This window comes from Paraburkholderia sp. RL17-347-BIC-D (assembly GCF_046027915.1).
GTDB lineage: Bacteria > Pseudomonadota > Gammaproteobacteria > Burkholderiales > Burkholderiaceae > Paraburkholderia.
Genome location: NZ_JARESS010000002.1, coordinates 57672 through 170141, shown reverse-complemented (window position 1 = coordinate 170141; position 112470 = coordinate 57672). Strand labels below are relative to the sequence as shown.

Here is a 112470-nt window from a genome sequence, read left to right as displayed (position 1 = left end):
GAAACCATCTATACGCAATTCAACGAAGCGGAAAGCAAGCTCGATCTCGATCTGGCGGATCCCGTGCATGGGCTCGAACAGATGGTCGAATTCGTCTGGCAGTATTACCTCGATCATCCCGAGTTCGTCACGCTGCTCTCCAGCGAGAATCTGCACCAGGGCAAGCACGCGAAGAAATCGTTGAAGCTGAAGGAGATTTCCGGCTACGCGATTTCGGTGGTGCAAAAGTTACTGGACGCGGGTCAGGCACAGCACGTCTTTCGTGCGGATGTCAAAGCGCGCGATGTCTATCTGATGATCGCGTCGCTCGGCTATTTCTATAACGCCAACCAGTACACGTTGGGCGCGTTTCTCGGCGAGCCGATGATGGACAAGGCGGCGCTCGCGCATTGGCGCGAGGTCATCAAGGATACGGTGTTGCGCGCGGTGCGGTCGAGCTCGCCGGTGGCAGGAGAAGCGGCGGCGCTTGCGGTGAATGAGGCGAGCCAGAATAGCGAGGCGTAGCGCTTCACCGCAAGACGGCGTTACACCTGAAAATGGTCTCTCAACACGCTTACGATTCTCCCGGACGCCAGGCCGTCACCGTAAGGCGACACGCCGCGCGCCATACGCTTGTATTCGGACGGGTCATCGAGCAGCCGTTGCGTGTTCGAGACAATGTCGGCGTAGTCGGTGCCCACGAGCTTCACGACATCATGCGCCACCGCTTCAGGGCGCTCTGTCTCGCGTCGCAGGACGAGCACCGGTTTGCCGAGCGCGGGCGCCTCTTCCTGCACGCCGCCGGAGTCGGTCAGGATCAGATAGGCCCGCTTCATCGCGGCAACGAACGGCAAATAATCCAGAGGTTCGCACAGCGTGATTCGCGGATGGTTGTCGAGATGGGCGTATGCCGTCTCACGCACGTTCGGATTCGGATGAACGGGATAGAGGATATGGACGTCGGGATTGTCGTCGGCGATCGTCCTGATCGCTCGCAGGATGTTCTGAAACGCCGCGCCGAAATTCTCGCGACGGTGCGACGTCACCAGAATCAGCCGGCTGTCCCCCTTGAACGGCGCCGCGCCGTCGCATCGACCGGCCACATCCAGCAAGGCGTCAATGACCGTGTTGCCGGTGACGAACACGCTCGCCGCATCAATGCCTTCTGTGAGAAGGTTCTGTTTCGCGGTCTCCGTCGGTGCGAAATGCCAGCGCGCGAGCCGGCTTGCAACCACACGATTCATTTCTTCCGGAAACGGATTTGAAAGATCGCCCGTTCTCAGCCCGGCTTCGACATGTCCGACCGGCACGCGCCGGTAAAAGGAGGCGAGCGCCGCCGTCAGTACGGTGGTCGTGTCGCCCTGCGCGAGCAGCACATCAGGCTGTTCGGCGGCAAGCACTTCATCCAGCCGAATCATGAGCCGCGAAGTCAGCATGGGTAGAGACTGGTTGGGCTGCATGATGTCGAGGTCGATATCGGCTTTGATCTCGAACAGACGCAACACCTGATCGAGCATGCCGCGATGCTGCGCCGTTGCGAGAACGCGGCAGTCCGCCCATTCCTCGCGCTGTAACTGTTTGACGAGCGGCGCCATTTTCACCGCTTCAGGACGAGTTCCGATAGTGACGATGATCTTACGTTTTCTCACAGCGTGTTCCGATATTGGACTTGGTAAAGGGTAGGCGCCGCGGTCAATGACGGGCCTTAACGCGGCCGTGCTCTACCGAGAAACCGGCGGATCGCACTTGTGAACCGCCACGTCTTCGAGCGCAGCATCGTGTCCATTTGCCGCTCGACGTCGTCCGCGCGTGCTCGGACTTCGGCCAGGAGCCTCGCGTAACGCTCGCCTTCGATCTGCAACCTTTCGATGCGCGCATGAAGCGAAGCAGTCTCGGCAGACAGGGCGCCACATTCCTGCTTCACTGCCTCGATTGTGTGCTCGCGCTCGGTGATTGCCTGCTTCAATTCGCCGACTGTCTGGTCCCGCTCGGTGATTGCCTGATTCAATTCGGCGAGCGCTTGATCCCGCTCGGCGAGTGTCTCCTGCGACCGCGTCAGTTTCTCCTTCGCTGCGTCGCGTTCCGCGCATACATCCCGCAGCGCCCTTTCTGTCGACTGGAGAAGCGCGTTTGTCGCAGCTTGTTCGCTATGAGTTTGAGCGAGCTGCGACGCAAACTGCTGCCTGTCCGAGGCGTGCTGTTGGGCAATACTTTGACTACGCTCTTGCGCGAACGCTTCGTAGGTGTCGTCGCCTATAAAGAAATTGCGCAGATCGGGCTGGGTGTCTCCGAGCGCCGAGAGCCGCGCGTAGACGACCAATATCTGCTTCCCATTCCAATAGTTGATATTGATTTTCGCCGCATCGACGACGCGGCAAGCGACGGCAGCGAAACCGGGCACCGGGCAGACGGGAATGTTGTCCAGGTCAAACGTGAAGAAATGCTCGGGAATCCGGTCATATTCCTGAAACGGCAGAAGCAGAACCAGAAAGCGCTTCGTATGTTCCGCGAGGAGGGCGACGACTTCGAACGGGTTATCGAAATGTTCCAGCGTGTTCGACGAAAAAATAACGTCGTAGTCGTCCAGCTCGTCGAGCGACTGTGCTTTGAAACGCCCATGCGGAAACGAGGCTTGAGCCTTCTCGATCGCCACTTCCGAAATATCGACTCCTGTGATGGAGATCACGCCGAGCCATTTGCTCAGTTCATCGACCCCCTGCCCTTCCGCGCAACCCCAGTCGCAGATAGTCCATTGCTCCCGCAACACCAGGTACTTGAACCAGTCCGGCATCAGCTTGGCTGCAACCGTCGCGAAGAATCGCGTTTGTCCATGTCCGCCGGCAGAGACCCAGTCAGTCGAGAAACGATGGTCCCAGTATTGCTTTGAGTTGATGTCTGTCATAAGAAGGCTTGTCGGTCTGTCCATTCCATCGAATGCGTGAGCGTTCGCGATAGGCACCATAGATACCTAGTCGACAGCGAGCGTGCTTTCGATGACTTCGCGCCAGCGGTTTTCCCATTCCTTCTTCGCAAACGCGGCCGAGGACTCGAGTCCGTGCGCAGCAAGTCTGGCGAGCCTGGTGCGATCACCGGCCAGTTCCTCGATAGCGGCAGCAAGCTCGATATAGTCCGCACGGATGAGCTTGCCGTTATAGCCATCGACGATCAGATTCGGCAGTCCGCCGACGTTGGTCGCGATGACTGCGTTATTGGTCGCCAGAGCCTCGATGCAGGAGAGCGATGTTCCTTCCGAATACATGGTCGGCACCAGCACGATATGGCTATCGACATAGGCTTTGTACATGTGCTCCATGTCGTATTCGATCCACGTCACTTTGTCTGGATGACGCGCCATGAACGCTTTCACCGCTTGCGCATCGCGGTCGATTGCCTGACCGCACAGGACCAGGCGGATATCCGAGCGCCGCGAAAACAAAACATCGAACGCGTTGATGGTCAGATAGAGACCTCGCGCTTCATAAAGCCGGCGCGGCAGGAGAACGCATAACTCCTCTGTTTCGAAGTTCTTCGGATTGCTCCTGAAACACTCGAGATCGACGTAGTTCGGGACGTACTTCAGCGTATTGGCGAGAGCCCAGTCATAGGTTCGGAGCCAGTTGATAAAGTTCGTATCGACACAGACGCATTGGTCACTGTTGCGAAGTGCGCGGAACAGCGTTTCGTAGCGTCCCCGGTCAAACGTCGCCAGGTTATTGGACGCCCCGTCCCAATGGATGCCGTGGTTGATCGAGATGACGCGCTTGTTTTTTCCAAGCGACGCGGCAAGTTCGGTCGGCGACGCGATAATGAGATCGACGTCCGCGCAGAACTCAGCGTATTTGCTCGACATCCTCTCGAAATCAAAGTTGTCCACGGCGTGAATCCCCACGACCTTGACGCCCCGAAATTCGCGCTCGAAAGGCACCAGCGCATTTTGCAGGAGGCGAACCTCGCAGCCCATGCCACGGAGCACGACTGCGAGGTCGTAGACGTAGCGTTCCGCCCCGCCTTTATAGACGGTTTCGCCGTTCCAGTCGAAGAAGTTGACATTGACGATGTCTACTTTCACTGTGCGCTGCGCGGAAGTGGCCATCAGCTTCGCAACGTTCCTGGCGTTGACCTGTCTGAGCAACGGCGCGTGAAGCACCGGCCAGGCGTGCGCACGCGCGACCTCCGCGGAGGTCTCGGTATACGCGGTCGACCACTGCCCGCTGGCGACCGCATCCACGAAGTCGATTCCCGAGGCGACAATGATGGCGTGTTCGTATTCCCGGATGGTCCGGGTCGGCGTACCGATCACCGGCTTCCCCGCGGCCAGATACTCGAACAGCTTAAGCGGTGAAACGGGGTCCGTTTTCTCGCTGACTATGAACGGCACGATGCCGACATCGATCCAGGCGAGATAGTGCTTCAGTTCGGCATACGGCTTCGGGCCGAGGTGAATGAAATTGTCGAACGTCTTCAGACGCGCCATGCGCTCCTGAACCTCGTCGCCGTACTGCGGTTCGAAAGCGACGACGGGACCGACGAACAGCAGCACGACATCGTTCAGTCGGACGATTTCGTCGAGCAAATCGAAATCGAGCAGTTCGGAAATCGCGCCGTGGTAGCCGACAACCCGCCGGTTCGCCGCCATCTCGTACAGCTTCGCCGGCACGTCGCATCGCTCGCGCTCGCCGTGAATGAAGTCTTCGGGATAGACGCCGTTTTCCAGCAGCAGCGCATTCGTGACCTTCGCGCGGTTCGCTTCGTACAGTGGATTCGACGAGAACAGGCAGACGTTCGCTGTCTGCAGCAAGACATCATGATCGCAGCGCATGACGTCGGAATAGTTCGCGAAGACGGTCAGGTCATCGAGAACATCGTAGATCGTCAATGCAGAGCGGCAAATATCAGCGACGTACTTGAAGCCCGGCCAATGGAGATAGAGCGTGACCGGTTCGTCCTGGAAATAGCCGAGGAAATCCTCGACCATATTGGAAACGTACAGGTTTTTTGCCTTGGGCTGGATAACGGGATATAGGCCGCCGAACTCCAGCATCACGCACAGGTAGCCCGCTTTTGCGAACTCGGCCATGATGTGGTCGGGACGCTGTTTGAGCGAAAGATCATAGGCGACCGGGCACAGTACGACGCCCCGACGGTCGGGATGGGTCGCGAGCAGGCGGCTGATCTGGTGCCTTCTTTGTTTCGACGGGTCCTTGGCGTAGTTCCCAAAGTACGCCGCCTGGGCGCGCGTGTGAGCTTCGTAGCCTCCGCTGGTTATGGGCACAACGTCCGTCGTGGCAATCTGTTGCATGGGAACGCCAGCACCGGTCGGCATCTTGCAGCGCGCCGCCAACGCGTAAGCCGCGTTCGCGATCCGTCGCATTGGCGCGGTCAGCTTCCACGAACTGCTTTCGAAGACTTCGCTGAGGCTGCCCTGTACCCGCTCGCGCTCTCGAACCTCGAGGAACAGTTCGCTCGACACCTCGTTCAGCGAGCGCTTGAGATTATGGATTTCCGACAACGCGTCCGACAACCGCTTCGCAAGCGTGTAGCGATCTCTGCGCGCGAGACGCTGCTCCTCGGCAATCTGATTGTGTTGCCTGATGAGAGCATCCGCGTCGGAGATCGAAGCGCTCAGCTTTGCGACCGATGCGTGGGTTTGTCTGCGCACTACGTCTAGCATTGTTTCTTGTCCGTCCATGGCCAACCTCTCGAGTCGCCGTTATTGCCAATTTCTCTTTTCCGATGCCGTCATTGCCTGTCTAGAGGCATTTCTTCCATGCGTATTTTTTCTGTGATGTCCGGCAGGAACAGCCCGTATCGATCGCTTTCAACATAGGAAGAGAAATAACAGGCGCCCTCGATGTACTCGTAGTACTGCGGCACGGCCGCAGACCGGTCTTCAAGGGCCGCCACGAGCAGATATCGGCCGGTGTTGAGCTGGTTTCTCAGGTAAAACTCGATTTCGAACTCGCTGCCGTCGAAATCGAAGTCAACGCCTTTCTCGTCGTGGGTGGTTCGGACGATCAGATCCGTGCCTTTTGTATCCTTGATGGAGAAGGCCACGCTCAGAGCACGTCGATCGACGCCTTCGGGGAGTTGGATCGCCAAACGGACGATCATCGGCTCGAATGCCGTGAACACGCTCTGGCGACGGCAGGCCGAGTCCAGGACCTGGGCCGACACGATCGATCCGATATGCGTCCCCCAGTGATTGATGGGCTCCTCATTGGTGCTTGAGGCGAGCGGCCTCGCGCTTTCCGTGATCTGATCGCTTTGCTTCGCTTCTTCATCATGACCGGCCGCGCTGTCTGCCGACTGACTGGAAATTCCGATCGCCTCGCTTTCGCCGAGTCCTTCGGACATGAACTGCGTGTATTGCGCGGTAACGGCGAACGCGTTGCCCTCCATCCGAACCCGTCCACCATCGAGCCAGACGGCGCGCTCGCACAAGGTTCGCACCGAGCCGACGTCATGCGACACGAAAAGAATCGTGACGCCCGATTCCTTGAGCTCCCTGATCTTGTTGAAGCATTTCGCCTGGAAGCGCGCGTCGCCCACGGCAAGGGCTTCGTCGATGATCAAGACCGCGGGGTCGACGTGAATGGCCACGGCAAACGCGAGCCGCACATACATGCCGCTCGAATAGGTTTTGACCGGCTGATCGATGAAATCGCCGATTTCCGCGAACTGCTCGATGCTGGCGAATTTTCGTTCGATCTGGTCCGCCGTCATTCCCAGCATGGCGGCGTTCAGATAGACGTTTTCCCGACCGGAAAACTCCAGGTTGAAACCGGCTCCCAATTCGAGCAATGCGGCCACGCGCCCGTTGATCGCGATATCGCCCGCGGTGGGTCGTAGTGTTCCGCAAATGATCTGCAAAAGTGTGGACTTGCCGGAGCCATTGCGCCCGATGATGCCGACCGTCTCGCCACGAGTCACCGAAAGCGATACGTCCCGAAGCGCCCAGAATTCCCTGGAATACCTGGTGCGTTTGGGGAAGACGATATGCTTGAGACGGTCGAGCGGCGTGTCGTATATGTCGAAGCGCTTCGAGGCATGTGTCACCTGAATCGTGGTTTCAGGTTCGCTAACTTGATTCAAGTCCATGAGCACCGGCATTTACAGAACGTCCGCGAATCCTTCGCGTGTCTTCTGGAACCAGGCCAGACAGATCCACGCGAAACCGATGCTGCATAGCAGATAGATCGCTATCCCGGCGAAGTCGGGCAACTGGCCCGCGATCATGACCGCCCGCGCCTGCTCGATGATGAAAGTCAATGGGTTGGCCAGAATGAGCGCCCTGAAAGTGGGCGTCAAAGTATTGAGGGCGTAAAAAACCGGCGACAGGAACATCAACATGGATGAAAGCAGCGCCGTGACATACGTCAGGTCACGCACGTAGACGCCGGTGGCGGCGAACAGCCACCCCACCCCCAAGCCGACTAAAGCGAGTGGAATGAAGAGGGCCGGTAGAAAGACGATCGTCCACTGAAGCTTTCCGTAGACGCACAGTGCGAAGACAATCCAGACGGCAAAACTCGTCAGGAAGTGAAACGCCGCCGAGGCCACCGCAATCCATGGCAGGATCTCGAGCGGAAAGACGACCTTCGTCACGTAGTTGGCATGGGTCGTGATAATGTTCGGCGCTCTATTCAGGCACTCAGCGAAGAAATTGAAAAGAATGAGCCCTGCGAACAGGATCACGGCGAACTGAAAACTGTTGTCGGTTCCAGGCCAGCGCGATTTCAAAAGTGTGCCGAAAACAACCGTATACATTGCGAGCATGATTAACGGCTGAGCAATGGACCACGTCAGTCCCATCACCGACCCGCGATATCGGCTCAGTATGTCCCGTTTGGTCAGCGCGACAATCAGATGGCGTTGCTGCCAGGGAAGTAAAAAGAGAGAACTAAAATGGGCACGAGGATGGGATTCCTCGCGGCCATCATGTTTATAGGTAAAGCTCATATTGGCAGATCGCCTTGAACAGCGCCGGCTGGATTAACGGTCAACGAAGCGGTCAACGAAGCGGTCAGCGAAGGGGCGAAACATGCGGCGTCAAATGAAACCCACCAGGATTCCGCCAGTCGCCCGCCGGAGCCTGCCCCATTGCTCTTGATAAGTCCTACGGACCAGCCAAACCCGCGCGAACGAGTATCACTATCTTAAAGTGATTAAATCCACATCTAAAATATGCAAAAGATTAATAACCTCGAATTGGCCAACATTCATATTATTATCGAATTTGGTCGGCAAAATTCTGGAAAATGCTGATATACAAACAAGAAAGGCTGAAATGTCCGCAAGAAAATTCAGCTTCAATGTAGGAATTTTCTGCAAAAAACGAGAAGAGTGGAATTCGCGGGTGAGTCACGCAGTGCGCAGCGTCCAGGTCGAACGCCGCCGGATACCAGGTATCCGTATCACAGCCCGTTGCAGGCTGGATGGAAACTAAACATCGTCAATGCTGAAAGGCAGCGCGCATTCGCACGCTGCCTGGCACCTCGTCTCTATGGCATTGCTTACGGCTGCGCTGCCGCCGCGTCATCTTCGCGGAACAGCTTATCCGCGAGGTGAAACGCCGAATTCGCCGCCGGCACGCCGCAATAGATCGCGGTTTGCAACAGCACTTCCTTGATCTGCTCGCGCGTCACGCCATTGTTCTTCGCGGCGCGCAGATGCAGTGCGAGTTCTTCGCTGCGATTGAGCGCGACCATCATTGCGATGGTCAGCAGGCTGCGCGTGTGGCGCGGCAAGCCATCACGCGTCCAGATTTCGCCCCACGCATAACGGGTGATGAAATTCTGAAACTCTTCCGTCAACTCGGTACGGTTCGCAAGCGACCGGTCGACGTGCGCACTGCCCAGCACCGCGCGTCGCACATCGAGTCCGGCTTCATAGCGATCTTCGTCGTTCATTTCTGCTCCGTCAGGAAATCGATCACAGTCTTCGTGAAAGCGTCGGCTTTCTCGATGTTGGAAATGTGCGAGGCGTCCAGTTCCACGTAACGCGCGCCCGCAATCGACTGCGCCAGTTCGCGGCCTTGCGCCGGTGTCGCGGCCAGATCGTGCGTGCCGCTGATTACCAGCGCCGGCAGCTTGATGCCGGGCGCTTCAGGACGCAGATCGGTGGCGTCGATGGCATCGCAATTCGAGGCGTAGCCTTCCTTGTCGGTATGCACGAACACGTCGCGAATCATGGCCAGCACCACCGGCTCACGCTCGATATAGTCAGCCGTGAACCAACGCGGCAGGACGGCACTGGCCAGCGCGAGCATGCCTTCGCTGCGCGCTTTCGCGGCGCGCGGCACCCATACTTCCGGCGAACCGATGCGCGCCGCCGTATTGCACAGCACGACGCGTTCGAAACGGTTGCCGTGGCGCGCCGCCAATCCGACGCCGGTCAGGCCGCCCATCGACAGTCCGCAGAAATGCGCGCGGGCGATCTTCAGCGTATCCATCAGGCCGATCACGTCGCCGGTCAGTTGTTCGATCGTGTACGGGCCTTTCGGCGCTTCCGAATGGCCGTGGCCGCGCGTGTCGTAGCGCAGCACGCGAAAGTGTTTCGACAGCGCCGCGACTTGCGGCGCCCACATGGACAGATCAGTGCCGAGCGAATTCGACAAGACGATCCACGGCGCGTTGCCGTGACGGTCGCCGTCGATTCGATAGTGAAGCTCGGTGCCGTTGACTGCGGCGTAAGGCATACCGGTTACTCCCTTGAATGGTCGCGCTGCGAGCGCGTGGTGTGAAGGGCCAGCGCGGCGTCCACATAAGCGTGCGCCTGGCCGACGTATTGAGCGGGATCGAGCAGTTGCTTCAGGCGCTCGAGCGGAAGATGTGCGGTGACGGCCGGGTCCGCGACGAGCACGTCGAACAGCGTCTGGCCGTCGCGGATCGCGGCTTTCGATGCGCGCTCCACCAGATGATGCGCGTCGAGCCGGCCGATGCTGTCGCCGAGCGCGAGCATCACCGCTTCGCCGAGAATCAGGCCATGCGTGACGTCGAGATTGGCGGCGAGACGCGGCACGTTCACGTTCAAGCCGGCGGCGATCTGTTCGATGTTGGCAAGCGCGCCGCCCGCGAGGCGCGCGAGGTCCGGCAGCGCATCCCACTCGGCTTGCCAGCCGCCGAGCGCGCGTTCGTGTTCCTGCACCATGCCGGCGAACACCGTGGCGACCAGCCCCGGTGCACGCACGGCGGCCGTCAGCACAGCCGCGCAGCCCACCGGATTGCGCTTGTGCGGCATCGTCGACGAACCGCCCTTGCCGGCCGCTGCCGGTTCGGCGAGTTCGTCGATTTCGGTTTGCATCTGCAGCGAGATGTCGCGCGCGATCTTGCCGAGCGTGCCGATCAGCATGCCGAACAGCGACGCCGTTTCGGCAATGCGATCGCGCTGCGCATGCCACGGCAGCGTCGGCACGGCAAGGCCGAGTTCTTTTGCGAGCGACTGGGTGACGTGCGGCGCGGCATCGCGCAGACTCGCCAGCGTGCCCGCCGCGCCGCCGAATTGCAGCACCAGCACGCGAGCGCGCAACGCATCGAGCCGCTCGCGATGACGCAGCAGCGCGTCGAGCCATTGCGCGAATTTCAGGCCGAGCGTGATGGGCAGCGCCTGCTGCAACCAGGTGCGGCCGATCATCGGCGTGGCGCGATGCGTGGCCGCGAGTTTCGCCACGGCGTCGCAGGTGGATTGGAGGCCGCTGTCGAGCAGATCGAAGGTGTCGCGCAGTTGCAGCACCGTCGCCGTGTCGATGATGTCCTGGCTCGTGGCGCCCCAATGCACGTATTTCGACGCTTCGGCGTCGGCTGCCTTGACGCGCGCGGTGAGTTGCTTGACGAGCGGAATCGCCAGGTTGCCGCCGAGCGCGGCGTCGCGTGCGAGCGCGTCGGCGTCGAGTTGGTCGGCCTGACAGGCGGCTTCGATCGCGGCCACCGCCGTCTGCGGAATCACACTATGCGTGGCCGAAGCGCGCGCAAGCGCCGCTTCCACATCGAGCATCCGTTGCAGCGTGGCACGCGGCGCCCAGATGTCGTTCATCGGCTGCGTGCCGCAAAGAAGGCCGGTCAGACGGGCGCTGGATTCGAGCATGATGACGTCGATGATCGAGGATATCGGAAGTGAAGTGTGCGCCGCGCGGCGCCGGCATGCTAGCCGGCGCCTTCGCCGCGTCTCGCGGGCTCGCTCAGCCTCGCTCAGCCTGGTTAAGCCGCGCGCGCCGCTTGCGTGCCGTCGATCAGCGGCACGCCGGTCAGCTTGTGCAATGCGTCGAAATCGATGTCCGAGAAAATCTCGCGCACCACGAGGCCCTGGTCGGTCACATCGATCATCGCCAGATCCGTATAGATGCGGTCGACGCAACCTACGCCCGTCACCGGGTACGTGCATTCGGCGGCGATCTTGCTTTCGCCCTGCTTGGTCAGATGTTCCATCATCACATAGACCTGCTTCGCGCCGATCGCCAGATCCATCGCACCGCCCACTGCCGGAATCGCATCGGGCGCGCCGGTGTGCCAGTTTGCCAGATCGCCCTTGGCCGACACCTGGAAGGCGCCGAGCACGCAGAAGTCCAGATGGCCGCCGCGCATCATCGCGAACGAATCCGCGTGGTGGAAGTACGCGCCGCCCGTGAGCAGCGTGACGTGCTGCTTGCCGGCGTTGATCAGCTCGTCGTCTTCTTCGCCTTTGGCGGGCGCGGGGCCCATGCCGAGCAGGCCGTTTTCGCTGTGCAGGAAGATTTCCTTGTCAGCGGCGAGGTGGTTCGCCACCAGTGTCGGCACGCCGATGCCGAGGTTCACGTAGGCGCCTTCGGGGATGTCCTGCGCAACGCGCTTGGCCATTTCATCGCGGGTCAGTTTTTTCATGTCGGTCTCCGAATCAGGCGGCAGCGTCGTGAGGATTGGGCATTGGGGCGTGGGCCGCTTGCGGCACTTCGATCACGCGCTGCACGAAAATGCCGGGCGTCACGATGTTTTCCGGATCGAGCGCGCCGAGCGGCACGACTTGCGACACCTGCACGATCGCGGTTTTCGCCGCACTTGCCATGATCGGTCCAAAATTGCGCGCCGTCTTGCGATAGGTGAGATTGCCCCAGCGATCGCCCTTGTACGCCTTGATCAGCGCGAAGTCCGCGTGCAGCGGCGCCTCCAGCACGTAATGCCGGCCGTCGATCAAACGGGTTTCCTTGCCTTCGGCGAGCCTCGTGCCGTAGCCGGTCGGCGTGAAGAAGCCGCCGATACCCGCGCCCGCCGCGCGAATGCGCTCCGCCAGATTGCCCTGCGGCACCAGTTCGAGTTCGATCTCTCCGGCGCGATACAACGCGTCGAACACATACGAATCGGTTTGGCGCGGGAACGAGCAGATGATCTTGCGCACGCGCTTGGCTTTGAGCAGCGCAGCGAGGCCAATGTCGCCGTTACCGGCATTGTTGTTGACGATGGTGAGCTCGCGCGCGCCCTGTTCGATGAGCGCGTCGATCAACTCCGACGGCATGCCGGCCGTGCCGAAGCCGCCGATCATGACGGTCGCGCCGTCGTTGACATCGGCGACCGCCGATTGAAGTGACTCGAAAATCTTGTTGATCATGTCGAATTTCCTTTTGGGGCGCTGCGTGCCGCCAGGCTGGCTGCCTTGCGGGCAGGGTTCGAGCGGGACGGTCTCCGGGCCAATGCCGGCGGCGGCTCGCCAAGTGCGATGCGAAGCTGGCGCCGTTAGTTTGCTCGCTTCAAATTTGTTCGTTACATGAACATGGATTCGTTTAGCGAACGCTGAGGCGATTATGGTTGTCCTTCGTGCGCGTTGTCAAGGCAGGGAATTCCCCCTAATCATAGGTTCTCGCTGCTTGCCATGCCGGTTAGTTGTTCGGGTTGGCCGGCCAAAGCGGAGAATCGCACTATCCTAACGGGAGATTATTGGGCTAACCTTTATCTACATATCAAATACGCGGCCCGCGCCGCAGGTTACCGAGCATGTCCGAAACAAACCTGGATCTGAACCTCATCCCCTACCTGGTTGCGATGGAAGACACGCGCAATGTCAGCCGCGCCGCCGAGCAGCTCGGCGTGAGCCAGCCACGCGTGAGCACCGCGCTGGGAAAATTGCGGGAGTACTTCGACGATCCGCTCTTCGTGCGCACGTCCAAAGGCATGGAGCCCACGCCGCGCGCGCTCGCCATCCTGCCCGCCGCGCGCGACGCGCTCTTGCGCATTGAGAAAGGCATGCTCGATGTGCAGGAATTCGACCCGGCCACCAGCACTCACACTTTCTCGATCGCGCTCTCCGACGTCGGCGAGATCGTGTTTCTGCCGCGGCTTCTGCAACTCTTCGCTGAACGTGCGCCGTTCGCGAATCTGCGCTCGGTGTCGGTCTCGCCGTCGCAGGTGGAACGCGGGCTCGAATCGGGCGACGTCGATCTGGCCATCGGCTATTTCCCCGATCTGGCGGGCAATAACTTTTTCCAGCAACGGCTCTTCACGCATCGCTTCATCTGCCTGATGCGCACCGACCATCCACTGGCGAAGGCGCCGCTCACGCTGGCGCAGTTTGTGGCGTCGGGTCATGCCGTCGTGCGCGCCGAAGGACGCAGCCAGGAAGTCCTCGAGCAATACCTGGAAAAGAAGCGCATCAAACGCCGAGCCGTGCTCGAAACGCCCCACTTCATGAGCCTGCCGTTCATCCTCGCGCGCACCGATCTGCTCGCGACCGTGCCGCACGCGATCGGCTTCGCGTACGTGTCGGAGCATGCGTCGATCACGCTGGTCGAGCCGCCGCTGCCGTTGCCGCATTTCGATCTGCGGCAGCATTGGCATCGCAAGTTTCATAACGATCCGCGTGGCAGTTGGCTGCGCGGCGTGGTTGCCGAACTGTTCAACGACGCAATGGACGAATGGCCGAAATGAGCGGCGGCCGAGCGGCGCGCCCTGACAGCGAAAAGGGACATCGGCACGACGCGGCACAAAACATGGAACAATGGCCGCACTCATTGAACCCGCGCGCTCCGTACAGCGCCGACGCGCGATCCCGGAGGAGCGACGGATGACCAGCAGCAAGGCGAAGAAAACCAAACCCATAGCCGCCACTGAGCGCCCGAGCCGCGAGGAAGCTGAAGCAGCGGTTCGTGTGCTGCTGCGCTGGGCCGGCGACGATCCGGCGCGTGAAGGCCTGATCGACACGCCGGCGCGCGTGGTGCGCTCATACGAGGAGTTTTACGCGGGCTACCAGGTCGACCCGCGTGAGATCCTTGCCCGCACCTTCTCCGAAGTGGACGGCTACGACGAAATGATCGTGCTGAAGGACATCCGCTTCGAAAGCTATTGCGAACATCACATGGTGCCGATCATCGGCCGCGCGCACGTGGCATATCTGCCGCAGCATCGCGTGGTCGGCATCTCCAAGTTGGCGCGTCTCGTCGATGCGTTCGCCAAACGCCTGCAGATCCAGGAAAAGATGACGGTGCAGATCGCCGACACCTTGAACGACGTGCTGCAACCGGCGGGCGTCGGCGTGATTCTCGAAGCCGCGCATCAATGCATGTCGACACGCGGCGTGCACAAGGCCGGCGTGACGATGGTCACCTCGCGCATGCTCGGCACGTTCCGCACGGACCCGTCGACACGCCGCGAGTTTCTGTCGATCGTCGGCAATCCGGGCGTGGTGGCGGTCGCCAATACTTAGCTTAGGCGCAGTCGCAGCGACATCAGCGCCTCATGCCGCGCTGCGCCTCGTACGCATCTGCCCAAAGGTGGCCAGCAATACCGCGCCCAGCACGCACGCGACACCGGCCAGTTGCGCCGCGCTGACGGGTTCGCCTAACACCAGCGCGGCCAACGCCACCGCGCTCACCGGTACGAGCGCGGTCATCAATCCCGCCTCCGCACCGCTGATTCGCGCGGCCCCCGCATACCAGAGCACGAAGCCCGCCACGGTCGGCACCAGCGCGTAATACAGCACGCCGCCAAGTGCGCTCGCATCGACCGGCAAGGTCCATGGTTTCTCGAAGCAGGCCGGCACGATCGCCACCGCGAAGCCGATGCCGCACATCAACGCCGACAGCGGCAACGGCGCCACCGCGGTGCGCAGCTTGCGATTGAGCAGAATGAACAGCGCCTCGCAGACGATCGCGAGGAACACGAGCGCGTTGCCCGCCAGCGAACTTGCCGCATGCGGCGCGGTGAACTCGCCGGGATGCACGGTGCACACCAGCACGCCCGCCGTCGCCAGCAGGATCGCGCCGATCAACGCGGGCGCGGGGCGCTCGCCGAGCGCGAGCATGGCGACGCCGGCCGATACGGCGGGCAAGGTGCCGGCAATCACGCCGGCATCGGCAGCCGACGCGAGCTTCATCCCGCTGATCAGTAACACCGTATAGCCGACACTGCCCGCGCCCGCCTGGGCGATGACGAGCAAGGTATCGCGCCGGTCCAGACGCGGCCAGCGCACGCCTCGCCAACGCATCACCAGCACGAACAACGGAAAGGCAATCGAGAAGCGCAGCGCGGTCGCGCTGAACGGCGGCAGTCCGGCCGCGATCGCTTTGCTGACCACCACCGTGCTGCCGACGCCGAGCATCGCCAGCGCGCAAAACAGATATCCGGCATACCGCGAGTTCATGGTGCTGTCCTCTTCGTTGGATCGAGCACGCAGAGTAGAGGCATGCCAAGCGGCGGTCTTGAACGAAATTGCAGAGACAAAGCGAGTCAATGAACCAGGTCAGCCGGATCGCGATGACGCCGTCAATGCTCACCCGGCGCCAAATCCATCGAGTATCCTGAGCGAACGGAACCCCGCTCGAATGAAAGCCGACCAGTAGGCCGCCCGGGTACACGCTTTGCAACCGCGTGAAAAAGCCCCCGAAGGACGTCGGCTCAACCGCAAAAAACAGGAGCGCCTCAATTGGTAGAATTTCCGTCTTCGGCGGTGTCAACCTGGGGTGGCGCGGTCGTGTTCCTCAACGTCCTGTTGACGCGCCTCGGCGTGCCGATCCCCGCGGTGCCCGTGCTTCTCTTCGCGGGCTCCGCGATCGCCGCCGGCACCCTGTCCTTCTGGCCGGTCCTCGGCGCGGCCGTGCTCGGCGCGCTAATGGGTGACGGCGCATGGTTCACGGCGGGCCGCCTGTATGGCCGCAAGCTGATTGCCGCGCTCGGCCGGATCTCGCCTGCCGTCGATTCCAAGGTGGACCAGGCGCGCGCGCTGTTCGAGCGCTTCGGTGTGCCGCTCGTCTCGATCTCGAAGTTCGTCCCCGGACTCGCGCTCATCACCCCGCCGCTGATGGGCACGACCGCCGTCGACGCCCGCATCTATGCGGCCTACGATTTCGCCGGCGCCCTCGCGTGGGCCGCCTTCTGGCTGGTCGGCGGCGCCGCCGCGGAACGGCAGCTGCATATGCTGCTCGACTTCGTCAAAGCCCGCGGCGGCACCGTCATCGACGTTTTGCTGGCCACGGCTCTCGTGTTTCTCGCCTTCCGGCTGCAGCAACGACGCCGCGCACGCCGCCGTTTCGCCGATGCCGCCTCGGCTACGGCGGAACGGGCAGCCGCCGGCGGCTGGCGCCGCATCGCGCCGCCCAAGGTGCTCGACGCCCGCCCGCAAGCGCCCTCGCTCGAAGCGCCGTGCCGCATTCCCGGCGCGCTCGCGCTCGATCCGCATTCGCAGGAGCAGATCGACGGCGCACTGCGGACGTACGACATGGTGATCTACTGCATTTGCCCGGACAGCGCGACCGCCTTCGAGATCACGCAACGCATGCGTCACAACGGCTACACGCGGATTCGCGCACTGCGGGGCGGCCTCGATGCCTGGCAGCGGCGCGGCTTTCCTGTCGAACCGCTTGCACCGGCCGGCGAGCTGACCACCGGCAACCGAGCACCCGAGGCGCGCGGGGCGATCACGTTGCGCGGCTTCGCCCCGCGCAGCACGCAAGGCACCTGAGCCGCGCCGGTCGCGGTTCAGCCTTGGCGCCGCTTACATCGAGGAATGCTGGGTCATTGGACGTTCAGCCCACGTGGCCGAACTGACGCGATTGCGGCCGGCCGCCTTGGCGGCATAAAGCTGCCGGTCGGCGGCGGCCAGCAGATCGAGTGCATGGGCGCCCTCGGCCGGCACACAGGTCGCGCAACCCACGCTCACCGTGACCGCGACGATTGCACCGTCGCTGCGGATCACATCCTGGCTCTGCACCTTGCGACGAATCTTCTCCGCCACATTGAGCGCGCCCTCGGCCGGCGTGTCCGGCAAGATCACGGCGAACTCCTCGCCGCCGTACCGCGCCACCACGTCGACCGCGCGACGCACCGTCGCCGCGATGCATTCGGCCACCGCGCTCAAAGCCTCGTCGCCGCTCGCATGGCCGTAGGTGTCTTTAAATTGCTTGAAGTGATCGATGTCGATGAACAGCGCCGAGAGCGGTTGGCCCGTGCGCCGCGCGCGCCGCCATTCTTCGTCGAGCCGGTTATCGAGCACGCGGCGGTTGCTCAGTCCGGTGAGCGGATCGGTTGCGGCAAGACGAACCAGCGCCGCCTGCGCGCGCAGCTTGTCGCGCAACGCGAACGACAGCAGCCACGAGACCATCACGAAGACCACACCGAACGTGAGCGTCAGCCCACCGACGATCCGGCTGCGACGCCACCACGGCGCCAGCACTTCGTCCACGGCGGGCGCGACCACCGCGATCAGCGGCGTGCCGGGCACGCGCGCGTACGTGTACATACGCCGCACGCCGTCCACGGCCGAAATCGCCGCATACGTGCCCGCGTTATGCGCGGCCATCACCTGGAACGTCGGCGACTTCGCGATGCTCGAACCGATATCGCGCGACGAGAGCGGCTTGCGCGCGAGCAAGGTGCCGTCGTCCATCACGACGAACACCGAGCCCAGCCGGCCGGTATCGATCCGGTCCAGCAGGTGTTGAAAATATTCGATGCGAATGGCCAGCAGCGCGACGCCGGCGAACGTGCCATCGGTCCGGTCGATGCGCCGCGTGAGACCGATGGAGAGTTTGCCGTCGCGCAGCCGGGAGCGGAACGGGTGCGAGAAATACAGGCCCACGGCGGGGCTGCGTTGATGGGCCAGAAAATAGTCGCGGTCGGCAAGGCGCACCGCGGCATTGACCTCGCCGCTCTGCGAGGCGATCACCTGCCCGTCCCGCCCGATCACATAGGCGCCACCCAGGTAGGCCGCGGTCGTCGCCCGGTCGAACATCACCGCGCGCTGTACGCCGGCGGGCAGCGTCCAGGCGGCCTGGTTGCGCGCCCCGTCCACCATCGCCTGCAATGACAGATCGTAGATTTCGACGTTGCGTTCGAGGTCGGTGGAAATGATCGCGACGAGGTTTTGCGACGTGTCGCGCGCGTGATCGAGCGCATCGGCGCGGCCGGTGCTGAGCGTCAGCAGCGTCAAGCCCGCCATGGACACGGCCACCAACGTACCGGCCATCCCCGCAAAAAACGGGTGATTACCCACGTATCGCGATACGCCCGTGCCATAGGCGCGCAACCTCTTGCGCCAGCGCCGACGCAGCGAAAGCGTTTGACGTGCCACGTGCGCATCACCTCCTTCGCAGACGATCCGCATGGCGCAACCCATGCGGACGCGCAGCCAATGTTGTTATTCGGATGCGATTCGTGCCGTTCCGTTCGCGGCCGCGCGCAACGATGCGCGCAGCATCATAGTTTGCGCAGCAGTCCGGCCGCCGAACGCATCCGGCGTTTGCGCTCCTTGCCAAGCCAGTGGAGCGCCGCATCCGTATCGCCGGAGCCCGCGAGCAACGCAGCATTATCGCGCAGCAACATCTCGCTCGCGACCACATCGTTCAGCGTACCGAAACGTTTCTGGATCTGCTTCAAACGTTTGAGGGTACGTTTGTGGCCACTGCTCAGGACGGGTTCGAAAAACTCCAGCAGATAGCGCAGCTTCTTTCCTGCCTTCCTCACATTGTGAAAGGCGATGTAGTTGGAGCGTTTCGCCCGACGCGCGCGCTTCATCCGTTTGTTTAACGAACGCTCTGAAGCGGCCACACGTTGCCTGGCGAATTTCCGCAGCGGCATGCGTTCATGCGCGGTATTCAATTCTTTGGACGCGCTGGACAAGGCTTCGCGCAGCAGATGTTTGACGTCGGCGTTCGAGAGCGTTTCGCGGCTTGTCGACAACGCGGCGCCACGAGCGTCCTGGAGTTTGGGCGCGATTTCGCTCGTGCCGCTGCGTGCACCGTTGTCGTCGTGTATCAGCAATTCAATCAGAATGTCCCAGTCGCGCGTTTTGCCGGCAGCCGTGGCCAGAAACTTATATAGCGCACGTTGCCGCGTGTTCTCGCCTTTTTCGAGCAACGGCTCGAAGGCCCACCATAAGGAGCGCAAACGGCGCAGCGAGACACGCAATTTGTGCAGCGCTTCCGGCGACGCGTCTTCGCGCACCGCATTGGCGTATTCGATCGCATGATCGACGAGAGGCGCCGCGTACGACGCGAAGGCCTCTTGCGCAGAGTGCGCGCCGGCGGCTGGATCACTGTCAGCGGGTCGTTTATCGACTTTCAGGCTGTCGCGCGTCATTGAAGCCCCTTGGGAACACCTTATCCACAGACTAGCAAAAAAAGGTCCTGGCGGATATTCGCGCGTTTATTTCGTCGCGATCCATAGCGCGCACGCACGATCCGATGCGCGAGTCATGCACCTCGCGGCAGGCTTGTTCCTTTTTCTCCCTTCGACGGCAGGGCGCCCTGGAGCGACTATCTTTAACAGACGCGATGGCGCTCAGCGGCGAACGGGCGCCGCGGTCCACATGAACGCAGTCGACACAGGTGGCCTGCTCTCAGGAGGTTGTATGCGAATACTGATTGTCGGTGCAACGGGTCTGATTGGCGGCGAAGTGGTCAAGCTGCTCGCCGCCGAACACGACATCGTCACCGCGAGTCGCAAGGGTTCCGATCTGCACGTGGACCTGTCGAACAAACCCAGCATCGAGTCGATGTATCAGCAAGCCGGCACGCTCGACGCGGTCATCTGCACCGCCGGCGCAGCGAAGTTCGCTCCGCTCGCCTCGCTCTCCGACGAGGATTTCTCGTTCAGTCTTGCCAACAAATTGATGGGCCAGGTCAACCTGGTGCGGTGTGGCGCGGCGCATGTGTCGCAAGGCGCGTGCTTCACGCTGACGAGCGGCGTACTCGCGCAGCAGCCGATGGAAGGCAGCGCGGCCGTTAGCGTCGTGAATGCCGGCGTGGAAGCGTTCGTGCGCTCGGCGGCGCTCGAGTTGCGTGGCAAGGCCCGCGTGAATGTGGTCAGCCCCGGCTGGGTCGCCGAGACGCTCCAGTCGATGGGCCGCGATCCGTCGCAAGGCGTGCCGGCCGCCGTGGTCGCGCAAGCCTACAAGCGCAGTCTGGGCGGCAGCGCAAGCGGCGAAGTGTTCTCCGCTTCTTAGCTGGACAGCTCGCCTGAGTTCTTTTCGGACATCTGAGCATCAGGATCCGACACCAGGAAACCGTACATCGAAGCGGCGCGCAGCCAGTGGCCGCGCGCCGCCGCATCCCGCATGTGCGTCACGCAACTGTCATCATTACGACACACACGCCCCGCAGGATCGGAAACTCCGCGACAAACTTTTGGGGCTCACGTTATGCCGGAACTTTCGTATCCACAGCCAGGCACTGCTAGCGGAAAGGGGCGCAACATCAGCCTCATCATTTTCCTTGCCGTGATACTGGTCGGTGCGGTTTATTGCGCCGTGCACTTAATGGACGATCTGCAACCCGTTCGCGAAAGCTCGGTAATGCCTTACCTGCTGCTCGGCATTGCGCTTCTGATCGCGCTGGGTTTTGAGTTTGTCAACGGCTTTCACGACACGGCGAACGCGGTTGCAACCGTGATCTACACGCATTCGCTCGCGCCGAACCTGGCTGTGGTGTGGTCAGGCGGCTGGAATTTTCTCGGCGTGCTGACGTCGAGCGGCGCGGTCGCCTTCGGCATTCTGCAACTGCTGCCCGTCGAACTGATCTTGCAGGTCGGCAGCAGCGCCGGTTTCGCGATGGTCTTCGCCTTGCTGATCGCCGCGATCATCTGGAATCTCGGCACGTGGTGGTTCGGACTGCCGTCGTCGAGCTCGCATACGCTGATCGGCTCGATCATCGGCGTCGGCCTGATGAACCAACTGATGCACGGCACCGACGGCACGAGCGGCGTGGACTGGAATCAGGCGCTCGGCGTCGGCAAGTCCTTGCTGTTCTCGCCGCTGGTCGGCTTTCTCGCGGCAGGTTTGCTGCTGCTGATCCTGAAAGCCGTGGTGCGCATTCCCGCGCTGTATGCCGAACCGAAGGGCAAGGAGCCGCCGCCGTTCTGGATCCGCAGCCTGCTGATCCTGACCTGCACGGGCGTCTCGTTCGCGCACGGCTCGAACGACGGCCAGAAAGGCATGGGCCTCATCATGCTGATCCTGATCGGCACGGTGCCGACGGCGTACGCACTGAACAAGGCGGTGACGCCGGCAGAAACGCAAACCTTCCTCGCCGTCGCGCATGAAACCTCGGCGACGCTCGCCAAATACACCCAGGGCGCCACGCCTTCGGCCAATCCGCGCGCCGATGTCGAAGCCTACGTGCGCACGCATCAATTGACGCCCGCCACGTTGCCGGCGCTGCAACAACTGACCGACATCATTGCCGGCCAGGTCAGCTCGTCGGGCTCGATGGCTGCGGTGCCGCAAAATATCGTCGACAACGTGCGCAACAACATGTACGTGGTCTCGGAAGCGATCCGCCTGATGGCCAAAAACAAGCAGCCGGCCTTCTCGCCGGAGGACGCCAAGGCGATCGGCAACTTCAAGGCGCAAACCGATCACGCCACCAAGTTCATTCCGACGTGGGTCAAGGTCGCGGTGGCGATCGCCCTCGGTCTCGGCACGATGGTGGGATGGAAGCGCATCGTCGTGACGGTCGGCGAGAAGATCGGCAAACAGCATTTGACGTACGGACAAGGTGCGTCGGCTGAACTGGTGGCGATGCTGACGATCGGCGCCGCCGACATGTACGGCCTGCCGGTTTCCACGACGCACGTGCTCTCTTCGGGCGTGGCGGGCACGATGGCGGCTAACGGTTCCGGCCTGCAATGGGGCACGGTGCGCAGCCTGATTCTCGCCTGGGTGCTGACGCTACCGGTTTCCATCGCGCTGGCGGCTGGCTTGTACTGGGTGTTCCGGGCGGTGTTTTAAGCCTCCGCGGCGGCCAGTTCCTCAACCGGTCGCCGCCTCCGGGAACGGCATAAAAAAGCGCGGCTCGCGGCCGCGCTTTTTTTATTTCATCGACCGGTACGCTGATCGATCAATACAGCTCAGGCACGATCATCGACGCCGGCACCGGCTGGCGGCTGTATTCGTCGTGATAGACACGCGCGGGCAATTCGATAGTCGAATGCTCGATCTCGTGATACGGCACCTGGCTCAGCAAATGGTGAATGCAGTTCAGGCGCGCGCGCTTCTTGTCGACCGCCTGCACGACCCACCACGGCGCTTCAGGAATGTGCGAGCGCTGCAGCATCACTTCCTTGGCCTGCGTATAGGCTTCCCAGCGGCGGCGGCTTTCGAGGTCCATGGGACTCAGCTTCCACTGCTTCAGCGGGTCGTGAATGCGGTTCTGAAAGCGGATTTCCTGTTCTTCGTCGGTAATCGAAAACCAGTACTTGAGAATCTGCACGCCGCTGCGCGCCAGCATCTTTTCGAATTCCGGCACCGAACGGAAGAACTCTTCGTATTCTTCGTCGCTGCAAAAATTCATCACGCGCTCGACGCCCGCGCGGTTGTACCAGCTGCGATCGAACAGCACCATTTCGCCGCCGGCCGGCAGATGCGACACGTAGCGCTGGAAATACCATTGCGTGCGTTCGCGGTTATTCGGCGCCGGCAGCGCCGCCACGCGGCACACGCGCGGATTGAGCCGCTGCGTGATGCGTTTGATCGCGCCACCCTTGCCGGCCGCATCGCGCCCTTCGAAAATCACCACGAGGCGATGGCCGGTCTGCACGATCCAGTCCTGCAATTTGACGAGTTCGCCCTGCAACCGGAACAGCTCGCGGAAGTACATCTTGCGCGCCTCGCGATGCTCGGGCGTGAAGCCGTCCGCGCCGTCGATGATGCGGTCGTCGACCTCCATCTCGAGTTCCTCGTCGTACGCGTCGATCAGGTCCTCTTCGAAACGGCGCTGCCGCTCGGCCATCAATTCGGCCTCGGGTCTCGGATCCAGCTCTTTCATTGCGGCTCTCCTGGCAACGGAAATGGTTAGGCGCGCGGCGGCAAACGCGACGCGGACGCGTTCGATTATCGAAGCGGCAGGTGTCAGTCGTGTTACCAGTGCGGCGCGCGCGCCCGGTCGATGTCCATGATAGCGAGTTTTGCCGGGCCGCCCGGCGCTGACGTCACGAGTTCAGCGGTTTCGCGAAGCTGATTTCGTGGCCGTCAGGATCGGTGATGTGGAAATAGCGCTCGCCCCACGGTGCATCGGACGGCTCGAGCGACGGCTTCAGCCCCGCCGCCAGCGCTTTGCGGTAGATCGCGTCGACGTCGGACACATAGATGATCACGCGGCCCCACCAGGCGACCGGCGCGCGCGTATCGACGATCAGGTTCAGATACGAGCCGCCGAACGCAAACGATGTAAATGCCTCCTGCGGACCGCCGAATTTCATCGGAAAGCCGAGAGCTTCATAAAACAGCACGGCGCGCGGCATATCGCGGGTGGCCAGTGTGATGGCGCTGATCGATTCGATTTGCGGTTCGGCGGCCCCGGTCGGCGAGGCTGACGTGGCGGGTGAGTTCATGGCGGCTGTCTCCTTGGCATGGCGCGAGTCTCACGTGCCCAGCACGGTGCATGCCGTGCCGTTGGCCGCGGTGCTCGCATGCGCTGGCTTAATCCGGAAAGTGTCTCACAGGCCGCGCCGCCGCGGCGCGCCTCGCAGGCACTTGAAAACCTACGCGACGCCCCGCATCTGCCATTCCGTTTATCCGGAGCATCGCCATGGGAAGCCGCCCACGCTTCGTCGATGACCTGTCGCGCGCCGCATCCGACGCCCCCGGGCCCGAGACACTCAATCCTTTATCCGACGACGCCCTGCTCGACGCCTACTCCCGCACCGTGATCGGCGCGCTGGAACGCGTTCAGCAAGCCGTCGCTTTCATTGCCGTCGAACGCCGCCTGCCCGGCGAGCCGTCCGGCCGCGCAAGCGGCTCGCGCGGCGGCACCGGCTCGGGTTTTCTGTTCACGCCCGACGGTTATCTGCTCACCAATAGCCATGTCGTGCACGGCGCCACCCACATCACCGTGACGCTCGCCGACGGCGCGAAATTCGACGCCGATCTGGTCGGTGACGATCCCGGCAGCGATCTGGCCGTTTTGCGGATCGGCTCGCCGGAGCCCTTGCCGCATGTCGAACTCGGCGAGTCGTCGAAGCTGCGCGTCGGGCAGATCGCGATCGCGGTCGGCAATCCGCTCGGCCTCGCGCAAACCGTCACGACGGGCGTGGTGTCGGCGCTCGGCCGCTCGTTGCGCTCGAATTCGGGCCGCATGATCTACGACGTGATCCAGACCGACGCCGCACTCAATCCCGGCAATTCGGGTGGTCCGCTGATCAATTCGGCGGGCCAGGTGATCGGCGTGAATACCGCGATCATTCCCGGCGCGCAGGCCATCTGCTTTGCCACGGCCATCGACACCGCCAAGTGGGTCATCATGCAGATCTTCGCGCATGGCCGCGTGCGGCGCGCCTATATCGGCGTGGCGGGCACCACCAGGCCGCTGTCGCGCCGTGTGCAGCGCTACTTCGGCTTGAACTCGGAAAGCGGCGTGCATGTCATGGAGATCGTCAAAGGCAGCCCGGCCGCGCTCGGCGGTCTGCGCACCGACGATACGATCATCGCGATCGATACGCAGGCCGTGCAGGACGTGGACAGTTTGCAGCGCACGCTCGACGCATCGCGGATCGACAGACCCGTCAACGTGACGGTGTTGCGCGGCGCGCAGCGGCTCGAATTGACGTTGACGCCGGTCGAGCAGGCTAGCTGAAGCAAAGTTAGCCAGCACGCCCTCGCCCACAAATAAAAAGCCTCGCGTTCAGCCGAACGCGAGGCTTTTTATTAACCAGCGGCGCATCTCATCTCAAGACGCGCCGCCCAATTCCCTGCAAAAACGCTTACTGGATCACGCGCGTCACACCACGGCCGCGCGGATCGGCCGCGGCTTCCGGTGTATCGCCGTTGACCTTGATCGCCTGGATATCGCCGCTGAAATCCTGCCCCTTCAGCGTGTAGCCCTTGGCTTCGATCTGCTTGGCGAGTTCACCCTCGATCGGCTTGTACGGCTCCCAGAAGATCGTGTTCGGCGGCAACAGCTGATGATGGAAGCGCATCTCGGCGACAGCCTGCTGCAGCGGCATGTTGTAGTCGTAGACGTTGTTGATCACCTGGAAGATCGACGTGAAGATGCGCGAGCCGCCCGGCGTGCCGATCACGAGCGACACCTTGCCGTCCTTCGTGAGGATCGTCGGGCTCATCGAGGAGAGCGGCCGCTTCTTCGGTTCGATCGAGTTCGCATCGCTGCCCACCACGCCGAACATGTTCGCGACGCCCGGCTTCGCGGAGAAGTCGTCCATCTCGTCGTTCAGCACGATGCCCGTGCGATCCGCCACCACGCCCGAACCGAAATAGCCGTTGATGGTGTACGTGTTCGACACGGCGTTACCCCACTTGTCGATCACCGAGAAGTGCGTGGTTTCCGCCTTCTCCGGCATCGACGTGCCGAGGCCAGGCTGCACGCTCTTCGTGTCGGACGGCGTGTTCGGATTCACTTCGGCGGCGCGCTTGGCGATATACGCGTCGTCGGTCAATTGAGCGACCGGCACCTTGTAGAAGTCAGGATCGCCGAGGTACTGCGCGCGGTCGGCGAATACGCGCTTTTCGATTTCCGCGATCAGATGCACGTATTGCGCGGAATTGAGCGTGACGTCCTTGAAGTCGGGCGCAATGTCGGCCTTCATTTTCAGCAGTTGCACGAGACCGATACCGCCCGAGCTCGGAGGCGGCGCGGTGTAGACGCGATAGCCGTTCCAGTCGGCCTGGATCGGCTGACGCCACACTGCTTTGTACTGTTGCAGATCGGCCTTGGTGATCAGGCCGTGACCGCGCATGGACGCCGCGATCAGGTCAGCCGTCTTGCCCTGATAGAAATCTTTGGCGCCTTGATCCGAAATGCGCTGCAACACAGCAGCCAGATCCGGCTGCTTGAAGTTGACGCCCTGCTTCAGATTGCCGAAGTAGGTATCAAAGTTGGTCTTGCCGGCGAAGTCTTTCGCTGCATCGTCACGGCGTTCCTGCAATTGCTGGCTGACCTCGAAACCATCGCGCGCATAGTGGATGGCCGGTGCGAGCACCTGCTTCCACTTGAGCTTGCCGAAGCGGCGCTGCGCCTGCCACATGCCGTCGACGGTGCCCGGCACGCCCACTGCACGGTAGCCGAACAGGCTCATGCCTTTGATGACCTCGCCCTTGTCGTCGAGATACATGTTCTTGGTCGCGGCCAGCGGAGCGCGCTCGCGGTAGTCGAGAAAGTACGGCTTGCCGTCGACATAGAGCGTCATGAAACCGCCGCCGCCGATGTTGCCCGCTTCCGGATACGTGACGGCAAGCGTGAAGGCGATCGCTACGGCCGCGTCGACCGCGTTGCCGCCTTCCTTGAAGATCTGCTCGGCGGCGTCGGCGCTGAACTTGTCCGCGACCGCTATCGCTGAGGCGGTGAGTACGGCTGGTTGAGCTTTCGCGGGCGGTTTCGCGAGTGCGGGCGTGGCCTCGAGAAACCCGGTTGAGACAGAGACGAGTGCGACCAGCGCGAATCCGCTTGCCGACGATTTAACGTTGCGGAACAACTTCATTGCCTATCCCCCAAGACGACTTTTATCCGATGAATACAGATGTCTTGGAGGTTTATAACATGCGAACTGCTCGCTTGCGAAGCCGCTAGATGTCGTAGGGTCTATGTTGCGGCACACAAAAACACCGGTTCGACGGCATGCAAAAACGCTGGTCAAAACGCCCGGGACAGAGGCATTCAGCAAGCCACATGCCGCAGAACATGGCGCACCGCGTATTGCGCTTACGCCCGCCCGCGACTGCCGCGCGCAATCTCATCGCCGGCGCCGTGCGGCAGTCGCGCGGTGATCGGAATCGACATGAACGAGAACAGACCGACCACGAGAAAAGCCGGCCAGAAATCGGAGAACACAATGGTCGAATGACCCTGCACGTTGTGCGAAATCTGCAGCACGATACCCCCGATCGTCACACCGAGCCCCAACGAAATCTGCTGGATCACGCTCGCGACGCTCGTCGCGCGGCCCACGTCGCGGCTCGGAATATCCGCATATGCCAAGGTATTCAACGAGGTGAACTGCAGCGACGGAAAGAAGCCGCCGAACAGCACGACACACCAGATCAGCCAATGCGGCGTGCCGGGAAAGAACAGACCGTAGACCGCGATGGCGAGGCCCGCACAGCCCGCGTTGAACATCAGCACGGTGCGGAAACCGAAGCGCTCGAGAATGCGCGACGCGGCCGCCTTCATGAAGATCGAGCCGAACGCGGACGCGCACGTGATCGACCCCGACTTGAACGCCGTCATGCCGAGCCCTTCCTGCAATGCGAGCGGCAACAAAAACGGCACGGCGCCGAGACCGACACGAAACAGCGAGCCGCCCACCACGCTCGCGTGAAAACTCGGGATGCGCAGCAGTCGCAGATCGAGCACAGGCAGTTCGACGCGACTCGCGTACAGCATGTACAACGTCAGCAACACCACGCCGATCACGCACATGCCGACCGACACCGTGTTCGACACCAACTCGCCGCCCACCAGCGAAAGCCCCAGCATGAACAGCGACGCTCCGCTCGCGGACAAAAAGAAACCAGTCCAGTCGAGCCGGCCCGGATGCGCTTCGCGCACGTTGGCAATGTGTTTGTTCGCGAGCCAGATGCCGAGCAGGCCAATTGGAATGTTGATGAAAAAGATCAGACGCCAATGCAGATAGGTCGTGATGAAGCCGCCCAGCGGCGGCCCGACCACCGGTCCAAGCAAAGCCGGCACCGTCAGATAGTTGACCGCGCGAATGAAGTCGGACTTCGGCACCGAACGGAAAATGATGATGCGGCCCACCGGCACCATCATCGCGCCGCCGAGGCCTTGCACGAAGCGCGCAACCACGAACGTGCCGAGCGACGTGGAAGCCGCGCACATCAGCGAGCCGGCCATGAAGACGCCGATGGCCGTGCGAAATACCGTGCGCGAGCCGAAGCGGTCAGCGACCCAACCGCAGATAGGAATGAAGACGCCGAGGCCGATGACATACGCCGTCACGGCGAGCTTGAGGGTGATGGGATCCTGGCCGAGATCGCGCGCCAGAACCGGCAGCGACGTCACGATGACCGTGCCGTCCACGTTTTCCATGAACATCGCACACGCGACGATCAGCGGAACAATGAAAGTGCCTAAAGCGAGAGGCATTGGCAAGGCGACGGGTTGCAAGGCCGTCGGTGTAAAGCGTCGATTATGGCATCGCATCGGCAACAGATGTTGTTGCGCGAGGTCTTTTCGCACGCGCGATGGTTGAGCGTGCAACGAAGCACCGGGCGATGCAAATGTTCGAGGGATAAGCACAAAAAGGTTGAGCCGGCATTCAGCCGGCTCAACCTTCGATACGTCAGCGAAGAGGCAGACGAACTGCTTAGCGCGATGCGCTGACCAGCGGCTGCAACTGCGGCAGGATCTCGGTGCTCGCGCGAGCCACGTCGTTCGGGAAGTCGATTTCGATCCAGGGTGCGCCGGTCACGTCGGCGGTATCGAACACCTGGCTGCGCTCAAGCAGCAGATCGCGTACCGCTTCTTCGTGCGGCATGTTGGCCCGGTCGCTGTCCACGTAGCCGGCCACGATCTGCGCAAAGCGCTGCGCGGTTTCCTGACGGAAGCGGAAGAACCCGACCGATTCGCCGATGGTGTCGTACTCGAGATTGACGGCGAGCTGCTTGCGCAACTCGACCGGCACGCCGTCTTTCAGACACAGCTTGACGGGTTCGTCGCCGGCTTCGAAATCACGGTCGATCAACAGGCGGTTGACCGTCTCACCCGCCACCAGAGCAGCCAGAATGCGCTCGTCGTAGAGCACGTCGGCGTCCATCAACAGCACGTCGCCGCCGCGCGTCAGCGCCTCGGCCACCGTGTGCACCGTCAGCACGCTGCCCAGGTCGTAACGCGTGTTCAGCACCGTTTCCACCTTGTGCGGCCAGTTGATGCGCTCCAGTTCCGCCTGCACCGATTCCGGCTGAAAGCCGAGCGCCAGCACGACTTCCGTCACGCCGGCGGTTTCGAGCATTTGCAGATGCCGTTCGAGCAGGCTCATGCCGTCGAATTGCAACAGACACTTCGGGAACTGAGCTTCCGGCGGTTGCTGGAGACGCAGGCCGAGGCCCGCTGCGAGGATGATGGCACGCATGCGCGGTCCTTTGAAAAAATACGGAGTTTAATCGACAACCGGCACGCGCCCTGTCGCGCGGCGCCGTTGCCAGCTTCGTTCGCTGAAGTGCAAAACCAGCAGACCCGGCAAGCCTAGCAGGATTTCGCGGGCGCGCTTGGCGAGCGACAACGCCAAGGCCGCGTCCGGCGGCAAACCCACCAGCGGCGCGAGCAGCAGATAGCCGCCTTCCTGCACGCCGAGCGAACCGGGAATCATGAACGCCGCGCCGCGAATCGCTTGCCCCAGGCTTTCGAGCAACAGGGCGTCGACCCAATCGACCGGATGACCGAGAAAGCGCAGCGCGAGCCACACCTCCACCGTGCCGACGATCCAGCCCAGCAGGCTCATCAGGAAGCTCGCCGCCACGCGGCCGCGCTCGCGGTACATGGCCTGCACGGCGGCATCGACGGCTTCGGCACGCGTCATCAACGAAGACCAGTCGCGCTCGCCGAAAAGCTTCGAGACCACACCGAGCAAGCGGCCGAACAGACCGCGCCGCTGTGCATAGTAGAACCCGACGATCATCGCGCCTAGCACGCCGGTGGCGATCAACGTCGCGGTCTGCAAATCGTGCAGCGCGCCGTGCGCGGCATAAGCGCCGAACAGCAACAGCCCGCCCAATGCGAAGAGAATTTGCGCGAGCGCCTGCGCGGTCGTGCTGACCGTGATCGCGGCAGCCGCATCGCGCATGCGCATGCCACGCTGGGACAGTTGCCGCACCATCACGACCGGGCCGCCGATCTGGCCGGCCGGCAACAGGCTATTCACCGACTCGCCGATCCAACGCGCGAACAGCGCGTCGCGCAAGGTCAGATCATGATGCACGCCGTCACGACGAGGATGAAACAGCACCGAGATCGCGCCGGCATCGAGAATCAGCGGCACGAGGTGAAACGCCGCGACGAGCGCGAGTCCCCAGCCGGCCGCGAGCAGCGTCGAGGCGACCGTGCCGAAACCCTGCCACGCGAGCAGGCCGACAAACAGCGCCGTCCCGATCGACAGCAGAATCAGGGCCGCGCGGCTCATGCGCGGTCCTTCCCGCGTTGGGTAATCTGACGAAACACCTGGCGGAAGCCGAAGTACGCAATCGCGTCCTTCATGTTCGAGATGAAACGACGCCACGGCCGCATGTTCGGATCCGTCACGTACTCGAAAGTGAGCGAGACGCGCATTTCGTTCGCGCCAGCGGGCGTGATGCGATGGCGCAGCTTGTCGCCGTCGAAAAACACGAGGCCGCCCGGCGGAATCTGCACCGAGCCCGGCTGATCCGCGATATCCGGATTGCGCGTGTGGAGCTCGTAGTCGAGCCGGCAAGACGATTCGTCGATCACGCCGAGCAGCAGCGTGTAACGGCGGCCGTCATAGTACGAAGTATCGTAGTGCCAGCCGATATGGTCGCCCGGCCGCGTGTAGTAATACAGCGCGTACGCATGCGGATCGTCGGCGGGCGAGAGCTGCAGCTTGTCGCCGCTCAGTTGCTCCAGCCAGCCGATCAATTCCTTCGAGCGGTACAGCTCGGCGACGAACGGCGCGAGGCGGTCGATCGTATGACGGCTGACGCTGCCGCCCTGCTTGTGACCCGGCAGATAGTTGCGGTTCACCTCGTCGAGCAGCGAACGCGCGCTGTGGACGAGCTGCGCCGTGACTTCGGGCGCGAGAAAGTCTTCCAGATAAAGAAACGCGCCCTGCTCCGCGAAATCCTTGCGCAGACGCGGGTTGTCGAACGCGCGCGTGCGGCTCGCGACCGCGCGGTCGGCATTCGGTGCGGGCGAGGCAGCCGGCGTACGTCCGACCGGAGCGGACGCGATCACGTCGTTTTCGGCCTGCGTACTCATTCGCTGGCCCACATTTGACTAGTTTCGGTCTTGCCGGCGGCAGCGGCCGCCGGGGTAGCGGCACGGCGCGCAACGCGCCAGTAGTCAATCACCACCCAAACAGCGAAAAGCGGCGCGCCGATCGACGCCACCACGACGAAGGGCAGCACGACGCTCGTCAACGTGACGATCGGCAGCAGATACAAGACGTCCTCAGTTTCGAAACCGCCGACGGATGCCTGCTTCGTGCCCGCCTTGCCGGCCATTTCCTCGATGCGCATGCGCAGGAAGAAAATCAGCGCGATCGCCACGCCGGCCACGCCGCCGAGCACACCCGGCGCGACCCTCAATCCGGCGATGTGCGTGGCGCCCGCTCCCACGCCCATGCCGACGAACAACATGACGGTGACAAGGGCATCGCAAGCGAGGTCGTAAAAATGACCGATCCGGCTCGACTTCCCGCCGATTCGCGCGAGTTCGCCGTCCGTATGGTCGACAAAATTCGACAGCACGATCAGGAAGGCGCCGGCGTTGACCCACGCGAATTCGCCGTGAGCAAGGCAGAGCGCGCCTGCCAGCCCGATCAGCAGGCGCAGCGTGGTCAGATGGTTCGGCGTGACCCACGTGTTCACGAGCGGAGTCACGAGCCGGCGGGCGAGCCGCGCGTCCCATGTTCTGGGCGGCGGAACGTTAATTGGAGGTTGGGGTCGCGAATTCATAACCCGGAAATATATACGGGATCGCAAAAGATTGCTTTCTTACTGTACGTTTCTTTACCCTCCGCGCGTTGCCGATCTGTGCTGACTGTAAAGCAAGATTTGCCGAATCGCGATAAAGTGCAAACCAGTTGCGCCTGCCCTCAAGGGGATCACGTCGATGCGCAACGTCTTTTCGGGTCTCGAGATCACGCCACCGCCCGTTGCGAACACACTACATCGAATCGGGTGGCCGTCCACGCTTATGAAACGCTTTCTTTCGTCTGTACTCCTTGCTCTGGTGGCCGCCGCGCTGCCGCTCGCCAGTTACGCCACCGCGCTCGACGCGCCGCTCGCCTGCAATGAAAGCGGCCATCAGTTCATTGCCGACCTTGCGGAGCAACAGATGATCGACCCGAAGCCCACGCGCGTGGAGAGCAATTCGATCAATGCCTTCTCGCCGACCTCCGGCGCGGATCTGACCGCATACGGCTTTCGCGTGTTCGCGGTGGTCGGCTACGAAAAAGACGATCCCATGTTCCGCGTCGGCGACGGCGAGCCGGTCGCACGTTCGGCCTACGGTGTCGTGGTGTTCGGCAGCGAAGCCAAGGTTCGGAACGCGATTGCCGGCACCGGCAGCACGGCGATCGTGCACCGCGTAGCGCCGCTTATTACGGCGATTTTTTGTAAGCGGAGTTGAGGCGGCGCGCGGTCACCATGCTTGCGGGAACGGGCCGGCCGAAGAGAGGGACGCCGGGTTTCGGCGTTCCTGTGCGCGGCCTGACCGACACGCCATCACGCGCGCGGCAGGCCGATCCCACTCACACCCTTTTTACAACTTGATCCCCGCCGGATCCGCCGTCAGATATCCCACCGTCGCCCCGAACCGGTCCTTGTAGTTCGCCCGCACGAGCGGATCGAGCGTCGATTTGATCTTGTCGTGCAACGGACTTTCCCAATCGCCGACGTGCTGAAAGTTGCTCATCACGTAAGTCCAGCCATTGATTTCGTCGACGGCGTGCAGGCCCGTCGACTCGGCGCCCGCCGGACACGAGAGCACGCGCGCGAGCGTCTTCGTGTCGACGTTGTACGCCCACAGGAAGTTGTTCACGTGCATGCCGCTGTCTTCGCCGATAAAGAGCGTGCGCAGCTTCTCCGAGAACTTCAGGTTGTCCGGGTTCGCAATCCGCTCGGGGTTAGCGGTGTTGCCGAGCGCATCGGCCGCTGACAGATCCTCGCCGACCAGCGCCGCCGGCGCGGCCATGTCGACCGGCACCCATTCGCTGTTGATCGCGGCGCCGCTGCGGTCGCGCTGGCCGCCCTTCATGTTCAGCGCGTAGACCGCGCCGGCGTTAATGGTCTTGTCGACGGCCACGTCGGTGGATGCCGCATTGCCCCGCACCATCGATTTCTCGATGCGCGACATCGCCGAATACAGCACCTTGTCCTTGATATTGACCGTCGTGCCTTCGAGTTTCGTGAAGCCCATGCTGCCGCCGGCCAGCGCCGCATAGCGATGCGTCTCTAGGAACGTGGCCGCCTGGGTCATGCCGGGCTTGATACGCACCCAGTTGAAGGTGCCGTTGTAGTTGATCTTCGTGTAGGCCGGATCGAGCGGGTCTTTGGTCGCGACGTCCATGATGTCGCTCGCGCGCAACTGGTTGGCGAGCGCCTCGATTTCGTCGCTAGTCGCGTGGCCCAGGTTGATCCACGCCAGCGTCGCCGCGCCCGCGCCGCTCGCGGACACTTGCGTCCACTTCGCGACGTACAGCGTGCCCGCCGACAGATCGGCTTCGCGATCCGCGATGAACATGAACAGGCCGCCGTTGGTCGCGTCGTCGCCCATCAGCACGGTGCGCTTGTCCGGCATCACTTGAATCAGCTCGTGCGAGATGCGGCCGAGGCAGTAGTGCTTTTTGATCGTGCCTGTACCGTCCGGATTGACGGTGACTTCCGGCAGATGCCCGTAGTGATACGGGTTCGCGGTGGTTTCATCGCCATACAGGCTACGGCTGAAGCCCTTGAACTGGCTGTTGCCGGCAATCGTGGTGGCGTCCGGCTCGTACTCTTCGCTCGACAGATGCGTATTCCACGGCGACAGGCTCGCGCCGCAGGTGATCCACAAACCATGCGCCTTCGATGTATCGACGTTCGAATACCCCGCCAGCGTGAGCTTGCCGGTGGCCGGATCCTGATCGAGCGTGAGCACGGCTATCGGCGACGGCAGTTGGCCGTACATCGACACCAGACTCTGATCGCGGGTCGCGTATTCAAACTGCACGACGGCGAACACCGCGTTGCCCTTGAGGCCCTTCACCGCCGGATTGTCGAGGCGGATCAGCGAGCTGCCGTCCGGGCAATCCGAGTAGAACTGGCGCTCTTTGCCCGCCACCGATTTGTCGACGATCGGCTGATTGTTGATGTCGAAATAGCCGCCCGCGAGGATCGTGCCGCCCTTCACGTTCGGCACATTGTCGCCGGTGACGAAGAACGGCTGATACGCCAGCTTGAACGCGCGGCTGCTGCCGTCGCTCAGTTGCACCGTCAAAGTCGAGGCGACCGTGGTCTTCGCCATGGCGGCGGGGTCGGCCAGCGTCGGCGCGGCCATGCTCGCGAATGCCGCGGAGACGAAGTTCGCGACCGGTTTGACCGGCGTCGCCAGTTCGTCGCTGCCCCCGCAAGCGGTCAGCATCGAAGCCGTGGCGAGCCCGCCGAGCGGCAGCATCGGCGCGCCCACGAGGAGTTTCAGGGCCTTGCGGCGGGAAAGGTCGAGCGGCTCTGCCATGTTGTCGTGATCCAGTGTTTGGGTAGCGTGGGCGGATGCACAGCCGGCACGCACTCAAACCCCAAACCACATGGTTCACGCTCGCGCCGCTATGACGCGAGGATTCTATGAAGTGAATATGAAAGTATATTGACAGGTTTTAGTAATATTTTGTTCAGGCCGTTGGGAGACAACCCGGCCAGCCCCGGAGCCTGTCGCAGGCCGGAGCGGAGCCGATCTTTAACCTGGACGGCGAAACTCGTTCTCGACCCACGCCGCGGCGCTCGCCTTGCTGAGCTTGAAGTTGGGCGCGACCTGCACTTGCGCGAGCTGCTCGCCGAACGTGTCGAGCGCGGTCAACAACGCATACGGTTCGTCTTCGTCGGGAACGATGTCGAGCGTAATGTCGAGTTCGTCGTTGCCGTCCGCGCTCGCCACCCGCACTTCCTTATGGAGTTGCGCGCGCAGTTGCTGCTCGTGGCGCCGCAGCACTTCAGACGCGGTCTTCACCAGCGTGTTGAACGCCGAGGTGTCCAGCGGCTTCGGATCCTTCTTGTTGCGGCCCATCGTCCACGGACCGACGAGCGCGGGTTCCGCTTCGCCGTCCTTGATCATTTCGACGGCCCAGCCTTCGTCGTCTTCATTCTTGATGACGCGCGCGGTCCAGCCGTCGTCGCGCCACAGGCGTGCTTCGTGCACGGTCTCGCCCAGTTCGGACGAGCCTTCCGTCGTGAGATCTTCAGCGGTGTCGGACGATGGAAGGGGTGTATCGGTCATTACAGGTTCACTCACGTTCGCGGGGGCGGAAACACATCTCAAGCGCGCAATTCTACCCGCCTCGCACTCCGCGGATGCGGCCCTCTGACGAACGGACAAGCCACGGCGAGCGCACCGCCAATCGAAATAATCTATTTCCTTATTCGCGGGAACTTATAAACCGATTATAAAAAATCATAAAAAAAGCGGCCCGAAGGCCGCGTATAAAGATGAAAAATACACCCTTGGTCAAGGGGCAAGACGAATTGTAGAACCGTAATTCATCGTAATAGATCCCGCGAATTGGAAGAGTGCATTGCAGGAAATAGAATAAATCGACGAAATATCTCGAAATAGACGCTAATCCTTACTGCTCATGGCTTGTGGCGATTCGTCGCGATCAGGCAACAACACGCCATTGACACGGCATCCATGAATTCATAGCCGAACAGATTTTTTCTTTATTTACCCGCACTTACACAATTTCCTATTCACCATTACGGATTCGAGAATTCATTGTTGTGCCATATGCGATTAAAGATAGGAATAGCAGGAATACACTTCGCAGCGGATCGTCAGCCCGCCGGCGCAATCGGCGGTGAGCACTGGAATGCGATTCCCCATGCACTGTTTCGGAGTTATCTAACCATGAAAAAAACCCTCATCGCAGCAGGCCTCCTGGGCGCGGTTGCCATCAGCGCCCATGCACAGAGCAGCGTGACCTTGTACGGCACGCTGGACGCCGGTCTCGTCTACTCGAACAACCAGGGCGGCCATAGCAACTGGCAACAAGGCAGCGGCTCGGTGTCGAACACCTACTTCGGCCTGCGCGGCAGTGAAGACCTCGGCGGCGGCCTGCATGCGATCTTCACGTTGGAGAACGGCTTCAACCTGAATAACGGTCAGGACACGGAAAGCAACACGATGTTCAACCGTCAGGCTTTCGTCGGGCTGAAAAGCGATCAGTACGGTGCGCTGACGCTCGGCCGTCAATACGATTCCGTGGTCGACTACCTGGCGCCGCTGTCCGAAGCCGGCGCGGGCTACGGCAACAACCTCGCGGCTCACCCGTTCGACAACGACAACCTCGATAACTCGTTCTCGATCAAGAACGCCGTCAAGTACACGAGCGCGAACTACGCGGGCCTGAAGTTCGGTGGCCTGTATGGGTTCAGCAATTCGGCCGGTGATTTCTCCAACAACCGTGCATGGAGCGTCGGCGCTTCGTATGACAACGGTCCGTTGAGCGTTGCCGCGGCTTACCTGCAACTGAACAAGTCGGGCAGCTCGAACCTGAGCGGCGCCGTGTCGCAAGGCGACGGCACCGCGGCGATCGCAGCCGATCTGCAGCGCACGTATGGCGCGGGCATCAACTACACGTATGGCCCGGCAACGGTCGGCTTCGTCTATACGCACACACAACTCGACGGCATTACCGGCGTGGATGTCGGCGGCACGACTCTGCCCGGCGTCGCCGGCACCAACCTGCACCTGGACAACTACGAAGTGAACGGCCGCTATGCACTGACGCCGGCACTGAGCCTCGCGGCGTCGTATACGTTCACGGACGGCAAGATGTCCGGCTCGAACGGTTCGGGCGATCCGAAGTGGCACACGGTGTCGCTGCAAGGCGACTACTCGCTGAGCAAGCGTACCGACGTGTACGTGGAAGGCGTGTATCAGCATGCATCGGGCGAGCTCGGCAACTTCGGCTCGAACGTCGCGGCGATCAACACCCTCGCACCGTCGTCGAACGGCAATCAGCTGGCAGCGGCAGTCGGCCTGCGCCATCGCTTCTAAGTATTTTCAGGTGGTACGTGCGCAGCGAATGTATCGATTCGCTTCGTGAGCAACCCGCGCGTGACACGATCACGTCGCGGGTTTTTTATAGCCCTTACGTTTGGACACAATGCCGACGGCCGTGGATAGTGACGACGCGCACACCCGGTGGGTATACTGAACGCAGTTGCCTTCCTTGCCGCAACGTTGCGATGCCGTTGCGGTTGAACGGCGGCTTCGTCGCGAAGCATGACGTTGCGCTCTATCGCGTTGCGCTTCGCCCGCGCCCCAAGTTCCCGCGTACGACCGGGGACGCCGACGACCAGACCATGAAAAGACTTCCCCTGCTTGCCCCCGCTGCTGCCGCGCTCGCCGCGCTTGCCGGTTGCGGTTCTTCCAGCGGCCCAGCGCGCGACGCGTCCCTGCCGATGATGTACGTGTCGTCGCAACGCGCGCCTGCCTATATCGCCGATTGCCTCGAAAGCCGGTTGTCACGCGTGCGTATGTCGCGCGTCGGCGGCGCGACGGAGATCGCCGTCGGCTCGGATTCGAACAACTCGTATTTCGTGACGCTGACGCCGTCGAACACCGGCTCGGTCATCAAGGTGATGCATCCCGCGAACGCGCCGGACGATCCGCCGGAACCGGAAATGCGCTTCGATATTGCACGCTGCGCGACCTGAGCTTCGGTCGCGGGCTTGCGTTTTGAAGGCTACGCCGACGCGCGATTTTTTTAACTCGCGTGTCGGCTATTTTTTTATCCGCTCATCTGCGAACATAGCCGCCCTTTGTTCTTGATGCGGCGCTCTGCCGCGAGTTTCGATGGCATCCAGCAAAGCACATCACGCTACCGGTTTTGCAGCCGGCGTCATCGCGGCGGCGATCGTCGCGCGCATCGGCGGCGGCGGTTCGTTTCATCTCGGCGTGGTGTTGAGTTTCGTCACCGGTGTGATTGGCAGCACGGCGCCGGACTGGCTCGAAGTCGCGTGGTGGTCGCGCGCGCGGCGTCTGTGGATCACGCATCGCACGCTCACGCATTGGGGCGTGGGATGGCTCGCGTTGCTCGCGGTCTCGTACCACTGGCTCGGGCATTCCGTGTATGCCGCGCCGGCGTTCGGATTTGCCTGCGGCGGTCTGATGCATCTGTTCGCTGACTGGCCGAATCCATTAGGCGTACCGTGGATTGCCGGCCGGCATTCGTTGAATCTCTGGAATAGCGGGCACTGCGATCTGATCGTCGTGGCGGCTTCGTGGGCGGCGGCGTGGTTTATCGGACAACACGTCTGGTTGCACGGCGTGCATGGCGCAGCTTTGCTGCAGCATTTGCGAATCGGATGAACATCACCGCAGCGCGGCCGCGTAGTTCGCGGGCGTCACACCGAGTAAGCGCACGAACGCGCGCGTCATGTGACTCTGATCGGCAAAGCCCGCTGCGGCAGCCGCATCGGCAAGCGTCGCGCCCCGCGCGATCCATTGCCTCGCGAGCACCACGCGACGCTGCATTCTGTACGCGTGCGGCGGCAGACCCATTTCATGCGCGAAGCCACGCAGCAACTGAAAACGGCTCATGCCGGCATCGGCGGCGAGATCGGCCAATGTGAGCGCAGAGGAAGGATCGTCGTCGATGCGTGCTTTCGCTCGCGCAATCGGACCCAACGCATCAGTCGACGATGAGCGTATCGGCCGCGTCGCATGCACGCGCACGAGATGCCCGAGCAGCTCGAGCAACGCCTCCTCGCGCGCCAGATCGTCCGGCACGAAAGGCACTTCCACCGCGACGCTGAAGAGCCGCTCGAACAAACGCTTCAGCAAAGGATCGTGCGCCACTGGCTGCGTGAGTTCGAGCTCGCGCGCCGCCGCGCCGGTCAGTTCACTCGCGGCGGTGACGAACATCGACGGTTCGAAATACAACATGCGCCACGTGCGCCCGCGCTCATCGAGCGGACTGCCGTCGTGGACTTCGCCGGGATTGACCATGATCGCGTCGTTGGCGCGCGCTTCGACTAGTCCGCGTCCGCTCGCCGACCGATGCCCGCCGCTGACGATCACACCGACGCCGAAGCGATCGTGCGAATGGCGCGGAAATGCATGCGCCGTTTCGGCCACCGTCGCTTCGACGCCGGCAATCGCGCAGCGAGGCATGTGAACGCGGCCGCGCGGCATGGTTATCGCTCAGCAGCTGATAGGAGGTTTGCGCATCGAAACACGCGAGCACGCGCGAACGAAGCCGCGCATCACTGCCGCCCCTCGTCGGACCGCTCGCCTTCGCGGATCTTGCCTTGCGACACGCTGCTGCCCGGCGGCACGCTGTGCGTGAGCCACACGTTGCCGCCGATCACCGAGCCGCGACCGATCGTCACGCGCCCGAGAATCGTCGCGCCGGCATAGATCACGACGTCGTCCTCGACGATCGGATGGCGTGCGTTGCCTTTGACGAGCGTACCGTCGAGATCCGCGGCGAAACTCTTCGCGCCGAGCGTCACGGCCTGATACACGCGCACGCGCTCGCCGATGATCGCGGTCTCGCCGATCACGACACCCGTGCCGTGGTCGATAAAGAAGCTCGGTCCGATCGTCGCGCCCGGGTGAATGTCGATGCCGGTTGCCGAGTGCGCGATCTCGTTGATGAAACGCGCCAGCAACGGCACGCCCAGGCGATGCAGCGCGTGCGCGAGCCGATGATGCGTCATCGCCCATACGCCCGGATAGCAAAGCAGAATTTCGGTGATGTGCTGCGCAGCCGGATCACCGGTGAAAGCCGCCTGAATGTCGCTGACCAGCAGCGCGCGAATGCCCGGCAATTGCGTGCCGAATTCACGCGCGACGTCGAACGCGCGCGCTTGCAAATCCGCATCGGGTGTTTCACCGAACTCCGGCAAAAAACGCAGGGCGCGGCGAATCTGTTCCGCCAGCAGCCGCAACGTACTTTCAAGCGTATGGCCGACGTAATAGTCGACGGTTTCGTCAGTCAGATCGGGCGCGCCGTAGTGCGTGGGAAACAGCGCCGCGCGCAGGCCGGCGACGATGTTGATCACCGCTTCGCGCGACGGCAGTTCGCGAATGCCGAGCGGATGCCGCGTGCGATGCAATTCTTCACGCGACGCGCGCAAGTCGGCGACGATCTGTTCGAGGCCCCAGTTATGGGAAGGCACGTTAGGCATAAAAGGACAGCGCCGTGCGATGAGCAGGCTTCGAAGTGATTATGCCGAGAGATTACCGCGTTTTGCCGAGGCTCGCGCAGCACCGCGCGACGGCGTGCCATACGCGGCATGGCACGCCGGAGGCGCTCAGATGGTCACGCTGCTCGCATCGATCCAGCGCACGGCCCAATCGCGCGCATGAGCAATGGCGGCCGCTTCGTCACGAAAGCGCAAGTCGGTGGGGAAAAAACGGTTGGCGACCAGTTCGCCGTCGCTCGAGCGGGAGATGACTACGTAAGGTTGCCAAGTGCCATCGACCGCGCGTGCCGGCGCGCAATTTAACAAATAGCCGCGATGTGTGAATGCAGCATCGAAGTGCATGTGTCACCCGCCCTGACGGCCCCGTAAAATGTTTTGAGTGGCGCGCAGACGGTGCTGCCGGCCATGAAGAAATAGCCGGACCGAATGTCTTCAATTTAACCGCGCTTCGCTCGTCGGAGTAAGATCATACTCTGTAGAAAATACGCGTCCATTAAAAAAAACGAAAAGAATCCCGGACGCAATCGCCAGCCGAATACCTCACTTGCAACTGCGCATACAACTACGCATGCAACTGCGGACAAAGCGCAGTGAAAACAGGTGAACCAGGGTTTGTGCGAGGCGGAACGGGTTTTGCTGCATGTCACACCATGTCCTCTTCAAGGAGAACGCATGATGAACAGCGATATCAACAAGCCAGCAGACGCGAACCAGCCGGCGGCCACTCACGGCCCGAGTTCGACGGAACTGCACAACGACCGCACCCACGACAGCACCGTCGACACCGACGGCAAGAATCTCGAAGCCGCGCGCATAGCGGGCCACAGCCCGATCTCGCCAGACGAGATCACCACGAGCAATGCGACCCTCACGAACAGCGTGCCCGAGGCGCACGACGGCATGGCCGGCTTCGACAGCCGGGTTGGCGGCAATCATCTGCTGCTGGCGCTCGAGCCGGGCTGCACGGTGATCGACAAAGGCATGGTCGCGCCGCAGGGCGCATATTCGGCGGATCATCTATACGGCGATCCGCGACCGGTTGGCAGCCGTCAGGAGCGCGGCCGTATCCATTACGCCCTTAATCATTTACGCCCGACCCGGCTGATCGAATTACATCGGGTGAAATAAACATTTGCGCTGCGTCCTGATTTGGTCCGTGTTTGAATTCAGACGCAGGCCCCGATTAATCAGTGTATTGCGAAGCGCGCACCGTTTGATTCGCGGTGCGCGCTTTTTCTTCGATTAGAAACTCAGGGTTGCAGGACCTACGCGTCGCGCAGACTGTTTCCTTCTGACGAACACGGGCAGAATCGACTGCACATCAACCCTCAACGGAGCAGTAGATGAAAAAGATCGTCGTGATCGGCGCCACCGGCACGCTGGGCCAGGCGGTGAGCGCGGAACTGAAGGCGCGCCATGAAGTGATCGAAGTGGGCGCGACGCGTGGGCAGTACCACGTCGACAGCACCGACCCGGCGAGCGTCGAGCGGCTCTTTCGCGAGATCGGCAAAGTGGACGGCGTCGTCACCACGACCGGCAAGGTGCATTTCGGTCCGCTGCCCGACATGAGCATCGAGCAGTTCCGGGTCGGCCTGCGCGACAAGCTGATGGGCCAGATCAACGTGGTGCTCGCGGCTCAGCAATACGTGAACGACGGCGGCTCGTTCACGCTGACGAGCGGCATCATCGGCGACGAGCCGATCCTGCAAGGCGCGAGCGCGACCACCGTCAATCTGGCACTCGAAGGTTTCGTGCGCGGCGCGGCGATCGAGTTGCCGCGCGGCATTCGCATCAACGTGGTGAGCCCGACCGTGCTCACCGAAGCAATGGACGCTTATGCGCCCTACTTCCGCGGCTTCGAGCCGGTGACGGGGCAGCGCGCGGCGATGGCCTATCTGCGCAGCGTGGAAGGCGCGCAGACCGGCCGCGTGTATCGCGTAGGATATTGAAGTGAAGGATTCACGCGATGCGGTCGAGCCGCATCGCGCCCTCTCCCAGTGTTTCGCCACTCTGCGGCGGCTGCGTCACGCTCTCGACGTCCCTCGTTGACTCAGTGAATCTCCGGCTCGCCCGCGGCGTGCGCATCCGGGGCCGCATGCGCGCCGCCGCGTTGCAGGAAATCGAAATCGCAACCTTGATTCGCTTGCATCACGTGCACCTGATGCATCGCGCCGTAGCCGCGCGTGAAACGCGGCGCCGGCTTGACCCACGTTTCCTTGCGGCGCGCGAGTTCCTCGTCGCTCACCAGCAGGTTGAGTTTGCGTCGCGGCACGTCGAGCTCGATCATGTCGCCGCTTTCGACCAGCGCAAACGGTCCGCCGATGAACGACTCGGGCGCGACATGCAACACGCACGCGCCGTAGCTCGTCCCGCTCATCCGCGCATCCGATATGCGCACCATGTCGCGCACCCCTTTTTGCAGCAACTTCCGCGGTATGGGTAATTGGCCCCATTCAGGCATACCCGGAGCGCCGACCGGCCCGGCATGCTGAAGCACGATCACACAGTTTTCGTCGATGTCGAGCGCTTCGTCGTCGATGCGCGCGGCCATGTCGTTGTAATCCTTGAACACCACTGCGCGACCCGTATGCACGAGCAGGTGCGGCTCAGCGGCGCCGGGTTTGATCACGGCACCGTCCGGCGCGATATTGCCGCGTAGCACCGCGAGGCCGCTATTGGGCAACAGCGGCCTGTCACGCCGGCGGATCACGTCGTCATTGAAAATCTCCGCGCCTTCGAGATTCTCACCAAGCGTGCGGCCGTTGACGGTTTTCTGCGAACGGTCGATCAACTCGCCGAGTTCAGCGAGCAAGGCGCGCAAACCGCCCGCATAGAAAAAGTCCTCCATCAGATACGCGCCGGTCGGGCGAACGTTCGCCAGCACCGGCGTGTGGCGCGAGATGTCGTCGTAGCGATCGAGCGTCAGTTCGATGCCGGCGCGGCGCGCGAGCGCGATCATGTGCACGATCGCGTTGGTCGAACCGGACAGCGCGAGGCAGGTGGTCACGGCGTTGTCGACGGAACCGGCGGTGAGCAGATCGGAGGGCTTGAGATCCTCCCACACCATCTCGACGATACGCATGCCGGTTTTCGCCGCCATCTGCGCATGACGCGAATCCGCTGCGGGAATCGACGCGAAACCGGGCAGCGTGAAGCCGAGCGCTTCGGCCGCGCTCGTCATGGTCGACGCGGTGCCCATGGTCATGCAGTGCCCCGGCGAGCGCGCAATGCCGCCTTCGATGCCTTGCCAGTCGTCTTGCGTGATCGTGCCCGCGCGCAGCTCCGCCCAGTACTTCCAGGCGTCGGAACCGGAACCGAGCGTCACGCCGTTCCAGTTTCCGCGCAGCATCGGGCCGGCGGGCAGAAAGATCGCCGGCAAATCCATCGAGATCGCGCCCATCAGCAAAGCCGGCGTGGTCTTATCGCAACCGCCCATCAGCACGACACCGTCGGCCGGATAGGAGCGCAGCGTTTCTTCGGCTTCCATGGCGAGGAAGTTGCGGTAAAGCATCGTGGTGGGCTTCTGGAACGGCTCGGAGAGCGTCTGCACCGGCAGTTCGACCGGAAAGCCGCCGGCCTGCCAGATGCCGCGCTTCACTTCCTCGACGCGCTGCTTGAAGTGCGTGTGACACGCGTTGATCTCACTCCATGTGTTGAGAATCGCGATGACCGGCTTGCCGGCGTATTCCTCGCGGTCATAGCCCATTTGCGCGGTGCGCGAGCGATGGCCGAACGAACGCAGATCGTTCACGCCGTACCAGCGGTGGCTACGCAATTCCTCGGGTTTCTTTCTCTTCGTCAACGTCTGCTCCACGATGTCTTTCGCCGTACCCCGCAAGGGCTTCCTTCAGCGCTTCTGCTCCTTCACTCGCGACACGATCTGCGTCGGGCTCACGAATTGCAGTGCAATCAACACCCAGATCAGCGTGATCGCCATATAGATCATCGCCATCGCATCGATCGATTGCGGCGCGCGCACGCCGGTTGAAAATACAGCGTAGTACAGGGCGACCACGAGCGTTTGCGTCGCCGGGCCCGCGGTAAAAAAAGTCAGCTCGAACATGCCGATGGTGCGCACGAGCACCAGCAAGCCCGCCGCCAGCATGCCGGGCACGAGCAGCGGCAGCAGCACGTAGCGGAAATAGCGGAACGTGTTGGCGCCGAAAATGCGCGCCGCCGCTTCGAGATTCGGATCGATCTGTTCGATGAACGGCGTCATCACGAGAATCACGAATGGCAGTGCCGGCACGAGATTGGCCAGGATCACGCCGCTCAGCGTGCCGGCGAGGCCGACCTTGTACATGACCGTCGCCATGGGAATGCCGTAGGTGACGGGCGGCACCATCAGCGGCAACAGGAAGATCAGCATGGCGACGCGCTTGCCTGGAAATTGCACTCGGGCGAGCGCATACGCCGCCGGCACGCCGAGCAGGACCGACAGCAGCACGACTGCGCCGACCACTTCGACGGTCACCCACAACACGCTCGCCAACTGGAAGTCGCTCCATGCCTGCGCATACCAATGCAGCGTGAAGCCTTGCGGCAACAAGGTGCCGAACCAGCGCGTCGCCACCGAATTGACTGCGACGGTCGCGATCAGCAGCACCACGTTGACGAGGAAGAACACCATGGCGCCCCACACCAGCACGCGCCAGATGCGGCCCGGCACGCTGGTGCGTTGCCGGGTTTGGCCCGCGCGCTTATCCGGCTCGCGCGCGCCGTCATCGTGATCCTTTGATGTCGACGCCGACCACGAAGGCTGCGCCGCGCGATGATCGGTCGTCATCAGCCTTTGCCTCCGGTTGCCGGACCGCTGTAGAAGAAGCGGCGCGCGCCGAGCAGCGCGGCGACCACTAGCAACTGCACGAAGCCCATCACCATCGCGATTGCGGACGCCAGCGAGTAGTCGTAGCTCTCGAATGCGGCTTCGGCGGCGGCAATCGACATCACACGTGTCGGCCCGGCGGGCGCGCCGAGCAACACTGCCGACGGAAACACCGAAAACGCCTGCACGAACGACAGACACGCCGCCATCGTCAAGCCCGGCACCAGCAGCGGCAGATAGATGCGGCGAAACTGCTGCCACGGACTCGCGCCGAGCGTCGCCGCCGCGGCCGCGAGCGTCGGGTCGATGCCGGTCACATACGACAGCGTCAACAGAAACGCAAACGGAAAACCCGACACGATCAGCGAGATCAGCACGCCCCAGAAGTTATGCGTAAGACGCACTTCGCGCGCATAGAGATGCAGACCGTGCAGCGCTTGCGGAAACCAGCCGTTCGGGCCGAAGTACGTGAGCATGCCGTCGGCGATCAACACGGTGCCGAGCGTCACGGGAATCACCAGCAGCGTCGTGACGAACTTCTGATAGCGCGAGTACCGGCGCAATGCGAACGCCACCGGCACCGAGACGCCCACGTTGATCAGCGTGGCGGGCACCGCGAGCTTGAGCGTGACGAGAATCGTCGGCCACATCGACGTGTCGGTGAAGAACGTCAGATAGTTGGCCCAGAGGCCGCCGCCGTTCATCGGCCGGAACGACAGCACCAGACCGTACGCAAACGGATAGATGAACAACGCGACGATGAAGAGCAAAGCCGGCGCGACGAGCCACGCCTTGGCGTCACGCGGAACGAGCGGCGGCGACAGCGTGGGCATGCTCATGCCGCCTCGGCATCGTAGACGAGCGTGCGCGACGGCGGCACGCGCAAGCTGATTCGCTCGCCCTCTTCGAATTCTCCGCCGACGCGTGCCCAGATATCGCCGAACGCTGTCTTCACGCGCAGCAACGAATCGCGGCCGCCGTATTCGACGGTCGTCACCAACGCGTCGAAGGCATTCTCCGCACCGGGCACGGCGCGCTCCATATCCTCGGGACGCAACGCGACGCTCACGCGTTTGCTGTTGAAGCCGGCCATCGGCGTGCCGAGGAGACGCACACCGTTTGCGGTCACCAGCACGCCTTCGCCTTGCGTGCCTTCGAGTTCGAATTCGGCCACGTTGCGATAACCCATGAAGCGCGCGACGTGCAGATTCTGCGGCCGCGTGTAGACCTCTTTCGGCGTGGCAACCTGTTGCACGACACCCTCCCTCATCACGACGATGCGGTCGGCCATGGAAAGCGCTTCGTCCTGATCGTGCGTCACGTAGAGCGTCGCACGCTCGAGCTGGCTGTGGATGCGGCGAATCTCCGCGCGCATTTCGATCCGCAGTTTGGTATCGAGATTCGACAACGGTTCGTCCATCAGAATCAGCGGCGGCTCGATCACGATCGCGCGCGCAATCGCCACGCGCTGCTGCTGGCCGCCGGACAGTTGTCCGGGCAGCTTGCGTTCATGCCCGACGAGTTGCACGAGCTGCAACGCTTCACGCACGCGGCGCACGGCTTCGCTCCTGCCGACGCCGCGCATCTTCAAACCGAAGCCGACGTTGTCGAGCACGCTCATATGCGGAAACAGCGCGTAGTTCTGAAACACCATGCCGAAGCCGCGCTTCTCCGGCGGCAGCACGTCGATGCGTTTGTCGTCGAGCCAGATGCCACCGGCGCTTAACGGCTGCAATCCGGCAATGCAATTGAGCGCCGTCGATTTGCCGCAACCGGAAGGCCCCAGCAGAGCGATGAACTCGCCACGTTGGATGGTCAGATCGAGGCCGCGCAGCGCCGCGATCGCCTGGCCTTCCGCATTCGTAAAACTGCGGCTCACCGAGTCGAGCCGCAACTGCTCAAAGTGATGCTTCATGGCGGTTTCCCGATACGCGTGGTGCGCCGTGTAACGTATCACGCGTGGATCGCAACATCATGCATGCACGGCCGGACGAGGAGACTATTTGGTCTTCTGCGCGCCGACCTCGGTGTCCCATTTCTTGAAAGCCGCGACCATCGCCGCGGCGTTCAGCGGCAAGACGTGCGGACGCTCGGCCAACAGCTTCGCATACTCCGGCCGGCCGTATTTCTTCAGCACGTCCTGGCTGTGCGCGGGCGCCTGCTCGACGCTCACACCCTTGATCGCCGGACCGGGGTAGAAGTAACCGTCGTCATAGGTCATGGCCTGCTGCGCCGGTTCGAGCATGAAGTTCATCAGCTTGTAGAGCACGTCGAGCTTTTCCTTCGGCACGCCTTTCGGAATCACCATGTAGTGCGCGTCGTTCACCCACGTCATGTTGTCGAACGCCTGCACGCGGAATTCCGCCGGCACGATACCGAGCGCGCGCGGATTGATGTCCCAGCCCGTCACGGTCACCGTCATATCGCGGGTGCCTTCGCCAAACTCCTTCATCACCGCCGACGTGCCGCCCGGATAGTAAGGAATGCAATCGTTCAGTTGCTTGAGAAAGGCCCACGTCTTGTCCCAGCCGTGAATCGGATCCTGCGGATCCTTGTCGCCGAGTATGTAGGGCAAGCCCATCAGGAACGTGCGGCCCGGACCGGAATTCGCCGGGCGTGCGTAGATCAGCTTGTCCGGATGCGCCTTGCACCATTGCAGCAATTGCTCGGGCGTCTTCGGCGGGTCGCTGACTTTGGCGGGGTTGTATTCGAGCAGCGGGCCGGCCGGCATATACGCGACTTCGAGCCCGTAGCCTTGCGCGAGATCCTGCATCTTGCGCGGACCCGGCGCGTACTTATCGAGCACGCCAGGGAACGCCGCCGCGTTCTCGGGCAGCAGCTTCATCCAGAGACTCTGTTCGATGCCGGCGGCAAGCGCGTCGGTGCCGGTCAGCACGAGATCGATATCGGAGCGGCCCGCGGCCTGCATCGCCTTGATCTTGCCGGGCAACTGCGGCGCCGGCGCGTTCGTGAAGGTGAGATTGGCGACGAGGTTCGGGTACTTCGCCTTGAAGGCCTCGAAGCCCTTTTGCGTGAGTTGAAGGTCGCCGGCCACGTCGACGATATTGAGTGTGACCGGATCGGCCGCATGCGCAGCGGATGCGAAAGCGGCGCTCGCCGCGAGACATACGGACACCAGCCTGAGCGCCAACCTGTGTGAAACAGTCATTGCGTCTCCTCGCTTCTTGGTATGGAAATCCGCCGGTCGAATGCGCTGCGGGCGGTGTCTTTCTACCAATGGAACATAGCGAAGCGGAACAGCTGATGTCAAGCAAATACTCGTGGCGGCTCCGGGCTCATGAAAGCCGCCATTTTCGCGGTGAATCCTTGCCGCTCAACGGCTTGCGCGCTGCATCCAAGGGCAAACCCGGAGCCGCTCATGACCTCTGATGACGACTTGTCTGGCAACTAGCCGCCTTGCACGCCTTGCGTATTCACGTAGAGCGAATAGAGGCCGTGGCTTGCCGCCATGAAGAGCCGGTTGCGATGCCGTCCGCCGAAGCATACGTTCGCACAGCGCTCCGGCAATGCTATGTGGCCGAGCGGCTCGCCTTGCGACGTGAAGACGCGCACGCCGTCGAGTTCGTCGGTGCCCATGCCCCAGCCGCACCACAGATTGCCGTGGACATCGACGCGAAAGCCGTCCGGCGTGCCCGGGCCGGCGTCGATCAGCACGCGGTTGTTCGACAGCGCGCCGCCGTCGCCGTCGACATCGAACGCACGGATCTTGCGCGGCTCACCGCGCGATTCGACGATGTACAGCACCGACTCGTCCGGAGAAAACGCCAGACCGTTGGGGCCTAGCACGTCATCGGCGACGACGGTGACTTCGCCGGATTGGCCGTCGACGCGGTACACGCACGCCGTCAGTTCCGACTCCTGCCGCTCGCCCTCATAGAATCCGTCGATGCCGAAGGTCGGATCGCTGAACCAGATCGAGCCGTCCGATTTCACGACCACGTCGTTCGGCGAATTGAAGCGCTTGCCGCGGTAGCGGTCGGCGAGCACGGTGATCGATCCGTCGTATTCGGTGCGCGTGACGCGCCTCGTCAGATGCTCGCAACTGACGAGACGGCCCTGACGGTCGCGCGTATGGCCGTTCGCATTGTTCGACGACTGGCGAAACGTCGACACCGTGCCGCTCGGTTCGTCCCAGCGCAGGATGCGGTCGTTCGGAATGTCGCTCCACAGCAGATAGCGGCCGTCGCCGAACCAGACCGGGCCCTCGGACCAGCGCGCGCCCTGATACAGACACTCGACGGACGCGGAAGCCAGGATCAGTGCTTTGAAGCGCGGATCGAACACGCGGATGGAGGGATCGGGATAGCGTCGGTTGTTGTCGGTCATACTGGTGGCTTCGGGCTCAAGGTTCAGTGGCATGGGTTGGCTTGCGCGAATTCGTGCTCCAACGCGAGCAGCGCCCGCGCGGCGTGCTCGATCTTCGCATGATGCTCGGGCGGCGTCGCGAATCGGGGATTCGTTCACGTGGCCTCACACCGGGAGCGGGACAGAATGGAGCGCTCAAGGTAGCACCGGGCTCCGAATGTTGTCAAACAACTTGGCGGCAAGCCCGGCTTCGCGAATTCTTCGCGCGGATCGCGAAGGTCGCAAACTACGCGGTGTTGCTTTTGTATGACAATAGAGCTTGGACGGTGACGTTTATGTCGCGGCAATCGTGCAGCCCGCAAACATTCAATATCGGCAATCAGTGCGATTTTGACTGAAATTTTGGCAGCGGCCGCTAATTAGAATGCTTTCACAATAATGTTGCCAACGAATGGCATCAAAACGGCTACTACGCGAAAATTACCCACATTAACCTTCGGTGAATGTTAACTCGGTCAAAAAATCGGATACAAAGAGCGATTCATTCGCATTCTCGCTAAACCGTCACCGTCGCCATTTTGTTAGAAATCACTTCTGGCTTTGCGAAATAAATTTTGGTGATAGATTGTGAAGATAAAAACCAACGGACGGAATGCCGTACCGCAATTTACCGCAACGGGATGTTTGCGAGCCTGAGAGAGTAAAAATTGTCGCTACATTTTATCGAGCAGATGGCACCGCTACTGGACGCCGCCGACGAAGCGGAATGGTTCGGTGCAATCGCGGGCCTCGCCGAGACGTGGGGCTTCGACAGGCTTTTGATCGCCATGCTGCCGCGCCCGACCATTCGCCTCGAAGACGCTTATGTGCGTAGCACGTACTCCCCCACCTGGCGCCGTACTTATGACGAGCAGGGACTGGTTCACATCGATCCGACCGTCGCGCATTGCGCGACGCGCGCCACGCCGCTGATCTGGTCGCCGGATATTTTCACGACCGCACCGCAGCTTTCCATGTACGAGGAAGCCCGCGCGCATGGGTTGCGCGCCGGCGTGACATTGCCGATTCATGGACCGAACCAGGAAGCCGGCATGATGTGCTTCGTCAATGACAACAATCCCAACGACGAATTCTGGCGCCATATCAACGTGGCATTGCCGAATCTGGTGTTATTGCGCGATCTTGTAATCGATACCAGCCAGCGGCATTTGAATACGCACGCTCAGACCTTATTGCCCAAGCTCACGCCGCGTGAACGCGAATGCCTGAAATGGACCGCACGCGGCAAATCCACCTGGGAAATCTCCCACATCCTGAACTGTTCGGAAGCCGTGGTGAACTTCCACATGAAGAACATCAGGACGAAATTCGGTGTGAATTCGCGGCGTGCGGCGGCCGTGATTGCAGCCCAGCTCGGGCTTATTGACCCGGGTTGAGAAAGGCCGCGGCGTCGCGGCTGTAGAGCACGCGCTCGGCGCGGCCCAGATCGGCGTCGGACACGGTTTTGGTGAAGTACAGACCGAGCAGGATCGACACCGGCGCCGGGATTTCAGCACCCGACTCGAACCGGCTGCCGCGCGACTGCGTGACGCCGAAGCGAGCCCAGAAACGGCGTTGGCTCTCTTTTTTCTTCTTGCGGTAAGCAATGATCAGAACGCGGTCCACCGCCGTGGAAGGCTCCGCCGGGCGGGTTTGAAGACCGGCTTGCGGTTGCCAATGATTGTCGAGGAGTTCCATTTTTTCGGTCCTGTCGGTTGAGTGCAGTGCTTGTCTCGAATTTTGCGTTACCCGATAAGCATGCGCACCTATCCAGGTAGGTAGGTGGCAGAAACATTCAAAATGCATAAGTTTTCTTGCGTATTGGGTACCCCAACACGTTCAGGAGAACGTCATGCAAACAGCAATCCGGATTGGAATGCGTCAGGAATTCGACAACGCGGACATTAACGAGATGTACCGCCTGCGGGCGCGGGTGTTTCACGGCCGGCTCGGGTGGGATATCCCTACCATCGCGGGCATGGAGATCGACGGCTACGACGCGCTCGGGCCGCATTACATGCTGATCCAGGCGGACGACGGGCAAGTGCGCGGCTGTTGGCGCCTGATGCCGACCGAGGGCCCCAACATGCTGAAGGACACCTTCCCGCAATTGCTGCACGGCGCGGCGGCGCCGGTTGGGCGGCACATCTGGGAATTGAGCCGGTTCGCGATCGAAACCGGCGGCGAGGAGCAATCGTTTGGCTTTGCGGACCTGACCATGCAGGCGATCCACGAACTCGTGACGTTCGCCGACCAGATGGGCATCACGCGGTATGTCACGGTGACCACCACGCCGATCGAGCGGCTGCTGCGCAAGACCGGGATCGAGATCAGCCGGCTCGGGTCGCCATTGCAGATCGGCGTGGAGCGGGCGGTGGCGCTGGATATCGCCGTGAGTCCCAAGACTCGTACCGCGCTGTTCGGACCGATGGCCGCCGCTGCTTAGCTGCTTTACTCCGCTGCCGCGAGAGCGGCAGGTTCTACGCCCTGTCGCACCGTGCGGGAACTACCACGGCACGGTGGCCCGATGGCGCTGCGGCCTCGCCGCGCGACGACAGCGCGCGGACACTCAGGAGCCGAACATCCGCTCGAGCGCGTTCTCGAGATGCGCTCGCATGGCGCGTGCAGCGCCCGGCGCGTCCTTGCGCCGGATTGCCTCGAGCACGGCCATATGCTCCGCCTGCACGAGCCGCTGCCGCGCCACCGTCTTCACCAGCGAAAGATTGCGCGACAGGTTCATGCTGAAGAGAATTTGCTCCTCGATAAACGACATGACCGTGATGAAAAACGGGTTCTTCGACGCGCGCGCCACCGCCAGGTGAAACATGAAGTCGTCTTTCGCGCCGATACCCTGCGTCTCGATGATCCGCTCCAACTGGTCCCAGGCGTGCTGGATGGCGGCGATGTCGTCGGCGTCGGCTTTGAGCGCCGCCTGCTCCGCCGCGCCCGCTTCTGTCACGATGCGAAATTCATAGCAGCGGCGGATGTCGGACAGCGTTTCGAGCGGCGCGAAGCGGCGCACGTCCGGATCCGGCCGCCGCGCGACCGTCGTGCCCGATCCGTGCCGCGTCATGATGATGCCGTCCGCCCGCAAGCGCGCCAGCGCTTCGCGCACCGTCGGCCTGGACGTCGCGAATCGCTCCGCCAGCGCATGCTCGGTCGGCAAGCGCTCACCTTCCTTGTACTCGCCCTCGACAATGCGGTTGAGAATGTCGCCGTAGATCTTGTCGGGCAAGCCCGTCGTTTTGCGCTCGTTCATCAGCGGACTGAAGCAGCTTGTCTGAGTAGGCTGTAATTGTAAGGCAAACCCGGCCTTATCCTGGCCGCCGATATGCATTGCAAATTGGAGCGAAGTCCCGCCGACGCTTGCTGACCGGCGCTTGCCGAACAGGACAGCCTCGTCGCAAAATTTGACAAGAGTTTGATTTACATCCAGGTCGAATGCATGTTTTTCAGCGATCATTTAAGCTCGCATCAGCAATGAATCTTCATTGCGCCCAGCCGGTTGGAAACAGCTGCGGCATCCGGATCCTTCAGACGCGGAGTCGATATGTACACACGCATTCTTGTAGCGGTCGACGGCAGCAACACCTCCCGCCGTGCATTCGAAGCAGCGCTCGCGCTCGCCAAATCCAGCGGCGCGGTCTTGCAGCCGTTCTATGTCGTCGAAAACACGCCGATGTATTTCGAAGCGCCCGGTTACGACCCATCCGTCTTGCGCAACCGGCTCGTCGAAGAGGGCAAGGAACTCGGCGCCGAGTTCGCCAAGGCCATGACCGAGCAAGGCGTGAAGGGCGAGCTCGTGGTGGGCGAGGCATCCACGATCGACGATGTTTCGGTGGTCGTGCTCAAGGCCGCGGCTGACTTCAACGCCGATCTGCTGGTCATGGGCACACACGGACGGCGCGGTTTTCAGCGGCTGATTCTTGGCAGTGTCGCCGAGCGCTGCGTGCGGCAAGCGACTTTGCCCGTGCTGTTGATCCCATCCGCCGCGGGCAAGTCCGGCGACGTGGATTGATGAACGCGGCGCGAGTGAGCAACGCGCGCTTTACATCGGCGGCAGGTGTTCCAGGTTGCCGATCTCCTTTTCGCCAAAGTGTGAGCAGGGTCTGCCTGCTCGCACTCCATAGCAGTCCATAAACAAATTCACCGACGCCGGTGTGACACTGCTCAACGTGCCTGACTGCCTGAACGCGTCATTTTGCCGCGAAGCGGGCAACGTGGTCGATGGGACAATCTGTCATTACCCTGACCACCGGCTGCTGAACATGCTCACTCCTATCGCTGTTACGCACTCCGCCGGCACTGCCGATTCCGTGGCCTCTGCCGCAAGTTCATCGCCGGCGCGCGGCAGCCGTCGTGCGGCACCGCCACGGGCAAACGCGCGCTCCGCCGCGCGCTGTTCGAGCTGCGCAATGCGGCAGCTCTGCATGCCCCAAGGTTTGTCGCCCGACGAACTGATGAAACTCGAAACGCTCATCTGTTCCGCGCGCTCCGTTCAGCGCGGTGAAGCCCTGTATCGCAGCGGCGACCGCTTCGACAGTATTTACGCCGTGCGCTCCGGTTCGATGAAAACCGTCATGGCGCATCGTGACGGCCGCGAACAGGTCACCGGTTTGCGGCTCGCCGGCGAGGCGCTCGGTCTTGACGGCATCAGCGACGACGTGCATGCCTGCAGCGCGCTCGCCCTCGAAGACAGCACGGTTTGCATCGTCCCCTACACCGCCCTCAAGTCACTGTGCCGCGAAATCAGTTCGATGCAGGAGCGCATGCACAAACTGCTGGGCGAGCAGATCGTCCGTGAAGCCGCGCAGATGATGGTGCTTGGGTCGCTCTCGGCGGACGAACGGGTCGCGGCATTCCTGCTCGACGTCTCGGAGCGCAACGCGCGGCGAGGTTATTCGTCGGCGGAATTCAATCTGCGCATGACGCGCGAGGACATGGGCAGCTACCTCGGCATGACGCTCGAAACCGTGAGCCGCACCCTGTCAAGATTTCAAAAGCGCGGCCTGATCGACACACACGGCAAGCACATCCGGATCGTCGATCTGGACGGCCTGCGGCAAGTCTAGGCCACTGACGGGAGCCCGGCCCACGCCGCCGCGCCCCCGCCCACTTCCTTTTTTACGCGCTTTCGTCTTGGCATGGCTCCTGCGAGCAGGTACAGTCTTTAGTCCCTCCCCCGCAAGGAGACCCGGCGAAATGAATCGCGACCCCGCCCCGCATCACCCGCTCGTCCAGCGGCTGATCGAAGCGCGTCAAGTGACTGACGCACTGTTTTCCATCGTCAAGCCCGAGTTCCTGTATGAACGGCCGATCCGTGAACGCCACCGGATCGTGTTTTACATCGGCCATCTGGAAGCTTTCGATCGTAATCTTTTCGATCAACGCCTGTGCGATCTGCCGGCGTTCGATCCGCACCTCGACCAGCTTTTTGCCTTCGGCATCGATCCCGTCGACGGCGGTTTTCCGACCGATCAACCCAGTGACTGGCCGTCGCTCGACGTCGTTCGCGACTATGGCTCGCGTGCCCGCGAGCAGATCGACCGCGAGCTCGATGCGCTGACGCACACCGCGCAACTCGGCCGCAACGGTGCACAAGCCGATGCCTCCGAGCAGTTGCTGAACGTCGCGATCGAGCATCGGTTGATGCATGCCGAAACGCTGGCGTACATGCTTCACCAGTTGCCGCTTGCGCAGAAGGTCAGCGAATTGCGCGAGCCTGTCGTGACGCGTGCGGAACCGAGGGACGCGTTGTCGTCGATGGTCAGCGTACCGGCCGGCACGGCCGTGCTCGGCATGCCGCGCGACGGCGGGCGCTTCGGTTGGGACAATGAGTTCGGCGAATTGCATGTCGATGTGCCCGCCTTCGAGATCGATCGCCACATGGTGACGAACGGCGCATTCCGCGAGTTCATCGAGGCAGGCGGCTATCGCGAAGCGAAGTGGTGGTCGGAGAAGGATTGGGCGTGGAAGGAAGCCGAGCATATCGAGCATCCCGCGTGCTGGTCGCGGCACGATGCAGGCGGCGAGGATGGCGCATGGACGTTGCGCACCATGTTCGACGAAGTCCCGCTGCCGCTCGACTGGCCCGTGTACGTGAGCCACGCCGAAGCCAGCGCCTACGCGCGCTGGGCAGGCAAAGCGTTACCCACCGAGGCGCAGTGGCAACGTGCGGCACACGGCACGCCACACGCCGCGTCGGGTAATTTCGATTTTCGCAGCTGGGATCCGCAACCGGTCGACGTGCATCCGGATAACGTCAGCGCGTTCGGCGTGGAAGGACAATTCGGCAATGGCTGGGAGTGGACTTCGACGGTATTCGACGCGCTGCCCGGCTTCGAAGCCTTTCCGTTTTATCTCGGCTATTCAGCCAACTTTTTTGACGGCCAGCACTATGTGATCAAAGGCGGCTCGGCACGCACCGCGCAGTGCATGCTGCGGCCGGCTTTTCGCAATTGGTTTCAGCCGCATTATCAGTACGTGTATGCGGGGTTTCGGTGTGTGAGGTGATGACGAATAAAGCATAAGTTCGACGCGCTTGTGATTCATCTCGCTGAGTGACACGGAGGCGATCTTCCCAACGCGCGCGCCGCGTGCGCGAAGAGTGTCAGTCCGCCTGCGCTGCCGGTGGAATGCGCACCCCGATCAGCGGTTCATGCTGTTGAGCGCCATACACGTCGCGATCGCCGGGCGCGCCGGATGTGGGTCCGGTGCGGGGAATGGTGATCTTGATCGCGTTGGCGGCATCGAACGAAACGATGCTGACATCGCCCGCATCCACCTGATAGAGCGCGCTCACCAACTCAGGCGTCAGCACGTCGCTGTCGCGCACGCGGCGATATACGGCGGCATCTGGAAAGATCATGTCGAAGGTCAGATATAGCGGGCCAGCGTTCTTGCTGCGCATCACTTCGGCGAGGTCGTAAACGGTGTCGCCGCGGGAAGGATCGAATACGTCGGTCAGATTCATCGCATCACCCGATCTGGGTCGTGGTTACGGGAAAGAGCGCGGCCGGGTCGGCAACCTGCATCACGTGATAAATCGTAAATTCGTACACGGGTCCGCCAACCAGATCCGATGGTGAAAACGGAAATGCGAGGTTGCCGGCGGTCGCCTTGCGCCCCTTGAAATAGCCATGCAGGAACGAACTGCGCGCGAGCGAAAGCGCCATGTTCGCGAGTTCCTGCGTGGGTGCAATCGCCTCGATCACCATGCCGATTTCATGAGCGAGACGCGGCTCGCGCTGATCGACGCGTACGCCATTGCGGCCGTAGTAGATGAAGTTGAGCTCGTACTCGCCCGGCTTCATGTCGAGCGCGGTCAGACGCGCAACGTCGTCGCGCACCCGCGCTTCGACCTGATCGACCGCCGCGAGCAGGCGTGGATCGGTCATGCCCGCGATGGTGATCGTCCGGTAGCCGCGCAGCTTCACGCCTTCGAGCTTGATGCTCGGTGGCATCTCGACCAGCTTGCTGCCGGTCACCCGCACACGGCGGTCGTCGAGCTTTTCGATGTGCGTATGTTCGAGATCGACCAAACCTTCCGGCTCGTAAAAATGGTGCGGATCGGGCTGTTCGTACATCATGTGCGCGGCAACGGAAACAGGCGTCACGCCCCGCTCCGGGTTCATCGGCTCCAGTTCGAAGTGATCGCGGCGCAGCGTGCCGAGCAGGCAGTCGTTCGCGGCGAGCGGCACGGCGCATTGCGCGCCGCATTCGAGCAGCTTCGCCATATGAAACGCGAGGCCCATGTCGAAACCGCGCCAGGCGGCAAGACTCGCGTAAATCGCGGTATCGCACGCTCGACCGGCGATGATCACGTCGGCGCCCGCCTCGAACGCGTTGACGAACGGATCGGTGCCCATCTGCGCGACGATGCGTGTGGCGTCGTCCACGGCCTGTTCGGTCAGTTCGGGCAGCACGCCCATCGATTTCACGCGGCCTTCGCGAATCGCCTGCTTGATGACGTTCTTGTCGATCTCCGCCGGAATCGTCGCCAGCTTGTAGCGCAAGCCGTCGCGTCGCGTGACTTCGTCGAGCACGTCGAGAAACTCTTCCATATGCGGCTTGCCGCCCGCCGTGCCCGCTGTGCCGATCACGTAGGGCACGCCAGCGTCGCGCGCCGCTTTCAGCGACAACCCCAGATCGCGGCGCAACTGCTCGCGCTTGATGAGCGACTTGCCGCTGCCGAGATAGTACGGTCCCGGATCGGACGAGCCGTTGTCGGCGCCGATCACGTGCGGCTTGCGCGCGATGCCGTTACGCAGCGATGCTTCGGGAAAGCCGTAGCCGAGATTGCCGGCCACGGCCATGATGCGCAGTTCGTCTTCCATAGTCGTTCTCTTGATGGGCGTTTGCGTGTTCAGGCGGCTTTATCGGGCGCTATCAGGCGTTATCGGTCGTCACCGGGCGATCTCGTTCGGCGCCACGTCGAGTCGCGCGACAATCCCTTCCAGTTCGCGCGTCGGCGCCGGATAGCGTTCAAGCACCTGCGGGTCGTGGCCAGGAATCACGTGCTGCTTCGAATCGGCGAGTCGATAGACGGTGTCGTACGCTTCGAGCATCGTGCAAACATCGCAAGCGTTCGAAAATGGCCGGCGATTTTCGATGTTGTCGTAGAAGTGCGAAGCATCGGACGCGACCACGACCCAACCGCGAGCGGTCTTCACGCGCACGACCTGCAAACCCGGCGTATGGCCGCCGACCGGTTGCAGCTGGATACCCGGCGCGAGATCGACTGGACCGTCGTGCATCACCACGCGTTGCGCGAAATTCATCTTCACCATCGCGGCGACATCGTCGGGCTCGTAGTGGTGCGCAAAATGCCGGTATTTCATGTGACGCCCCGTGGCGAAATGCATCTCCGTTTCCTGAAGATGGAAACGCGCCGCCGGCAGCAGCGTGAAATTGCCGACATGGTCGTAGTGCAAATGCGTGATGACCACGTCGCTGACCGCATCGGGATCGATGCCGACGAGTCTGAGCGAATCGATCGGACAGCGCAGCACGCCACGCCCGCGCTTCGCGGCAACCTCGGCGTTGAAGCCGGTGTCGATCAGCACGGCGCGCTCACTGTTTCTCGCGGCCCACACGTAGTAGTCGAGCGGCATCGCGCTCTGGTGATCGTCGTCGCCGCCAATGAAGTTGTCGCAGCGCCAGCCGTCCCGCCGGGCGTACTTGATCGCGAATAGTTCGTACGTATCCGATGCGTTGCTCATTTACATGCCTCCGATGTTGATGGGTTTTTCCACGCCGATGACGGTCTCCGGCGCGGTACTCGCCTGCACCTCCTCGAGCGTGCGCTTCCTTGTTTCGATGCCGAATATAGAGAGAATTACCACCAGCAGCGCGAACAGCGCGGCAATGAAGGTCACGACGCCGAGCAGTCCGGCCAGCGCATAGACGCTCGCCACCACGTACGGCACGCCGACGTTCACCGCACGTCCCGCCGCATTCGCGAGCCCCACGCCGCGCAGTCTCAGCCGTGTCGGGAAAAGCTCGGTCACGTAGCACGCAACACCCAGCGCGGACGTCACGTAGATGCATGTCGTCACACCGAAGCCGACCAGCGCGATCGTCGCCGCGTGAGTGACATACGGGTACGCCATGCCGATCGCGGCGCCCAATGCCGAAAAGATCACGAGTCCCCACTTGCGGCCGATCCTGTCCGCGATCGCCATGCTGATCAACGAACCCGCGGGACCGCCCGCGAACATTGCCGACGTGATCAGCAGTGAGTGCGAAATATCGAAGCCCTGCTTGACGAGGAAGGTCGGCACCCACGCGACGAACGCGTACATCGCCGTGAACGAAATGCAGACCACCGCGATGCCGACCAGCGTGCGCGACATCTGTCGCGCCGCGAACAGATCGCGCAGCCGTCCCGGTTCTTCCTCCTGCGGCGCATTCGGAATCGGCGCATCGCGACGCACGCTTTGCGCCTCGATCCGCTCGACCACTTCGCGAGCCTCCTGATGCCGCCCGACCGCCGCGAGCCAACGCGGCGATTCCGGCATCGACTTGCGCAGATACCAGATCACGAGCGCGCCGATGCCTGGAATCGCGAACATCCAGCGCCAGCCGAAGTGCGGAATGATCAGGAACGCGCATGCGGACGAGACCAGCACCGACGAGTTCGTAATCAGATTCAGCAACGACGAGAAGCGGCCCCGCGCATGCGCCGGTGTGAATTCGTTCAGCGTGCTGTAGCCGACGACGATTTCCGCGCCCAGCCCGATACCCATGATGAAACGCAGCACGATCAGCCACGTCATCGAAGGCGCGAGCGCCGCGGCAATCGACGTCACGCCGAAGATGAGCAGATTGAACTGGTATGAGAAGCGCCGCCCGAAGCGATCGCCGATCACGCCCGCGCCCCACGCGCCGAGTGTGAGTCCCGCAAAGCTCATCGAAATGAACAGCGCGTTCATATGCATGTCCGACAGGCCCTGTTGCACCAGCGCGCCGAGCACGCTGCCCGCGAGGAAATTGTCGAATGCATCGAAGAACATGCCGCCGCCGATCAGGCCCAGCAGACGCCAGTGAAACGGTCCGGTCTCGAGCGCGTCGAGCCGTTGTGCCACGTTTGCTCCATAAGCCGCCACGGTCTGTCTCCTATGTTGTCGGTCGCTGCGAGCGCCTTTGAAACTGCCTTTCCCGCACTCTCCCGCGTTCAGGCGAACGCCATCTGCGCGGCGTAGAACATTGCTTCGATCAACGGCTCCTCGCGCCGCCGCGCGAGGCTGATGAACGACAGCGGAATCTCGATCGGCACTTCGCGCGAGATCGCCGCTCCGTACTTCTGCGCTTCGTCGATGGCGACGGACTCGCGCGCGAGCGAGAGCCCGACGCCCGCACGCACCAGTTCGATCATCGACGCTTCGAGATCGACCTCCGCCACCACCTGCGGCTTCGCGCCGACCGAGTCGAATGCGCTCGTGAGCAGCCGGTTATGCATCGACGACGACGGCGTCCAGATCCACGGCAGTTCGGCAAGTCCGGCCCAGCCGAGTCCGTTGATGCGCTCCTGCCAGCCTTTCGGCGCAATGACGCAATAAGTGATAGGCATCAGCGCCACTGCGTGCAGTTCGACGCCGTCGCTTTCAGCCGGCGTGCCGAGGTAGAAGCCGACGTCGAGCGCGCCGTTGGCGAGCCGTTCGATCACGTGCCCCGTCATCGAATGACGTAGACGGGTGCGCACTTCCGGATAGCGATTCGCCATGTATTGCAGGATCGCGCCCAGACGAATCGTCTGTGGATTGAGAATCGTGCCGATCGACACGGTGCCCGACAGGATGCTGACGAGGTTGTCCGCGGCCACTTCGAAGCTGCCGATCGATTCGAGAATCTGCTCGGCGTACGGCAGCAGCTTGAGGCCGTCAGGGGTGAGCGCCAGGCCGCGCGGCGAGCGCACCAGCAGACGCAGCTTCAACTGGTCCTGCAGGCTCTTCAGTTGCAGGCTGACGGCAGGCTGCGTCAGATTGAGCAGCTTCGCCGCCTTGGTCAGACTGCCTTCGTGCGCCACAGTGACGAACGCGCGGATATGCTGCAGATCGTTGATGCTCCGGCTCGACGGCTTACCGGGAAATAGCTTCGAGAGGTTCATCGGCAGGCCAACAATAGGCCGCAAATGCGGCACGGTCAGCGCGCCTGAGTTCAGTGCCTGCTCACGCATGGCCGGCCGCCTCCAGAATGCGGCGCGCTTGCGCGAGCACCGGCGCATCGACGAGCTTGCCGTCGACCGCCACCGCTGCGCCGCTCTGAGCGACTTCGCAGACCCGCGTCGCCCATTGCACCTCGCGCGGCGCCGGACCGAGCCCGGCGGTGACCGGCGCGATCTGCTTCGGATGCACGCACAGCTTGGCCCCGAAACCGAAGGCGCGAGCGCGTTGCACTTCAGCGTCGAGCGCGGTGGAATCGTCGAGATTCGTGCAGACGCCGTCCACGGCCGGCAGCAATCCTGCCAGGCGCGTAAACAGCAGGATCTGCGAGCGATAGTAATGCAATGGCTCACCAATTTCATTCGCGCCAAGGTCGAGCGCCAGATCGACGGTGCCGAGCATGAGGCGGGCGACGTTGGGCGCACGCGCCAGTTCGGCGAGACGGTCGAAGCCCGCGGCGGTTTCCATCAGCAGATGCAGCGCCCAGCGCGGCTCCATCGATGCGATGCGGGCGATCTCGTCCGCGTGCTCCGCTTTCGGAATCACGATGCCGTCGAGGTCAAGCCCGGCGCACGCGGCCAGATCGGCGTCGTACCACGGCGTACCGTGGCTATTGATGCGGACCAGCAACTGCACCTTCAACGCACGCGCGGTGTCCGCCAACGCCGGCAACGTGTTCGCGAGCGAGGTCCGCGCGTCGTCCTTGCGCGCGGGCTCGACCGCGTCTTCGAGATCGACGATCACGGCGCCGGCGCCCGCGCGCGCGGCTTTGTCGAAGCGCTCGGAACGCGTCGCGGGTGCGAACAGATAGGTGCGAAGGAAGCGGGACATGAGAGCCGTCGGTAATGGTGAGTTCGATCGCTAGATCACGCCGGCCGCGCGCAACGCGGCAAGGTCCGAGCCGGTGCAACCAAGCAACTCGCCGAATACGTCCTCGTTATGGCTGCCGAGCGCCGTTCCGAGCCATTCGATGTCGCCGGGCGTTTCCGATAAACGCGGAATCACATTCGGCACCGCCACGTCGCCAGCCCGCGACGGCATCGTCCGGATATTGCCGCGCGCCTGATACTGCGGATCGTCGAAAATGTCGGCGACGCTATATAGGAGGCTCGCCGGCACCGAGCCCTCGTCGCACAAACGCAGCACTTCGTCGTGATCGCGCGCGCCGACCCATTCCTGCACAGTTGCATTGACTTCATCGATCGCGGCGATGCGCGCCGACGCGCGGCCCCAGCGGTCGTCGTCCGCGAGTTCAGGTTGCTGAAGCACGTGCGCGAAGCGGCGGAAAATCTTGTCGTTGGTGCATGCAATGGCGACCCAGCGCTCGTTGCGTGTGCGGTAATGCGCATGCGGCGCGACGTTCACTGCGTTCGCGCCCATCCGCTCGCGCACCTTGCCGAACATCTGGTACGCAGGGACCATCTCGTCGAGAACACGGAACATCGGCTCGTAGAGCGCAAGATCGACACATTGACCGCGACCGGTGCGCTCGCGTGCCTGCAACGCGATCAGCGCGCCCACCGCCGCATACATGCCCGAGCCGTAGTCGGCGAGCGACGTCGAGCCGGGCGTGACTGGAATCCGGCCCGGCTCGCCGGCCAGATAGGCGAGCCCCGAAAACGCATGCGCGACCCGTGCGAACCCTGGTTTGCCACGGCTCGGCCCATCCTGTCCGTAGGCGGAGATCCGCACGAGAATCGTGCGCGGGTTGCGCTTGTGCAGCGATTCCAAGTCGAGGCCCCACTTCTCGATCACGCCCGGCCGGAAATTCTCCACGACGATGTCGCAGCTCGCCGCCAGATCGCGAAGCATCTGCTGGCCGCGCTGGTCGGCAAGATTGAGCGTCACGCACTTCTTGTTGCGGCTCTCGGTGAGCCACATCAGCGTGTCGCCGCAATCCGTTCCGGTGCCGAACCGGCGCAGCGAATCGCCGGTTTGAGGCGGCTCAACCTTGATCACTTCCGCGCCGAACTCGGCAAGGATCGTCGCACAGAACGGCCCGGCCACGAAGGTTCCCAGATCGAGCACTCGCAAGCCTTCCAGCGCTTTCATGCGGATTCCCATTGCAGTTGTCGTGAGTGAATGCTCGGCGCGGCGACCGTCAGCGTCCATTGAAATGTGCAAAAGGGATGTATAAGCAGCGCTTAATAATGCGTCGCGTCATAACCGCGAGAACCGGGGAGTCGGCTCGTGGTAAAGGCGTTGGGAGGCTTTGGCCATGGCGGCTGCGCTGCAAAGCAACAACTCATTCCAGGGCATGCATCGGTTTGCGGTTCCGCCGGGCCGCTCATAAGATAAGCAGCACCTCCTGCGCGTTTCTGCTTGATTGCCGTCATGGCCAGAGATCTCGCGCGGAGCCGTTCACACATCATTTCGGATACCCAATGACTTCGTCGTCACTCAGGAAACAGATCGCATCGTTCGTCGCCGATGGCGGCACATGGCCCGCGTCGCTCGATCCGCTGATCGAAATCAGTCCCGCCTTCGTCGACGCGTATCTCGCGTTTGCGGGCTGCGCCTATCGCAATGGTCCGCTCGAGCCGAAAGTGAAGGCGCTGGTAAGTTTCGCTCTCGAAGCATCGGTCACGCATCTGAACGCCAGCGGCGTGCGGCGCTTTTGCCGCGAAGCGCTGCGCCTCGGCGCGACTCGCGACGAACTGCTGGAGACGCTGGAACTCATCAGCGTAATCGGCGTTCATGCATGCGTGATCGGCATGCCGGTGCTGGAAGAAAAAGTCGCCGGCGATCCGCGCAACGCAATCGATACGCGTCACGCCGATCCGCGGCGCCAGGCGATCAAGCGCGAGTTCACGGAGAAACGTGGCTACTGGAGCGCGATCTGGGACGGCACGCTCGCGCTCGATCCGGATTTCTTCGAAGCGTTCACGACGTTCTCGTCGGTTCCCTGGGTACACGGCAAGCTTGCGCCAAAGGTGAAGGAGTTCATGTACATCGCCGTCGACGTGTCGGTGACGCACCAATACGTGCCCGGCACGCATGTGCACATCGAGAACGCGCTGAAGTATGGCGCGACGCCAGCCGAGATTCTCGAAGTCATGCAACTGGCGAGCACGATGGGCATGGCGAGTTTCGAACTGGCGCTACCCATCGTGCTGGAAGAAATCGCGGCGCTGGAGAAGCAGGCGGCCGTTTCCTGACCGGCAGTTTCCTGACCGGCCGTTTCCTGACATCACACAGCCGGATCGCCAACTACTACGACGTCACAGACGGAGGAGACACACGATGGACACCGCACTCGACACGGCACGAATCGGCAGGTCACGCTGGCTGCGTGTGGGCCTGATCGTATTCATCAGTTACCTGGTTGCGTTCGCGGATCGCACCAACATCGGCGTGGCGGCGCCGCAGATGGCGCGCGACCTGCAACTCGGCACCACGATTACCGGCGCGCTGCTGGGGGCGTTTTTCTGGGGCTACCTCGTCACGCAGATTCCCGGCGGCTGGCTCTCGACGCGCATTGGGCCACGCCGCGTGATCGCCGTATCGATGCTCATCACGGGCGTGATGGCGTGCCTGACCGGGATGGTGCACACGCTGCCCGCGTTGATCACTGTTCGCGTCATCATGGGGCTCGCCGAGGGCGTGATATGGCCGTCGTTTTCGGTCATCTTCGTGCGCTGGTTCCCGGCGCGCGAACGGGCGCGCGGCATCGCATTCGCGCAATATGCGCTGCCGCTGTCGTCGGTGGTCATGGCACCGCTCGCGGGCTGGATGATCGACGTGTTTCACTGGAAGACGATGTTCATCCTGCAAGGTTTGCCGGCCATCGGGATGGCGGTGCTCGTGTGGCTATTCGTCTCGGACGACCCTGCCACAGACCGCTGGCTGTCCACGTCCGAGCGCGATTTCATCACGCAGCAGCGTCTTGCCGGCACCGGCGCCGACGACAGTTTTGGCAGTGTGCTGAAGCAATCCACCGTCTGGTTGCTGGCAGTCGTCGCGCTCTCCTGGATCATGGTGATCTTCAGTTTCGGCCTGTGGATGCCCAGTCTCATCAAGCAGTACTTCGCCCACGGCTATGCCGCAGTTGGCTGGCTCACCGCGCTGCCGTCGCTATTCGGCGCGTTTTCGATGTTCATCAACTCGTGGTTATCCGACCGGCCGTCATCTCTCTCGCGAGGTTGGTTCGTCGCCGTACCGCTGGTGGTCGCGGGCGCGGCGCTGCTGGCGCAGCACTATATCGACGGCGGCCTGGTGTTCACGATGATCATGTTCTGCATCGCCGGCGCGGGGCTGTTCTCGCCGAGCGGCACATGGTGGGCCTGGGTGATCAGCAAAGTGCCGCGTAATCAGGCCGCGCCTTCGATCGCCCTGATCAACATGTTCGCGAGTTTCGGTGGCGTGGTTGGGCCGCTTGTCGTCGGCTTCTATGCACGCGGCGGCAATCTGTCCAGCAGCTTCTATATTCTCGGATATTTTCTGTTTGCGGCGGCGATCGTCGTTACGTATCTGATCCGGCGCACGCCTTTGCGCGATGTGACGCCCGCGGAGACGGTCCTGCTACATTGAAGACTCCAGAGGCGAGATGGCTTGCGTATTCGCCCCTGCTTTCAATGAGAGAGACGACGTTGCCGGAGAAGGTATGGTCGCCCACCGACTACTCCGCCTTATCCAGCATCCGTAGCGCCGCCTTCTCGGCATTGGCGACATGCAACCGTGCAAGGTTCTGCGCGGCCTCGCCGTCTCTTGCCTTCAAGGCCTTATAAAGACGGTCGATTTCGCGCAAGCTGTTCGGCAGCCGCTCCGGATGCATCAGCGAAGTGGAGCGCAACAGATTGATGCGCGAATAGAGACTATTGAGGATTTCCTGGATTAGCGCGTTGCCGCAGTTCTCCAGCAGCAAATCATAGAGCGCGGTTTTCGCGCGCAGCACGCCTTCCTGGTTTTGCGCCGTTGCCTCGGCGCGCAGTTCCTTCGCGACCTCCCCAAAGCGAGAAACGGCGTCGTCACTGGCGAGGCGGGCGAACTCATGGGCGGCAAAACCTTCGAGTAGCCCTCGCAACGCATACAACTCGACGGCCTCTTCTTTTGATATCACCGCGACGATGGGGCCTTTGTGCGGGACGCTGCGTACCAGCTTTTCGGCCTCGAGTTTGCGCAGCGCTTCGCGCACTGACGTCCGGCTTACACCGAGCGTCTCGCACAACTCGCGCTCGATCAGGCGCGCACCAGGCGCGAAACGCCCGCTTACGATAGCCTGGCGCAATACGTTTTCCACCTGATGCCGCAGCGTCTCAGGTCTGATCACGTCCATGTCTGTTGACATTATTGTATTCCCGTCCGACAAGCTCCAGCCTCCATGATACGTGAGCGGGCATCGTTGCAGGCAGCTTTTGACTGGTACCGCGCACAAAAATGGCGAGCCGGCGCGCGTTTCAGCGGCGGGCCGGCAGAGCTGCTAGCGGCACGCGGGAAGTGACGCGAAGCGTTGCGTCGAAACTCATGACCAACGGTTCCGCATGCGCGACTTCAACCGAGGCGATTGCGTCGTCGCCGATGCCGTCGAGTTGCTTGAAGAGCGCGCGCAACGAGTTGCCATGCCCCACCATCAGTACCGACTGTCCGCGCGTCAATGCCGGAGCAACGCAGTCGTCCCACAGCGGCAGCACACGCCGCAATGTGTCGCGCAAGCTTTCGGTGCGCGGCAGCGCATCGACGCTGGGCATGGCATCGTCATGTAACGCGCGCACCAATGCCGCGTGCAGGTCCGCATCGAGCGCCGGTGGCGCAAGGTCGAAGCCGCGCCGCCATTGCCGCACACGGTCCGCACCGTAGGCGAGCGCGGCCACGTCTTTTTCCATGCCCGTCAACGCGCCATAGTGGCGATCGTTCAGCCGCCACGAGCGCACGGTTTCAGGCTGTGACTGGTCGAGGGTGCGCAGCACGTGAGCGAGGGTATCGGTGGCACGCGACAACGCCGACGTCACCGCCAGATCGAAACGGAAACCCGCTTCACGCAAACGCTCGCCGACGCGCCGGGCATCGGCCTCCCCTTGATCCGACAGACCGACATCGCTCCAGCCGGTGAAGCGATTGGCACGATTCCAGACCGACTGACCGTGACGCAGCACGACAAGCGTAGCCGATTGTGAGGTCATATCGACGGACACGCTAGTTGTAGCCAAGAATCGCGACAGCGAGCACGTGCGCATGCTCGCTTTCGTTCGACGCGAGTACCGAAAGCGGCGCCGACTGCATCGCGCGCCACGCCGAATGCGGCGCACCGGCCCTCGCGTTGCGCTGCACAGACCAGGCGTTTGACGCAGCCCGCTCGCGCGCCGCCGGATAGACAGAAAACACGGACGCGCGTCTCGCTGGATTATGCATGCGCGTTCCCCACCGCCGCGTTGCGCGCGAGAGCGGCTTCCAGCAGCGGCGCGCCCAATTCCGCGCCGTGAATCCCCGTCACGCTGACGATTTCCAGCAACTCCATCAGTTCCTCGGCGCTCGCGCCGTAGCGCAGCGCGTTGCGCATGTGCAGCTTCAGGCCCGGCACGTAGAGATGCGTAGCGGACGCGTCGAATGCGCAGTACATGAACTCCTTGAGTTTCGGGCTCAGCACACCGGTGCGCCACGGCACCGACGAAAACTCGACATACGCTTCGAAAAGATCCGGATCGAGTTCGAGGAGACCTTCCCATGTCGGATGCCAGTAGCCGCGGTTCGTCTCGAACTCGGCTTTCAGTTTTTGCCGGCGCTCATCGGGTTGAGGCGCGCCGTGACGCAAACCTTCTTCTTCGAGTACTTCGAGCAGTATCGGCACGCCGACATTACTGGTGTGAATACCGATCGTGCTGATCAACTCCAGCACTTCGATCAACTCGTCGCGGGTCGCACCGAACGACAACGCCCGTTCGATATGGCGCGCGACGCCCGGCCCATACAGTTGCGTCGCGCATGCGTCGGCGGCCAGCGCGATGAACGCGCGCGTCTTGTCGTCGAGATGATTCCTGCGCCGCGGCACGCCCGCGAACTTCAGGTAGGCGTCGACGAAACGCGGGTCGAGGCGCACGAGGCTGTCCCATTCGGGACTCGCCTTGCCGTGCAGGTCGACGAGTTCGTCGCGAAGGCGCGACAGATCCGGCTGCGGCATAGTCTGGGTCATGACGTGATTCCATCGATGGAAATACGGTGGATGTTCTTTGCGCGTGCGGGGCCAACCTGCGCACCGCACGCGCATCCAGTGCGCTCCTGATCGCGCTAGCGGGCCGCGGCAGCCGGATAATCTTGCGCTGCCACCTCTTCCTGCCACGTGCCCTTGCCGATCGACGTCGCGATATGGACCATGTAGCTGTTTTCGCTCGCGCCGTGCCAGTGCCGCTCGTTCGGTCCGATGAACACGATGTCGCCCTGGCGGATCGGCTGCGGTTCTTCGCCGTCCAGACAGATCCAGCCTTGACCGGCCGTCACCTGCAAGACCTGACCGAACTCGTGCGTGTGCCAGTAAGTGCGGCCGCCCGGTTCGAACAGCACGGTATTGATGGTGACGCCATTGGTTGCCGGCATGACCGGGTCGGCCCAGACGGTGCCGGTGAACGTGTCGCTGCGGCGCTCGGATATCGCGCCGGCCGCTCTGCCGTGAAAGACCTTCATGCGTTTTTCTCCTTGTGTGCTCCGTCGAACAGCCGCACGCCGCCCGACACGTCGCCGATCGCATCGACGACACGGTTGCTGATCACGTCGCCGTAACCCAGCGCAGTGCCGAGGCCGAAGCTCGCGAGCGGGCCGGCCGAATTCAGCGACATCACGCCGAGTTCGCGCGCGCGGTCCACGTACAGCACCACGTCCTTGGTCATCAGCTTGCCGGTCAGGCCGCCTTCCAGATAGTCACCATCGACGATCTTCGGGAAACGGTTGAGCGTGGCGAAATTGACACCGCTGCTGCTGTTCAGCACATCGAGCAGCAGATGCAGGTCGAGCCCCGCCTTCTTGCCCGCCACCATCACTTCGGCACTGGCGGCGAGGCTCACCGCGTTCAGAAAATTGTTCAGCAGCTTGGTGGTGTGGCCCGCGCCGCTCTCGCCCATGTGCGCGACCTTCGAACTGATCGGCGCGAAGGCCCATTGCAGCGCGGCGACGGCGTCGGCATCGCCGCCCACCATCAACGTGAGCGAGCCCTTCTCCGCCGCCGCCGCGCCGCCCGAAATGCCGGCGTCGACGTAATGCACGCCGCGCTCGGCAAAGCGTTTGGCGAGGCGAATCGTCGAACTGGCGGCGGCCGTACTCAGATCGACGACGATCTGCCCCGCGCGACAATGCGCGAGCACGCCGTCCTCGCCTTCCACGACCGCCTCGACGACCTTGCTGTCCGGCAGCGACATCATCACGACGTCCGCATATGCGATCACTTCGCCCACGGTGCCGGCTGCTTTCGCGCCGGCGGTGTCGATGCGTTCACGCACGGTGTCGTAGCCCAACACGGCGATGCCCGCGTCGACGAGACGCCGTGTCATGCGTCCACCCATGTTGCCGAGACCGATGAAGCCGATCCGATTCTTGTTCATGAGTTGTGTTCCTCTGCTTCGAAATTAGAAATCCACATCTTTCGTTTCCGGGCCCATCAGCGCGCCGACCATGCCGATCAGGCCGCCCACGCACAGCAGCACGACCGAGGTCAGCCGCAGCGGCATGAAGGCGCCGAGCCAGTTCATATAGAACGCGTAGAACGAAGGGATGATCACCGACAGACTGAAGCCGACACCGAAGCCCGTTGCACGCACATCGGTCACGAAACGCTCGTTGATGTACGTGACGATCACGCCCCACGGCGACGTGACGAGCACCGCGAGCACGCACACCAGCAGCATGATGGTCGACAGCGAGAGCCCGTCGACATTCGCCAGCACGTACAGCAGCGCCGCGCCGACCGTCGCGATCAGCGGACCGACGATCACGAAGAAACGGCGCCGTCCGATGCGCTGCGCGATCATCCCCGAACCGATGTAGCTGAAAAACAGCACGAAATAAGTGAGCATGAGCGTCGCGGTCATCTGGAAGCCGCTCAGATGCAGCGTCTTCACCAGCAGGCCCGTCGGCAGGAAAATCGTGATGATGTTCTGCGTGAGCCAAAAGCCCGTCATCATCACCAGCACCTGCAACAGATTGCGACCGCTCTTGCCGCGCAGCAGATCGGAGAGCGGCAGCTTTTCAGTGACGGTGGCCTTGTCGGCGGCTTCGCTCTTCCAGATTTCCGATTCGGAAACCTTGCGCACGTAGTACATCGTCAGCAAACCTGCCAATGCCGCGCCGAGCACGAACGGAATGCGCCAGCCCCATTGCGCGTACGGCGAGTGCATGCCGTTGAGCGGAAACAGCACGAACATCAGCATCGCGACGAGGTTGATGGTCACGTATGCGGCCGGAAATCCGGAAATGATGAAGCCGCCTACGAAACCGCGCTGCTCTTTCTTCGAATACTCGATCGCGAGCGGCATCGCGCCCGTGTAGCCGCCACCCAGAAAAATCCCGTCGACGAAACGCAGCAGCACCAGCAGCCAGTACGACACGATGCCGAGCGTTTCATAGCCGGGCAGCAACGCGATGAGCAGCGTCACCACGCCGAAGCCGGACACGGACCAGATCGACGCCTTGCGACGGCCGACGCGGTCCGCGATCATGCCGAACAGCAACGCGCCGACCGGCCGGCCGAGCAGCGTCGTGATAAAGACCAGCGACGCGAGAATCGTCTCCATGCCGGCCGAAAGATGCGGCGGCTGGAAAAATCCCAGCACCGGCGACAACACCACCACCGGCAGATAGATATCGAACATGTCGATGAACTCGGAGAAGAACGCGCCCTTGATGGCGTTGCGCCTCCTCGTTTCGATCGACTGATCGGTCTCCGCCGTTACGACGTCATTCGCAGTCAACGCTTTCATACCTGTCTCCGTTCGTTATTCGCACCGCTTTGCGATGCGAGTTCTCCTTGCGCTGCCCCGTTTGCCGTTGGCCGTCCGCGCTGCGTGCCGCGTCAGGCGGCGGCCGTTTCCGCTTCGTAGGCCTTGATCGCCTCGCTCGCGACACGGAATGCCGCGAGCGCGAGCGGTGCACCGCAGTAGACGGCGGCCTGCATCAGCACCGCGCGGATTTCTTCCTTGCTCACGCCATTGCGCAGCGCGCCCTTCACGTGCACCGACAATTCGTGGTGCTGGCTCATCGCCGTCAACATGCCAAGATTGAGCATGCTGCGCGTCTTGAAGGACAACGTCGGGTCGCCCCAGATGTCGCCCCAACAGCATTCGGTGACGAACTTCTGCATCGGCCGGTTGAAGTCGTCGGCATTCGCCCACGATTTTTCGACGTGCCCGGCGCCCAGCACCTCCTTGCGATTTTCGAAGCCTTTGTTGAAGCGGTCATTGGTGTCCATCGTGCTTCCTCTGTGGTTCAAACTGATTGCGGACAGGGTTGGCTCGTGCGTCCGACCTCGGAAACGGCATTGCCTGCCTGAATGATTGTCGGACAATGCAAACGGCCAAATTTTTTTGGCGTGGCTAGCCAATCGTCATGCGCCACGCCGCCATCGTTCAATCCGCGCCGTAACCCACCAGCGCCTTTGTCTCCAGATACTCACGCAGCCCGGCTTCGCCCCATTCGCGACCGTTGCCCGAGCGTTTATAGCCGCCGAACGGTGCGCCGAAATCGGCGGGCGGATAGTTCAGGTGCACCCCACCCGCGCGCAGTGCGCGGCCGACCCTGCGCGCCCGTGCGACATCCGCCGATTGCACGTATGCGGCGAGACCGTAGTCGGTGCCGTTCGCAATCTCGATTGCCTGCTCTTCGGTGTCGTACGGAATCATCGACAGCACCGGCCCGAAAATTTCCTCGCGAGCGATGGTCATGTCGGGGGCGACGTCGGCGAAGACGGTCGGGCGCGCGTAATAGCCCTTGTCGATGCCTGCCGGCCGGCCCGTGCCGCCTGCGACGAGGCGCGCACCTTCGTCGATGCCGGTCTGGATCAGCGACTGCACGCGCTTGAACTGGTTGGCGTTGACGAGCGGCCCGAGTTGCGTCGACGGGTCGTCGGTCGGTCCGAGCCGATATGCCTGCGCCGCGCGCTTCGCGATCTGCGCGGCGTCGTTCATGAGATGACGCGGCACCAGCATGCGTGTCGGAATCGAGCACGATTGCCCGGAGTTTGTGAAGCAGGCGGCGACGCCGCGCGTGACCGCCTGATCCAGATCGACGTCGTCGAGCAGAATGTTGGCCGACTTGCCGCCGAGTTCCTGCGCGACCCGTTTGACGGTTTCCGCCGCCGACTGCGCGACCAGCACGCCGGCGCGAGTCGAGCCGGTGAACGACACCATGTCGATATCCGCATGACTCGCGATGGCCGAGCCGACACCCGGACCATCGCCGTTGACGAGATTGAACACGCCCGCCGGTACGCCGGCTTCATGCAACACCTCCGCAAACAGCAGCGCACTGAGCGGCGAATATTCGCTCGGCTTGAGCACCATCGTGCAGCCCGCCGCGAGCGCGGGCGCAATCTTGACGACGATCTGATTGACCGGCCAGTTCCACGGCGTGATCAGGCCGCACACGCCGATCGGTTCGAGCACCACGCGCGTGCTGCCCCGCTGCTCTTCGAATTCGAAACGTTCGAGCACCTCGATCAGCGCATTCAGATGCGCGGGACCGCGCACCGCTTGGGCGTTGCGGGCGAACGTGATGGGCGCGCCCATTTCGCGACGCATGGCCTCGGCGAATTCGTCGTAGCGGCGCTCGTAGATCGCGACGATGCGCTTGAGCAGCGCGACACGTTCGGGGACACTCGTCGCCGACCAGGTGGGAAACGCGCGGCGCGCGGCTGCAACTGCGCGATCGACATCTTCGGCGTTGCCCATCGCGAGTTTGTCGAACGCCATTTCCGTCGACGGATCGACGACGCCAAACCAGACCGCGGACGCAGGTTCGACCCAACGTCCGTCGATATAAAACTGGGCTGCATGTGACATGACAGGCTCCGGAATCAATGAATCAGAGGCACGCTCAGGATGCCGCGCCGGGCAGGAGACGGTACATCTCGGTGTGGTCGGTGGCGGGCGTGGCGTGTTGCGCCGCCTCGTCCCATACCTGCGTACACGTCGCGCCGAACGTCATGGGATGACCGACCGCCTGCGCGAGCGCGCGGGCGATCTTGAGGTCCTTGTTCATCAACTGCAGCGCGAAGCCGGAAGCGAAAGTGCCGCTCAGCATGAACTGCTTGACCTTGTTTTCGGACGTATTGCTGCGGCCCGTCGACGCGTTCAGCACGTCCGTCATCACCGCCGGTTCGATGCCGAAGCGGCTCGCGATCTGCAACGCCTCGACCGTGGCCGCGAGGCCTGCCGCCGACACGTAGTTGTTGAGCGCCTTGGCCGCGTGACCCGCGCCCGCCGCGCCGATATGCAGCACGCTCTTGCCCATCGCGTCGAGCACCGGCTTGCTGCGCGTCAACACCTCGGCCTTGCCGCCGACGAGAATCGCCAGCGTGCCGTCCTTCGCGCGCTTGACGCCGCCCGACACCGGTGCATCCAGATACGCGAGACCCTGTGCTTCCAGCGTCTTGCCGAGCTCACGCGAGCGCTCCGGTTCCGACGAACTCATGTCGATCACCACCGCGCCCTTCGTGAGCCGCGCGGCCCAGCCCCGATCGTTGCCCTGGTTGCCATCACCGAGCAGCACCTTCTCGACGATCGCCGAATTTGGCAGCATCGTGATCAAAGCGTCGAGCGACGCGGCGTGGTCCGCGTTCAGCCGCTGCGCGCCCGTTTGATCGGCCAGCGCATCGGCACGGTCCGCGTCGGCGTCGTCGATGAACAGTTCGAAACCGGCGTTGCGCAGGCACTGCACCATCGGTGCGCCCATCATGCCGAGACCGATGAATCCGATCCGTTTGGGTTGTGTCATGAAATATCGCTCCTAGCGCAGCGCCGAAAATGCCGTTGGCGTGAGGAAATGATTTTCGATGCGCTCGACGATCGGCTTGTCGGCTTCCGTCGCCGCGCGTTTCGCGATCCATTCGGGATCGGCCTGGAACGCGTTCCACTTCTGCTCGCGCTCGGCCAGACTTTCCCACTTCACCATATATGTCAGCGCGTGATTGCTTGGACCGATCAGCGTCGTCCAGAAGCCGATCTGCTGGATGCCGTACTTTTCGAAAAAGCCGAGCGTGGTCGACGTGAAGCGGTCGAGCAGCGCCGGCAGACGCGTCGGCGCACAGTGGTAGATACGCATTTCAACGATCATTCAGGTCTCCGTTACCGATGTGAGATGGCCGCAGCCAATGAGTGTTTCTGGATACGCCTGGTAGCGGATTCAGTCCGCGAGACCTTCGCCCGACGACCAGCGTTCGACGTATTTGACGAGTTCGGTCATGTCGCGCTTCGAGCCGTCCTGCATCGCGGCGTAATTCCAGACCTGACGCGCGACACTGCCAACCCACGTCGGCACGCCGAGCGCCTGGCATTCGTCGACCGCGAGTCCGATGTCCTTGCAGACACTGCCGACCGGAAAGCCGAAATCAAAAGTTCCCGGCAGCACGTGCTTCGGGAATTTGTCCATCGTCGCGCCGTTCTTGCCGCTACCCGAGTTGATCACCGCCATCATCACTTCCGGGTCCAGTCCGCCGCGCACGCCGGCGACAAATGCTTCCGACGTGATGGCAAAGGCGGTCGACGAGAGCATGTTGTTCAGCAGCTTGAGCAATTGCCCCTGGCCCGGCTGATCGCCGACCACAAAAACCTTGCCGAGCACTTCGAACAGGCTGCGCACCTGATCCAGCGCAGCCGGCTTGCCGGCCATCATGATGGCAAGCGTGCCCTTTTGCGCGCCGGCGGCGCCGCCGCTCACGGGCGCATCCACGGTGTCGATACCCTTCGCGAGCAGACCGTCCGCCACTTCTTTTTCCATTCGCGAACCCACCGTCGACAGGTCGACGAGAATCTTGATAACGCTACCCTCGATCAGCCCTCCGTCGCCCAGCGCGACCTGCCTGAAAACCGCCGGCGTGGGCAGACTCGTGAACACGATGCGTGCGCTGTCGGCCACGTCCCGCACCGATTGCGCCGCGCGCGCACCGATTGCCGCGAGTTCCGCGACCGCCTGCTCGTCGCGATCGAACACGACGAGCGAATGGCCCGCCTCGATGAGACGACGCGCCATAGGCCGTCCCATCACGCCCACGCCGACAAAACCGATAGTGCTGTTTTCTTGACCACTGCTCGACATGACTGTCCTCATTCGTTAGGAATCTGTTTCGATGCGCTGTTCGATGCACCGTTTCGTATGCGGTTCAAGTCGCGCGCGCGAGCCGCATGAGCGCGGCGGCGTCCGTTGCGCTGTCGAAGCGCCACAGCGCGTCGATGAGCGGTTGCGGTGCGACGCCCGATCCACCATAGTCCGCCAGTTCGCGCAACTTTGCCGCGAGTTCGACATCGGCAAGCGGCGCCGCAAGACTGCCGCGCGCCGCGTGAATGCGTCGCGACAACGTCTCGCCCGAGCGCAACACGACAACGACCTGCGCGGACTCGACCGGCCACGACGCGTCGTCGATGAAACGCAGACGCGTATCGAATGCGCGCAGCGCTGGGTTCGTCACGGCGCTATCGCTGAATTCCGCCAGGCTCGCTTTGCCCGTCGCCAGCGTGACCGCCACCGCATGCTGCGCGCTGACCTGCGACTCACGACCGGTGCGCACGTTGGGCCGGTCGGTACGTTCACGCAGCAACGGGTGTCCGGTCAATTCGACGCGCTCGACGTCATTCAGCGTCCACCGCGCGTCGCGGCGCAGATCGAGACATGCGTCGATCACGGGGTTCAGCACCACGCCACACGGATAGGGCTTATAGGTGTTCGACAGCAGGGCCCATTCGTGGCCGAGCTCGCGCGTCAACGCATCGACATCCGGCTTCGACGCGGTGACGCGCAGGAAACCGCGCTCGCCTTCGAGCGGCGAATCGGGACCGGAGAAATCGTCGGCGGCGAGCAGCGCGGACAGCAAACCGTTGCGCGCGGCATTGCCGACGCTGATGCTCTTCGACATCGTGCCGAGCGTTTCCACCAGACCGCCGGCCTGCGCCGACGCGTTGCCCAACGCCCATACGATCTGCTGTGCGCTCAAACCCAGCACCTTCGCCATCGCCGCCGCCGCGCCGAATACGCCGCAGGTCGACGTGATATGCCAGCCGCGCTGGTAGTGCTCAGGCGAAACCGCGTTGCCGATCCGGCATTCCACTTCGACGCCGATTACGAACGCAAGCAGCAAGGCCTCACCCGTCATTGCACTTGCATGCGGGTCGCTGTCCGCGAGCGACTCGGCAAACGCGAATAGCGCGGCGGCAACGGGCGCGGTGGGATGAATGATCGTCGGGATATGCGTGTCGTCGAAGTCGAACACGTTCGCGCTCATCGCATTGAGCGCCGCCGCGTTCAGCAGGTCGACGCGCTCGCTACGACCAATCACGCTCGAACTCTGCCCTGCGCTGAAACGCCGATAGTTGCGCACGGCCTTGTCGAGCGTTGGGTCGGTGCAGGCGGCGAGCGCGACGGCTACGTAGTTGACGAGCGCGCGCTTCGCCTCGTGACGCACGGCGGCCGGCACGTCGCGCCACGTCGTGTCGCCGATCCATTGCGCGAGCCGCCGCGTCGCGAGTCCCGCTTCGCTGTACGTGTCCGTCTGGCCGAAGCTTCTGTCTGCCTGCGCTGCCATGTGCTGAATTTCCCTTTACCGGATTACGCTTTCGATTCAGTGGATGCGGCCGCGATTACGGCCTGGTCACCGAAGCCGTGCGTGCATTCACCGCGTTATCTGACGCTTCCACCGTATCGCTCACTTCCGCGGCGATCGACTCGAGCGAACGTTTGCGGGTCTCGGTGCCGAGCACGCCGACGATCAACGCCTGGACCAGCAACGTGCCGACGATCAACGTCAACACACCCGCAATGCCGAAGCCCGTGAATGCCCACGCGACGGCGTACGGCACAGCGATGCTGACCGCTCGCCCCACGGTATTCGACACGCCCGATCCGCGCAGACGCAGTTCAGTCGGGAACAACTCCGGCACATAGGTTGCCACGCTAAACGACGACAGTACGTAGATACAGCAGGTGATCGCAAAGCCAAGCGCGGCGATCGCCACTTCCGTTTGTGCAAACGGATAGGCCGTGCCGAACGCGGCGCAGATCAGGGAGAACAGTACGATGCCCCACTTGCGGCCAACGCGTTCGGCCAGCACGAAAGCAATCAGCGAGCCGATCGGACCGCCGGCAAACATGATCGCCGTCAGTCCGAGCGAGTTCGACACGCTGTGCCCCTGCTTCACCAGGAACGTCGGAATCCAGCTGACGAACGCGTAGTTGACGATGAAGAGTCCAACCAGCACGGTGATGCCCGTCACCGTGCGCGCCAGCAGACGGCGCGTGAAGAGGTCGCCGAGACGGCCGCTATCCGGCGCATCGGCGCGATACGGCTGCTGCGCAGCAGCCGAGATAGCCGTTTCTGGATCGATGCCGCACGCCGTTTCGATGTTCGACACGATCGCGTTTGCTTCAGGCAAGCGATTGCGCGAGGCCAGCCAGCGAGGCGACTCCGGCATCGACTTACGCAGAAACCACACGAACAGCGCACCGCAACCGGCGATGGCGAACATCCAGCGCCAGCCGTATTGCGGCACGATCAGCCAACCGAGGAACGTCGACAGGAATAGCGACGTGTTGATGATCAGATTGAGGATGGTGCCGAACCGCCCGCGCCACGCCGCCGGAATGAACTCGCTCAGCGTGCCGTAGCCGACCACAATTTCGGCGCCCATGCCGACGCCCATCACCAGCCGGAAGAAAATCAGCCAGTACATGGACGGCGCGAACGCCGCAGCGATCGACGCGAAGCCGTAAATCCCGAGATTGAACTGATAGCAGAAGCGCCGGCCGAAACGATCGCCGAGAAGACCCGACAGCCACGCGCCCGACATCATGCCGATAAACGTGACGGACACGAACATCGCATTCAGTTTCAGCGTGGATTCGCCGCTGTGGATCATGGCGGCGAGCACGCTGCCCGCGATGTAGATATCGAACGAATCGAAGTACATGCCCGCGGCAATCAGCCCGAGCAACCGCCAGTGATAGCCGGACAGCGGCAGGCTGTCCAGTCTGTATCCGATACTCGCTTGGTTGTGCATGGATGCTATCTCCGTCGACTTCGTTGTTGTAGTTTTACTGGTTGGTGGCGCTTGTCGCCGCCGGTCTATGTGAGCGCTAACAGCAAGAGCAATTATATTCCTGTCATACAATCAGTCAAGGATGAATTGCAGCTTCGGAGTGTCGACTTCATGATGCAGCGCATGAATACCGGGGGTGGCGTCGGCCTCGCGGCACTCTCGTCAGTGACCGCCTGACGAACGTCAAACCGCCAGCCAGCCGCCTTCGACCGGCAGCATCGCACCGGTCATTTGCGCTGCTGCGTCGCCGCATAGAAACACCACCAGATCGGCGACATGCGACGCCTGGACGAAGTGGCCGGTCGGCTGCTTGCCCGTCAGAAAGCGTTCGATTGCAGCTTCGCGATCCAGACCCTCGTTCTCCATCAGCGCCTGAATGCGATTTTCGCTCGTCGGCGTGTGCACCGCCCCCGGGCAGATAGCATTGCAGGTAATGCCCTGCCCCATCGTTTCCGCGGCGACCGCGCGCGTCAAGCCAAGCAGCGCGGATTTGGTCGTCACGTAGTCCACGCGATTCACCGTGCCGCGCATGCCATACACCGACGTCATATTGAAGATTCGGCCCCAGCCGCGCTCGCGCATGCCCGGCAGCGCGAGGCGGATTGCATGGAAGGCCGCGCTCAGATTGACCGATAGCGCCTGCTCCCATTTGTCGACTGGGAACGCTTCGATTGGCGCGAAGTGGCGCACCACGGCATTGTTAATCAGCACATCGATTGGGCCGGCGCGCTCGATCGTTTCGAACATCATCCGTTCGACGGCTCGTGCATCGCCAAGGTCCGCCTGCAGATAGTCGGCACGGTAACCCTGCGTCCGCTCGAATTCCGCACGCATCGGCTCGACCTGTTCGAGCGTTTCGATCCCATGCAGCACGACCCGACAGCCAGCGGCCGCGAGCGCGTTGGCCATCGCAAGACCCAGCCCATGCGACGAGCCCGTTACGAGTGCGATTCTCCCTTTCATTTGTATTGTCCTTGTCAGCAAGCACGTCCGTTGCAAGGCCGCGGCGAAGTGCGAAGCGCTCGCGGCCAAATAAATGATAGCGCTAACTTAACTGAAAAGACCGAGGGGCGCAATACGGGACGCTGGGCATGACTGTGCGTCCAGCTCACAGGGAAATCGCGCAGGGAAATCAGATTGGCGGACGCAAAAAAGGGCGCAGTATGCGCCCCGTCTTGTTTCCCGGTCTTAAAGCCGCTGCCTCAGGTGCTTTCCCGCTGGATGATTTCGAATCCAAGATCGAGCTTCGTCGGCACGGCGGGTTCGTTGCTGCGCATTCTTTGCAGCAGCGCCTCGGCGCTACGTCGGCCGATCTCGAGACGCGGCAGATTCAGACACGTCAGCCGCGGCACCGTGTGCCGCAGAATGTCGAGATCGTCGAATCCGGCGATGGCGATGCGCTCGGGCACCTTCCAGTTGCGCCGCTGCGCCTCGAAAAGCGCGCCGACAGCAAGTACGTCGCCGGCGAAGAAGATCGCGTCTACTTCGGGCGCACGCTGCATCATGTCGACCATCGCATGCGCGCCAGAGGTCAAACCGCCCTCCACTTCGCGCACGAGGCCCGGGTTGCGCTCGCGGCCAAGGGCGGTGAGCGCGGCGTGATAGCCCTTCAAACGCTCGCGGGCGCGCATGTTGTTTTTGGTAGTCAGGCAGACAAAGCCGATCGACTTATACCCACGTCCGGCCAGGTACAGGGTCATCTCCTTCGCCGCGTTGAAGTTCGAATAGCTGACCGCCATGTCGATCGGCGTACGCGCCAGGTCGCCCGTTTCAACGATAGGTATGCCGGCGGCGCGGATCATCTGGGCGGCACGCGGCGTATGAACGGTGTTGTGCAACACGAGGCCGCATACGCGCTGCGCAAGAAACGCGTCGATCAGTGCCTCTTCATCTTCGAGTGAATAGCCGCTGTCGGCCAGCAGAAGCTGCACGCCTGCTGTGCGAAGGACGTCCGCGCAACCTTTGATGCTATGGGAATACAGAGAGTTCTGGATGCTAGGCACAATCTGGCCGACCACATTCGAACGAGCCGATGCGAGGTTCGACGCGATGTGATTCGGAACGTAGCCGACCCGGCGCACCGTATCGAGCACCAGCTTGCGGGTTTCCTCCGACAACAGTGCGGGTTCCTTGAGCGCGCGCGACACGGTCATCAAGGACACATTGGCGGCTCTCGCGACGTCGATCATGCGAACGGCGTGGCCGCCCGGACGAGTCCTGCCCATGCTTGCGCCGGTTTTCGACGCTGCCCTCCCTCCGGCTGCCGGCCTGCCGGCCGTCCCTATCTTGCCGTCGTCGACGGCCGCCACACGCTTTTTCACTCGCCCATCCAGCTCTTCAGTTCGATGGCGAATTGTAGCGTATGCCAGGCGGCGTTCCGCACGCTTTGGCGGTGTCCGGCGATACCGGATATCGCCCAACCCGTGCCCGCAACAACACAACACGAGTCGCCATCAGCTTGTTATGATAGCGCTCTCATACGTTGAGGACAGGAGACTGCAGCCATGACAGCCACGCCCGAAAACTACAAGATCTTCGCGATCAAGTACGCGCATCACGACCGGCCCGCGCGCGACAATTTCATCGGCGGCGACCCGCACGATGTCAACATGCCGCTCGACTATTTCGTGTGGGCGGTGGTCGGCGAAAGCCGCACCTTCCTGGTCGATACCGGATTCGACGCCGAAGTGGGTGCGCAGCGCGGGCGCATCATCACACATTCCGTCGAAGAGGGCCTCGGCGCAATCGGCATCCGGCCGGAGACGGTCGAAGACGTGATCGTCACGCACATGCACTACGATCACGCGGGCAACCGCTCGCTATTTCCGAAAGCGCGTTATCACGTGCAGGATCGCGAAATGGCGTATTGCACGGGTCGCTGCATGTGCCACGGCGCACTGAATCATCCGTTCAATCCCGAAGATGTGAAGTCGATGATCGGCCGCGTTTTCGACGGTCGCGTGGCGTTTCACGACGGGGCATCGAACCTTGCGCCGGGCCTAAGCGTGCATCGGGTCGGCGGTCATACCGACGGTCTGCAGGTCGTGCGTGTGCACACCGAGCGCGGCTGGGTCGTGCTCGCGTCCGACGCCTCGCATCTTTACGCGAACATGGAACAGAGCCGCCCATTCCCGGCTGTGTACAACGTCGGCGACATGATCGAAGGCTACCGCCGCGTGCACGAACTGGCGGATTCCGCGCAGCACGTCGTGCCTGGCCACGACCCGGCGGTATTGACGCGTTATCCGGCGGAGAACAGGGAGACCGAAGGCTGGATCGTTCGGCTCGACGCGACGCCACGGTAAAGGACGTGCTTTTGGCATAGCACGCTGAAGTCCTCGAATCAGCATGGAAGGCCATTCGTAGCTCGGGCCTGCATTCTGAAAGAAGACGGTGAATCCGTCTCATCGGGTGACCTGGGTCAGTTCGCAAGCCGGAACTGCGCATATGAGTTCGCCGTGCGCTGTGCACGCGCTTTTGTAGATGGCGTGCCCATGCCCCGGTCGCCTTTCAGCCGATCATCGGAACTGGAGGAAGCGGCAATAGCGGCATCCGCAAAACGCGCGCAACAGGGTTGACGATTGCCTCCGAGTAAGTTGCACCTCAATGCGAAAGGCGATCGAATCCCGAACCCTCCCCAACAAGACTACAACGCGCCCGCCTCGCTCCTAAGATCTTGCGCGACAAAATCGACGAACGCGCGAATCCGATTGGACATCTGGTGCCGCTGCGAATAGACGGCAAAAATATCGGCGTTCGGCGTGTCATGCTCGGGCAATACCTGAACCAGCGAACCATCGGCGAGGTACTGCTTGATGTCCCACTCGGCCCGCATCAAGATGCCGTGCCCTTCGAGCGCCCACTTCACCGCGATCTCGCCATCGTTCGTGGTCAGCGACCCGTTGATACGCACGGCCTCCGTTTTACGCGACGCGCCTCTGCCCGAAGTCAGACGCCACACGCCGTAGGCTTCGTCACCCTGGCGGATGCCGATGCAGTTGTGCCGCGTCAGGTCGTGCGCGGTCACCGGCATCCCATGTGACGCGAGGTACGAAGGCGCGGCGCACAGCAAGCGCCGGTTCGTCGCCAGCCGGCGCGCGACCACCCGCGTATCGGGCGGCTCGCCGAAGCGGATGCAGACGTCGAACGTATCGTCGGTCAGCGGCGGAGGCGTGACCGACAACTGAAGCTGAACCGATACCTGCGGATACCTCGCGACAAAGCGCGAGATCGCAGGCGCGACATGGCTGCGCCCAAAGCCGAGCGTCGCGTTCACGCGCAGCAATCCCTTCGGGCTTTGCTTCGCGGCCCCCAGCAACTCGGCCAGTTCATCGATCTCGTCGAGAATCCGGCGCGCGTGTTCGAGGTATAGCTCGCCCTCCGGCGTAAGCATCATCCGCCGCGTGGTCCGGTTGACGAGCGCAACGCCGGCGCGGCTCTCCATCTGCGTCAAATGCTTGCTGACGGCCGCTGCCGTCAAACCCAGCTCCCGCGCGGCGGCGCTCAGGCTGCCGGATGCGGCGAGCGTCGAAAAGAAACTCAGATCAGACGGTTCGACGGTGTCGCGCATGGCTTTCACTTGTGAATCAAAGTTAAAGATGCTTTGAGTTTAGCACCGGTTTTTGCGTCCGGAGATAGGTAAAGTTCGCTCACACCCCAACACATGAAGGACGGAGACATGAAGACCTATCGCATCGCAACCATCCCCGGCGACGGCATCGGCAAGGAAGTCGTACCGGCCGGCGCGCAAGTTCTCGAAGCACTCGCAAAGACGACCCGGTCGTTCGCATTCGAATTCGAAAACTTCGACTGGGGCGGCGACTACTATCGCGAGCACGGCGTCATGATGCCGGCCGACGGGCTCGACGCCATCCGCGACAAGGACGCGATCCTGTTCGGCTCGGCCGGCGATCCGGACATTGCCGATCACATCACGCTGTGGGGTCTGCGTCTGAAGATCTGCCAGGGCTTCGACCAGTACGCGAACGTCCGTCCGACCCGCATCCTGCCGGGCATCGACGGGCCGCTGAAGCGCTGCAAGCCGGAAGACCTGAACTGGGTCATCGTCCGCGAAAACTCGGAAGGCGAATATTCCGGCGTGGGCGGCCGTGTCCATCAGGGCCATCCGATCGAAGCCGCGACCGACGTGTCGATCCTGACGCGCGCCGGTGTCGAGCGGATCATGCGATTCGCGTTCCGTCTCGCGCAATCCCGTCCGCGCAAACTGCTGACCGTGATCACGAAGAGCAACGCCCAGCGTCATGCGATGGTGATGTGGGACGAGATCGCACTCGAAGTCTCGAAGGAGTTCCCGGACGTCACATGGGACAAGGAACTGGTGGATGCATCGACCGCGCGCATGATCAATCGCCCCGCGAGTCTCGACACGATCGTCGCCACCAATCTGCACGCCGACATTCTCAGCGACCTCGCCGCCGCTCTCGCCGGCAGCCTGGGCATCGCGCCGACGGGCAACATCGATCCGGAACACCGCTTTCCGTCGATGTTCGAACCGATCCACGGTTCCGCATTCGACATCATGGGCAAGGGACTCGCCAATCCGGTCGGCACCTTCTGGTCGGTCGTCATGCTGCTCGAACACCTTGGCGAAGCCGACGCGGCAAAGCGCGTGATGCAAGCCGTCGAAGCGGTAACTGCGGACACCTCCCTTCACACCCGCGACCTCGGCGGCACGGCAACCACGGCGCAAGTGACGGCTGCTGTTTGCGCGTTCATCGAGAAAGCCGCAGCGCCCGCAGCGAACGCGGCCTAAGCCTCATCAGCGGCTCCGCTGGAGCCTGATCCGCACGGCCCGCCACGCGGCGGCCGTGGCCCGGCTCGTCCCGCGCACGGCAAATACAAGGTATCCGACACCATGTCCACTTCCTACAAGCAAGGGCGGTCCCTTTCTGTGCGAGCACGCAAATGAAAACCGCCGCCCAACTCAAGCAGCCGGCCAGCCGCGATGCCACCAGCGAACTCGACGTCGACCGCCTGCTGCAGGACATGTTCGACGCCGCGATAGCAACGGCACAACCCGCGCTGCGTGTTCCCGATTTCCTTCCCAAGGCGCCGCGCGGCCGCACGATCGTCGTCGGTGCGGGCAAGGCGTCGGCGGCGATGGCAAGAGCGGTCGAAGATCACTGGACCGGCCGCCTCGAAGGTCTCGTCGTCACACGCTACGGATACGCGGTGCCGTGCGAACACATCCAAATCGTCGAGGCCGCGCATCCCGTGCCGGACGAGAACGGCCTCGTGGCGGCCACACGCATGCTGGAACTCGTCTCGGACCTGACCGCCGACGACCTCGTCATCTGCCTGATCTCAGGCGGCGGCTCAGCCCTGCTCCCGCTTCCCGCCGAAGGCCTGACGCTGCAGGACAAACAGGAAATCAGCCAGGCACTGCTCGCGAGCGGTGCGACGATTTCCGAAATGAATTGCGTGCGCCGGCATCTCTCGGCGATCAAGGGCGGCCGGCTCGCGGCGGCCTGCCATCCGGCGCGCGTGGTCAACCTGATCATCTCGGACGTGCCCGCCGACGCCGCCAGCGACATCGCCTCCGGCCCGACCGTACCCGACACGACGACGTGCGCGGATGCGCTCGCGGTCTTGCGGCGCTATGAGATCTGCGCGTCGCCCGCGGCAATCGCACTGCTCGAAAACGGCAGTACGGAAACGCTGAAGCCTGACGATCCACATCTGCCCTGCATCAAGACCCATCTGATCGCGACGCCCCAACTCGCGCTCGAAGCCGCGGCGAGCCAGTCGCGCGCAGCCGGCGTCGACGTCCACATTCTCAGCGACGCCATCGAAGGCGAAGCCCGCGACGTCGGCGCCGTCATGGCCGGCATTGCCAGACAGGTGAGCCGCCGCGGCCAGCCTTTCCAGGCGCCCTGCATTCTCCTCTCCGGCGGCGAAACGACCGTCACGATCCGCGGCGACGGCCGCGGCGGCCGCAATGTCGAATTCCTGCTGTCGCTCGGCGTCGCGCTGAATGGCGAGCCCGGCGTGTTCGCCATCGCGGGCGACACCGACGGCGTGGACGGCCAGGAAGAAATCGCCGGCGCACTGCTGCGGCCGGACACGTTAAAGCGGGCGCGCGAGCGCGGCATCCGTCCCGCCGAGCGACTCGAAAACAACGACGCGCACGGCTTTTTCCAGGCACTGGGCGACTCGGTCATCACCGGGCCGACGCTGACCAACGTCAACGACTTTCGTGCCATTTTCATTGCCGCTCAGCACGGCGATCTTTCAGGGAGTCGATAAAGATGCGCCGCAACCGTAATGCCAAAATCGTCGCGACGCTGGGGCCGGCGAGCACCAGCCGCGACACCATCGAAGCGCTGTTCAACGCGGGGGCCGATGTGTTTCGGCTGAACTTCAGCCACGGCACACATGACGATCACCAACGACGTCTGAACATCATCCGCTCGATAGAAAAAAACGCGGGCCGCCCGGTCGGCGTACTGCTCGACCTGCAAGGGCCGAAGCTGCGGATCGGCACATTCGCGAACGGCCCGATCGCGCTGGAGAAAGGCGCCGCGTTTCGACTCGATCTCGACGCGCAAACGCCCGGCGGCAACACCCGTGTCTCGCTGCCGCATCCGGAAATCTTCGCGGCGCTCAAGCCACACACGAATCTGCTGGTCGACGATGGCCGGGTCCAGTTGCGGGTCGAACGCTGCGGTCCCGATTTCGCCGAAACGACGGTCGTCGTGGGCGGTCCACTGTCCGAGCGCAAGGGTGTCAACGTTCCGGACGTCGTTTTGCCGCTGTCCGCAATGACGGAAAAGGACCAGTGCGATCTCGAGTTCGGCATGACGCTGGGCATCGACTGGCTCGCGCTCTCTTTCGTGCAACGCGTCGAAGACATCATCGAGGTTCGCAAAATCGTCGGCGAGCGCGTCGGCATTGTGGCGAAGCTCGAAAAGCCGGCGGCGATCCAGAGCCTCGACGCGATCGTCGAGGAAGCGGATGCCGTGATGGTCGCGCGTGGCGATCTCGGCGTCGAGATGCCGGCCGAACAGGTGCCGGCGATCCAGAAGCGCATCGTCCGCGCATGCCGCAAGGCGGGCAAGCCCGTCATCGTGGCGACGCAGATGCTCGAATCGATGGTAGCTGCGCCGGTGCCGACGCGCGCCGAAGCGTCGGACGTCGCCACCGCCATCTACGACGGCGCCGACGCCGTGATGCTGTCAGCGGAATCGGCAAGCGGCAAATACCCCGTGGAAGCCGTGCGAATGATGGACTCGATCATCTCGCAGACCGAACGCGATCCGTACTACCGCGAAGTCATCGCGGCATCGCACGCGGCACCCCGCGCGAATACGTCGGACGCGATCGGCTATGCGATGCGGCACGTCACCGGATTGCTCGACGCGGTCGCAACCGTTGCCTACACGAGCTCCGGCTATTCCGCGCTGCGCATGGCGCGCGAACGGCCCTGCGCGCCGATCGTCGGCATGACGCCGCAACAGGGCACGGCGCGCCGCCTCGCGCTGGTGTGGGGCGTCCATCCCGTGCTGTGCAAGGAGGTCGTCGACGCACTCGAAGTGAGCGACCTTGCCTGCGAGACCGTGCGCACCGAAGGGTTCGGCGAACCGGGACAAACGGTCGTCATCTCGGCCGGCATGCCGTTCGGCACGCCTGGCACCACCAACCTGCTGCGCATCGCGCAGATTCCCTGAGGCATCGCATGTGACTTTAGCCCACCACGTTTTGAAGGTGTAGACGCGCGGGACATGACAAGAGCCGCACTCGACGGCCGCGGCGCGCACCGCACCCCCACTCCGTTTCTGAATAGAGCACTGCTCGATACCTCCCAGGAGGAGACAATGATTTCCGAACTCGAAAGCCGGGTTTCCCGCAAGCTCATGCTGCGGATCATCCCGTTTGTGATGCTGCTGTATTTCGTGAGCTTTCTCGACCGCGTCAACGTGGGTTTCGCCGCGCTCTCGATGAACAAGGCCATCGGCCTTTCGCCGACCGCGTTCGGTCTCGGCGGCGGCTTGTTCTTCATCGGCTACTTCCTGTTCGAAGTGCCGTCGAACCTGATTCTTCACAAGGTCGGCGCGCGCCGCTGGATTGCCCGCGTGATGGTGTCGTGGGGGATCGTCTCGTTCGCGTCGGCGTTCGTGGTCGGGCCGAACAGCTTCTACGCGTTACGCTTTATTCTGGGTATCGCCGAAGCGGGCTTCTTCCCCGGCATCATCCTGTATCTGAGCCTGTGGTTCCCGTCGCGGCAACGCGCGGTCGCGGCGGCATGGTTCATGGCGGCCGCGCCGATCTCCACCGCAATCGGCTCGCCGCTGTCCGGCGCGATCATGAAGCTGCCTCCGATCGCCGGACTTGCCGACTGGCAGATGCTCTACATCCTCGAAGCGGTGCCCGCGATCATTCTCGGCTTCTTCGTGTTGAAGTATCTGACGGACACACCGGCGAAAGCGCAATGGCTTCAACCGGAAGAACGCGAATGGCTGATCGCGAAGATGAAGATGGAAGCGGAGGCGAAGCAGTCCCATGCGGGCCACACCGCCGGCGCGCTGAGCGCCCTGCGCGATCCACGTGTGCTAGCGCTCGCACTCATCTACTTCGGCACCTCGGCGGGGCTGTACACACTCGGCTTGTGGGCGCCGTTGATCATTCGCCAGTATGGCTTCGGGTCGTTCGAAACCGGTCTGCTGGCCGGCGTGCCGAGTGTCCTCGCGGTGGTGGCCATGATCCTGTGGGCGAAACACTCGGACCGTACCGAAGAGCGCACGTGGCACGTCGTCATTCCGTGCGTCGTCGCATGCCTCGGCTTCGTCTTCGCCGGTGGTGCGACGACGGCGCTGATGATCATTCTGGCGCTCGTGATCGTGAACATCGGCATCAGTGCGGCCAAGGCGCCGTTGTGGGCGATGCCCAGCATGTTCCTGTCAGGCGCCGGCGCGGCCGCGGGAATCGCGATGATCAACTCGGTCGGCAATCTGGGCGGCTTTGTGGGTCCGTTCGTGATCGGCTGGCTCAAGAACGTGACGGGGGGATACTCAGCGGGCCTGTACGTAGTGGGCGCCACGCTGGCCGTGTCCGCCGTCGTCACGCTGATGCTGAGCCGGCAATCGAAACAGACGGCGGTCGCGGTCGAAGAGCGGCACGGGCACTGAGCTCATCCATCAAACCGACGTCTCGCCAACCGCCTGCTGCAGTAATTCCGCCGCAATATCCGCGACCCGGGCCACATGCGCGGTGGCCGCATCGCGCGCTCGCTGCGCGTCGCGGGCGCGGATCGCATCGAGAATGCGGTTCATCTCCTCCACGGCCTGGCGGCCGCGGTCGTCGGAGGCGATTGTCATCGCGCGCAAACGGTTGATCCGCGCATTGAGCTTCAGGCATGTTTTCGGCAATGGAGGGACAAGCGCGTTCGCTTGTGCGGCGCAACATGCCTACGCGGGATTTGTCAGGGGAGAACGTTTTGCCGACGGCATCTGCAAAGCAAAAGGCCCTCCGATTGGCGGGCCTTGGTGTGAACGGGGTGGAATGTGGCTCAGGCGTCGCCGGCGGGCTCGCCTGGCTGTGCGAGCGCGCTCAGCGCCAGTTCGGCGGTCCGCTTGATGTGCGCGGCCGACGCGGCCGACGCCGCGTCGCCGTCACGCCGCTCGATCGCGTCGAGCAGCTTGTTCATCTCGCGATTGGACTCGCCGCCGCGCCCCGGCGTGGCGATGGTCAGCGCGCGCAAGCGGTTGATGCGCGCGTTCAGCGTTTTGACGACAGCGAGCGATACGCGCTTTTGCGCGCCCTCGAACATCGCTTCGTAGAAACGCTCCGTGTAGTCGAGCACGCGTGGCAGGTCCTGCTTCGTGAACGCGTCTTCGATCACCGCGCGAATCTCGCGCAACTGCCGAACGAGTTCGGGCGTCGATTGCTCGGCGCACGCGCGCGCGGCATTGGCTTCGAGCAGCCCGCGCAGCTCGTAGATTTCGCCCACCTGTTCAGGGTCGAGCCGCGCAACGATCGGCCCTTGCCGCGCGACGATCTCGACCAGCCCTTCCGTCTCCAGATGCCGCAGCACTTCGCGCACGACGGTGCGGCTCACCCCGAGTTCGTCGCACAGCGTGCGTTCGACGAGCCGCGCGCCTGGCCGGAAATACCCTTGCACTATCGCGCCGCGTAGCTTGTCCAGCGTGAGTTCGCGCAGGGTCTTGGCATTGCGGTCGATTCTGAGGTCTGACATGGGCGGCAAAAGAGAAATGGACGATGGCTGTGCCGCGTACTCGATACGCCGAGGCACGCGGACTGGAATGCCATATTATCGTTCATCTCGTCTTCATGCCTATCGGGCAGGCTTTGCCGCCGCGGATTGCAAAACCTCCGAGCGCGGCGGATGGTTGACCTTTAGAAACCCAGGCTGTACACATCACAAAATGGACGCCACGGTTTCAGAGAGGCATCGATGAGCCGCCCTTTTTTCACGATTGGTCATTCCAACCGTCCACTGCCCGAATTCGTGAGTCTGCTGAGAGAGGCGGAGATCGCGACGCTGATCGACGTGCGCAGCATTCCGCGCTCGCGAACCAATCCACAGTTCAATCGAGACACGCTACCGGATGCACTCGCGCCGGAGCACATCGATTACGTGCATCTTGCCGAACTGGGTGGACGCCGCAGCAGGCGCAAAGACGAAGCGCCGTCGCTCAATGCGTACTGGACCCATCCAGCGTTCCGCAATTATGCGGACTATGCGATGAGCGACGCTTTCCGCGAGGGTCTGACGCAGCTTCTCGCGCTCGGCCATCGGCGCCGCTGCGCGATCATGTGCGCGGAGGCGGTCTGGTGGCGCTGCCACAGGCGTATCATTACGGACTACCTGCTGCTGCACGACGAAACCGTGCTGCACATCATGGACGCGCGTCACACAACCATTGCGACGATGACACCGGGCGCGCAACCTCAACCCGACGGCACGTTGATCTATCCGGCTCAAACCACGACCTGAGCCGGCACACGACTCGACTGCCCGTCAGCCGTACTGCCCGACTGCATGACTGTCTCTACGAAACCCACATCGCTCGATATCCTGCTGCGCGAGATTCGCGCCTGCACACTCTGCTCGTCCGTGCTGCCGCACGCCCCGCGGCCGGTGCTGGCGGCATCCGAGCAGGCGCGCATTCTGATCATCGGCCAGGCGCCGGGCGCGCGGGTGCATGCGTCCGGCGTTCCATGGAGCGACGCGAGCGGTACGCGGTTGCGCACGTGGCTCGGCGTCGACGACACCACGTTCTACGACGGTTCGAAATTCGCCGTCGTGCCCATCGGCTTCTGTTTTCCAGGCCGGGGCCCGAGCGGAGATTTGCCGCCACGGCCCGAGTGTGCCGAGCGCTGGCACAAGGAGTTGCTCGGGCACATGTCGTCGGTCCAGCTCACGCTGCTGGTCGGACAATACGCGCAGCGATTCGGACTGGGCAAGGCATTCGGGCCGACCTTGACGGACACGCTCGTCCGGTGGCGCGAATTCGGCCCACAGGTCATGCCGCTGCCGCATCCGTCGCCGCGCAACATTGCCTGGTTCAAACGCAATCCGTGGTTCGACGCGAGCGTTTTGCCGACGTTGCGCGAGCGTGTCGCGGCGGCATTGGCGACTCCTCGCGCGGCCTGACATCCGACGGCCGTCGGATAGTGTTGGTCACCCCTGTCATGCCGGCTCCATGCCGTGACGAAGCTTGGCGAAGCGTGCCTCAGAGGATGCCAGAAACGAGAGCACTGCCTTAGCGGCATCTCTCTGTCTGGATGCGGTGCATATGGCAGCCGCAAAGACCGTGACGATCTGGACTTCGTGAGGCAACGAGCCGATGACATCGATTCCCGGCAGATGCATCAACTCGCTCAACTGCTGGAAACCCAGCTCGACTTCCCCGCGTGCGACGAGCGTACCCACCGGCACGCCGGGCGGCGCCTGCACGACGCGCGGCGCGATGGTTTCCGCAATGCCCCAGCGCTCGAACAAACGGCTCAGGTGCGAACCGCTCGGGCCCGTTGAATAGCCGATACTGCGCGCCGCCAGAATCGTTTCTCGCAGCGCGGCTTCAGTGCCGACATCAGGCCGCGGTGCGCCGGCTGCCACCGCGATCGCCACGCCCGAACGAGCCAGATCGACCCGACTGGCCGGCTCGATCCGGCCGGCTGCTGCAAGCCGCTCGATCGCGTCGGCCGCGAGCACGACGATATCGAACGACTCGCCTTGCTGGACGCGCTGGGCCGCGGCCACGCCGCCGACCGACTCGACGGCCACCCGCCGCCCCGATACCCGTTCACATCCTTCGACCAACTCGGCGAGCACCTGGCGCGTGGCCATCGACGAGATGCAGGTGATCTGCTCACTCATGGTTTCTCTGCCTCTCAATCGATGTAACGCAGCCCAGCCTGTTTTAGCGGCTCGCGCATGCTGTACATATCGAGGCCGAGCACACCCGAAGCCAGCTTCGCACGCTTCTCGCCTTCGTTGGCTTCGCGCGCCGCCGCCTTGTCGAGCACCTTCCGCGCCGACGCAGCGGGGACCACCACCACGCCGTCTTCATCCGCGACGACGACATCGCCCGGATTCACCAGCGCCCCGGCGCACACCACCGGAATGTTCACCGAACCGAGCGTCGCCTTGACCGTCCCTTTGGCCGAGATCGCCTTGCTCCACACCGGGAATTTCATCTCGGTCAGCACGCTCACGTCGCGTACACCGGCGTCGATGATGAGACCCTGCGCGCCGCGCGCCTTGAAGCTCGTCGCCAGCAGGTCGCCGAAGTAACCGTCCGTGCAGTCCGCCGTGACACCGGCGATGACGATATCGCCCGGCTGGATCTGTTCCGCCGCGACGTGCAGCATCCAGTTGTCGCCCGGTTGCAGCAGCACCGTGACGGCCGTACCGTGGGCGCGCGCGCCGGCATAGATCGGACGCATATAAGGCTTCAGCAGACCGACACGCCCCATTGCCTCATGCACGGTGGCGGTTCCGAGCGCCCCGAGTTTCGCGGCGACGTCGCCATCTGCCCGCTGGATGTTGCGATACACCACACCTAGTTCATACATGATCAATGTCCCTTCGTCTTCAATGCCGCATCGAGGCGCGGATAGACGCGGCGTGCATTACCTTCGTAGATCCTGTAGCGCTCGTCCGCATCGATATGCGCGGCCTCGATGTAGCGTTTCGTGTCGTCGAAATAATTACCCGTCTCCGGATCGATGCCGCGCACGGCGCCGATCATCTCGCTTGCAAACAGGATGTTGTCCACCGGTATCACGCGCGTGAGCAGGTCTATGCCCGGCTGGTGATACACACAGGTGTCGAAGAACACGTTGTTGAGCAGATGGTCTTTCAGCAAGGGCTTCTTCAGTTCCTGCGCGAGTCCGCGAAAGCGTCCCCAGTGATAGGGCACCGCGCCGCCGCCGTGCGGAATCACGAACCGCAGCGTGGGGAAATCGCGGAACAGGTCAGACGTGAGGCACTGCATGAACGCGGTCGTGTCGGCGTTCAGGTAATGCGCACCGGTCGTGTGGAAGCACGCATTGCAGCTCGTGCTCACGTGGACCATCGCGGGGATGTCGTACTCGACCATCTTCTCGTAGATCGGATACCAGTAGCGATCGGACAGCGGCGGGCTGGTCCAGTGACCGCCCGATGGATCCGGGTTGAGATTGATCGCCACGTTGCCGTACTGCTCGACGCATTTGACGAGTTCGGGAATGCAGGTGGCGACATCCACGCCCGGACTCTGCGGAAGCATCGCGGCCGGGATGAAATGATCGGGGAACAGCTGGCTCACACGGAAGCACAACTCGTTGCAGATCGCCGCCCACGTACTGGAAACCTGAAAATCGCCGATGTGATGCGCCATGAAACTCGCGCGCGGACTGAAGATGGTGAGGTCGAGCCCGCGCTCGCGCATCAACCGCAACTGGTTGCTCTCGATCGATTCGCGCAACTCATCGTCGCTGATCTGCAACTCGGAGACCCTGGGCATTTCGGAAGGATTGTTGATGCCTGCAACCTGACGATTCCGCCACGTCTCCAATGCCTTGGGCGCAGTGGTGTAATGCCCGTGAATATCGATGATCATCGTAGCTCCAAACAACTGAGTGAATTACCGGCGCAATGGCTCAGTTCAATGCCATGCGCCGCTGACTTCGCTAGCGAGCCTTATTCGGCCGCGCAGTCGCCTCGCTTCAAAACGTATGCTGCATGCCGACACCGTATGTACTTCCGGACGGATTGGCGGTCAGCTTGTCGTAGGAATACACCGCATACACATACGTGCGCTTGGACAAAATATAGTCATAGGCAATGGAGCCGGTATTGCGCACGTTGCTATGGTTCGACGGCGCGCTGTGTTTCGTGCGCGCCCATTCGGCGAGGATCAGGTTCGACGGAGTCAACGGTACGGAAACCCCCAGCTCATACGTATGTGAGCCGGTCTCGACGTCGTTGTTGCTTGTCATCTGCGCGGCCCCGTAGAGCTTGACGAGCTTTGCATCGTACGCAGCGCCCGCGAGATAGAGATATTGACCGCTCGACGGCGCGACCGCCGCCGTTCGTACGCGCTGCGCCGAGAACACCGCCGTGAGCGGCCCGTTTGCGTATGTCAGATGCAAACCGATGTTGTCCTTCCCCTGTTGACCCGTGGTGCTGCTCACGCCGTAGATCACGGTGCCCGTGAGACCGCCGTAGTTGGGCGAAACGTACTCGACGGCGTTTTGCCAGACCGTGTCGCCGATCTGCGTGTTGTTGTAACTCGCGGTGTACGACTGCACGATCAACGGCGAAAACACCACGGACGAACCGAACGGGTTGACGAGTTGCTGGTTGTAATAAGTCGGATTGGTCTGCTCCCCCACTTTGAACGAGCCATAGGCGCCAGTCAGGCCGACATAGGCATTGCGCGAAAACAAACCATCCGTGGTGTTGCGTCCCATCTGCCCGGTGTTCGGTCTGAAAAAACTCTCGAGAACGAAGATCACCGCATTGCCGCCACCCAGGTCTTCGCGACCGCGCATGCCCCAGAACGATGTCGTCATTCCGCCGCCGCCTAGCTGCACCGTGCTCGCACGCGTCGTGCTCAGTTTCGAACTGTCGATATACATGCCGATGAGTCCATATAGCTGAACGGACGACGGTGGAGTCGCCGCTGCGCCGGCTGTCGCCGATGAATCGTCTGCGTGCGCGACACCGACACCGCCTGCCGCGAACAATGCCGTTGCCACGCACGCAGCGTTGAAATCCGCTCGCCCGAGCAATCCTTTTTTATTCACTGACATCTTGCTTTCGCCTCCAAACCAGTTTGTTTTTTTCGCGCGAACGCCTCCCGCTGCGTGCGCGGGTAGCGCACGCAGACAGCGAAACACACGAGGGATTTTGTTTGCGGCTAACCGGTCATTCTGTGTAGCGGCGCGACATTTCGGCGCTCAGTTTCGAGCGGTCGAGTTCGTGCTCCCATGCCGACACCACCAGCGTGGCGACACCGTTGCCGATGGTGTTGGCGATTGCGAGCCCCGTTCCCATGAAGCGGTGAATGCCGAGGATCAGAACCATTCCCGACACCGGGATGATCGGGAAGACCAGCAGCGTCGAGGTCAGCATCACGAAGGCCGCGCCGGCCACGCCGCTCGCGCCTTTCGACGTCAGCATAGCCACGCCCACGAGCGTGAGTTCCTGCGTCAGGCTGAGCTCGATGTTGAATGCCTGCGCGATGAACAGCACGGCCATCGTCAGATAGATGTTGGTGCCGTCGAGATTGAACGAATAGCCGGCCGGAATCACGAGACCCACCACCGACTTCGAACAGCCGAGCCGTTCGAGTTTTTCGAGCATCTGCGGCAGCGCGGCCTCGGACGAACTCGTGCCGAGCACGATCAGGATTTCCTCGCGGATATAGCTCAGAAAGCGCAAGATGCTGAAACCGAGCAAGCGCGAAATCACGCCGAGCACCACCAGCACGAAGAAGGCGAGTGTCACGTAGAACGCGCCGATCAGCTTGAGCAAAGGCACGACCGCGCCAATGCCATAGGTGCCGATCGTGAACGCGATCGATCCGAACGCGCCGATCGCCGCGACCTTCATGATGATATGAACGATGCCGAAGAACGTCTGTGCAAACCGGTCGATCATGCGAACCAGCGGCCGGCCGTATTCGCCCGTAGCCGCGAGCGCGGCGCCGAACAGCACGGAGACAAGCAGAATCTGCAGCACATTGCCGCTCGAGAATGCGCTGGACACGGTGTCGGGAATGATGTGCATCAGAAAGTCGACCGTGTTCTGTTCGTGCGCGGCAGTCGTGTATCCGGCGAGCGCCTTGGTATCGATCGTCGCGGGATTCAGATTGAAGCCGCTGCCGGGACGAAACAGATGTCCGGCCACGAGGCCGATCACGAGCGACAGCGTCGATACGACTTCGAAGTACAGCAGCGCCTTGCCGCCCACGCGCCCGACTTTCTTGATATCGCCCATGCCCGCAATGCCGGTGACGACCGTGCAGAAGATGATCGGGCCGATCACCATCTTGACCAGCTTGATGAATGCGTCGCCGAGCGGCTTCATCTGCACGGCGAGCGACGGTGCGAAATGACCCAGCAGCACGCCGAGAAAGATTGCGAGTAGCACGTGAAAATACAGCGCGCGATAGAAGGGCTTCTTCGCGCTGCGCGCGGGCGATGTCATGACGGCGCTATCGTTCATGACGCCGCTCGCAAATGAGCCGCAAGGGCCGGGTGGCAATGCATATCGATCATGGTTGTCTCCTGATTGGAATGGTGGGCGGAAAGCCGGTCATTGCCGGACTTCCGCCTGGCTGCCATTCTGGATGTGGCAGTTCAAACGTGAGGGCAGCGGGTCAAGCGAACCGATCGCTCAGAATCCGTAAAGCCGTGCCGGGTTCGTGACGAGCAATTGTTCGCGCAGCGCCGCGTCCGGACAGAAGCGGAACAGCAGATCGACCAGTTCGCCGTCGTTCGGCATGTCCTTGCTGATGTTCGGATGCGGCCAGTCGGTACCCCACAGCACGCGGTCGGGGGCCGCTTCGATCAGCGCGTGCGCGAACGGAATCGCATCGTCGAACGGACGGCGGCCCGCGGACACGCGCTCGGCGCCGCACACTTTGACCCATGCGAGCGGATTGCGCATCAGTTCCAGAAGCTGGCGGAACGGTTGCTGATCGACGCCGGCTTCGGCGCGTACGCGGCCCATGTGATCGATCACGAACGGCACCTTGATGCGCGCGATCCGCTCGGCGTATTGCAGGATGTCCTGCGCGTCCAGATGCAGCACGACGTGCCAGCCAAGGCCCTCGATACGCTCGAGCACCCGGTCGAATACGTCGAGATCGGGCGCGCCGCCCAGATGCGCGACGAAATTGAAGCGCACGCCGCGCACGCCCCGCGCGTCGAGATCGGCCAATTGTTGGTCAGTCACGTCGCCGTCGACGATCGCGACACCGCGATAGCGTCCATTGCCGCGCGCAATGGCGTCCAGCATCGCCGTATTGTCGGTGCCGTGGCAGCTCGCCTGCACGATCACGCCGCGGCTCGCGCCGAGAAAATCATGCAGCGCGACGAGGCGCTCGAACGGGGCGTCGGGCGGCGTATAGCTGCGATCCGGCGCATAGGGAAATCGATCTGCGGGGCCGAACACGTGGCAGTGCGCGTCGCACGCGCCGACCGGAAGGTGCTGAGCGGGTCGAACGGGATGGGGATCGGGAGGCAAGCAGGATTTCATGGAGCGTCGTCTCGATGTCATGCCGCGTGGCGCGGCTTTGTACGGGTTGGATGCATTGTGGCGGCGATGATGGATGGGTACAATCGCCATATTGAACTAGCTGATATGTGAATTTCACATGACTGGCCGACAATGGACCTGAAGCAGCTCGAGGCATTCGTTCACGTCGCTGAACTCGGCAGCTTTACGCGTGCCGCGATTACGCTGGACACGAACCAGCCCGCCTTGAGCCGGCTCGTGCGGCATCTGGAAGTGGAATTGCGCCATACGCTGCTCGAGCGCACCGGCCGCGGCGTGACCTTGACGCCGGCCGGCCAGCGCATGCTCGCGCATGCGAAAGGTATCCTGCAGCAGGTGCAGCGCGCCTCACAGGATCTGGACGAGTTGCACGGCGCAGTCGGCGGTCATTTCGGCATCGGCATTACCCCCAGCTTCGCCAGGGTCGCCACGCCTGAACTCGTGCGTGACTTTCGTTCGTCGTTTCCCGGCGCGACGATCTCGGTGGCTCAAGGCTTGTCCACCTATCTGATCGAATGGCTGATGATGGGCCGCATCGACGTCGCGGTCCTGTACGACACCTTCGATACGCCGTTGATCGACAAGCGAACCATCTTTACTGAAGAGCTGTTTCTGATCGGCCCGGACACCGGCGATGCACTCACGGAGGCAGCGCGCGAGCCCACGACAACGATTACGCTGCGCGAAATCGTGCGCTATCCGCTGGTCATCCCCGGCCGCATGCACGCGATCAGACGGATGGTCGAGGCGGCCGCCGCGGAACAGGGCGTCAGATTGCGGATCGAACTGGAAGTGGATGCGGTGACTTCGATTCTCGATCTGGTCAGCGAGGGCATCGGGTATGCGGTGCTGTCGCTCAATGCGACCACGAGCGATGTTCTCAAGCGGCGCTTCCAGGTGATCCGCATTACCGAGCCGACGCTCTTCAGTCGGCTTGCGATCGCGACCAGCAGCAAGCACACGCTGTCACAACTTGCCGTCCAGTCGATCGCCATGCTCGAATCGAAAATTTTGCCTCTCTACGGGAATGCGGCCTGACTGGGCGTTTGTGTCTGCATCGCCATCAATTTGTTTGTGCACGCCTAGAACGTTCCCAGCCGCTCGCGCAGATACTGACCGGTCCGCAGCGCCTGCGCGGCGATCGTTAGCGCCGGATTGAGCGCCGCCGACGACGGAAAGAACGAAGCGTCGACGACGAACAGATTCGGGTGATCGAATGCGCGGCACCAGGGATCGAGCGGCGCGAGGGCGGGATCGTCGCCGAAGCGCACGGTCCCGCACTGATGCGACGGCGTATCGATCCCGAACGGCCGGCTCAGCACCGCGCGCATACCGATCTGCCGCAGCAGCCGCTTGCTGCGCTCGACGAAGCGCGCGTGCGGGGCCATGTTGGTGCGTTTCCAGTGCAACTCGACGCGCCCGTCGGCCAGTGGCCGCACGAAGCTGTCGGGATGCGGCAGATCCTCCGACATCGCGAGCCAGTCGACGCTGTGACGCGCGAGCCACGCCGCGCCCCAGCGCGGCAGCGACGGCCGCGCGGCGCGGATCATCGGTTCGCTGATGTTGCCGAGCATCTGCAGATTGCCGAGCGGCGCACGATCGTCATCGCAACCGAAGTAGAAGTCGTTGAGCGAGAGCGTCTTCGTGAAGCGCGTGTCGTTGACGGTCCACGGCAAGAGGCCCATCAACGCGGTCGTATTGTGGTTCATGTAATTGCGCCCCACCATGCCCGACGAATTCGCAAGGCCGTTCGGATGCCACGCGTTCGCCGAGCGCAGCAGCAGCAAAGCCGAATTGATCGCGCCAGCGCTGAGTATGAAGAGCGGTGCGCGCACGACGCGCGGCTCGCCGCCGACGTCGAGCTCGATGCCGACGATCCGCTTGCCCGCGTCGTCCGTGACCAGACGTGTCGCACGTGCGCCGGTCAACAGTGTGACGTTCGGATCGCGTAACGCCGGATCGATCAGGCAACGCTCCGCATCGCCCTTCGCATCGACACGGCACGGAAACGCGTCACAGGTGCCGCAGCGCACGCACGCGCCGCCTGGCCGCAGGTCGATTGCCGAGGGCATGTGGAACGGCCGCAGCCCCGCCTGCGTCAGTCGCTCGGCGAACTGGCCGATCAGTGGCTCGTGCGGGATCGGCGGAAACGGATACGCGGACGAGCGCGCCGGCTCGGTCGGATCGTCGCCATGGCGGCCGTGCACGCCGAAGAGGCGCTCGGCCTCGGCGTAATACGGCTCGAGATCGGCATAGCGGATCGGCCACGCGGGCGAGATACCGTCCTCGTGCTCGGCCGCCTCGAAATCGCGTTCGCGGAAGCGGAACATCGCCGTGCCGTAGAACTTCGTGTGCCCGCCGACGAAGTAGTACTGGCCAGGGCCGAACGGCCGGCCCGTCCCGTCGACCCACGTTTCGCGCGCGCGATAACGGCGTTCGACGAACACGGCCTCCGGATCCGAATTCTGCGGCTCGCGCGGCAGCCGTTCGCCGCGCTCGACGATCAGCACGCGCGCGCCCGTGCCCGCGAGGCTCAGCGCGGCCGCCCCGCCGCCGACACCCGAGCCGACGATCACCACGTCGTAGTCTCTCATCGCGTGTCGCCCTCACACCCGGTGTTCGAATCCGCTCCGGTCATCGACGCCCCCTTCAGAGCCCGGCCTGCACGCGCGTGCGCTCACCGCTTCGCACCGCTTGCCGCACCGCGAGCGCGGCGGCGAGCGAGCGCACACCATCCTCGCCGGTCGCAGCCGGCTGCTCCACGCCGCGGCTCGTCACCGCCGCATTGAACCGCGCGAGCGAGCGTTCGTAGAGATTGTGATGAACGACGGGCACGGTGCGCTCACCGGTCGCGTCGCGCACGATCACTTCGCCGACCGGGCGTTGCGTCATCACATCACGGCCGATCAGTGAGCCGGCGGTGCCGTGGATCTCGATGCCGGTGCCCGCGTATGCGACTGTGAACGCGTCGTGCAGTTGAACGAGCACGTCGTTGTCGAAGCGCAGTACGGCCATCACGCCGTCGTCGACGCCTTCGGACGCAAGCGATGGCGGCGGCGTCATCGCGACCGCCTCGACCGGCTCCGCGTCGAGGATGAACCGCAGCGTATCGATGTCGTGCACGGTGATGTCGAGAATCACGCCCGCGCCCGCGGACGGCTGCGCGATCCGCCAGCCCTGCAGATGCTCGGGCAGATGCACCGCATGGAACACGCGCGCGTAGAGCGGCCGGCCGATCGCGCCGTCGCGCACGAGTTGCCGAAGCGCGAGATGCGTCGCGGCGTTGCGCAGATGATGGTTCGTGCCGAGCACGACGCCAGCGCGCCGGCAGGCGTCGACGATTGCGTGCGCGTCGTCGAGCGTCATCGCGAGCGGCTTCTCGCAGAGCACGTGCTTGCCCGCGTTGGCCGCCGCGATTGCCTGCGTCGCATGAAGCTCGTTGGTCGTGCTGATATACACGGCGTCGATGCCGGGATCGGCGAGCAGCGCGTCGAGCGACGTGCAGCTCTTCGCGATCCCGTGCTTCGCCGCATAGGCTTCGCCGCGTGCACGATCGCCGCTCAGCACCGCCGCCACCGCGTTACCCGGCTGCGCGCGGATCGCGTCGATCATCCATTCGTGCGCGATCGTGCTCGCGCCGATCAGTCCCCACCGCAGTTCGTGTCCCATCGTGACTCCCGGTCCGTGCGGCCCACCGTGGGCCCGCGTCGCATGCTGGATAGAGATTAGCGACGTAACGCGCGCAGCGGTATTGCAGAGACCGCTAGTTTTGGCACAATTGCCGCATCGCGACCGCGTCAGGCCGCACGATTGGCATCATCGCCACGTTCGGAGGTCTTCGGTCATGCGTCCCTTTTTCGAACAGGTCAACATTCCGCTCGATCAGTCATGGACGCTATTCGACCGCCGATTGCCCGCGTTTCCGTTCAACTGGCACTACCACCCGGAGTTCGAACTGACGCTGACGCTCAATAGCGTCGGCGAGCGCTTCGTCGGCGATCACATCGAGCATTACGGCGACGGCGATCTCGTGCTCGTCGGCCCGAACCTGCCGCACGCGTGGCAGTCGCGCGAGCGCCTGCGCGACGACGCGCCGCATCGCGCGCTCGTCGCGTGGTTCACGCAGGCATGGGTCGACACGCTGCACACCCACTATGTCGAATTCGCGCCGCTGCGCGCGTTGCTCGCCGAATCCGTGCGCGGGCTCGCGTTTTCAGCCGACGTCCGCGCGCTGGCCGCGCAGCGCCTTCTCGCGCTCTGCGACGCGCCGCCGGCCGCGCGCTGGCTCGGACTCGTCGAGGTGCTGCTGCAGCTCGCCTCGGATACGCAGCGCCGCTCGCTCGCGCTGCAGGGTTTCCTGCCCGTCGACAATCCGCGCGACCGCGCGCGGCTCGAGCGCGTGATGTCGTTTCTGAACGCACACTATGCGGAGCCGATCCGGCTCGCGACGCTCGCCGAACTCGCGGCGATGAGCGAAAGCCAGCTGCAACGCTTCTTCAAGCGCTGCACGCGGATGACGATCAGCGACTACCTGAACCAGTTGCGGATCGGGCGCGCATGCGCGCTGCTGATGCAGCCCGATCGGCCGATCGGACAGATCGCGGCCGAACTCGGCTACGGACAGGCCAGCTACTTCACGCGGCAGTTCCGCGCGACGAAGGGCATGACGCCGATGGCGTTCCGGCGCAAGTACGAAACGCGGGAGTGATGCGTAAGCAGACAACCGTCGCTGATGCGGACGGGAATGCCGCGACATAGGAACGCCGCGAGTCCGGTCGAATTTCCGTCAGCCGCCACTATCGAGTTCGCCTCCGGTTCACGCGCTTAAACCCGGTCCCGATAGACTTCTGAAATCAACTGCGTCACGTGCGTCACCTGCGTCCAGAACCATTGCACACCGGGGTCCCTGGCGCTGCGCCGATGCCGCACCCGGCGTTCGATCAGGACTACGTGCTCGTCATGGACGAGCATCATCCGCTTGCATTGCAAGGACGCTACCGGGCCAGCAGCGTCGCCACGTTGGAGCGAAGCTTTTCACTGAGTGCATTCCACCGACTCCCTAGCGGCCGTTCATTTCGTCGTTTGGCCCTCCGCTATGCCCGAGAGGCATGCCCCTCTGCATACAAGGTCTTTGCCGCACCTTCCACGGAAACTTATAGTCGTTGCACCACCATGGATCAAAAGTGGCGCTACGAAGAAGTTCGTCGGTTTGGAGCAGGGCAGACTCCGCTTCTAAAAATGGTCCGGCAAAGACAAGAGTCAATCATCAACTGGATTAGCGACGCGGTGAATCGCGCACAAAACCTTAGGAAAAAACATGTCTAAGTTAGCTCAAAAAGTGGCACTCGTTACCGGTGGTTCACGCGGCATCGGTGCGGCAATCGCGAAACGTCTGGCGGCGGATGGAGCGAGCGTGGCCTTTACCTACGCGAAGGACGCCAGCGCGGCCTCGGCCGTGGTCAAAGAGATTGAACTCAATGGAGGAAAGGCGATTGCGATCCAGGCGGACGCTACTGACGTCGAAGCTGTCGAGGCTGCTGTCGAGAAAGCTTTTGCGACCTTCGGACGGCTGGATGTGCTGGTGAACAATGCTGGCACGGCCATTCCGAAACCTTTCGAAGACACGACGCTGGAGGAGATGGATAGAGTGATCGACATCAACGTGCGCGGCGTATTCGCTACGACCAAAGCTGCGCTGAAGCACCTGAGTGATGGAGGCCGGATCATCATGATCGGTTCGGCGGTGGGCGAGCGTGCCATTGCGCCCGGACTGGTGCCCTACGCAGCCACGAAAGCAGCGGTCAGGATGTTCACACAGGCGCTTTCCAGAGAGGTGGGAGGCCGGGGCATCACGGTCAACAACGTCCAGCCGGGGCCGATCGATACAGACCTGAATCCCGCTTCAGGCGATTGGGCGGTGCCGCAGAAGGCCGCCACGGCACTCGGCCGCTACGGACGCGCCGAGGAGATCGCCGCAATGGTAGCGTTCGTCGCCGGCCCGGAGGCCTCATACATTACCGGGGCGAATCTTACGGTGGATGGCGGAATGAATGCCTGAGCCTGGGCACATATTCGCCCTACGGATTTGAAGAAGGGCGACGTCCGTACGGACGCGACGGGGAGTCGATCAGCTAGCGGAGCCGGCGCTCCATTGAAGACCCGCCATACATCCATCGTGCCTCAACGACGTCGAGAGAGTCGTAGAATATTGCAGTGGGTCGTTTTCCGGCGCCCTCCTCGACGCCGGACCGAAAAGGGTGACCTCGCCCGACGTGATCGACGATGCGAACCGGTGCTTGGCCGTCAGGAACTGGCGAGCCGCGTCTACGAGGTCGAGCCGGTCGACCTTGAGTTCAAGGAGACGACATGAACGCAGTGTGCCCGCTGCACGGGCCAACGAAAATCATCCGCACGAATGCGTACGGGTTTCCGGTCTACGCGTGCTGCTGCGACGACGTGACCTATGTAACGCCGCCGGATGCGTGTACGAGAGCGCCGACGCAACGCGGGCGTGACCCGCAACCCGAACAACCGAAGACGAGGAAAGAATGATCTGCCGGGCACCTGCCGCCGAGGTGGCGGCAGGCCAGGCTTCAGCCAATAAGATCGGCACCTGTCGTCAGGACGATCTTTCCAAAGTGCGTGCCGGAATCGATCAGCTCGTGAGCGCCGCGAGCGTCGGCAAGCGCAAAGGTCTTGTAGACAACCGGCTTGATCTTGCCGCTCTCGATGTGCGGCCAAACCTGCCGCTCCAATTCGTTGATGATCGTCGCCTTGTCCGCGGATGTGCGCGACCGTAATGTCGAACCCATATGCGTGAGACGTTTCGTCATCATCGGCACGACGTTGAGATCCTTCGCCGGCCCCTTGATCACGCCCACCTGTAGGATCCGTCCGTCCATGGCCGCGGCGTCATAATTTCTGGCCACGTAGTCGCCGGCAATGATGTCGAGGATCACGTCGACGCCTTTTCCATCGGTAAATCGCTTCGTTTCGGCGACGAAATCGTCGTCGCGGTAATTTATCGCGAGATCCGCGCCTAGCGCCAGGCTGGCCTCCCGATGCGCCTGCGAGCCAACTGTCGTGATGATTTTCGCAGCGCCGAATGCCTTCGCCAGCATGGTCGCCGTGGTACCGATACCTGACGCGCCGCCGTGGATCAACACCGATTCGCCGGCAACCAGCTTGCCGCGCTGGAACAGGTTCAGCCATACCGTCATCAACGTTTCGGGCATCGCCCCCGCTTCCACCAACGTCAAGCCTTTGGGGATAGGCATTGTGTTGCAGGCGTGCGCGACGGCATATTCCGCGTAGCCGCCGCCGGGAATCAATGCAAACACCAGTTCGCCGACCCGGAATTGGGACACGTTGGCGCCCACGGCAACCACCTGACCTGCCACTTCCAGCCCCGGGATATCAGAAGCGCCGGGGGGCGGATCATACAGCCCCTTGCGCTGGAAAACGTCTGGGCCGTTCACGGCAGCCGCGTGGATGCGGATCAGAACCTGATCGGCGGCCGGCATCGGCACCGGGCGCGTAGCCGGCACCAGGACCTCAGGACCGCCAGGCTGTTTGATCTCAATGGCCGTCATGGACGACGGCACGCGATAAGTTGAAGCAGACATGGATACCACTCCTTCTATAGGTGAGGCTCGACTGATCCGGGCGGATCGTTGAACGAGGAACTCTTGCGTTCAGTATAGGGCTCGACATTGATGAATATGCGCAGCATTATTCACACTGTGAGATGCAAATTTGCATCAGGAGGGCAGCACGATGAACTGGGATGACGCGCGTGTGTTTCTCGCGGTGGAGCGCGAAAAAACGCTCCGTGGAGCGGCTAGGACGCTCAATCTCGATCAGGCGACGGTCGGCAGACGGATTGCGGCACTGGAGCACGCCCTACGCGCAACGCTCTTCCTGCGCACCTCCGAGGGTTACGCGTTGACCGCCGCAGGCGAGGCCGCGCTGAGATCAGCGGAGAAAATGGAACAGTCCGCACACGAACTCGTCAGACGAACTCAAGGCACGGATACACGGCTTGCGGGGGACGTAAGAGTCACCAGCACCGACTCGATCGCGCTCGACTTCCTGCTTCCCGCCATCGAACGCCTGCACGCTGCGCATCCCGAAGTGCGCGTCCTGCTGGACACGTCGACGCGCATGCTGAATCTGGCAAAGCGTGAAGCGGATATCGCGGTCCGGTCGGTCAAGCCGGAAAATCCCGATCTTGTCGCGCGGCGCCTGGCTCGCTGGCCCATGGCGCTCTTTGCATCGAATGCTTATCTCGAACAGCACGGCAAGCCCGCCACTGGCTCCGCATTTGCGGGCCACGATCTCGTCGTCTATCAGGGAAACTGGACCGGCACTCGATCACCGACTCTTGCTGGCGAACCGATACACGCGGGGCGCATCGTATCGACCTTCAATTCCAGCCTCATGTTGCGTACCGCGGTGAAGGCGGGCATCGGCATCGGTGAGCTTCCGATACATCTGGCTGAGCACGACGGCCTCGTGCAGATATGGCCGGAACCCCCACGTGGAGCGGTCTACGAAATCTGGCTCGTCACGCATCAAGACCTTCGGCATACCGCGCGCATCGCAGCAATGATCGACGGCATCGTCTCCGCGTTCGAAGAGCACACAACCCACAAAAAATAGTCACGCACGACCTGGCAGCGGCGATTGCGTGTCGCCCGCTATCGCGCGATCGTCCATCATTCGCACCGCGCGATCTGAATGCGCCTGCCTTTTGTCCGATATTCATCTGCGTCTGCGAATATCCTGGATTACGCTATTTTTGCTACGCGACTTAAAGCGTGGCTGACTCACGAAGTCACAATTGCGCGGACTTTCGTGCACCTCTTCTGCACGTGCCTGCCGACACCGAGCTAAAAAAATAACCGCTTGGTGAAGCGTTTCCCCATTTAATTACTTTGGCCAACGCCGAGGCTTTTTCGCATCTCACGCGGGAATAGCCGACCGCATCGAGGGCCCCTCTTTCATTTATCGCTCGTTTCCGCAAACGGCGGCAGCCGGGAATCACTGCGGCGATTTTTAATTTCATTTGTTTGAATTGGGCACCTCATTCCGCCAGGCAACAGGCCGCGGCGCGCTGTGATGTTACGCGCCTGACTGGGTGACAAGGAGATGACCATGAAGATCAAGCATCTAAGCATTTTGTCAGCAACCGCCGTTGCACTTCTCTTGCTCAGTGGCGCCGCGCAGGCCGACGACCACGGCGGCCACGGCGGCCCCCGCAACCTTTGCTCGAACGCAACCCTCAGGGGACCGTATGGGTTCACCGGTCACGGACAAATTCTTGGCTTGATAGGACCGGATAATGCGGTTCATCCGTACGCCGCTACGTCGATCCTCGATGACGTCGCCTTGGTGACGTTCGACGGCACAGGCGGTTTTACGCGCACCGACTTCGGGGTTATCGGCGGGCTGCCGAAAGGGGGGTCGACTGCATTCAATCCGAACCAGAATGGAACCTATACGGTGAACCCTGATTGCACCGGTACCATGAAAATCGTCTATACCGCTGGCGGAGCCGTGCCGGCCGGCGTCGAGACCGATCTGAACATCGTCGTCGCCGCCGACGGGACGCTCGTCGAATCCGTTGTCTACAGGGCGGTCACCGTGGCAGGCGTGAGCGGCGACGGCACGGTGACGTGTCCAAAGTATTGCGAGCAAGCTGTGCAGGAGAGTTTCGAGGGGAAAAAGGTCGTGGTCTACGGCTTCCGCTGATCCCTTTCCGGATGATGGGTTCACGCTGGCTCGCTATGGCGCTTTCATGAGGGGCGCCAAGCCCGAGCTTGGGCGCAGGTTTTTCATCTTTAAAGCGTGCGCTTTCTCGGGATGATCTCGTCACTTTCCCGATCTATTGCTGTCCAAACGACCCGTGTCTCTCAACACGACACCTGCCACATCCTGATTGCGCTCTACTCCGTCCACTGCCAGTGGTGTCGTATAAAAATTGTGAAGCAGGTGCACGCACGTGATCAGTAGGTCCAGTCAAACTATAAGCAGTGGCCAGGCCACCTCAAACATTCGGGGCCTTGCGATGCTGCGAAGCCTGTTCGAACGCGTACCCGAAGCGGAAGAGATCACGTTCGTGATACGGATAGACAACCAGTTCCATGCCTACTGGTAAGCCTGCTTTTGTGAAGCCCGCAGGCAGACAGATCGATGGCATCCACGTCTGCGATGCTATGAGCGTGTTGGTGGGGAACGTCAACGTATTGGTCCGCCCTGCTCGCACGTCATCTTTCTTCGGTGGTGGAACCTGAACAGCGGGGTAGCACAGCGCCTGCACGTCAGCATCAGCCATGATCTTCACAACCGCCCGCTGAAAGCGGTCACGCGCGGCCAGTTTGCGGAAGTAGTCGGGGTCGTCCTCTGGATGCTTCGGACCGTCGAATACGCTTTGCAGAAGATCCAGCACCGGATGAAACTGCTTGGCTTCTCGAATCGCTTCGAGCGAACGGTACGGCAGTGCGGGTCGCTCGGCGAGAAACGCGTTCAGGTCGGCACGCGAATGCGTCAGGTAAAGAGACGTCTCCAGGATTTGTTCCATAAGCGCCGGGATCTCCACCTCGACCAGAATTGCACCCGCTGCCTGTAGCTGCTCGAGGCTACGGCGAACTGCAGCATTCACCATCGAACAGGCCGGGTCGCTATCGGAACCGAACGCTTGACGCAACACGCCGACGCGCACACCATTCAAATCTCCCGCATCCAGATGATCGGCATAGCTACCGGTATGACCGGCAATCCGGTGTACGACGGTGTATTCGTCGCGTGGATCGTAACCCACCATGCTATCCAGAAGCATCGCCGCGTCGGTGACCGTGCGTGCCATGGGTCCCGCCGTGTCCTGAAACACGACCAGCGGCGACATCCCGTCCCTGCTGATCAGTCCAGGTGTCACGCGCACACCCACCAGATTATTGAAGCTTGCAGGCAGTCTGATCGAGCCACCGGTATCTTCCCCGATGCCGACCAGCCCCAGATTGGCAGCGATTCCGGCTGCCGTGCCGCTGCTCGATCCTCCCGAATCGTGCGCCAGGTCGTAGGGATTCAGGGTCTCGCCACTCATAGACGAAAAGCCGAACCACGACGTGGCGAAATCCGGCATGGTCGTCTTGGCGAGCACGAGCGCACCGGCACGCTTTAATTGCGCAATTGCCGTAGCGTCTCTCGCGGGTACGTAGCCTTTTTGCGCGATCGACCCGAAGGTCGTCTGGATGCCGGCCGTTTCGATCTGATCCTTCACAAGGAGTGGAACGCCGTGCAAGGGTCCAACGAACCGGCCCGTCCGTGCGAATTCGCGATCCAGTGCATGTGCTTCGTCGCGCACCCGCGGATTGATCGAGACGATTGAATTGAGCCGTGGCCCATTACGATCGATCTTCTCGATGCGAGAGAGATACATTTCGACGAGTTGCTCCACCGTGAGAGCGCCTGACTTTAGCGCGCGATGGACAGAATCGATGGTCGCTTCTTCGAGAATGAATTCGGACATGTTGATCACTTTTGAGTAGAACAGCGGGATACCGCTGTCGGATTCCGCACTGTTTGAACGATGAGTGCCGTTGTTTGTGCAAGGTCAGTTCATGCGAGGCACAGCGCGTTGAATCGCTATGCCATGCTGCGCCAATATCTCGCGTACAGCCGTCAGTATCAGGACGGCGTGAGGCGTATCGCTGTGCACGCACACCGACTCGAATTCGATGGCGATGTCACGCCCGTCGGTCGTCACAACACGCCCTTCGATACACGCTCGCAAGACCTTTTGCGCTATCTCGCGTGGCTCAAGCGGGCGAACTCGCCGCGAAAACACTATCGATCCTGAATTGTCGTAGTCACGGTCCGCATAGAACTCGCGTACTACGGGGTGTCCAGCAGTTCTGGCCACCCGCTCGATGACGCTATCCGCCATGCAGTAGATCGGCAATCCGGCGTCGAGCAGACGAACGGCGCGCACAAGCCCCGTAGCGAATGCCTCATCGACGGCCGCGTGCATATAAAGCGCTCCATGAAGCTTGACGTGACTGAGGTCCAGCCCGTGCAATCTCGCAAATTCGCGCAACGCACCGCACTGATAGATGACGTCATTGACCAGTTCTTCCGATGAAGAATGGATCGCACGACGGCCAAATCCAACGAGATCGCGATAGCCAGGATGAACGCCGATCGCAACGCCGAACTCTCGCGCCATCGCTACGGTACGCGCGATCGTGCAGGGATCGCCGGCATGAAAACCGGCGGCAATGTTCGCCGAACTGATCTGCGGCATGATCGCTTCATCCACGCCGTCGCCGATCGACCAGACGCCAAACCCCTCGCCGATGTCCGAATTCAGATCCACAGAATCGCGATGCACTTTTCGTCTCCCATGTCATCGGGGCTTCACCGCACCCCACAGGAACAACGATAGCCTCCGCACAGGATTCGAAAAAGTTGTTTCTTTATATGTCTCCGTATATATTTTTTTCATATCCGCGTGGGCAAACGGCGTGTAGTCTCCGTCATCGTCAGCGCCATCCAGGCCTTCGAGCGGGACTGACGCGATTCCAGGCTTCGTAACCATGTCCATCACACTTCGTCAGTTGCGGTACTTCGTTGCCGCTGCAGAACTCGGCCAACTATCGCGCGCCGCGATGGAACTGAATATCAGTCAATCGGCCGTGACAATTGCAATTCGCGACCTCGAGCAGACGGTCGGCCGGCAACTACTGCAGCGCGGTCCGCAGGGTGTCGATCTGACCGATGCTGGCCGCCGCTTTCTCGAACACAGCTACACCATTCTCGCCAGCGTCGACGAGGCACTCAGGGAATCGAGCGATGAGAGCACGACTGAAAGCAATGTGCGGGTAGCGGCGAGTTACACGCTCCTTGGTTATTTTCTGCCTTACCACCTGCAACGGATCGCAACGCTATACCCACAACTTTCGATCCAGTTGCACGAAGTCAGTCGCGATGAAATGGAAGAAGGACTCATCGCCGACCGATATGACGTGGCCGTCCTGCTTGCCGACAATGTCGCAAGTTCGAGCCTCGCGGTCGAGCGTATCTTCGCGTCTACACGACGTCTTTGGGTCGCGTCACACCACCCATTGCTTGAAAAGCGCTCTGTGTCGTTTGCTGATGTCGCCAAAGAGCCTTTCATCATGCTGACCGTCGACGAAGCCGCCGACACGGCGATGCGCTACTGGAGCAAGACCGGCTATCAGCCACACGTGATCTTGCAGACGTCTTCGGTCGAGGCAGTGCGCAGCATGGTTGCCAATGGCAGCGGTGTCGCTATCCTGTCGGACATGGTGTACCGGCCATGGTCGCTCGAAGGCAAACGCATCGAGACAATCACACTGGGGAACTCGGTACCTTCAATGGCGGGCGGTATCGCCCATACGCGCGACAGGACGATCACGCCCGGCATGCGTGTCTTTCTCGACTACTTCCGCGAAACCTTCAATTCGCCCTATCTCCCTCATGCGGCCTTGCGTCAGTCGCGCACGGCGGCACGCTAAGCCTCGCTCAGAGAACGGTATGCAAAATTTTTTAGACCAGTCGCTTTTCAAACCAGTGATGGGCATACGGTTCCGCGCTGAATGCATCGACCTCGACGTATCCGGATTGCCGGTATAGCGAGATCGCCTCGCGCAGCGTTCGATTTGTCTCCAGGCGAATAATGCGCACTTTGGCCTGCCGAGCCCGTTTCTCCGCCTCCACGATCAACCGGCGGCCTACACCCATGCCGCGAGCGGAAGGGCTCACCCACATTCTCTTGAGCTCGGCCGGGGACTTCTTATGAAACTTGAGCGCGACGCAGCCGATCGGGCTTCCATGGAGTCTCGCGACGATCAACGCGCCTTCCGGCGCCGTCAGTTCACGGGCATCCGCCGACAGGCTCATGGACGGGTCGAATCCTGCGTCAAAGCGCTCATCGAGTTCGCTGAAATATTGTTCGAAGCACCACCGTGCGTCATCGCTATCGGGCTCCTCAAGCGCAAAATTCACGAGAGATGCTTGTAGCAAACGCTCGACCTCAGACATGGCCGCGACCAGTCTGCGACGTTGCTCATCGCCGAGCGGTTCGAGCGCGCGTAAAGCGACCGCGTCAGAGAGGCGTTCGAGTTCAGCCCTCTCCGTGAGGCCCTCCTGAGTCAGGCAAGCCCGGCGCACCCGGCGGTCGCCTGGATGAGCGAGAACAGTGACAAGTTTTTGCCGTTCGAGAGAGGCCAACGTACGGCTGACATAGCCTGAATCAAGATTGAGCCGCGCGCGAAGAGCACGAATGTCCGCACCTTCGACACCGATCTCCCATAGCAGGCGTGATTCACCCATCGGGCGGCCCCGTCCAAGGAAATGGTCATCGATAGCGCCAATGCTTTCGGCGACTATGCGGTTAAAGCTGCGGATCTGGAGAACGTCGGACGTGTCCATATCTCTGACTTTAGTCAGAGATATGGAGTCCGTCAACATCAAGTTACTTGCGAAAGCGTCCCGCTAGCCATGCGGGTTCCAGACGGTCCGAACCCAAACAGAAATCGCATACTATTCAAATGATCACGCTCTGAGTGCCGCGCCGCTGTCCGATCTCCGCCCCTTCATTCAGCGCCTGGAAAACAGGAGAACGCCGACAATTGCAACAACGGCGCATCATTCATACTCTGCACCTGCACCAGAATCAGAAATGAACAGTCTTTCGTCAAGGAGGCGTCGATGCGAATCTTGATTCTCGGAGCAGGCGTGGTCGGTGTCACGAGCGCCTGGTATCTGGCGCGTGCCGGTCATGAGGTGGTGGTCGTCGATCGCCAACCCGCTGTTGCGCTCGAAACAAGCTTCGGCAACGCCGGCCAGATTTCACCGGGCTACGCGTCGCCGTGGGCCGGGCCGGGCGTACCCGCCAAGGCCGTCAAATGGCTGCTGCAGAAGCATCCGCCCCTGTCGCTCCAACCGGACGGCACCCTGTTTCAGATGCAATGGCTGACACAGATGCTGGCTAACTGTACAAAAAAGCGTTATGCCGTCAACAAGGCGCGCATGGTGCGGCTCGCCGAATATAGTCGCGACTGCTTCATGGCGCTGCGCAACGATACCCATATCACGTACGAAGGTCGCCAGCAGGGCACGCTGCAAGTCTTTCGCACGCAAAAA

108 protein-coding genes and 1 pseudogene (2 of these 109 running past the window's edge) are annotated in these 112470 nt (G+C 62.5%); 37 read left to right on the top strand and 72 right to left on the bottom strand.

The annotated features are described in order from the left end of the window. Positions 1-504, top strand: the 3' portion of a protein-coding gene (locus tag P0D96_RS04165) for a TetR family transcriptional regulator (protein WP_132378183.1). It extends 219 nt beyond the left edge of the window; only the last 504 of its 723 coding nucleotides appear in the window; its start codon lies off the left edge, out of view; the stop codon is at positions 502-504. Between the two features lie 20 nt (positions 505-524). On the opposite strand, the gene wecB is transcribed toward P0D96_RS04165, so the two are convergent. The 10 genes from wecB to P0D96_RS04115 all read right to left on the bottom strand — a co-directional run bounded on the left by wecB (position 525) and on the right by P0D96_RS04115 (position 12555). Further along, positions 525-1628, bottom strand: a complete 1104-nt coding sequence (gene wecB, locus P0D96_RS04160) for a non-hydrolyzing UDP-N-acetylglucosamine 2-epimerase (RefSeq protein WP_408311949.1) — start codon at positions 1626-1628, stop codon at positions 525-527. A 56-nt stretch (positions 1629-1684) separates the two neighbouring features. Further along, complete coding sequence (locus P0D96_RS04155) at positions 1685-2881, bottom strand: methyltransferase domain-containing protein (protein ID WP_408311946.1); 1197 nt, start codon at positions 2879-2881, stop codon at positions 1685-1687. A gap of 66 nt (positions 2882-2947) precedes the next feature. Further along, on the bottom strand, positions 2948-5650 hold the full coding sequence (locus P0D96_RS04150; RefSeq protein WP_408311943.1) for a glycosyltransferase: 2703 nt from the start codon (positions 5648-5650) through the stop codon (positions 2948-2950). Between the two features lie 68 nt (positions 5651-5718). After that, on the bottom strand, positions 5719-7089 hold the full coding sequence (locus P0D96_RS04145; RefSeq protein WP_408311940.1) for an ABC transporter ATP-binding protein: 1371 nt from the start codon (positions 7087-7089) through the stop codon (positions 5719-5721). Continuing rightward, positions 7090-7938, bottom strand: coding sequence for an ABC transporter permease (locus P0D96_RS04140; RefSeq protein WP_408311937.1), 849 nt, complete (start codon positions 7936-7938; stop codon positions 7090-7092). A gap of 554 nt (positions 7939-8492) precedes the next feature. Further along, positions 8493-8888: a 4-carboxymuconolactone decarboxylase gene (pcaC, locus tag P0D96_RS04135; RefSeq protein ID WP_132378192.1), complete on the bottom strand. Its 396-nt coding sequence runs from the start codon at positions 8886-8888 to the stop codon at positions 8493-8495. Beyond that, positions 8885-9676, bottom strand: coding sequence for a 3-oxoadipate enol-lactonase (gene pcaD, locus P0D96_RS04130; RefSeq protein ID WP_132378194.1), 792 nt, complete (start codon positions 9674-9676; stop codon positions 8885-8887). Before pcaD ends, pcaC begins: the two co-directional genes overlap by 4 nt. Positions 9677-9681: 5 nt before the next feature. Next, positions 9682-11061: a 3-carboxy-cis,cis-muconate cycloisomerase gene (locus P0D96_RS04125; protein ID WP_408311934.1), complete on the bottom strand. Its 1380-nt coding sequence runs from the start codon at positions 11059-11061 to the stop codon at positions 9682-9684. A gap of 113 nt (positions 11062-11174) precedes the next feature. After that, complete coding sequence (locus tag P0D96_RS04120; RefSeq protein ID WP_132378198.1) at positions 11175-11834, bottom strand: 3-oxoacid CoA-transferase subunit B; 660 nt, start codon at positions 11832-11834, stop codon at positions 11175-11177. 13 nt (positions 11835-11847) lie between these two features. Then, positions 11848-12555 carry a 3-oxoacid CoA-transferase subunit A gene (locus P0D96_RS04115; RefSeq protein WP_132378200.1) on the bottom strand — a complete coding sequence of 236 codons (708 nt, stop codon included), beginning with the start codon at positions 12553-12555 and terminating at the stop codon, positions 11848-11850. A gap of 383 nt (positions 12556-12938) precedes the next feature. On the opposite strand from P0D96_RS04115, the gene P0D96_RS04110 reads away from it, so the two are divergent. Beyond that, the gene (locus P0D96_RS04110; protein ID WP_408175188.1) at positions 12939-13868 is read left to right on the top strand and encodes a LysR family transcriptional regulator; all 930 of its coding nucleotides are present in this window, start codon (positions 12939-12941) and stop codon (positions 13866-13868) included. 136 nt (positions 13869-14004) lie between these two features. Then, complete coding sequence (gene folE / locus P0D96_RS04105) at positions 14005-14643, top strand: GTP cyclohydrolase I FolE (protein ID WP_408311930.1); 639 nt, start codon at positions 14005-14007, stop codon at positions 14641-14643. 30 nt (positions 14644-14673) lie between these two features. Here the strand turns inward: folE and P0D96_RS04100 are convergent, their stop codons facing one another. Beyond that, on the bottom strand, positions 14674-15579 hold the full coding sequence (locus tag P0D96_RS04100) for a DMT family transporter (protein WP_408311928.1): 906 nt from the start codon (positions 15577-15579) through the stop codon (positions 14674-14676). Positions 15580-15861: 282 nt separating this feature from the next. Between P0D96_RS04100 and P0D96_RS04095 the strand changes: the two genes are divergently transcribed. Beyond that, the gene (locus P0D96_RS04095) at positions 15862-16896 is read left to right on the top strand and encodes a VTT domain-containing protein (protein WP_408280728.1); all 1035 of its coding nucleotides are present in this window, start codon (positions 15862-15864) and stop codon (positions 16894-16896) included. 33 nt (positions 16897-16929) lie between these two features. Here the strand turns inward: P0D96_RS04095 and P0D96_RS04090 are convergent, their stop codons facing one another. Together P0D96_RS04090 and P0D96_RS04085 are read right to left on the bottom strand one after the other, a co-directional pair. Then, positions 16930-18504: a sensor domain-containing diguanylate cyclase gene (locus P0D96_RS04090; protein ID WP_408311926.1), complete on the bottom strand. Its 1575-nt coding sequence runs from the start codon at positions 18502-18504 to the stop codon at positions 16930-16932. Positions 18505-18629: 125 nt separating this feature from the next. Further along, the gene (locus P0D96_RS04085) at positions 18630-19511 is read right to left on the bottom strand and encodes a CHAD domain-containing protein (protein WP_408311923.1); all 882 of its coding nucleotides are present in this window, start codon (positions 19509-19511) and stop codon (positions 18630-18632) included. A 271-nt stretch (positions 19512-19782) separates the two neighbouring features. Between P0D96_RS04085 and P0D96_RS04080 the strand changes: the two genes are divergently transcribed. After that, on the top strand, positions 19783-20376 hold the full coding sequence (locus tag P0D96_RS04080; RefSeq protein WP_408311918.1) for a short chain dehydrogenase: 594 nt from the start codon (positions 19783-19785) through the stop codon (positions 20374-20376). A 195-nt stretch (positions 20377-20571) separates the two neighbouring features. After that, positions 20572-22158, top strand: coding sequence for an inorganic phosphate transporter (locus tag P0D96_RS04075; RefSeq protein ID WP_408175201.1), 1587 nt, complete (start codon positions 20572-20574; stop codon positions 22156-22158). Between the two features lie 109 nt (positions 22159-22267). Here P0D96_RS04075 and ppk2 read toward each other — a convergent pair whose 3' ends face one another. Next, positions 22268-23194, bottom strand: a complete 927-nt coding sequence (gene ppk2 / locus P0D96_RS04070) for a polyphosphate kinase 2 (RefSeq protein WP_408175202.1) — start codon at positions 23192-23194, stop codon at positions 22268-22270. Positions 23195-23357: 163 nt separating this feature from the next. Next, positions 23358-23759, bottom strand: a complete 402-nt coding sequence (locus P0D96_RS04065) for a VOC family protein (RefSeq protein ID WP_408280718.1) — start codon at positions 23757-23759, stop codon at positions 23358-23360. Positions 23760-23956: 197 nt separating this feature from the next. Here P0D96_RS04065 and P0D96_RS04060 point away from each other — a divergent pair, with 197 nt between their 5' ends. Further along, positions 23957-25000: a S1C family serine protease gene (locus tag P0D96_RS04060; protein WP_408311915.1), complete on the top strand. Its 1044-nt coding sequence runs from the start codon at positions 23957-23959 to the stop codon at positions 24998-25000. A gap of 127 nt (positions 25001-25127) precedes the next feature. Here the strand turns inward: P0D96_RS04060 and ggt are convergent, their stop codons facing one another. The 6 genes from ggt to P0D96_RS04030 form a co-directional block, all read right to left on the bottom strand. Next, complete coding sequence (gene ggt / locus P0D96_RS04055) at positions 25128-26861, bottom strand: gamma-glutamyltransferase (protein WP_408311913.1); 1734 nt, start codon at positions 26859-26861, stop codon at positions 25128-25130. 221 nt (positions 26862-27082) lie between these two features. Then, positions 27083-28486 carry an MFS transporter gene (locus P0D96_RS04050; RefSeq protein ID WP_408311910.1) on the bottom strand — a complete coding sequence of 468 codons (1404 nt, stop codon included), beginning with the start codon at positions 28484-28486 and terminating at the stop codon, positions 27083-27085. Between the two features lie 220 nt (positions 28487-28706). Next, positions 28707-29471, bottom strand: coding sequence for a phosphocholine cytidylyltransferase family protein (locus P0D96_RS04045; RefSeq protein ID WP_408175208.1), 765 nt, complete (start codon positions 29469-29471; stop codon positions 28707-28709). 27 nt (positions 29472-29498) lie between these two features. Beyond that, positions 29499-30518: a lysylphosphatidylglycerol synthase domain-containing protein gene (locus tag P0D96_RS04040; protein ID WP_408311908.1), complete on the bottom strand. Its 1020-nt coding sequence runs from the start codon at positions 30516-30518 to the stop codon at positions 29499-29501. Further along, the gene (locus P0D96_RS04035; protein ID WP_408280704.1) at positions 30515-31327 is read right to left on the bottom strand and encodes a HalD/BesD family halogenase; all 813 of its coding nucleotides are present in this window, start codon (positions 31325-31327) and stop codon (positions 30515-30517) included. Before P0D96_RS04035 ends, P0D96_RS04040 begins: the two co-directional genes overlap by 4 nt. Next, positions 31324-32025, bottom strand: a complete 702-nt coding sequence (locus P0D96_RS04030) for a CDP-alcohol phosphatidyltransferase family protein (protein ID WP_408175211.1) — start codon at positions 32023-32025, stop codon at positions 31324-31326. Before P0D96_RS04030 ends, P0D96_RS04035 begins: the two co-directional genes overlap by 4 nt. A 241-nt stretch (positions 32026-32266) precedes the next feature. Between P0D96_RS04030 and P0D96_RS04025 the strand changes: the two genes are divergently transcribed. Then, the gene (locus P0D96_RS04025) at positions 32267-32701 is read left to right on the top strand and encodes a hypothetical protein (protein WP_408175213.1); all 435 of its coding nucleotides are present in this window, start codon (positions 32267-32269) and stop codon (positions 32699-32701) included. Between the two features lie 132 nt (positions 32702-32833). Here the strand turns inward: P0D96_RS04025 and P0D96_RS04020 are convergent, their stop codons facing one another. Together P0D96_RS04020 and P0D96_RS04015 are read right to left on the bottom strand one after the other, a co-directional pair. Next, a complete protein-coding gene (locus tag P0D96_RS04020) occupies positions 32834-34786 on the bottom strand; it encodes a PhoX family protein (protein WP_408311905.1) in 1953 nt (650 codons plus the stop codon). A gap of 219 nt (positions 34787-35005) precedes the next feature. Beyond that, positions 35006-35542 (bottom strand): hypothetical protein, encoded by a 537-nt coding sequence (locus P0D96_RS04015; RefSeq protein ID WP_408280698.1) that lies wholly within the window; start codon positions 35540-35542, stop codon positions 35006-35008. A 627-nt stretch (positions 35543-36169) separates the two neighbouring features. Between P0D96_RS04015 and P0D96_RS04010 the strand changes: the two genes are divergently transcribed. The 3 genes from P0D96_RS04010 to P0D96_RS04000 all read left to right on the top strand — a co-directional run bounded on the left by P0D96_RS04010 (position 36170) and on the right by P0D96_RS04000 (position 38638). Continuing rightward, positions 36170-37321 carry a porin gene (locus P0D96_RS04010; RefSeq protein ID WP_132378241.1) on the top strand — a complete coding sequence of 384 codons (1152 nt, stop codon included), beginning with the start codon at positions 36170-36172 and terminating at the stop codon, positions 37319-37321. 191 nt (positions 37322-37512) lie between these two features. After that, positions 37513-37983 carry a hypothetical protein gene (locus tag P0D96_RS04005; protein ID WP_408311901.1) on the top strand — a complete coding sequence of 157 codons (471 nt, stop codon included), beginning with the start codon at positions 37513-37515 and terminating at the stop codon, positions 37981-37983. A 139-nt stretch (positions 37984-38122) separates the two neighbouring features. Then, positions 38123-38638 carry a metal-dependent hydrolase gene (locus tag P0D96_RS04000; protein WP_408311899.1) on the top strand — a complete coding sequence of 172 codons (516 nt, stop codon included), beginning with the start codon at positions 38123-38125 and terminating at the stop codon, positions 38636-38638. 3 nt (positions 38639-38641) lie between these two features. Here P0D96_RS04000 and P0D96_RS03995 read toward each other — a convergent pair whose 3' ends face one another. From P0D96_RS03995 to P0D96_RS03985, 3 genes are all read right to left on the bottom strand, one after another. Continuing rightward, positions 38642-39463: an AraC family transcriptional regulator gene (locus P0D96_RS03995; protein WP_408311896.1), complete on the bottom strand. Its 822-nt coding sequence runs from the start codon at positions 39461-39463 to the stop codon at positions 38642-38644. Between the two features lie 71 nt (positions 39464-39534). Continuing rightward, positions 39535-40461, bottom strand: coding sequence for a serine O-acetyltransferase EpsC (epsC, locus tag P0D96_RS03990; protein WP_132378247.1), 927 nt, complete (start codon positions 40459-40461; stop codon positions 39535-39537). 126 nt (positions 40462-40587) lie between these two features. Beyond that, positions 40588-40821 carry a hypothetical protein gene (locus tag P0D96_RS03985; RefSeq protein WP_132378249.1) on the bottom strand — a complete coding sequence of 78 codons (234 nt, stop codon included), beginning with the start codon at positions 40819-40821 and terminating at the stop codon, positions 40588-40590. A gap of 333 nt (positions 40822-41154) precedes the next feature. On the opposite strand from P0D96_RS03985, the gene P0D96_RS03980 reads away from it, so the two are divergent. Beyond that, positions 41155-41607 (top strand): DUF3005 domain-containing protein, encoded by a 453-nt coding sequence (locus P0D96_RS03980; RefSeq protein WP_408312314.1) that lies wholly within the window; start codon positions 41155-41157, stop codon positions 41605-41607. Positions 41608-41822: 215 nt separating this feature from the next. Further along, on the top strand, positions 41823-42428 hold the full coding sequence (locus P0D96_RS03975) for a short chain dehydrogenase (protein ID WP_408311893.1): 606 nt from the start codon (positions 41823-41825) through the stop codon (positions 42426-42428). Between the two features lie 101 nt (positions 42429-42529). Here the strand turns inward: P0D96_RS03975 and araD are convergent, their stop codons facing one another. The 6 genes from araD to P0D96_RS03945 all read right to left on the bottom strand — a co-directional run bounded on the left by araD (position 42530) and on the right by P0D96_RS03945 (position 49651). Further along, positions 42530-44281, bottom strand: a complete 1752-nt coding sequence (gene araD, locus P0D96_RS03970) for an L-arabinonate dehydratase (protein ID WP_408311890.1) — start codon at positions 44279-44281, stop codon at positions 42530-42532. 45 nt (positions 44282-44326) lie between these two features. Beyond that, entirely contained in the window at positions 44327-45265 is a 939-nt protein-coding gene (locus tag P0D96_RS03965) for an ABC transporter permease (protein WP_408175222.1), read from the bottom strand. Beyond that, entirely contained in the window at positions 45265-46137 is an 873-nt protein-coding gene (locus tag P0D96_RS03960) for an ABC transporter permease (RefSeq protein WP_408175380.1), read from the bottom strand. Before P0D96_RS03960 ends, P0D96_RS03965 begins: the two co-directional genes overlap by 1 nt. A 2-nt stretch (positions 46138-46139) precedes the next feature. Next, entirely contained in the window at positions 46140-47219 is a 1080-nt protein-coding gene (locus P0D96_RS03955) for an ABC transporter ATP-binding protein (protein ID WP_408175223.1), read from the bottom strand. Positions 47220-47303: 84 nt separating this feature from the next. Next, the gene (locus P0D96_RS03950; RefSeq protein WP_408311887.1) at positions 47304-48473 is read right to left on the bottom strand and encodes an ABC transporter substrate-binding protein; all 1170 of its coding nucleotides are present in this window, start codon (positions 48471-48473) and stop codon (positions 47304-47306) included. Positions 48474-48712: 239 nt separating this feature from the next. Continuing rightward, positions 48713-49651 (bottom strand): SMP-30/gluconolactonase/LRE family protein, encoded by a 939-nt coding sequence (locus P0D96_RS03945; RefSeq protein WP_408291624.1) that lies wholly within the window; start codon positions 49649-49651, stop codon positions 48713-48715. Positions 49652-49692: 41 nt separating this feature from the next. Between P0D96_RS03945 and P0D96_RS03940 the strand changes: the two genes are divergently transcribed. Then, complete coding sequence (locus tag P0D96_RS03940; protein ID WP_408311884.1) at positions 49693-50028, top strand: hypothetical protein; 336 nt, start codon at positions 49693-49695, stop codon at positions 50026-50028. 333 nt (positions 50029-50361) lie between these two features. Next, on the top strand, positions 50362-51066 hold the full coding sequence (locus P0D96_RS03935; RefSeq protein ID WP_408175226.1) for a helix-turn-helix transcriptional regulator: 705 nt from the start codon (positions 50362-50364) through the stop codon (positions 51064-51066). Here the strand turns inward: P0D96_RS03935 and P0D96_RS03930 are convergent. Further along, complete coding sequence (locus P0D96_RS03930) at positions 51050-51367, bottom strand: helix-turn-helix domain-containing protein (protein ID WP_408175227.1); 318 nt, start codon at positions 51365-51367, stop codon at positions 51050-51052. The genes P0D96_RS03935 and P0D96_RS03930 overlap by 17 nt on opposite strands. Before the next feature lie 154 nt (positions 51368-51521). Between P0D96_RS03930 and P0D96_RS03925 the strand changes: the two genes are divergently transcribed. Next, positions 51522-52115: an acyl-homoserine-lactone synthase gene (locus tag P0D96_RS03925; RefSeq protein ID WP_408175228.1), complete on the top strand. Its 594-nt coding sequence runs from the start codon at positions 51522-51524 to the stop codon at positions 52113-52115. A 123-nt stretch (positions 52116-52238) separates the two neighbouring features. Here the strand turns inward: P0D96_RS03925 and P0D96_RS03920 are convergent, their stop codons facing one another. Continuing rightward, entirely contained in the window at positions 52239-52928 is a 690-nt protein-coding gene (locus P0D96_RS03920) for a FadR/GntR family transcriptional regulator (RefSeq protein WP_408311881.1), read from the bottom strand. 291 nt (positions 52929-53219) lie between these two features. Between P0D96_RS03920 and P0D96_RS03915 the strand changes: the two genes are divergently transcribed. The 3 genes from P0D96_RS03915 (at position 53220) to P0D96_RS03905 (ending at position 56182) form a co-directional block, all read left to right on the top strand. Then, positions 53220-53687, top strand: a complete 468-nt coding sequence (locus tag P0D96_RS03915) for a universal stress protein (protein WP_408175231.1) — start codon at positions 53220-53222, stop codon at positions 53685-53687. Positions 53688-53937: 250 nt separating this feature from the next. Beyond that, positions 53938-54741: a helix-turn-helix domain-containing protein gene (locus tag P0D96_RS03910; protein WP_408175382.1), complete on the top strand. Its 804-nt coding sequence runs from the start codon at positions 53938-53940 to the stop codon at positions 54739-54741. A 130-nt stretch (positions 54742-54871) separates the two neighbouring features. Next, on the top strand, positions 54872-56182 hold the full coding sequence (locus tag P0D96_RS03905) for an SUMF1/EgtB/PvdO family nonheme iron enzyme (protein WP_408311877.1): 1311 nt from the start codon (positions 54872-54874) through the stop codon (positions 56180-56182). A 97-nt stretch (positions 56183-56279) separates the two neighbouring features. Here P0D96_RS03905 and P0D96_RS03900 read toward each other — a convergent pair whose 3' ends face one another. The 7 genes from P0D96_RS03900 to P0D96_RS03870 form a co-directional block, all read right to left on the bottom strand. Next, entirely contained in the window at positions 56280-56642 is a 363-nt protein-coding gene (locus P0D96_RS03900) for a DUF4387 domain-containing protein (RefSeq protein ID WP_132378279.1), read from the bottom strand. Positions 56643-56646: 4 nt separating this feature from the next. After that, positions 56647-58005 carry an acyclic terpene utilization AtuA family protein gene (locus tag P0D96_RS03895; RefSeq protein ID WP_408175233.1) on the bottom strand — a complete coding sequence of 453 codons (1359 nt, stop codon included), beginning with the start codon at positions 58003-58005 and terminating at the stop codon, positions 56647-56649. A 69-nt stretch (positions 58006-58074) separates the two neighbouring features. Then, positions 58075-58890: an N-acyl homoserine lactonase family protein gene (locus P0D96_RS03890; protein WP_408311873.1), complete on the bottom strand. Its 816-nt coding sequence runs from the start codon at positions 58888-58890 to the stop codon at positions 58075-58077. Further along, the gene (locus P0D96_RS03885) at positions 58891-60255 is read right to left on the bottom strand and encodes an MFS transporter (RefSeq protein ID WP_408311871.1); all 1365 of its coding nucleotides are present in this window, start codon (positions 60253-60255) and stop codon (positions 58891-58893) included. Between the two features lie 89 nt (positions 60256-60344). Next, complete coding sequence (locus P0D96_RS03880; RefSeq protein ID WP_342960625.1) at positions 60345-61346, bottom strand: LysR family transcriptional regulator; 1002 nt, start codon at positions 61344-61346, stop codon at positions 60345-60347. Beyond that, the gene (locus tag P0D96_RS03875) at positions 61339-62163 is read right to left on the bottom strand and encodes an HpcH/HpaI aldolase/citrate lyase family protein (RefSeq protein WP_408311868.1); all 825 of its coding nucleotides are present in this window, start codon (positions 62161-62163) and stop codon (positions 61339-61341) included. Before P0D96_RS03875 ends, P0D96_RS03880 begins: the two co-directional genes overlap by 8 nt. A 30-nt stretch (positions 62164-62193) precedes the next feature. Then, the gene (locus P0D96_RS03870; RefSeq protein WP_408311865.1) at positions 62194-63384 is read right to left on the bottom strand and encodes a CaiB/BaiF CoA transferase family protein; all 1191 of its coding nucleotides are present in this window, start codon (positions 63382-63384) and stop codon (positions 62194-62196) included. 332 nt (positions 63385-63716) lie between these two features. Between P0D96_RS03870 and P0D96_RS03865 the strand changes: the two genes are divergently transcribed. Next, positions 63717-64490 carry a carboxymuconolactone decarboxylase family protein gene (locus tag P0D96_RS03865; RefSeq protein WP_408175240.1) on the top strand — a complete coding sequence of 258 codons (774 nt, stop codon included), beginning with the start codon at positions 63717-63719 and terminating at the stop codon, positions 64488-64490. An 85-nt stretch (positions 64491-64575) separates the two neighbouring features. Next, positions 64576-65862, top strand: coding sequence for an MFS transporter (locus P0D96_RS03860; protein ID WP_408311862.1), 1287 nt, complete (start codon positions 64576-64578; stop codon positions 65860-65862). An 88-nt stretch (positions 65863-65950) separates the two neighbouring features. On the opposite strand, the gene P0D96_RS03855 is transcribed toward P0D96_RS03860, so the two are convergent. From P0D96_RS03855 to P0D96_RS03780, 16 genes are all read right to left on the bottom strand, one after another. Further along, on the bottom strand, positions 65951-66619 hold the full coding sequence (locus P0D96_RS03855; protein WP_408311859.1) for a GntR family transcriptional regulator: 669 nt from the start codon (positions 66617-66619) through the stop codon (positions 65951-65953). Between the two features lie 109 nt (positions 66620-66728). Further along, a complete protein-coding gene (locus tag P0D96_RS03850) occupies positions 66729-67451 on the bottom strand; it encodes a 2,3-bisphosphoglycerate-dependent phosphoglycerate mutase (RefSeq protein ID WP_408311856.1) in 723 nt (240 codons plus the stop codon). Between the two features lie 13 nt (positions 67452-67464). Continuing rightward, positions 67465-67680 carry a hypothetical protein gene (locus tag P0D96_RS03845; RefSeq protein WP_408175244.1) on the bottom strand — a complete coding sequence of 72 codons (216 nt, stop codon included), beginning with the start codon at positions 67678-67680 and terminating at the stop codon, positions 67465-67467. After that, the gene (locus tag P0D96_RS03840; protein WP_408311852.1) at positions 67673-68458 is read right to left on the bottom strand and encodes a carboxymuconolactone decarboxylase family protein; all 786 of its coding nucleotides are present in this window, start codon (positions 68456-68458) and stop codon (positions 67673-67675) included. Before P0D96_RS03840 ends, P0D96_RS03845 begins: the two co-directional genes overlap by 8 nt. Positions 68459-68553: 95 nt before the next feature. Then, positions 68554-68946, bottom strand: a complete 393-nt coding sequence (locus P0D96_RS03835; protein ID WP_132378303.1) for a cupin domain-containing protein — start codon at positions 68944-68946, stop codon at positions 68554-68556. Next, entirely contained in the window at positions 68943-69857 is a 915-nt protein-coding gene (locus tag P0D96_RS03830) for an NAD(P)-dependent oxidoreductase (protein WP_132378305.1), read from the bottom strand. The genes P0D96_RS03835 and P0D96_RS03830 overlap by 4 nt, the downstream gene beginning before the upstream one ends. A 24-nt stretch (positions 69858-69881) precedes the next feature. After that, complete coding sequence (locus tag P0D96_RS03825) at positions 69882-71231, bottom strand: MFS transporter (RefSeq protein ID WP_408311849.1); 1350 nt, start codon at positions 71229-71231, stop codon at positions 69882-69884. Between the two features lie 92 nt (positions 71232-71323). Continuing rightward, positions 71324-71719: a carboxymuconolactone decarboxylase family protein gene (locus P0D96_RS03820; protein ID WP_132378308.1), complete on the bottom strand. Its 396-nt coding sequence runs from the start codon at positions 71717-71719 to the stop codon at positions 71324-71326. 157 nt (positions 71720-71876) lie between these two features. Further along, on the bottom strand, positions 71877-73307 hold the full coding sequence (locus P0D96_RS03815; protein WP_408311846.1) for an aldehyde dehydrogenase family protein: 1431 nt from the start codon (positions 73305-73307) through the stop codon (positions 71877-71879). A 34-nt stretch (positions 73308-73341) separates the two neighbouring features. Then, positions 73342-74241 (bottom strand): NAD(P)-dependent oxidoreductase, encoded by a 900-nt coding sequence (locus P0D96_RS03810; protein WP_408311844.1) that lies wholly within the window; start codon positions 74239-74241, stop codon positions 73342-73344. A gap of 12 nt (positions 74242-74253) precedes the next feature. Further along, entirely contained in the window at positions 74254-74580 is a 327-nt protein-coding gene (locus tag P0D96_RS03805; protein ID WP_132378314.1) for an NIPSNAP family protein, read from the bottom strand. Between the two features lie 69 nt (positions 74581-74649). Then, on the bottom strand, positions 74650-75561 hold the full coding sequence (locus P0D96_RS03800) for an NAD(P)-dependent oxidoreductase (protein ID WP_408311840.1): 912 nt from the start codon (positions 75559-75561) through the stop codon (positions 74650-74652). Between the two features lie 64 nt (positions 75562-75625). Further along, positions 75626-77041: an MmgE/PrpD family protein gene (locus P0D96_RS03795; protein ID WP_408311837.1), complete on the bottom strand. Its 1416-nt coding sequence runs from the start codon at positions 77039-77041 to the stop codon at positions 75626-75628. 55 nt (positions 77042-77096) lie between these two features. Further along, positions 77097-78512, bottom strand: a complete 1416-nt coding sequence (locus P0D96_RS03790; protein WP_408311834.1) for an MFS transporter — start codon at positions 78510-78512, stop codon at positions 77097-77099. Positions 78513-78734: 222 nt separating this feature from the next. After that, positions 78735-79514, bottom strand: coding sequence for an SDR family NAD(P)-dependent oxidoreductase (locus tag P0D96_RS03785; protein ID WP_408175259.1), 780 nt, complete (start codon positions 79512-79514; stop codon positions 78735-78737). Between the two features lie 239 nt (positions 79515-79753). Then, a complete protein-coding gene (locus tag P0D96_RS03780; RefSeq protein ID WP_408311831.1) occupies positions 79754-80776 on the bottom strand; it encodes a LacI family DNA-binding transcriptional regulator in 1023 nt (340 codons plus the stop codon). A 279-nt stretch (positions 80777-81055) separates the two neighbouring features. Here P0D96_RS03780 and P0D96_RS03775 point away from each other — a divergent pair, with 279 nt between their 5' ends. Next, positions 81056-81856, top strand: coding sequence for an N-acyl homoserine lactonase family protein (locus tag P0D96_RS03775; RefSeq protein ID WP_408311828.1), 801 nt, complete (start codon positions 81056-81058; stop codon positions 81854-81856). 341 nt (positions 81857-82197) lie between these two features. On the opposite strand, the gene P0D96_RS03770 is transcribed toward P0D96_RS03775, so the two are convergent. After that, complete coding sequence (locus P0D96_RS03770; RefSeq protein ID WP_408311825.1) at positions 82198-83121, bottom strand: LysR family transcriptional regulator; 924 nt, start codon at positions 83119-83121, stop codon at positions 82198-82200. A gap of 108 nt (positions 83122-83229) precedes the next feature. Between P0D96_RS03770 and P0D96_RS03765 the strand changes: the two genes are divergently transcribed. The 4 genes from P0D96_RS03765 (at position 83230) to P0D96_RS03750 (ending at position 88696) form a co-directional block, all read left to right on the top strand. Beyond that, entirely contained in the window at positions 83230-84324 is a 1095-nt protein-coding gene (locus P0D96_RS03765; protein WP_132378330.1) for a tartrate dehydrogenase, read from the top strand. Positions 84325-84476: 152 nt separating this feature from the next. After that, positions 84477-85817 (top strand): glycerate kinase type-2 family protein, encoded by a 1341-nt coding sequence (locus P0D96_RS03760; RefSeq protein WP_408311821.1) that lies wholly within the window; start codon positions 84477-84479, stop codon positions 85815-85817. 2 nt (positions 85818-85819) lie between these two features. Next, positions 85820-87238: a pyruvate kinase gene (pyk, locus tag P0D96_RS03755; protein ID WP_408311818.1), complete on the top strand. Its 1419-nt coding sequence runs from the start codon at positions 85820-85822 to the stop codon at positions 87236-87238. Positions 87239-87385: 147 nt separating this feature from the next. Beyond that, a complete protein-coding gene (locus P0D96_RS03750) occupies positions 87386-88696 on the top strand; it encodes an MFS transporter (protein WP_408311815.1) in 1311 nt (436 codons plus the stop codon). 9 nt (positions 88697-88705) lie between these two features. On the opposite strand, the pseudogene P0D96_RS03745 reads toward P0D96_RS03750, so the two are convergent. Beyond that, a pseudogene (locus P0D96_RS03745) lies at positions 88706-88915 on the bottom strand (FCD domain-containing protein); the annotation flags it as partial. Between the two features lie 161 nt (positions 88916-89076). Next, complete coding sequence (locus P0D96_RS03740; RefSeq protein WP_408311812.1) at positions 89077-89763, bottom strand: GntR family transcriptional regulator; 687 nt, start codon at positions 89761-89763, stop codon at positions 89077-89079. Between the two features lie 219 nt (positions 89764-89982). On the opposite strand from P0D96_RS03740, the gene P0D96_RS03735 reads away from it, so the two are divergent. Further along, complete coding sequence (locus P0D96_RS03735; protein ID WP_408311809.1) at positions 89983-90525, top strand: DUF488 domain-containing protein; 543 nt, start codon at positions 89983-89985, stop codon at positions 90523-90525. A gap of 45 nt (positions 90526-90570) precedes the next feature. Next, on the top strand, positions 90571-91185 hold the full coding sequence (locus P0D96_RS03730) for a uracil-DNA glycosylase family protein (protein WP_408311806.1): 615 nt from the start codon (positions 90571-90573) through the stop codon (positions 91183-91185). Between the two features lie 36 nt (positions 91186-91221). Here P0D96_RS03730 and P0D96_RS03725 read toward each other — a convergent pair whose 3' ends face one another. The 6 genes from P0D96_RS03725 to P0D96_RS03700 form a co-directional block, all read right to left on the bottom strand. Next, positions 91222-91911 carry a substrate-binding domain-containing protein gene (locus P0D96_RS03725; protein ID WP_408311803.1) on the bottom strand — a complete coding sequence of 230 codons (690 nt, stop codon included), beginning with the start codon at positions 91909-91911 and terminating at the stop codon, positions 91222-91224. A 14-nt stretch (positions 91912-91925) separates the two neighbouring features. Next, a complete protein-coding gene (gene ligK / locus P0D96_RS03720) occupies positions 91926-92609 on the bottom strand; it encodes a 4-carboxy-4-hydroxy-2-oxoadipate aldolase/oxaloacetate decarboxylase (RefSeq protein ID WP_408311800.1) in 684 nt (227 codons plus the stop codon). Between the two features lie 2 nt (positions 92610-92611). Continuing rightward, positions 92612-93637 carry an amidohydrolase family protein gene (locus P0D96_RS03715; protein ID WP_408311797.1) on the bottom strand — a complete coding sequence of 342 codons (1026 nt, stop codon included), beginning with the start codon at positions 93635-93637 and terminating at the stop codon, positions 92612-92614. Between the two features lie 106 nt (positions 93638-93743). Continuing rightward, positions 93744-94832, bottom strand: coding sequence for a porin (locus P0D96_RS03710; RefSeq protein WP_408311794.1), 1089 nt, complete (start codon positions 94830-94832; stop codon positions 93744-93746). A 115-nt stretch (positions 94833-94947) separates the two neighbouring features. Beyond that, entirely contained in the window at positions 94948-96249 is a 1302-nt protein-coding gene (locus tag P0D96_RS03705) for a dicarboxylate/amino acid:cation symporter (protein ID WP_408175289.1), read from the bottom strand. A 171-nt stretch (positions 96250-96420) separates the two neighbouring features. Next, on the bottom strand, positions 96421-97284 hold the full coding sequence (locus tag P0D96_RS03700) for an amidohydrolase family protein (RefSeq protein WP_408311791.1): 864 nt from the start codon (positions 97282-97284) through the stop codon (positions 96421-96423). A 132-nt stretch (positions 97285-97416) separates the two neighbouring features. Between P0D96_RS03700 and P0D96_RS03695 the strand changes: the two genes are divergently transcribed. Continuing rightward, a complete protein-coding gene (locus tag P0D96_RS03695; protein ID WP_132378357.1) occupies positions 97417-98340 on the top strand; it encodes a LysR family transcriptional regulator in 924 nt (307 codons plus the stop codon). 44 nt (positions 98341-98384) lie between these two features. On the opposite strand, the gene P0D96_RS03690 is transcribed toward P0D96_RS03695, so the two are convergent. Both P0D96_RS03690 and P0D96_RS03685 read right to left on the bottom strand, forming a co-directional pair. Beyond that, positions 98385-99896 (bottom strand): GMC family oxidoreductase, encoded by a 1512-nt coding sequence (locus P0D96_RS03690; RefSeq protein ID WP_408311787.1) that lies wholly within the window; start codon positions 99894-99896, stop codon positions 98385-98387. 55 nt (positions 99897-99951) lie between these two features. Continuing rightward, on the bottom strand, positions 99952-100971 hold the full coding sequence (locus P0D96_RS03685; RefSeq protein ID WP_408290405.1) for a Gfo/Idh/MocA family protein: 1020 nt from the start codon (positions 100969-100971) through the stop codon (positions 99952-99954). Between the two features lie 175 nt (positions 100972-101146). Between P0D96_RS03685 and P0D96_RS03680 the strand changes: the two genes are divergently transcribed. The 4 genes from P0D96_RS03680 to P0D96_RS03665 all read left to right on the top strand — a co-directional run bounded on the left by P0D96_RS03680 (position 101147) and on the right by P0D96_RS03665 (position 103854). Then, complete coding sequence (locus P0D96_RS03680) at positions 101147-102010, top strand: helix-turn-helix domain-containing protein (RefSeq protein ID WP_408311784.1); 864 nt, start codon at positions 101147-101149, stop codon at positions 102008-102010. A 212-nt stretch (positions 102011-102222) separates the two neighbouring features. Beyond that, positions 102223-102627: a hypothetical protein gene (locus P0D96_RS03675; RefSeq protein ID WP_408311781.1), complete on the top strand. Its 405-nt coding sequence runs from the start codon at positions 102223-102225 to the stop codon at positions 102625-102627. After that, positions 102620-103360, top strand: a complete 741-nt coding sequence (locus P0D96_RS03670) for an SDR family NAD(P)-dependent oxidoreductase (RefSeq protein ID WP_408175297.1) — start codon at positions 102620-102622, stop codon at positions 103358-103360. Before P0D96_RS03675 ends, P0D96_RS03670 begins: the two co-directional genes overlap by 8 nt. Before the next feature lie 308 nt (positions 103361-103668). Beyond that, a complete protein-coding gene (locus tag P0D96_RS03665; protein WP_115101509.1) occupies positions 103669-103854 on the top strand; it encodes a hypothetical protein in 186 nt (61 codons plus the stop codon). Positions 103855-103895: 41 nt separating this feature from the next. On the opposite strand, the gene P0D96_RS03660 is transcribed toward P0D96_RS03665, so the two are convergent. Continuing rightward, positions 103896-104894 (bottom strand): NAD(P)H-quinone oxidoreductase, encoded by a 999-nt coding sequence (locus P0D96_RS03660; protein WP_408312310.1) that lies wholly within the window; start codon positions 104892-104894, stop codon positions 103896-103898. A 184-nt stretch (positions 104895-105078) separates the two neighbouring features. Here P0D96_RS03660 and P0D96_RS03655 point away from each other — a divergent pair, with 184 nt between their 5' ends. Both P0D96_RS03655 and P0D96_RS03650 read left to right on the top strand, forming a co-directional pair. After that, positions 105079-105963, top strand: coding sequence for a LysR family transcriptional regulator (locus P0D96_RS03655; protein ID WP_408311778.1), 885 nt, complete (start codon positions 105079-105081; stop codon positions 105961-105963). 495 nt (positions 105964-106458) lie between these two features. Next, positions 106459-107055, top strand: coding sequence for a carbohydrate-binding protein (locus P0D96_RS03650; RefSeq protein ID WP_408175302.1), 597 nt, complete (start codon positions 106459-106461; stop codon positions 107053-107055). 295 nt (positions 107056-107350) lie between these two features. Here P0D96_RS03650 and P0D96_RS03645 read toward each other — a convergent pair whose 3' ends face one another. Both P0D96_RS03645 and P0D96_RS03640 read right to left on the bottom strand, forming a co-directional pair. Further along, complete coding sequence (locus P0D96_RS03645) at positions 107351-108832, bottom strand: amidase (protein WP_408311775.1); 1482 nt, start codon at positions 108830-108832, stop codon at positions 107351-107353. Between the two features lie 84 nt (positions 108833-108916). After that, entirely contained in the window at positions 108917-109693 is a 777-nt protein-coding gene (locus P0D96_RS03640; RefSeq protein ID WP_408175305.1) for a 5-oxoprolinase subunit PxpA, read from the bottom strand. 205 nt (positions 109694-109898) lie between these two features. Between P0D96_RS03640 and P0D96_RS03635 the strand changes: the two genes are divergently transcribed. Beyond that, entirely contained in the window at positions 109899-110840 is a 942-nt protein-coding gene (locus P0D96_RS03635) for a LysR family transcriptional regulator (RefSeq protein WP_408175306.1), read from the top strand. Between the two features lie 31 nt (positions 110841-110871). Here the strand turns inward: P0D96_RS03635 and P0D96_RS03630 are convergent, their stop codons facing one another. Further along, the gene (locus P0D96_RS03630; RefSeq protein WP_408175308.1) at positions 110872-111756 is read right to left on the bottom strand and encodes a bifunctional helix-turn-helix transcriptional regulator/GNAT family N-acetyltransferase; all 885 of its coding nucleotides are present in this window, start codon (positions 111754-111756) and stop codon (positions 110872-110874) included. Positions 111757-112035: 279 nt separating this feature from the next. Here P0D96_RS03630 and P0D96_RS03625 point away from each other — a divergent pair, with 279 nt between their 5' ends. After that, a protein-coding gene (locus P0D96_RS03625; protein ID WP_408311771.1) for a D-amino acid dehydrogenase crosses the window boundary here: on the top strand, positions 112036-112470 show its 5' end (the start). 819 nt of this gene lie beyond the right edge of the window; only the first 435 of its 1254 coding nucleotides appear in the window; the start codon lies at positions 112036-112038; its stop codon lies beyond the right edge, outside the window.

What these genes read in the sequence shown, in the direction of transcription:
- P0D96_RS04155 (WP_408311946.1), bottom strand. Translation starts at nt 2,881, where the DNA reads ATGACAGACATCAACTCAAAGCAATACTGGGACCATCGTTTCTCGACT.
- P0D96_RS04150 (WP_408311943.1), bottom strand. Translation starts at nt 5,650, where the DNA reads ATGCTAGACGTAGTGCGCAGACAAACCCACGCATCGGTCGCAAAGCTG.
- P0D96_RS04145 (WP_408311940.1), bottom strand. Translation starts at nt 7,089, where the DNA reads ATGCCGGTGCTCATGGACTTGAATCAAGTTAGCGAACCTGAAACCACG.
- P0D96_RS04140 (WP_408311937.1), bottom strand. Translation starts at nt 7,938, where the DNA reads ATGAGCTTTACCTATAAACATGATGGCCGCGAGGAATCCCATCCTCGT.
- pcaC (WP_132378192.1), bottom strand. Translation starts at nt 8,888, where the DNA reads ATGAACGACGAAGATCGCTATGAAGCCGGACTCGATGTGCGACGCGCG.
- pcaD (WP_132378194.1), bottom strand. Translation starts at nt 9,676, where the DNA reads ATGCCTTACGCCGCAGTCAACGGCACCGAGCTTCACTATCGAATCGAC.
- P0D96_RS04125 (WP_408311934.1), bottom strand. Translation starts at nt 11,061, where the DNA reads ATGCTCGAATCCAGCGCCCGTCTGACCGGCCTTCTTTGCGGCACGCAG.
- P0D96_RS04120 (WP_132378198.1), bottom strand. Translation starts at nt 11,834, where the DNA reads ATGAAAAAACTGACCCGCGATGAAATGGCCAAGCGCGTTGCGCAGGAC.
- P0D96_RS04115 (WP_132378200.1), bottom strand. Translation starts at nt 12,555, where the DNA reads ATGATCAACAAGATTTTCGAGTCACTTCAATCGGCGGTCGCCGATGTC.
- P0D96_RS04110 (WP_408175188.1), top strand. Translation starts at nt 12,939, where the DNA reads ATGTCCGAAACAAACCTGGATCTGAACCTCATCCCCTACCTGGTTGCG.
- folE (WP_408311930.1), top strand. Translation starts at nt 14,005, where the DNA reads ATGACCAGCAGCAAGGCGAAGAAAACCAAACCCATAGCCGCCACTGAG.
- P0D96_RS04100 (WP_408311928.1), bottom strand. Translation starts at nt 15,579, where the DNA reads ATGAACTCGCGGTATGCCGGATATCTGTTTTGCGCGCTGGCGATGCTC.
- P0D96_RS04085 (WP_408311923.1), bottom strand. Translation starts at nt 19,511, where the DNA reads ATGACGCGCGACAGCCTGAAAGTCGATAAACGACCCGCTGACAGTGAT.
- P0D96_RS04080 (WP_408311918.1), top strand. Translation starts at nt 19,783, where the DNA reads ATGCGAATACTGATTGTCGGTGCAACGGGTCTGATTGGCGGCGAAGTG.
- P0D96_RS04075 (WP_408175201.1), top strand. Translation starts at nt 20,572, where the DNA reads ATGCCGGAACTTTCGTATCCACAGCCAGGCACTGCTAGCGGAAAGGGG.
- ppk2 (WP_408175202.1), bottom strand. Translation starts at nt 23,194, where the DNA reads ATGAAAGAGCTGGATCCGAGACCCGAGGCCGAATTGATGGCCGAGCGG.
- P0D96_RS04065 (WP_408280718.1), bottom strand. Translation starts at nt 23,759, where the DNA reads ATGAACTCACCCGCCACGTCAGCCTCGCCGACCGGGGCCGCCGAACCG.
- P0D96_RS04060 (WP_408311915.1), top strand. Translation starts at nt 23,957, where the DNA reads ATGGGAAGCCGCCCACGCTTCGTCGATGACCTGTCGCGCGCCGCATCC.
- ggt (WP_408311913.1), bottom strand. Translation starts at nt 26,861, where the DNA reads ATGAAGTTGTTCCGCAACGTTAAATCGTCGGCAAGCGGATTCGCGCTG.
- P0D96_RS04050 (WP_408311910.1), bottom strand. Translation starts at nt 28,486, where the DNA reads ATGCCTCTCGCTTTAGGCACTTTCATTGTTCCGCTGATCGTCGCGTGT.
- P0D96_RS04045 (WP_408175208.1), bottom strand. Translation starts at nt 29,471, where the DNA reads ATGCGTGCCATCATCCTCGCAGCGGGCCTCGGCCTGCGTCTCCAGCAA.
- P0D96_RS04040 (WP_408311908.1), bottom strand. Translation starts at nt 30,518, where the DNA reads ATGAGCCGCGCGGCCCTGATTCTGCTGTCGATCGGGACGGCGCTGTTT.
- P0D96_RS04035 (WP_408280704.1), bottom strand. Translation starts at nt 31,327, where the DNA reads ATGAGTACGCAGGCCGAAAACGACGTGATCGCGTCCGCTCCGGTCGGA.
- P0D96_RS04030 (WP_408175211.1), bottom strand. Translation starts at nt 32,025, where the DNA reads ATGAATTCGCGACCCCAACCTCCAATTAACGTTCCGCCGCCCAGAACA.
- P0D96_RS04025 (WP_408175213.1), top strand. Translation starts at nt 32,267, where the DNA reads ATGAAACGCTTTCTTTCGTCTGTACTCCTTGCTCTGGTGGCCGCCGCG.
- P0D96_RS04020 (WP_408311905.1), bottom strand. Translation starts at nt 34,786, where the DNA reads ATGGCAGAGCCGCTCGACCTTTCCCGCCGCAAGGCCCTGAAACTCCTC.
- P0D96_RS04015 (WP_408280698.1), bottom strand. Translation starts at nt 35,542, where the DNA reads ATGACCGATACACCCCTTCCATCGTCCGACACCGCTGAAGATCTCACG.
- P0D96_RS04010 (WP_132378241.1), top strand. Translation starts at nt 36,170, where the DNA reads ATGAAAAAAACCCTCATCGCAGCAGGCCTCCTGGGCGCGGTTGCCATC.
- P0D96_RS04005 (WP_408311901.1), top strand. Translation starts at nt 37,513, where the DNA reads ATGCCGTTGCGGTTGAACGGCGGCTTCGTCGCGAAGCATGACGTTGCG.
- P0D96_RS04000 (WP_408311899.1), top strand. Translation starts at nt 38,123, where the DNA reads ATGGCATCCAGCAAAGCACATCACGCTACCGGTTTTGCAGCCGGCGTC.
- P0D96_RS03995 (WP_408311896.1), bottom strand. Translation starts at nt 39,463, where the DNA reads ATGCCGCGCGGCCGCGTTCACATGCCTCGCTGCGCGATTGCCGGCGTC.
- epsC (WP_132378247.1), bottom strand. Translation starts at nt 40,461, where the DNA reads ATGCCTAACGTGCCTTCCCATAACTGGGGCCTCGAACAGATCGTCGCC.
- P0D96_RS03985 (WP_132378249.1), bottom strand. Translation starts at nt 40,821, where the DNA reads ATGCACTTCGATGCTGCATTCACACATCGCGGCTATTTGTTAAATTGC.
- P0D96_RS03980 (WP_408312314.1), top strand. Translation starts at nt 41,155, where the DNA reads ATGAACAGCGATATCAACAAGCCAGCAGACGCGAACCAGCCGGCGGCC.
- P0D96_RS03975 (WP_408311893.1), top strand. Translation starts at nt 41,823, where the DNA reads ATGAAAAAGATCGTCGTGATCGGCGCCACCGGCACGCTGGGCCAGGCG.
- P0D96_RS03965 (WP_408175222.1), bottom strand. Translation starts at nt 45,265, where the DNA reads ATGACGACCGATCATCGCGCGGCGCAGCCTTCGTGGTCGGCGTCGACA.
- P0D96_RS03960 (WP_408175380.1), bottom strand. Translation starts at nt 46,137, where the DNA reads ATGCCCACGCTGTCGCCGCCGCTCGTTCCGCGTGACGCCAAGGCGTGG.
- P0D96_RS03955 (WP_408175223.1), bottom strand. Translation starts at nt 47,219, where the DNA reads ATGAAGCATCACTTTGAGCAGTTGCGGCTCGACTCGGTGAGCCGCAGT.
- P0D96_RS03950 (WP_408311887.1), bottom strand. Translation starts at nt 48,473, where the DNA reads ATGACTGTTTCACACAGGTTGGCGCTCAGGCTGGTGTCCGTATGTCTC.
- P0D96_RS03945 (WP_408291624.1), bottom strand. Translation starts at nt 49,651, where the DNA reads ATGACCGACAACAACCGACGCTATCCCGATCCCTCCATCCGCGTGTTC.
- P0D96_RS03935 (WP_408175226.1), top strand. Translation starts at nt 50,362, where the DNA reads ATGGCACCGCTACTGGACGCCGCCGACGAAGCGGAATGGTTCGGTGCA.
- P0D96_RS03930 (WP_408175227.1), bottom strand. Translation starts at nt 51,367, where the DNA reads ATGGAACTCCTCGACAATCATTGGCAACCGCAAGCCGGTCTTCAAACC.
- P0D96_RS03925 (WP_408175228.1), top strand. Translation starts at nt 51,522, where the DNA reads ATGCAAACAGCAATCCGGATTGGAATGCGTCAGGAATTCGACAACGCG.
- P0D96_RS03920 (WP_408311881.1), bottom strand. Translation starts at nt 52,928, where the DNA reads ATGAACGAGCGCAAAACGACGGGCTTGCCCGACAAGATCTACGGCGAC.
- P0D96_RS03915 (WP_408175231.1), top strand. Translation starts at nt 53,220, where the DNA reads ATGTACACACGCATTCTTGTAGCGGTCGACGGCAGCAACACCTCCCGC.
- P0D96_RS03910 (WP_408175382.1), top strand. Translation starts at nt 53,938, where the DNA reads ATGCTCACTCCTATCGCTGTTACGCACTCCGCCGGCACTGCCGATTCC.
- P0D96_RS03905 (WP_408311877.1), top strand. Translation starts at nt 54,872, where the DNA reads ATGAATCGCGACCCCGCCCCGCATCACCCGCTCGTCCAGCGGCTGATC.
- P0D96_RS03900 (WP_132378279.1), bottom strand. Translation starts at nt 56,642, where the DNA reads ATGAATCTGACCGACGTATTCGATCCTTCCCGCGGCGACACCGTTTAC.
- P0D96_RS03895 (WP_408175233.1), bottom strand. Translation starts at nt 58,005, where the DNA reads ATGGAAGACGAACTGCGCATCATGGCCGTGGCCGGCAATCTCGGCTAC.
- P0D96_RS03890 (WP_408311873.1), bottom strand. Translation starts at nt 58,890, where the DNA reads ATGAGCAACGCATCGGATACGTACGAACTATTCGCGATCAAGTACGCC.
- P0D96_RS03880 (WP_342960625.1), bottom strand. Translation starts at nt 61,346, where the DNA reads ATGCGTGAGCAGGCACTGAACTCAGGCGCGCTGACCGTGCCGCATTTG.
- P0D96_RS03875 (WP_408311868.1), bottom strand. Translation starts at nt 62,163, where the DNA reads ATGTCCCGCTTCCTTCGCACCTATCTGTTCGCACCCGCGACGCGTTCC.
- P0D96_RS03870 (WP_408311865.1), bottom strand. Translation starts at nt 63,384, where the DNA reads ATGAAAGCGCTGGAAGGCTTGCGAGTGCTCGATCTGGGAACCTTCGTG.
- P0D96_RS03865 (WP_408175240.1), top strand. Translation starts at nt 63,717, where the DNA reads ATGACTTCGTCGTCACTCAGGAAACAGATCGCATCGTTCGTCGCCGAT.
- P0D96_RS03860 (WP_408311862.1), top strand. Translation starts at nt 64,576, where the DNA reads ATGGACACCGCACTCGACACGGCACGAATCGGCAGGTCACGCTGGCTG.
- P0D96_RS03855 (WP_408311859.1), bottom strand. Translation starts at nt 66,619, where the DNA reads ATGTCAACAGACATGGACGTGATCAGACCTGAGACGCTGCGGCATCAG.
- P0D96_RS03850 (WP_408311856.1), bottom strand. Translation starts at nt 67,451, where the DNA reads ATGACCTCACAATCGGCTACGCTTGTCGTGCTGCGTCACGGTCAGTCG.
- P0D96_RS03845 (WP_408175244.1), bottom strand. Translation starts at nt 67,680, where the DNA reads ATGCATAATCCAGCGAGACGCGCGTCCGTGTTTTCTGTCTATCCGGCG.
- P0D96_RS03840 (WP_408311852.1), bottom strand. Translation starts at nt 68,458, where the DNA reads ATGACCCAGACTATGCCGCAGCCGGATCTGTCGCGCCTTCGCGACGAA.
- P0D96_RS03835 (WP_132378303.1), bottom strand. Translation starts at nt 68,946, where the DNA reads ATGAAGGTCTTTCACGGCAGAGCGGCCGGCGCGATATCCGAGCGCCGC.
- P0D96_RS03830 (WP_132378305.1), bottom strand. Translation starts at nt 69,857, where the DNA reads ATGAACAAGAATCGGATCGGCTTCATCGGTCTCGGCAACATGGGTGGA.
- P0D96_RS03825 (WP_408311849.1), bottom strand. Translation starts at nt 71,231, where the DNA reads ATGAAAGCGTTGACTGCGAATGACGTCGTAACGGCGGAGACCGATCAG.
- P0D96_RS03820 (WP_132378308.1), bottom strand. Translation starts at nt 71,719, where the DNA reads ATGGACACCAATGACCGCTTCAACAAAGGCTTCGAAAATCGCAAGGAG.
- P0D96_RS03815 (WP_408311846.1), bottom strand. Translation starts at nt 73,307, where the DNA reads ATGTCACATGCAGCCCAGTTTTATATCGACGGACGTTGGGTCGAACCT.
- P0D96_RS03810 (WP_408311844.1), bottom strand. Translation starts at nt 74,241, where the DNA reads ATGACACAACCCAAACGGATCGGATTCATCGGTCTCGGCATGATGGGC.
- P0D96_RS03805 (WP_132378314.1), bottom strand. Translation starts at nt 74,580, where the DNA reads ATGATCGTTGAAATGCGTATCTACCACTGTGCGCCGACGCGTCTGCCG.
- P0D96_RS03800 (WP_408311840.1), bottom strand. Translation starts at nt 75,561, where the DNA reads ATGTCGAGCAGTGGTCAAGAAAACAGCACTATCGGTTTTGTCGGCGTG.
- P0D96_RS03795 (WP_408311837.1), bottom strand. Translation starts at nt 77,041, where the DNA reads ATGGCAGCGCAGGCAGACAGAAGCTTCGGCCAGACGGACACGTACAGC.
- P0D96_RS03790 (WP_408311834.1), bottom strand. Translation starts at nt 78,512, where the DNA reads ATGCACAACCAAGCGAGTATCGGATACAGACTGGACAGCCTGCCGCTG.
- P0D96_RS03785 (WP_408175259.1), bottom strand. Translation starts at nt 79,514, where the DNA reads ATGAAAGGGAGAATCGCACTCGTAACGGGCTCGTCGCATGGGCTGGGT.
- P0D96_RS03780 (WP_408311831.1), bottom strand. Translation starts at nt 80,776, where the DNA reads ATGGGCAGGACTCGTCCGGGCGGCCACGCCGTTCGCATGATCGACGTC.
- P0D96_RS03775 (WP_408311828.1), top strand. Translation starts at nt 81,056, where the DNA reads ATGACAGCCACGCCCGAAAACTACAAGATCTTCGCGATCAAGTACGCG.
- P0D96_RS03770 (WP_408311825.1), bottom strand. Translation starts at nt 83,121, where the DNA reads ATGCGCGACACCGTCGAACCGTCTGATCTGAGTTTCTTTTCGACGCTC.
- P0D96_RS03765 (WP_132378330.1), top strand. Translation starts at nt 83,230, where the DNA reads ATGAAGACCTATCGCATCGCAACCATCCCCGGCGACGGCATCGGCAAG.
- P0D96_RS03760 (WP_408311821.1), top strand. Translation starts at nt 84,477, where the DNA reads ATGAAAACCGCCGCCCAACTCAAGCAGCCGGCCAGCCGCGATGCCACC.
- pyk (WP_408311818.1), top strand. Translation starts at nt 85,820, where the DNA reads ATGCGCCGCAACCGTAATGCCAAAATCGTCGCGACGCTGGGGCCGGCG.
- P0D96_RS03750 (WP_408311815.1), top strand. Translation starts at nt 87,386, where the DNA reads ATGATTTCCGAACTCGAAAGCCGGGTTTCCCGCAAGCTCATGCTGCGG.
- P0D96_RS03740 (WP_408311812.1), bottom strand. Translation starts at nt 89,763, where the DNA reads ATGTCAGACCTCAGAATCGACCGCAATGCCAAGACCCTGCGCGAACTC.
- P0D96_RS03735 (WP_408311809.1), top strand. Translation starts at nt 89,983, where the DNA reads ATGAGCCGCCCTTTTTTCACGATTGGTCATTCCAACCGTCCACTGCCC.
- P0D96_RS03730 (WP_408311806.1), top strand. Translation starts at nt 90,571, where the DNA reads ATGACTGTCTCTACGAAACCCACATCGCTCGATATCCTGCTGCGCGAG.
- P0D96_RS03725 (WP_408311803.1), bottom strand. Translation starts at nt 91,911, where the DNA reads ATGAGTGAGCAGATCACCTGCATCTCGTCGATGGCCACGCGCCAGGTG.
- ligK (WP_408311800.1), bottom strand. Translation starts at nt 92,609, where the DNA reads ATGTATGAACTAGGTGTGGTGTATCGCAACATCCAGCGGGCAGATGGC.
- P0D96_RS03715 (WP_408311797.1), bottom strand. Translation starts at nt 93,637, where the DNA reads ATGATCATCGATATTCACGGGCATTACACCACTGCGCCCAAGGCATTG.
- P0D96_RS03710 (WP_408311794.1), bottom strand. Translation starts at nt 94,832, where the DNA reads ATGTCAGTGAATAAAAAAGGATTGCTCGGGCGAGCGGATTTCAACGCT.
- P0D96_RS03705 (WP_408175289.1), bottom strand. Translation starts at nt 96,249, where the DNA reads ATGAACGATAGCGCCGTCATGACATCGCCCGCGCGCAGCGCGAAGAAG.
- P0D96_RS03700 (WP_408311791.1), bottom strand. Translation starts at nt 97,284, where the DNA reads ATGAAATCCTGCTTGCCTCCCGATCCCCATCCCGTTCGACCCGCTCAG.
- P0D96_RS03695 (WP_132378357.1), top strand. Translation starts at nt 97,417, where the DNA reads ATGGACCTGAAGCAGCTCGAGGCATTCGTTCACGTCGCTGAACTCGGC.
- P0D96_RS03690 (WP_408311787.1), bottom strand. Translation starts at nt 99,896, where the DNA reads ATGAGAGACTACGACGTGGTGATCGTCGGCTCGGGTGTCGGCGGCGGG.
- P0D96_RS03685 (WP_408290405.1), bottom strand. Translation starts at nt 100,971, where the DNA reads ATGGGACACGAACTGCGGTGGGGACTGATCGGCGCGAGCACGATCGCG.
- P0D96_RS03680 (WP_408311784.1), top strand. Translation starts at nt 101,147, where the DNA reads ATGCGTCCCTTTTTCGAACAGGTCAACATTCCGCTCGATCAGTCATGG.
- P0D96_RS03675 (WP_408311781.1), top strand. Translation starts at nt 102,223, where the DNA reads ATGCCGCACCCGGCGTTCGATCAGGACTACGTGCTCGTCATGGACGAG.
- P0D96_RS03670 (WP_408175297.1), top strand. Translation starts at nt 102,620, where the DNA reads ATGTCTAAGTTAGCTCAAAAAGTGGCACTCGTTACCGGTGGTTCACGC.
- P0D96_RS03665 (WP_115101509.1), top strand. Translation starts at nt 103,669, where the DNA reads ATGAACGCAGTGTGCCCGCTGCACGGGCCAACGAAAATCATCCGCACG.
- P0D96_RS03660 (WP_408312310.1), bottom strand. Translation starts at nt 104,894, where the DNA reads ATGACGGCCATTGAGATCAAACAGCCTGGCGGTCCTGAGGTCCTGGTG.
- P0D96_RS03655 (WP_408311778.1), top strand. Translation starts at nt 105,079, where the DNA reads ATGAACTGGGATGACGCGCGTGTGTTTCTCGCGGTGGAGCGCGAAAAA.
- P0D96_RS03650 (WP_408175302.1), top strand. Translation starts at nt 106,459, where the DNA reads ATGAAGATCAAGCATCTAAGCATTTTGTCAGCAACCGCCGTTGCACTT.
- P0D96_RS03645 (WP_408311775.1), bottom strand. Translation starts at nt 108,832, where the DNA reads ATGTCCGAATTCATTCTCGAAGAAGCGACCATCGATTCTGTCCATCGC.
- P0D96_RS03635 (WP_408175306.1), top strand. Translation starts at nt 109,899, where the DNA reads ATGTCCATCACACTTCGTCAGTTGCGGTACTTCGTTGCCGCTGCAGAA.
- P0D96_RS03630 (WP_408175308.1), bottom strand. Translation starts at nt 111,756, where the DNA reads ATGGACACGTCCGACGTTCTCCAGATCCGCAGCTTTAACCGCATAGTC.